The 115,343-nt window shown below is 38.5% G+C and carries 107 protein-coding genes, 1 tRNA gene and 1 riboswitch (2 of these 109 only partly in view); of the genes, 78 read left to right on the top strand and 30 right to left on the bottom strand.

The window, feature by feature from the left end; all coding sequences use genetic code 11:
• The 11 genes from H4J38_RS01805 to H4J38_RS01755 all read right to left on the bottom strand — a co-directional run.
• Nucleotides 1-1,477, bottom strand: the 5' portion of a protein-coding gene (locus H4J38_RS01805; protein WP_182128896.1) for an ABC transporter substrate-binding protein. 4,160 nt of this gene lie to the left of the window's left edge; 1,477 of the gene's 5,637 nt are visible here — the first part of the coding sequence; its start codon is at nucleotides 1,475-1,477; its stop codon lies beyond the left edge, outside the window.
• A gap of 1 nt (nucleotide 1,478) precedes the next feature.
• A complete protein-coding gene (locus tag H4J38_RS01800; RefSeq protein WP_182128894.1) occupies nucleotides 1,479-2,291 on the bottom strand; it encodes a cobalamin-binding protein in 813 nt (270 codons plus the stop codon).
• A 402-nt stretch (nucleotides 2,292-2,693) separates the two neighbouring features.
• On the bottom strand, nucleotides 2,694-4,175 hold the full coding sequence (locus tag H4J38_RS01795; RefSeq protein ID WP_182128893.1) for a cadherin repeat domain-containing protein: 1,482 nt from the start codon (nucleotides 4,173-4,175) through the stop codon (nucleotides 2,694-2,696).
• Nucleotides 4,176-6,173, bottom strand: a complete 1,998-nt coding sequence (locus H4J38_RS01790) for a TonB-dependent receptor (protein WP_182128891.1) — start codon at nucleotides 6,171-6,173, stop codon at nucleotides 4,176-4,178.
• Nucleotides 6,174-6,274: 101 nt separating this feature from the next.
• A riboswitch (cobalamin riboswitch) is annotated at nucleotides 6,275-6,451 on the bottom strand.
• 275 nt (nucleotides 6,452-6,726) lie between these two features.
• Nucleotides 6,727-8,745, bottom strand: coding sequence for a methyl-accepting chemotaxis protein (locus tag H4J38_RS01785; RefSeq protein ID WP_182128889.1), 2,019 nt, complete (start codon nucleotides 8,743-8,745; stop codon nucleotides 6,727-6,729).
• Between the two features lie 166 nt (nucleotides 8,746-8,911).
• A complete protein-coding gene (locus tag H4J38_RS01780) occupies nucleotides 8,912-9,730 on the bottom strand; it encodes a symmetrical bis(5'-nucleosyl)-tetraphosphatase (protein WP_182128887.1) in 819 nt (272 codons plus the stop codon).
• Nucleotides 9,731-9,739: 9 nt separating this feature from the next.
• Nucleotides 9,740-10,132 carry a Co2+/Mg2+ efflux protein ApaG gene (apaG, locus tag H4J38_RS01775; protein ID WP_182128885.1) on the bottom strand — a complete coding sequence of 131 codons (393 nt, stop codon included), beginning with the start codon at nucleotides 10,130-10,132 and terminating at the stop codon, nucleotides 9,740-9,742.
• Complete coding sequence (rsmA, locus tag H4J38_RS01770; RefSeq protein WP_182128884.1) at nucleotides 10,125-10,946, bottom strand: 16S rRNA (adenine(1518)-N(6)/adenine(1519)-N(6))-dimethyltransferase RsmA; 822 nt, start codon at nucleotides 10,944-10,946, stop codon at nucleotides 10,125-10,127. Before rsmA ends, apaG begins: the two co-directional genes overlap by 8 nt.
• A gap of 18 nt (nucleotides 10,947-10,964) precedes the next feature.
• On the bottom strand, nucleotides 10,965-11,957 hold the full coding sequence (gene pdxA / locus H4J38_RS01765) for a 4-hydroxythreonine-4-phosphate dehydrogenase PdxA (RefSeq protein WP_182130070.1): 993 nt from the start codon (nucleotides 11,955-11,957) through the stop codon (nucleotides 10,965-10,967).
• Entirely contained in the window at nucleotides 11,954-13,255 is a 1,302-nt protein-coding gene (gene surA, locus H4J38_RS01760; protein WP_182128882.1) for a peptidylprolyl isomerase SurA, read from the bottom strand. Before surA ends, pdxA begins: the two co-directional genes overlap by 4 nt.
• A 20-nt stretch (nucleotides 13,256-13,275) precedes the next feature.
• Complete coding sequence (locus tag H4J38_RS01755; RefSeq protein WP_182128880.1) at nucleotides 13,276-15,555, bottom strand: LPS-assembly protein LptD; 2,280 nt, start codon at nucleotides 15,553-15,555, stop codon at nucleotides 13,276-13,278.
• A 145-nt stretch (nucleotides 15,556-15,700) separates the two neighbouring features.
• Between H4J38_RS01755 and H4J38_RS01750 the strand changes: the two genes are divergently transcribed.
• The 7 genes from H4J38_RS01750 (at nucleotide 15,701) to H4J38_RS01720 (ending at nucleotide 21,794) form a co-directional block, all read left to right on the top strand.
• Nucleotides 15,701-16,702, top strand: coding sequence for an aminoglycoside phosphotransferase family protein (locus H4J38_RS01750; RefSeq protein WP_182128878.1), 1,002 nt, complete (start codon nucleotides 15,701-15,703; stop codon nucleotides 16,700-16,702).
• A gap of 35 nt (nucleotides 16,703-16,737) precedes the next feature.
• Entirely contained in the window at nucleotides 16,738-17,439 is a 702-nt protein-coding gene (gene murU, locus H4J38_RS01745) for an N-acetylmuramate alpha-1-phosphate uridylyltransferase MurU (protein WP_182128876.1), read from the top strand.
• A gap of 36 nt (nucleotides 17,440-17,475) precedes the next feature.
• Entirely contained in the window at nucleotides 17,476-18,285 is an 810-nt protein-coding gene (gene djlA / locus H4J38_RS01740; RefSeq protein ID WP_182128874.1) for a co-chaperone DjlA, read from the top strand.
• Between the two features lie 173 nt (nucleotides 18,286-18,458).
• The gene (locus H4J38_RS01735) at nucleotides 18,459-18,749 is read left to right on the top strand and encodes an ABC-type zinc uptake system zinc chaperone (protein WP_182130177.1); all 291 of its coding nucleotides are present in this window, start codon (nucleotides 18,459-18,461) and stop codon (nucleotides 18,747-18,749) included.
• Nucleotides 18,750-18,847: 98 nt separating this feature from the next.
• Entirely contained in the window at nucleotides 18,848-20,095 is a 1,248-nt protein-coding gene (locus H4J38_RS01730) for an OprO/OprP family phosphate-selective porin (RefSeq protein ID WP_259365361.1), read from the top strand.
• Nucleotides 20,079-20,990, top strand: a complete 912-nt coding sequence (locus H4J38_RS01725) for a metal ABC transporter solute-binding protein, Zn/Mn family (RefSeq protein ID WP_182128872.1) — start codon at nucleotides 20,079-20,081, stop codon at nucleotides 20,988-20,990. Before H4J38_RS01730 ends, H4J38_RS01725 begins: the two co-directional genes overlap by 17 nt.
• 24 nt (nucleotides 20,991-21,014) lie before the next feature.
• Complete coding sequence (locus tag H4J38_RS01720) at nucleotides 21,015-21,794, top strand: metal ABC transporter permease (RefSeq protein ID WP_182128870.1); 780 nt, start codon at nucleotides 21,015-21,017, stop codon at nucleotides 21,792-21,794.
• Nucleotides 21,795-21,864: 70 nt separating this feature from the next.
• Here the strand turns inward: H4J38_RS01720 and H4J38_RS01715 are convergent, their stop codons facing one another.
• From H4J38_RS01715 to tkt, 6 genes are all read right to left on the bottom strand, one after another.
• Nucleotides 21,865-22,644: a YdiY family protein gene (locus H4J38_RS01715; protein ID WP_182128868.1), complete on the bottom strand. Its 780-nt coding sequence runs from the start codon at nucleotides 22,642-22,644 to the stop codon at nucleotides 21,865-21,867.
• Nucleotides 22,634-23,464 (bottom strand): mechanosensitive ion channel family protein, encoded by an 831-nt coding sequence (locus H4J38_RS01710; RefSeq protein WP_182128866.1) that lies wholly within the window; start codon nucleotides 23,462-23,464, stop codon nucleotides 22,634-22,636. The genes H4J38_RS01715 and H4J38_RS01710 overlap by 11 nt, the downstream gene beginning before the upstream one ends.
• A 260-nt stretch (nucleotides 23,465-23,724) precedes the next feature.
• Nucleotides 23,725-24,789 carry a class II fructose-bisphosphate aldolase gene (fba, locus tag H4J38_RS01705; protein WP_182128864.1) on the bottom strand — a complete coding sequence of 355 codons (1,065 nt, stop codon included), beginning with the start codon at nucleotides 24,787-24,789 and terminating at the stop codon, nucleotides 23,725-23,727.
• A 439-nt stretch (nucleotides 24,790-25,228) separates the two neighbouring features.
• Nucleotides 25,229-26,407, bottom strand: coding sequence for a phosphoglycerate kinase (locus H4J38_RS01700; protein WP_182128862.1), 1,179 nt, complete (start codon nucleotides 26,405-26,407; stop codon nucleotides 25,229-25,231).
• Nucleotides 26,408-26,479: 72 nt separating this feature from the next.
• Nucleotides 26,480-27,493 (bottom strand): erythrose-4-phosphate dehydrogenase, encoded by a 1,014-nt coding sequence (gene epd, locus H4J38_RS01695; RefSeq protein WP_182128861.1) that lies wholly within the window; start codon nucleotides 27,491-27,493, stop codon nucleotides 26,480-26,482.
• A gap of 95 nt (nucleotides 27,494-27,588) precedes the next feature.
• The gene (gene tkt / locus H4J38_RS01690; RefSeq protein ID WP_182128859.1) at nucleotides 27,589-29,574 is read right to left on the bottom strand and encodes a transketolase; all 1,986 of its coding nucleotides are present in this window, start codon (nucleotides 29,572-29,574) and stop codon (nucleotides 27,589-27,591) included.
• A 311-nt stretch (nucleotides 29,575-29,885) separates the two neighbouring features.
• Here tkt and H4J38_RS01685 point away from each other — a divergent pair, with 311 nt between their 5' ends.
• A complete protein-coding gene (locus H4J38_RS01685; RefSeq protein WP_182128857.1) occupies nucleotides 29,886-30,035 on the top strand; it encodes a hypothetical protein in 150 nt (49 codons plus the stop codon).
• Nucleotides 30,036-30,103: 68 nt separating this feature from the next.
• On the opposite strand, the gene H4J38_RS01680 is transcribed toward H4J38_RS01685, so the two are convergent.
• Nucleotides 30,104-30,180, bottom strand: a tRNA-Arg gene (locus H4J38_RS01680).
• Nucleotides 30,181-30,800: 620 nt separating this feature from the next.
• Nucleotides 30,801-31,964, bottom strand: a complete 1,164-nt coding sequence (locus H4J38_RS01675) for a flagella assembly protein FlgT (RefSeq protein ID WP_259365360.1) — start codon at nucleotides 31,962-31,964, stop codon at nucleotides 30,801-30,803.
• Nucleotides 31,965-32,163: 199 nt separating this feature from the next.
• On the opposite strand from H4J38_RS01675, the gene H4J38_RS01670 reads away from it, so the two are divergent.
• Together H4J38_RS01670 and H4J38_RS01665 are read left to right on the top strand one after the other, a co-directional pair.
• Nucleotides 32,164-32,808 (top strand): FlgO family outer membrane protein, encoded by a 645-nt coding sequence (locus H4J38_RS01670; RefSeq protein ID WP_182128853.1) that lies wholly within the window; start codon nucleotides 32,164-32,166, stop codon nucleotides 32,806-32,808.
• 28 nt (nucleotides 32,809-32,836) lie between these two features.
• Complete coding sequence (locus tag H4J38_RS01665; protein ID WP_182128851.1) at nucleotides 32,837-33,301, top strand: LPP20 family lipoprotein; 465 nt, start codon at nucleotides 32,837-32,839, stop codon at nucleotides 33,299-33,301.
• Nucleotides 33,302-33,380: 79 nt separating this feature from the next.
• On the opposite strand, the gene H4J38_RS01660 is transcribed toward H4J38_RS01665, so the two are convergent.
• From H4J38_RS01660 to flgA, 3 genes are all read right to left on the bottom strand, one after another.
• Complete coding sequence (locus H4J38_RS01660) at nucleotides 33,381-33,812, bottom strand: flagellar export chaperone FlgN (RefSeq protein WP_182128849.1); 432 nt, start codon at nucleotides 33,810-33,812, stop codon at nucleotides 33,381-33,383.
• A 25-nt stretch (nucleotides 33,813-33,837) separates the two neighbouring features.
• A complete protein-coding gene (gene flgM, locus H4J38_RS01655; protein ID WP_182128847.1) occupies nucleotides 33,838-34,152 on the bottom strand; it encodes a flagellar biosynthesis anti-sigma factor FlgM in 315 nt (104 codons plus the stop codon).
• 74 nt (nucleotides 34,153-34,226) lie between these two features.
• Entirely contained in the window at nucleotides 34,227-34,919 is a 693-nt protein-coding gene (flgA, locus tag H4J38_RS01650) for a flagellar basal body P-ring formation chaperone FlgA (RefSeq protein ID WP_182128845.1), read from the bottom strand.
• Between the two features lie 178 nt (nucleotides 34,920-35,097).
• Between flgA and H4J38_RS01645 the strand changes: the two genes are divergently transcribed.
• The 17 genes from H4J38_RS01645 (at nucleotide 35,098) to fliD (ending at nucleotide 53,432) form a co-directional block, all read left to right on the top strand.
• Complete coding sequence (locus H4J38_RS01645; RefSeq protein WP_182128843.1) at nucleotides 35,098-36,033, top strand: chemotaxis protein; 936 nt, start codon at nucleotides 35,098-35,100, stop codon at nucleotides 36,031-36,033.
• 39 nt (nucleotides 36,034-36,072) lie between these two features.
• On the top strand, nucleotides 36,073-36,903 hold the full coding sequence (locus tag H4J38_RS01640; RefSeq protein WP_182128841.1) for a protein-glutamate O-methyltransferase CheR: 831 nt from the start codon (nucleotides 36,073-36,075) through the stop codon (nucleotides 36,901-36,903).
• 65 nt (nucleotides 36,904-36,968) lie between these two features.
• Entirely contained in the window at nucleotides 36,969-37,367 is a 399-nt protein-coding gene (gene flgB, locus H4J38_RS01635; RefSeq protein ID WP_182128839.1) for a flagellar basal body rod protein FlgB, read from the top strand.
• Nucleotides 37,368-37,369: 2 nt separating this feature from the next.
• Complete coding sequence (gene flgC / locus H4J38_RS01630) at nucleotides 37,370-37,789, top strand: flagellar basal body rod protein FlgC (RefSeq protein ID WP_182128837.1); 420 nt, start codon at nucleotides 37,370-37,372, stop codon at nucleotides 37,787-37,789.
• Nucleotides 37,790-37,807: 18 nt separating this feature from the next.
• Nucleotides 37,808-38,497, top strand: a complete 690-nt coding sequence (locus H4J38_RS01625) for a flagellar hook assembly protein FlgD (protein WP_182128835.1) — start codon at nucleotides 37,808-37,810, stop codon at nucleotides 38,495-38,497.
• A gap of 29 nt (nucleotides 38,498-38,526) precedes the next feature.
• Nucleotides 38,527-39,903, top strand: coding sequence for a flagellar hook protein FlgE (gene flgE, locus H4J38_RS01620; RefSeq protein WP_182128833.1), 1,377 nt, complete (start codon nucleotides 38,527-38,529; stop codon nucleotides 39,901-39,903).
• A 571-nt stretch (nucleotides 39,904-40,474) separates the two neighbouring features.
• Nucleotides 40,475-41,218 carry a flagellar basal-body rod protein FlgF gene (gene flgF, locus H4J38_RS01615; protein ID WP_182128831.1) on the top strand — a complete coding sequence of 248 codons (744 nt, stop codon included), beginning with the start codon at nucleotides 40,475-40,477 and terminating at the stop codon, nucleotides 41,216-41,218.
• 22 nt (nucleotides 41,219-41,240) lie between these two features.
• Entirely contained in the window at nucleotides 41,241-42,029 is a 789-nt protein-coding gene (flgG, locus tag H4J38_RS01610; RefSeq protein WP_182128829.1) for a flagellar basal-body rod protein FlgG, read from the top strand.
• 16 nt (nucleotides 42,030-42,045) lie between these two features.
• Nucleotides 42,046-42,753: a flagellar basal body L-ring protein FlgH gene (gene flgH, locus H4J38_RS01605; protein ID WP_182128827.1), complete on the top strand. Its 708-nt coding sequence runs from the start codon at nucleotides 42,046-42,048 to the stop codon at nucleotides 42,751-42,753.
• Between the two features lie 12 nt (nucleotides 42,754-42,765).
• On the top strand, nucleotides 42,766-43,860 hold the full coding sequence (locus H4J38_RS01600; protein ID WP_182128825.1) for a flagellar basal body P-ring protein FlgI: 1,095 nt from the start codon (nucleotides 42,766-42,768) through the stop codon (nucleotides 43,858-43,860).
• 16 nt (nucleotides 43,861-43,876) lie between these two features.
• A complete protein-coding gene (gene flgJ / locus H4J38_RS01595) occupies nucleotides 43,877-44,869 on the top strand; it encodes a flagellar assembly peptidoglycan hydrolase FlgJ (RefSeq protein ID WP_182128823.1) in 993 nt (330 codons plus the stop codon).
• A 52-nt stretch (nucleotides 44,870-44,921) separates the two neighbouring features.
• Entirely contained in the window at nucleotides 44,922-46,922 is a 2,001-nt protein-coding gene (flgK, locus tag H4J38_RS01590) for a flagellar hook-associated protein FlgK (RefSeq protein ID WP_182128821.1), read from the top strand.
• An 8-nt stretch (nucleotides 46,923-46,930) separates the two neighbouring features.
• On the top strand, nucleotides 46,931-48,136 hold the full coding sequence (gene flgL, locus H4J38_RS01585; protein ID WP_182128819.1) for a flagellar hook-associated protein FlgL: 1,206 nt from the start codon (nucleotides 46,931-46,933) through the stop codon (nucleotides 48,134-48,136).
• 307 nt (nucleotides 48,137-48,443) lie between these two features.
• Nucleotides 48,444-49,622 carry a flagellin gene (locus H4J38_RS01580; RefSeq protein ID WP_182128817.1) on the top strand — a complete coding sequence of 393 codons (1,179 nt, stop codon included), beginning with the start codon at nucleotides 48,444-48,446 and terminating at the stop codon, nucleotides 49,620-49,622.
• Between the two features lie 542 nt (nucleotides 49,623-50,164).
• Nucleotides 50,165-51,346: a flagellin gene (locus tag H4J38_RS01575; protein WP_182128815.1), complete on the top strand. Its 1,182-nt coding sequence runs from the start codon at nucleotides 50,165-50,167 to the stop codon at nucleotides 51,344-51,346.
• Nucleotides 51,347-51,511: 165 nt separating this feature from the next.
• Entirely contained in the window at nucleotides 51,512-51,940 is a 429-nt protein-coding gene (locus tag H4J38_RS01570; RefSeq protein WP_182128813.1) for a flagellar protein FlaG, read from the top strand.
• Between the two features lie 85 nt (nucleotides 51,941-52,025).
• Complete coding sequence (gene fliD / locus H4J38_RS01565) at nucleotides 52,026-53,432, top strand: flagellar filament capping protein FliD (RefSeq protein WP_182128811.1); 1,407 nt, start codon at nucleotides 52,026-52,028, stop codon at nucleotides 53,430-53,432.
• Between the two features lie 322 nt (nucleotides 53,433-53,754).
• On the opposite strand, the gene H4J38_RS01560 is transcribed toward fliD, so the two are convergent.
• The 3 genes from H4J38_RS01560 to H4J38_RS01550 all read right to left on the bottom strand — a co-directional run bounded on the left by H4J38_RS01560 (nucleotide 53,755) and on the right by H4J38_RS01550 (nucleotide 54,878).
• Complete coding sequence (locus tag H4J38_RS01560; protein ID WP_182128809.1) at nucleotides 53,755-54,123, bottom strand: hypothetical protein; 369 nt, start codon at nucleotides 54,121-54,123, stop codon at nucleotides 53,755-53,757.
• Nucleotides 54,123-54,521: a flagellar export chaperone FliS gene (fliS, locus tag H4J38_RS01555; protein WP_182128807.1), complete on the bottom strand. Its 399-nt coding sequence runs from the start codon at nucleotides 54,519-54,521 to the stop codon at nucleotides 54,123-54,125. The genes H4J38_RS01560 and fliS overlap by 1 nt, the downstream gene beginning before the upstream one ends.
• A 72-nt stretch (nucleotides 54,522-54,593) precedes the next feature.
• Complete coding sequence (locus H4J38_RS01550) at nucleotides 54,594-54,878, bottom strand: hypothetical protein (protein WP_182128805.1); 285 nt, start codon at nucleotides 54,876-54,878, stop codon at nucleotides 54,594-54,596.
• A gap of 485 nt (nucleotides 54,879-55,363) precedes the next feature.
• Here H4J38_RS01550 and H4J38_RS01545 point away from each other — a divergent pair, with 485 nt between their 5' ends.
• The 33 genes from H4J38_RS01545 to H4J38_RS01385 all read left to right on the top strand — a co-directional run bounded on the left by H4J38_RS01545 (nucleotide 55,364) and on the right by H4J38_RS01385 (nucleotide 89,729).
• A complete protein-coding gene (locus H4J38_RS01545; protein WP_404842577.1) occupies nucleotides 55,364-56,857 on the top strand; it encodes a sigma-54 interaction domain-containing protein in 1,494 nt (497 codons plus the stop codon).
• Nucleotides 56,858-57,195: 338 nt separating this feature from the next.
• Complete coding sequence (locus H4J38_RS01540; RefSeq protein ID WP_182128801.1) at nucleotides 57,196-58,404, top strand: PAS domain-containing sensor histidine kinase; 1,209 nt, start codon at nucleotides 57,196-57,198, stop codon at nucleotides 58,402-58,404.
• Nucleotides 58,391-59,731 carry a sigma-54 dependent transcriptional regulator gene (locus tag H4J38_RS01535; protein ID WP_182128799.1) on the top strand — a complete coding sequence of 447 codons (1,341 nt, stop codon included), beginning with the start codon at nucleotides 58,391-58,393 and terminating at the stop codon, nucleotides 59,729-59,731. The genes H4J38_RS01540 and H4J38_RS01535 overlap by 14 nt, the downstream gene beginning before the upstream one ends.
• Nucleotides 59,732-59,948: 217 nt before the next feature.
• Nucleotides 59,949-60,299 (top strand): flagellar hook-basal body complex protein FliE, encoded by a 351-nt coding sequence (gene fliE / locus H4J38_RS01530; RefSeq protein WP_182128797.1) that lies wholly within the window; start codon nucleotides 59,949-59,951, stop codon nucleotides 60,297-60,299.
• A 45-nt stretch (nucleotides 60,300-60,344) separates the two neighbouring features.
• Nucleotides 60,345-62,069 carry a flagellar basal-body MS-ring/collar protein FliF gene (fliF, locus tag H4J38_RS01525; protein WP_182128796.1) on the top strand — a complete coding sequence of 575 codons (1,725 nt, stop codon included), beginning with the start codon at nucleotides 60,345-60,347 and terminating at the stop codon, nucleotides 62,067-62,069.
• Nucleotides 62,062-63,114, top strand: coding sequence for a flagellar motor switch protein FliG (fliG, locus tag H4J38_RS01520; RefSeq protein ID WP_182128794.1), 1,053 nt, complete (start codon nucleotides 62,062-62,064; stop codon nucleotides 63,112-63,114). Before fliF ends, fliG begins: the two co-directional genes overlap by 8 nt.
• Before the next feature lie 24 nt (nucleotides 63,115-63,138).
• On the top strand, nucleotides 63,139-63,933 hold the full coding sequence (gene fliH / locus H4J38_RS01515; RefSeq protein ID WP_182128792.1) for a flagellar assembly protein FliH: 795 nt from the start codon (nucleotides 63,139-63,141) through the stop codon (nucleotides 63,931-63,933).
• A 106-nt stretch (nucleotides 63,934-64,039) separates the two neighbouring features.
• Nucleotides 64,040-65,404: a flagellar protein export ATPase FliI gene (fliI, locus tag H4J38_RS01510; protein WP_182128790.1), complete on the top strand. Its 1,365-nt coding sequence runs from the start codon at nucleotides 64,040-64,042 to the stop codon at nucleotides 65,402-65,404.
• A 35-nt stretch (nucleotides 65,405-65,439) separates the two neighbouring features.
• On the top strand, nucleotides 65,440-65,874 hold the full coding sequence (fliJ, locus tag H4J38_RS01505) for a flagellar export protein FliJ (protein WP_182128788.1): 435 nt from the start codon (nucleotides 65,440-65,442) through the stop codon (nucleotides 65,872-65,874).
• A 162-nt stretch (nucleotides 65,875-66,036) separates the two neighbouring features.
• On the top strand, nucleotides 66,037-68,376 hold the full coding sequence (locus H4J38_RS01500; RefSeq protein WP_182128786.1) for a flagellar hook-length control protein FliK: 2,340 nt from the start codon (nucleotides 66,037-66,039) through the stop codon (nucleotides 68,374-68,376).
• An 80-nt stretch (nucleotides 68,377-68,456) separates the two neighbouring features.
• Nucleotides 68,457-68,990 (top strand): flagellar basal body-associated protein FliL, encoded by a 534-nt coding sequence (gene fliL, locus H4J38_RS01495; RefSeq protein WP_182128784.1) that lies wholly within the window; start codon nucleotides 68,457-68,459, stop codon nucleotides 68,988-68,990.
• Nucleotides 68,991-69,083: 93 nt separating this feature from the next.
• Nucleotides 69,084-70,145 carry a flagellar motor switch protein FliM gene (gene fliM, locus H4J38_RS01490; protein WP_182128782.1) on the top strand — a complete coding sequence of 354 codons (1,062 nt, stop codon included), beginning with the start codon at nucleotides 69,084-69,086 and terminating at the stop codon, nucleotides 70,143-70,145.
• Between the two features lie 134 nt (nucleotides 70,146-70,279).
• The gene (gene fliN, locus H4J38_RS01485) at nucleotides 70,280-70,672 is read left to right on the top strand and encodes a flagellar motor switch protein FliN (RefSeq protein ID WP_182128780.1); all 393 of its coding nucleotides are present in this window, start codon (nucleotides 70,280-70,282) and stop codon (nucleotides 70,670-70,672) included.
• A gap of 6 nt (nucleotides 70,673-70,678) precedes the next feature.
• The gene (fliO, locus tag H4J38_RS01480) at nucleotides 70,679-71,224 is read left to right on the top strand and encodes a flagellar biosynthetic protein FliO (protein WP_182128778.1); all 546 of its coding nucleotides are present in this window, start codon (nucleotides 70,679-70,681) and stop codon (nucleotides 71,222-71,224) included.
• On the top strand, nucleotides 71,208-72,005 hold the full coding sequence (gene fliP, locus H4J38_RS01475; protein ID WP_220465391.1) for a flagellar type III secretion system pore protein FliP: 798 nt from the start codon (nucleotides 71,208-71,210) through the stop codon (nucleotides 72,003-72,005). The genes fliO and fliP overlap by 17 nt, the downstream gene beginning before the upstream one ends.
• Entirely contained in the window at nucleotides 72,005-72,274 is a 270-nt protein-coding gene (fliQ, locus tag H4J38_RS01470; protein ID WP_182128776.1) for a flagellar biosynthesis protein FliQ, read from the top strand. Before fliP ends, fliQ begins: the two co-directional genes overlap by 1 nt.
• Before the next feature lie 2 nt (nucleotides 72,275-72,276).
• Complete coding sequence (gene fliR / locus H4J38_RS01465) at nucleotides 72,277-73,062, top strand: flagellar biosynthetic protein FliR (RefSeq protein WP_182128774.1); 786 nt, start codon at nucleotides 72,277-72,279, stop codon at nucleotides 73,060-73,062.
• Nucleotides 73,062-74,192, top strand: a complete 1,131-nt coding sequence (gene flhB / locus H4J38_RS01460; protein WP_182128772.1) for a flagellar biosynthesis protein FlhB — start codon at nucleotides 73,062-73,064, stop codon at nucleotides 74,190-74,192. Before fliR ends, flhB begins: the two co-directional genes overlap by 1 nt.
• Nucleotides 74,193-74,386: 194 nt before the next feature.
• The gene (gene flhA / locus H4J38_RS01455) at nucleotides 74,387-76,489 is read left to right on the top strand and encodes a flagellar biosynthesis protein FlhA (protein WP_182128770.1); all 2,103 of its coding nucleotides are present in this window, start codon (nucleotides 74,387-74,389) and stop codon (nucleotides 76,487-76,489) included.
• Nucleotides 76,490-76,533: 44 nt separating this feature from the next.
• A complete protein-coding gene (flhF, locus tag H4J38_RS01450; RefSeq protein WP_182128768.1) occupies nucleotides 76,534-78,114 on the top strand; it encodes a flagellar biosynthesis protein FlhF in 1,581 nt (526 codons plus the stop codon).
• Between the two features lie 44 nt (nucleotides 78,115-78,158).
• Nucleotides 78,159-79,001 carry a MinD/ParA family protein gene (locus tag H4J38_RS01445; RefSeq protein WP_182128766.1) on the top strand — a complete coding sequence of 281 codons (843 nt, stop codon included), beginning with the start codon at nucleotides 78,159-78,161 and terminating at the stop codon, nucleotides 78,999-79,001.
• A gap of 18 nt (nucleotides 79,002-79,019) precedes the next feature.
• Entirely contained in the window at nucleotides 79,020-79,736 is a 717-nt protein-coding gene (locus H4J38_RS01440; RefSeq protein WP_182128764.1) for an RNA polymerase sigma factor FliA, read from the top strand.
• Nucleotides 79,737-79,785: 49 nt separating this feature from the next.
• Nucleotides 79,786-80,169, top strand: a complete 384-nt coding sequence (gene cheY / locus H4J38_RS01435) for a chemotaxis response regulator CheY (protein WP_182128762.1) — start codon at nucleotides 79,786-79,788, stop codon at nucleotides 80,167-80,169.
• A gap of 29 nt (nucleotides 80,170-80,198) precedes the next feature.
• Nucleotides 80,199-80,942, top strand: coding sequence for a protein phosphatase CheZ (locus tag H4J38_RS01430; protein ID WP_182128760.1), 744 nt, complete (start codon nucleotides 80,199-80,201; stop codon nucleotides 80,940-80,942).
• A gap of 13 nt (nucleotides 80,943-80,955) precedes the next feature.
• Nucleotides 80,956-83,049, top strand: coding sequence for a chemotaxis protein CheA (locus tag H4J38_RS01425; protein ID WP_182128758.1), 2,094 nt, complete (start codon nucleotides 80,956-80,958; stop codon nucleotides 83,047-83,049).
• A gap of 45 nt (nucleotides 83,050-83,094) precedes the next feature.
• A complete protein-coding gene (locus H4J38_RS01420; protein ID WP_182128756.1) occupies nucleotides 83,095-84,216 on the top strand; it encodes a chemotaxis response regulator protein-glutamate methylesterase in 1,122 nt (373 codons plus the stop codon).
• Nucleotides 84,209-84,955, top strand: coding sequence for a flagellar motor protein (locus H4J38_RS01415; protein ID WP_182128754.1), 747 nt, complete (start codon nucleotides 84,209-84,211; stop codon nucleotides 84,953-84,955). The genes H4J38_RS01420 and H4J38_RS01415 overlap by 8 nt, the downstream gene beginning before the upstream one ends.
• Nucleotides 84,952-85,950: a flagellar motor protein MotB gene (locus H4J38_RS01410; protein ID WP_182128752.1), complete on the top strand. Its 999-nt coding sequence runs from the start codon at nucleotides 84,952-84,954 to the stop codon at nucleotides 85,948-85,950. The genes H4J38_RS01415 and H4J38_RS01410 overlap by 4 nt, the downstream gene beginning before the upstream one ends.
• Before the next feature lie 9 nt (nucleotides 85,951-85,959).
• The gene (locus tag H4J38_RS01405) at nucleotides 85,960-86,736 is read left to right on the top strand and encodes a ParA family protein (protein ID WP_182128750.1); all 777 of its coding nucleotides are present in this window, start codon (nucleotides 85,960-85,962) and stop codon (nucleotides 86,734-86,736) included.
• Nucleotides 86,737-86,740: 4 nt separating this feature from the next.
• A complete protein-coding gene (locus H4J38_RS01400) occupies nucleotides 86,741-87,649 on the top strand; it encodes a chemotaxis protein CheW (protein ID WP_182128748.1) in 909 nt (302 codons plus the stop codon).
• A gap of 87 nt (nucleotides 87,650-87,736) precedes the next feature.
• The gene (locus H4J38_RS01395; RefSeq protein ID WP_182128746.1) at nucleotides 87,737-88,231 is read left to right on the top strand and encodes a chemotaxis protein CheW; all 495 of its coding nucleotides are present in this window, start codon (nucleotides 87,737-87,739) and stop codon (nucleotides 88,229-88,231) included.
• 57 nt (nucleotides 88,232-88,288) lie between these two features.
• Nucleotides 88,289-88,756, top strand: a complete 468-nt coding sequence (locus tag H4J38_RS01390; RefSeq protein ID WP_259365359.1) for a DUF2802 domain-containing protein — start codon at nucleotides 88,289-88,291, stop codon at nucleotides 88,754-88,756.
• Between the two features lie 172 nt (nucleotides 88,757-88,928).
• Nucleotides 88,929-89,729 carry a VacJ family lipoprotein gene (locus tag H4J38_RS01385; RefSeq protein WP_310733421.1) on the top strand — a complete coding sequence of 267 codons (801 nt, stop codon included), beginning with the start codon at nucleotides 88,929-88,931 and terminating at the stop codon, nucleotides 89,727-89,729.
• A 42-nt stretch (nucleotides 89,730-89,771) separates the two neighbouring features.
• Here the strand turns inward: H4J38_RS01385 and H4J38_RS01380 are convergent, their stop codons facing one another.
• Nucleotides 89,772-90,080 (bottom strand): DUF6170 family protein, encoded by a 309-nt coding sequence (locus H4J38_RS01380; protein WP_182128744.1) that lies wholly within the window; start codon nucleotides 90,078-90,080, stop codon nucleotides 89,772-89,774.
• A 364-nt stretch (nucleotides 90,081-90,444) separates the two neighbouring features.
• Here H4J38_RS01380 and ribE point away from each other — a divergent pair, with 364 nt between their 5' ends.
• Genes ribE through H4J38_RS01360 form a run of 4 tightly spaced genes read left to right on the top strand, consistent with a single transcriptional unit; the run spans nucleotide 90,445 to nucleotide 92,801 of the window.
• A complete protein-coding gene (gene ribE / locus H4J38_RS01375; protein ID WP_182128742.1) occupies nucleotides 90,445-90,909 on the top strand; it encodes a 6,7-dimethyl-8-ribityllumazine synthase in 465 nt (154 codons plus the stop codon).
• 12 nt (nucleotides 90,910-90,921) lie between these two features.
• Nucleotides 90,922-91,338 (top strand): transcription antitermination factor NusB, encoded by a 417-nt coding sequence (gene nusB / locus H4J38_RS01370; protein ID WP_182128740.1) that lies wholly within the window; start codon nucleotides 90,922-90,924, stop codon nucleotides 91,336-91,338.
• Nucleotides 91,339-91,356: 18 nt separating this feature from the next.
• Nucleotides 91,357-92,331 (top strand): thiamine-phosphate kinase, encoded by a 975-nt coding sequence (gene thiL / locus H4J38_RS01365; protein ID WP_182128738.1) that lies wholly within the window; start codon nucleotides 91,357-91,359, stop codon nucleotides 92,329-92,331.
• Nucleotides 92,331-92,801 (top strand): phosphatidylglycerophosphatase A, encoded by a 471-nt coding sequence (locus H4J38_RS01360; RefSeq protein ID WP_182128736.1) that lies wholly within the window; start codon nucleotides 92,331-92,333, stop codon nucleotides 92,799-92,801. Before thiL ends, H4J38_RS01360 begins: the two co-directional genes overlap by 1 nt.
• A 111-nt stretch (nucleotides 92,802-92,912) precedes the next feature.
• On the opposite strand, the gene serA is transcribed toward H4J38_RS01360, so the two are convergent.
• The 4 genes from serA to H4J38_RS01340 all read right to left on the bottom strand — a co-directional run bounded on the left by serA (nucleotide 92,913) and on the right by H4J38_RS01340 (nucleotide 97,270).
• Entirely contained in the window at nucleotides 92,913-94,142 is a 1,230-nt protein-coding gene (gene serA / locus H4J38_RS01355) for a phosphoglycerate dehydrogenase (RefSeq protein ID WP_182128735.1), read from the bottom strand.
• Nucleotides 94,143-94,250: 108 nt separating this feature from the next.
• Nucleotides 94,251-94,907: a ribose-5-phosphate isomerase RpiA gene (gene rpiA / locus H4J38_RS01350; RefSeq protein ID WP_182128733.1), complete on the bottom strand. Its 657-nt coding sequence runs from the start codon at nucleotides 94,905-94,907 to the stop codon at nucleotides 94,251-94,253.
• A gap of 90 nt (nucleotides 94,908-94,997) precedes the next feature.
• Nucleotides 94,998-95,597 carry a 5-formyltetrahydrofolate cyclo-ligase gene (locus tag H4J38_RS01345; RefSeq protein ID WP_182128731.1) on the bottom strand — a complete coding sequence of 200 codons (600 nt, stop codon included), beginning with the start codon at nucleotides 95,595-95,597 and terminating at the stop codon, nucleotides 94,998-95,000.
• 137 nt (nucleotides 95,598-95,734) lie between these two features.
• Nucleotides 95,735-97,270, bottom strand: a complete 1,536-nt coding sequence (locus H4J38_RS01340; RefSeq protein WP_182128729.1) for a peptide MFS transporter — start codon at nucleotides 97,268-97,270, stop codon at nucleotides 95,735-95,737.
• 635 nt (nucleotides 97,271-97,905) lie between these two features.
• On the opposite strand from H4J38_RS01340, the gene H4J38_RS01335 reads away from it, so the two are divergent.
• The 14 genes from H4J38_RS01335 to H4J38_RS01270 form a co-directional block, all read left to right on the top strand.
• Nucleotides 97,906-100,626 carry an SLBB domain-containing protein gene (locus H4J38_RS01335; protein WP_182128727.1) on the top strand — a complete coding sequence of 907 codons (2,721 nt, stop codon included), beginning with the start codon at nucleotides 97,906-97,908 and terminating at the stop codon, nucleotides 100,624-100,626.
• A gap of 131 nt (nucleotides 100,627-100,757) precedes the next feature.
• Entirely contained in the window at nucleotides 100,758-102,038 is a 1,281-nt protein-coding gene (gene tviB, locus H4J38_RS01330; protein ID WP_220465390.1) for a Vi polysaccharide biosynthesis UDP-N-acetylglucosamine C-6 dehydrogenase TviB, read from the top strand.
• A gap of 75 nt (nucleotides 102,039-102,113) precedes the next feature.
• Nucleotides 102,114-103,160 (top strand): NAD-dependent epimerase/dehydratase family protein, encoded by a 1,047-nt coding sequence (locus H4J38_RS01325; RefSeq protein WP_182128725.1) that lies wholly within the window; start codon nucleotides 102,114-102,116, stop codon nucleotides 103,158-103,160.
• 304 nt (nucleotides 103,161-103,464) lie between these two features.
• Complete coding sequence (locus H4J38_RS01320; protein ID WP_182130058.1) at nucleotides 103,465-104,502, top strand: Wzz/FepE/Etk N-terminal domain-containing protein; 1,038 nt, start codon at nucleotides 103,465-103,467, stop codon at nucleotides 104,500-104,502.
• Between the two features lie 12 nt (nucleotides 104,503-104,514).
• On the top strand, nucleotides 104,515-105,564 hold the full coding sequence (gene wecA / locus H4J38_RS01315; protein WP_182128723.1) for a UDP-N-acetylglucosamine--undecaprenyl-phosphate N-acetylglucosaminephosphotransferase: 1,050 nt from the start codon (nucleotides 104,515-104,517) through the stop codon (nucleotides 105,562-105,564).
• 75 nt (nucleotides 105,565-105,639) lie between these two features.
• A complete protein-coding gene (wecB, locus tag H4J38_RS01310; RefSeq protein WP_182128721.1) occupies nucleotides 105,640-106,764 on the top strand; it encodes a non-hydrolyzing UDP-N-acetylglucosamine 2-epimerase in 1,125 nt (374 codons plus the stop codon).
• A gap of 42 nt (nucleotides 106,765-106,806) precedes the next feature.
• Nucleotides 106,807-107,757, top strand: coding sequence for a hypothetical protein (locus H4J38_RS01305; RefSeq protein ID WP_182128719.1), 951 nt, complete (start codon nucleotides 106,807-106,809; stop codon nucleotides 107,755-107,757).
• A complete protein-coding gene (locus H4J38_RS01300) occupies nucleotides 107,758-109,077 on the top strand; it encodes a hypothetical protein (protein WP_182128717.1) in 1,320 nt (439 codons plus the stop codon).
• A 106-nt stretch (nucleotides 109,078-109,183) separates the two neighbouring features.
• On the top strand, nucleotides 109,184-110,110 hold the full coding sequence (locus tag H4J38_RS01295; protein ID WP_182128715.1) for a glycosyltransferase: 927 nt from the start codon (nucleotides 109,184-109,186) through the stop codon (nucleotides 110,108-110,110).
• The gene (locus H4J38_RS01290; protein ID WP_182128713.1) at nucleotides 110,094-111,320 is read left to right on the top strand and encodes a hypothetical protein; all 1,227 of its coding nucleotides are present in this window, start codon (nucleotides 110,094-110,096) and stop codon (nucleotides 111,318-111,320) included. Before H4J38_RS01295 ends, H4J38_RS01290 begins: the two co-directional genes overlap by 17 nt.
• A complete protein-coding gene (locus H4J38_RS01285; protein WP_182128711.1) occupies nucleotides 111,317-112,438 on the top strand; it encodes a glycosyltransferase in 1,122 nt (373 codons plus the stop codon). Before H4J38_RS01290 ends, H4J38_RS01285 begins: the two co-directional genes overlap by 4 nt.
• Nucleotides 112,425-113,549, top strand: coding sequence for a GDP-mannose 4,6-dehydratase (gene gmd, locus H4J38_RS01280; protein WP_182128709.1), 1,125 nt, complete (start codon nucleotides 112,425-112,427; stop codon nucleotides 113,547-113,549). Before H4J38_RS01285 ends, gmd begins: the two co-directional genes overlap by 14 nt.
• Nucleotides 113,550-113,560: 11 nt before the next feature.
• Nucleotides 113,561-114,487, top strand: a complete 927-nt coding sequence (locus H4J38_RS01275; protein ID WP_182128707.1) for a GDP-L-fucose synthase — start codon at nucleotides 113,561-113,563, stop codon at nucleotides 114,485-114,487.
• Nucleotides 114,480-115,343, top strand: the 5' portion of a protein-coding gene (locus H4J38_RS01270) for a DegT/DnrJ/EryC1/StrS aminotransferase family protein (RefSeq protein WP_182128705.1). Its footprint extends 318 nt past the window's final position; the window shows 864 of its 1,182 coding nt (coding positions 1-864); the start codon lies at nucleotides 114,480-114,482; the stop codon falls past the right edge of the window. Before H4J38_RS01275 ends, H4J38_RS01270 begins: the two co-directional genes overlap by 8 nt.

Raw genomic sequence — 115,343 nt, 5'->3', positions numbered from 1 at the left:
GTTCAGAGCTAATAATGGAGAAGTCTATTCCTTCAATGCTACTTTGACGAAAATATTGACGAATTTTTTGTGTGGATTCTGACGTTCTAAGCGTTTCGTTTAACGCCGACTGCAAGTGCAATTCTCTAGTAAGTTTGACCACAATGTCATTTTTAGCTATTTGTTTTAATAACCTTTCTTGTTCGCTGATCCAATCATGGAGTCGAGTTTTTGTTGCTTCGACCACAAATTCAAGGTTCCTTTGCATGTTGGCTCGGGTGATTTTTTCATCATCTTGCAGTGTCAGGTAAATAACAGTGAATATAATCGCAATATTGAGTATCGATATGGAATGTACGATGAATGGAAATTTGCGCGATGCCATAAATGAGGCTAGGCGTTGTTGGCTAATTATTTTTGGTAGTAGCAGTGTAGAAAAAATTAATAATAATGATATCAATATCATCATGATAATTAACAAGGTGCTACTATCGAAGGTACTGTGCTTAGGTGCAAAGCTGTTTAGGGCATCTTCGAGTAATAAATTATGGGGTATAAAAGGCGTATCTATCATGCCAAGTTGGTGATAAATTTCACTGATTTTTTCCATACGGGTTCTAGTGATTGAACCCAGAGGAATAAATTTAGCTAAAATTATTTTACTGATTTCGTTGGCTTCAAAAACTAAATGGTGATGAGACTTTCCTTGGCTATTATATTTATCTTCAATTAACTTAATGATTTCTGCTTGATGGTTAAGTGCATACTGCCAACCTTTAATGGTTGCTTGACGAATAGCCTGTACACGTTGAGGATTGTTTTTAACCTCTGACTCGCTGGTAAAAAGACTGTCACCATAAAAATCAATACCGTAGTCTCTAGGGCTAATAGTTAATATATCAATACCTGCTTGCTCAAACTCGAACGGCTCATTGGTGCTATAAGTTAAAATAGCATCGGTTTCACCAAGTGTTAATGCGGCAAAGCTGCCACTTTTCTCTTGCCAAGTAAACGCTGACATATCTTGTTCTGCTTGCATTAGCATGGCAGTAATCGGGGCAAAGTTTTTCCATTTTTTATCTACCATGATGCGCTTACCAATCAGATCAAATGGACTGGCGATGCTGGAAGATCGCAATGTTGTGATAGTTGTGGGGGAATGCTGAAATATTTGTGCAACAATAACGACAGGTTTACCCTGACTTTTAGCAATGATTAAGCTAGAGTCATTTATGCCATAATCTGCTTTACCCTCAATAATATAATCTTCAATGGCACCTATTTCTTTGCGTTCTCTTAACTCTACATCTAATCCTAACTCTTGATAAAAGCCTTGTTCTTTTGCCGCATAGTAACCCGCATATTGAAATTGGTGAAACCAATTGAATTGAATGGAAACTTTTTCGAGTTCTTGCCCTGTGCTTTGGCGGCTAATAAGTAAAGTTAATAGACAGAATAAAGCCAATAAGGCTTTTTTATTACGCAAAAATTTCAACATATTATGCGCGTGCAGCCCATTGTTTGATAATTTCAGCCAATTGTTCTACACCATCGGTTAGTGCTGCAGGCCCTGGTTGTAAGATATCGGTCGAGTTTATCTCAAAAATATCGCCATTTTTTATGGCGGGTATGTCTTGCCAACCGACTCTAGATGTTACTTTTTCTTGATCAAATTTACGACCGCACCAAGAGGCAATGTAAATATCTGGTTGTTTGGCAATAACGTCACTGGCATCAGCCACAATACGGTTTTTTGCTAATGATTGTGTTGAAAATTCTTGATAGCAATCTATTCCGCCGGCAATTTCTATCAGCTCACTTACCCAACCAATTCCTGTGATAATGGGGTCAAACCATTCTTCAAAATAAACTTTTGGTCGCACGGGTAATTTTTCCGCCTGTTGTTTAATTCTACGTAAATTGTTTTGCATATCAGTGACAAGTTTTTCGCCTTTTTCTGGCTGGCCTATTAAGCCCGATAACGTGCGTATCATCTGCAGAATTTCGCTAATACTGCGATGGTTAAAGCAGTGAACTTGTATACCTTCTTTAATCAAGTCTGCGACGATATCAGCCTGCATGTCAGAAAATGCTAAAACTAAATCTGGTTTTAGCGATAATATTTTATCTGTTCTTGCAGTTATGTAAGCACTGACTTTTGTTTTTTCTTTTCGAGCGCGTTCTGGGCGCATTGTATAGGCTGAAATGCCAACAATACGGTGGTCTTCCCCCATAAGATAAAGTGCTTCTGTCGTTTCTTCTGTTAAGCAGATAATTCGCTCTGGCCATTTAGGTTCAGGAACTGAAGTCATGCATTTTCCTTGTTGATTCACAGTTGTCTTGTCATAACATTGTCTTTTCATTACTTGTTTATAAGTAAAGTTTCGCTATGAATAAGTGATGTTTAGACTGAGTGTTTTTACTTTATCAAAAAGTGAGACCTAATGATTAATTTTTTAATGTTTCGTGCTTTTGATTTTTCCGCGCAATAGTTTAGTTATTAATGCGATAAGCTTATCTGTATTTAATATTAATTTGTCACCTTAGGTTGAATGAGTTTAAACAGGCATTTTGTGTCGCACAGATATTTCGTGTCTGATAAAGCTGAATTTAACGTTAATACTGTTTTGGCATATTGTTAGTTAGTTGCTCAAAAATAAAAAAACCGCTGTAAAGCGGTTTTGTTATTCATGCATTATCAAGTTCGCATTTTACTATTCGATAAATGCAATGGCCGTTGGGTTTAAATCAGTGGCAAATCTAGGTAGCGCTTTTATATTTGTTTCAGTATTTATTACGTCAACACCTGGATTAGTTGGGTTGCTAACACTGATCCAAAGGTAATTCGCGGCATCTAAATTAATATGGCTTATTTGCTCTGAACCCGTATCTACTAGTCCTTCATCAGCAATAGCACCAGTTGTTGGATTGAAGCTGTAAACAGTTGAAAGTACACGATAAGGCGAGTAAAAAGTTTCACCAGCTACGAAATAACCTTTTGTTGCAGAAACGATCACACTTGAACCAATAAAACTACCTGAATTGCCGGCTATATCGGCAGCAGTCAATACTGTGCTCAAGCTGTAATCACTTGCTGAAATAGCTTCAATACGGCTGAAAGTTAAATCAGTGTCTGTGTATGAGTTACGGGTCGTTACATAAACGATGCCATCTTTGCTAACAATGCTGTTATCAAGTGGGTTTATACCCACTAAAGGAATGCCCATAACTGCGTCATCAGCGTTGGCGTTAGTTTCTATTTCTAGGTCGGTTTCAGTATCAAAAACAGCAATGTAAGCCGTATTTGGTGCATAAGAGTCATCCAAACGTTGTAAGGCAATAAATAATTTACCATCGACCACAGCACCTGCTGCAGGGTTAGGTGTACCATTGCTATTATTGCTATCTATATAAGCGTCAAGATCTAATTCGCCAATTTTAAAGTCTTCAGCTGTGGTTGCTTGTGGGTTTACAATCCAAACCTTGCTTGAACCGTAGCGCAAAATATAGGCCTTAGTCTCACTTACCGAAACGATATCGTATGGATTACGTGAACTAGAATCGCCATTATCTTGTGTAGTATAAGTCCAGATTTCAGTATCAAGGGCATCTGCATTATATTTTGATATTGTGTCAATAAAGAAACGACCGATATGAAAAACGTCTTTATTGTAACTACGTACCGTGTAGTCAGAGCCATCTTTAATGTAATAACCTTTAGTCACTAATTGTGTTGAGGGATCTAATGTAACGACTTCTGAGCCTGAATAATCAGGTGCAACCGTTTGCACAACGGCAAACGAAGGTGTGTCTTTAACATCACCAACCGTTACTTGAACGGATAACTCGCCCGTTAAACGTTTTTTACTGTCGTCAGTAGCAATAATAGTTACGGCGAAAGGACCTACATCGCCATTTTCAAAATCAGGGGCGTTTAAAAAGCTTAATTCACCGGCTTGTGTGATAGTAAACAAACTACTGGAACTACCGCTTAAAGACAAGGTTATGGCATCGCCATCAGCATCTGTTGCATTATAGTTGCTAACTAATGTTGTATTCTCTTCAACGATAGGGCTAGTTGCACCGGTAACTAGTGGAGCGTCATTACTGTCTGAGCCGCCACCACAGCCTGCAAGTATAGTTGTTCCGATCACTAAACTTAGTGGCAGTAATTGTTTTCTAAAACTTGTTAACATTTATAATCCCTCGATTGTGTATTTTATTTGTAAACTGCGACCTTGCGATCTTCTGTTCGCAAGATCTTGATACTTATCATTAAATAGATTGTTGGCACTGAAAGACACGCGATGCTTGTCTTGTTTCCAATATATTGACAGATCAGATACTGTGCGGTTGGCTGGATTCCCGTTACCAAAGTGACTAACGTCATTTTGAAATCTGTTAATAAGATTGAAGTACAAGTCTTTGTCTTGACTGGTTTTAAATGACATATGCCATGCTTTATTTACTTTATATTTTAGCGCGACGCTGTATTGCTGATGATAGATGCCCGGTAGCTTATTATTATTAAATGCGACAAAGTCAGATTCAATTTCACTGTCAATTAGGTTCGCTTGTAACGATAAGGATAGTGCATCAAATAATTGATAATTAACTTGGATTTCAAAGCCTAATAAATTTGCATCACTGACATTACTATAGCTGCCAACATTACTTGAATTGAAAATAGCGACTATAGAATTTTCTAATTTTTGTTGGTAAACGGAAGATGATATTGACAGCTTTTTATCATTATATTGACCCCCAACTGAAAGTGTCTTGGCTTCTTCAGGAAGTAAATTGTCATTACCTTTAAAAGAGCCGCGATCTCCAAATAATTCGTATAGTGTTGGTGTTCTTACACCGTCACTTAAGTTGGCGGTAATTTTATAATTTTCATGTTTAACACTTAAGCCTAATTCGGTGGTTAAGTAAGTTTCATTGTCTTGAAATTTTTCAGCATCGGGCTGATTACGTGCCGTGTTTGAGTTTTCTTCACGTAAATTACTGATCAATACGTAAGCTTCCATAGGCAATGACACGGGTTGCCACTCTAGACGAGAACCTAGGTTGAATTTTTTTTGTTTTGCCGAAATATCACATGAACCAATACCATTACATTGTGTTGGTTGACCATTATGTTGACTAACAGAGGAAAATTTTTGTTTATTGAAACTGATAAAAGGTATCAGATTAAAGGTATGCCAAGTCAGTAGTGGTTTAAAGCCTATATGTTGCTTGTTGGTTTTATAATTATTGATATCAAATATTACTGAGTCTTGGCTCGAAATATAACGTTCGTCTTTGTCTTCAGCATAAGCTTCAAACTCTATTGAATCTAACCAAGATGAATTACTTAACCATTGATGCTGGTAACTATAGCGAATGTTGTCTGAGTTTAAGGCTGAGCTATTTTCAGGAGAGTTATTGCGATAGTTGGGCAAGTGTTTGTCTTGATCATTGTATTGGAGATTTAATCTGATCTGATGTTGACCAAATTGAAGAATATCATTGATAAACAGAGTCTTCTTGGTGAACTCATTATTTCTTAATGCTTGTACATCTGACTTGGTGCTATCTTCAAAACTTTGCGGCACAAGAAAGTCATAATCATTGTCACTCTGAACATAATGGCCACCAAATGACAGACTATGAGCCTTAAAGGCTTTATTAAATAATATGTTAGCTTCACGATAGCCAAATGACCCTGTGGCTAATGTTAGCTTACTGGTGTCTTCAGTCGGATTATAAGTGTTGATGCGTATAACGCCGCCAATGGGCGTCGCGCCAGTGCCAATGGCTTGGTTTTTGCTAATTTCAATACTTTCAATTTGTTCAGTAGGAATTTGGTTTAAGTCAAAACCACCAAACTGACTATCATTAATAAGTTGACCATCAATATAGAGCTGTACTTGCTTGCTGCTCGAGCCTCGAATAGAAACTGAGACAGGATTACCAATACCACTTATTTGACGAATTTGAATACCATTAACAGATTGTAAAATATCAGCAAGGGTTTGTGATGAATGGACAAAACTTTCACGCTGCAACACTTGATAATTAGGTGAGTTGAAACTTTGATCATTTACAACTTCGATAACTTCGAGTTCTTCATCAGAAGCAGGTTCATCTTGTGCAAAAGTGGGCATAGCCACAGGGAAAATTATAAATAAATAGCGTAAATAAGAGAACATGATCACCTCAAAAGTTTTGAGGGAGGTACGGAAGATTACTGACGATTTAGCTAAATTGAAGCTAATGTCATTATATTTCCGTAGCGCCCACCGCACTGCAAATAATTCTATGTTGTTTAGGCCGGTCTCCGGGCTTAACTTTGTAATTAACAAAGTATTACCGTTGCGGGGGCAGCGTCAGACTTATGCGTATAGCAAAGTCACTAACTTCCCGATTATCTCTTAATTTTTACGTTGTTAACGTATAAATATCGAGCACCTAAGCAATTTTGAGCCGCAATTTTGAACCCATTGCTATAGCTTGTCAATAGTTAGAGTTATTAATCTACTGATTGAAAATTTATCTGCTGAAGTGTTTTATCTGGATAATACTGATAATTAGATCTATTTTTGGCGATACTAGTGATGCAGCGGTTGATAGTTGCAAAAATAAAGGCTTCTGAATAAATTCAGAAGCCTTTATAAGTTAACTACTTGATTGGTCGATGATTATTAGAAAACACCATAACTATTAGACATTAAGCTCTTTATGCTATTTAAACTCTGATGATAACTAAAGCTTAAATTCTTGTACCGATTGTTGTAATTCTTCAGCTAAGCGGGCAACTTCACTGCTTGATTCTGCAGTTTGTTTAGAGCCAGCTGTCGTTTGTTCAGCAATAGCCACAATTGATTCTAAATTTTCGCTTATTTCATGGGCAACCACGCTTTGCTCTTCAGCCGCGGTTGCTATTTGCGAACTACGATCAAAGGCTTCATGTACAGCGTGTGTAATAGTATCAAGTGCTTGTTCGGCTTGAATGCTTTGTTCCACACAGTTTGTCGCTTGTTTTTTGCCTGCATCCATAACTGAAACGGCTTTTTCAGCACCGCCTTGCAGCACTTCAATCATATTTTGAATTTCTTGGGTTGATTCTTGAGTTCGGCTAGCTAACGTTCTTACTTCATCAGCCACTACGGCAAAGCCTCTGCCTTGTTCACCAGCACGTGCTGCTTCTATAGCAGCGTTTAGTGCTAATAAGTTGGTTTGTTCTGCAATGCCTCTGATAACATCAAGAATGCCGCCGATTGATGCGCTATCTTGTTGTAATTTATTGATAACTTGCGAGGCAGATTCTACTTCATTAGCTAATAGCTCAATAGTTTGACGGTTACGACCAGAAATAACTTTAACACGCTCAGCTTCGTCATCTGCTTGCTTGATTTCGCCTAAGGCGTCATTGGCACTTGATAGCACACTTTGTGCCGTACTGCTCATTTCGGTGGTCGCCGAGGCCGCTTGTTCTACTTGCATGCGTTGCTCTTCTATTGCCGTCGTACTTTGAGCGGTTACTGCAGAAGTTTGCTCTGCCGCTGTTGCTAGTTGGGTCGAGCGACTGACAATACTTTGGATTAAGCTTCGTAAACTATCTATTAATAAGTTGCAGTTACGTGAAAGCTGAGCGAACTCATCATTACCACTTTCATCTAACTTGCGAGATAAGTCACCAGAAGCGACGACATTGAGCATTTCGTTTACGCGCTTTAAAGGGCGAGTAATGCTGGTTAACGTTATCCACGCTATGATAATTGCCAAGGTAATCGAAACTAGGGTAATGACTAAGGTGTTGCGAGTGCCGTCAGAAACAGATTTTTCAACTAAAGCGCCTGTTGCGATTGTTGTTTTATTGGCTAGGTCGACTTGCGTGTCTAATATTGCATTAGCGCTACTAATGCCATCTTCTGCTAATTTCAAACTCACAGTTGCAGCTGCAATGGCGTTTAGTTGGTTATTTTTATTAGCAAAAATTTTATCACTGCCGGTGATGTAATCTTCTAATGCTGAAAAACTATCAGTTAATTCATCTGCAATACCAGCCATGTCTTGTAAATTTAACTCATTAACCACATCTTTAACTGACTTTTTAATATCATTAAAAGTGTTTTCAATTTCACTGGTGACCAATGATGCTGACTGTTTATCTTTTAATTCACGATATTCAAAAGATGAACTAACAATGCTATTAAGCAAAGTCTCTAAGCGTTCAGCTAAACTAACAGCACGTTGTAACTTTGTTGATGCGAGCTCGTGGTCGCCAAGATCTAGTAAAATAGTCGCAGTATCGTCTGCTTTTTCCTCGATTATGTCTATCTTGTCAGCTAGAGCGAGGCGTTGTTCTATTGCAAGTTTTCGATTACTAAGTACCTTATCGATTTCGCTCTCTAAGCTACTGTAAACGGAATCAACTTTACGCAAGTTAGCGATTAAGCTTGCTTCGTTCTGAACGATACTTTTTAATTTCGTTAGGTGAGTTCTAAAGTTATTTTTGTCAGCATCAAAAGCGTTATAGTTTCCTCTAAGCGGTGCTAATTCTGTTTGATAATATGCGCGCAGAGTTAGGTTGCCAATACCGGTTAGATCGTTAGCTAATTTGTTACTTGCTTTTAATGTAGGTATTGCAAGTTCATCTTGCTGCTTTGTAGCATCGCCAATAGTATTTAAACTATTCCATGATATTACGCTGGTTAAAATGAGTAAAAGTGAAATAATGGCAAAACCACCAATTATTTTCATTGCTACGGTTAATTTCATAGATCCCACCAATATATAAATTAAATCATTATTTGATCACACTATAATTAATAAACTGAAATATAAATGCGTGTGAACGTTAATTATTATTAGACTACAAAGGAAAGTAGATAAGTATTATCGCTAGTATAACAAGCTAAATTACTTTTTAAACTAATGCTAGACTTTATCTTAGATTTTTATGCGATTGTTCGATAAATATTTTTTTATCATGCCACCTAAGCATAGTCATGTGTTGTCCCCAAACACAGCCAGTATCTAGTGCGTATATATTATTAGCTTGGCAATGTCCCATTAAAGCAGCCCAATGACCAAATACCCATTGAGTATTATCGCTAATATGCTGAAATTCAAACCAAGGTGATAATTCTTTTGGTGCATTGCTAGGGCTTTCTTTACAGCTAAAGTCTAAACTACCATCAGCTAAGCAATAGCGCATACGGGTTAGCGAGTTGATGGTAAATCTAAAACGGCTGAGTTCATCGTCTGCCTCTAACCAGTTTGTAGGCTGTTCACCATACATTTTTCTCAACCAAGTGTGACTTGCTGAAGAGGTTAAATGTTGCTGCGCTATTTTAGCCTGTTTAAGTGCTTGTTGTGGTGTCCACTGTGGTGAGAGCCCAGCGTGGCTCATATACGTTTCTTCATTGGGTAGTTTTTGAATAAGCGGCTGTTGAATTAACCAGTGCATGAGCTCTGCTGCATCGGGTGCGGCTAATAATGCCGATAGCTGATCTTGCTGTTTTACTTTTTTAATACCGTGATAAACGGCAAGTAAATGTAAGTCATGATTCCCTAAAACTACTTTAGCATTTTGGTTGATCGACTTAATAAAGCGTAATGTTTCAAGGGAGTTAGGTCCGCGGGCAACTAGGTCACCAGCGACATAAAGTTGGTCGCTAGTGTTTGAAAATCCTACTTGAGTTAATAAAGCATCTAGTTCGCTGTAGCAGCCTTGAATGTCACCGACGAAATAAACTGCCATTAGCGATCTCTAATTTAATATGTTGGGCTTTGCTAATCGAAATAGCGGAACTTCAACTTGAACTAAGGTTGCAGAGTTAATTTGCATCTGATAGTGCCCTTGCATATTACCTAGCGGAGATTTCAATATACAACCGCTAGTATAAGTAAAGCTTTGGCCTGCTTTAATAAAAGGTTGTTGGCCGATAACTCCTTCACCTGTCACGGTACTAGAGTCACCATTAGCGTCGGTAATTAACCAATAACGACTTAGTAGTTGTACCGTTTCTTCACCGTTATTTGTAACAGTAATGGTGTAACTAAAAACAAACTGATGCTCAGCTTCGACAGATTGCTGTGCAATATAGTCGCTAACTACTGAAACTTGAATGTTAGCAGTTGTTGCTATGTTGTTATTACTCATCGTCAAGTGCTATTGGATTGTCAGTAACAAAGTTAGCTAACATAACAAAGTCGGCTAAGGCTAAATTCTCTGGACGTAGTCCGGGATCTATCCCCAATTCAGTTAACTGCTCGACAGATATTAGTTTTTTAAAGCTGTTACGAATGGTTTTTCGACGCTGATTAAAGGCCGCTAAACAGACCTTATTTAATGCATTAATATCCTTAACCGGGTTTTTAATGATTTTATGCGGTATTAACCTGACGATAGCCGAGTCTACTTTTGGTGCTGGTTTAAAGGCTTCTGGGCCTATTTCCATCACTGGAATAACTTGGCATTGATATTGTGTCATGATTGACAAACGGCCAAAAGCTTTACAGTTTTCACCTGATGCCATACGTTGTACGACTTCTTTTTGTAGCATAAAGTGCATATCTTTAACTTTGTCTTTAAACGTCAGTAGATGAAAGATAAGCGGGGTTGAAATGTTATATGGCAAATTACCAAAAATTCGTAATGGTTTTTCAGCATTCGCTAATTGAGCAAAATCAAATTTTAAGGCGTCTTCTTCATAGATAGTTAATTTTGGTGCCAAAAATGGATGATGGCGCAATCTATGTGCTAAATCTCGATCTAATTCTACTACACTGAGGTGACCTGCACGTTCTATAACAGGCTCGGTCAGTGCGCCTAATCCTGGACCAATTTCAACTAAGTTTTCACCTGGCTCTGGGTTGATGGCGTCAACAATATCGCTAATGATAGCTTCATTATGTAAAAAATTTTGTCCAAAGCGTTTTTTAGCTTGATGACCTAAATGGGAATTTTTACTCATAGTATTTTTTTGCTCGAATTAATCTTTTTCATGGTTGTTAGCCAATGTTATTGCCGTGTTTATCGCTTCAATAAAACTGCCAACATCAGCTTTGTCGGTACCTGCTAGGTCTAAAGCGGTACCGTGATCAACAGATGTTCTAATGAATGGCAGTCCTAGGGTAATATTTACCGAAGCGCCAAAACCTTTGAATTTCAGTACAGGTAAACCTTGGTCATGAAACATGCTCAAAATAGCATCGGCATCATCTAAGTATTTAGCTTGAAAAATAGTATCAGCAGGTAAAGGACCAATAAGATTCATGCCTTCTGAACGTAATTCGTCTAAAGCGGGGATCATTACATCAATTTCTTCGCGGCCTAGATGGCCGTCTTCACCCGCATGCGGGTTTATACCACAGACATAAATTTTAGGATCAGGGATACCAAATTTATTGATCAAATCTTGGTGTAATATGCGCGCTACTTTTTGCAGTCTTTCGTGTGTAATAGCTTTAGATACATAGGCTAAAGGGATATGCGTTGTTACTAGAGCAACTCTTAAGCCTTCTGTAGCTAACATCATCACTACGTCAGAGCAGTTTGCTTGATGAGCAAAGTATTCTGTATGCCCACTAAATGCTATGCCGGCTTTATTTATCAAGCCTTTATGTACTGGGCCGGTAACTACGGCATCAAATTCGCCTGAAATGTTTCTTTCACTCGCAATACGTAATGTTTCAACAACATAATGACCATTGTTGGCATTAAGTACACCCGGTTGGCAAACATCATTTAATGGCACAGGCAATACAATTAATGTTCCTGCTTTGTGCGCAGTTACTTCATCATTAGCGTTATAAAGCTTAATGTTAAGCGGCAAATTTAATAGTTTCGCCCTTGCAGTTAATAACTCAGGAGAAGCGACAGCAACAATTTGCGTTGGCCAATCTTGCTGAGCTACTTTTATCATCAGATCTGGGCCGATACCTGCAGGCTCTCCTGGTGTTATTGCAATTCTTTTTAACACTATTTTTTACCTGTTTGGATTATTTCTATGTACGCTTCGTCGCGTAATTCTTTGATCCAACGTGCACCTTCCATACCAAATTTACGGTTGTAAAGTAATTGATAGACGCGGTTCTCATTCATTTGCTCAGTGGCATCTAAAGTTCTACGGCCGGTTAATTTAGCAATGTGCCAACCAAATGATGTACGAAAAGGTTTACCCACTTCGTCGATATCTAAGCGTGCCAATGCTTCAGAAAATGCGGGATCATATTTGCCAGGATCTGCCCAGCCTAAATCACCACCTCGCACTGAGGTTGGACCATCAGAGTGCTTTTTAGCAAGTTCAGCAAAGTCGGCTTCACCTGCATTGAGTTGATCGATAAAACCTTGTAATAACTCTTTTGCCTTAGCTTCACTGAGAATAATAGAAGGTTCAATCAAGATGTGACTTGCTTTTACTTCTTCAACTTCTACGGTTTGACGACCACGAACATCGACTAACTTCACGATACTAAAACCTAAACCAGTACGGATTGGACCAAAAATACTACCTTTTTCTTGACCATCGACTAATTCAGAAAATAAAGTTGGGATTTCATTAATAGTTTTCCAACCTAAATCACCACCTTCAAGGGCATTTCCGCCGCCAGACGAAGTCATGGCAATATTTGTAAAGTCGCTACCATCATTTAATAATTCAAGAACTTTCTCGGCACGAACTTTCGCGGCACTGATATCAGCTTGCTTAGGATTATTAGGGAACTCAATTAATATATGCCCTAAACGGTACTCTACATCAGCATTGGTTTGTTCTTTCATAACTGACAATAAGTTGGCGATTTCTTGAGGTGATATATATATGCGGCGACGTAAACTAGCGCGTCTAACTTCACCTGAAATTAATTCATTACGGACACTTTCACGATATTTTTCATAATCTAAACCATCTGAAATAAGCGCTTGTCGAAATGATTCAAGTGATTGCTTATTCTCTTTTGCCATATTAGACAAGGTCTCATCAAGCTGAGCATCACTGATCTGAATGCCCATGCGCTCACCTAGCTGTGCGATTATCGCGTCATTAATTAACTTGTCTATTACTTGGATACGCAAAGCACGATCTGATGGTAATGTTTGGTTATTCTTTTTAGCTTGTAGGGTAACTGAAGCGAGTAAATCTTTGACTTCAGATTCTAATACCACACCGCTATTAACCACTGCGGCTACTCGATCTAGTTCAACTTCTGCGGCCTGGGCTTGTTCAAGTGAGCTTACAATTAGCACTGAGCTAAGAAGTAATAATTTAAATAAATTTTTCATGTAACGTAAATTTCTTTTAATTAGTTATTGAGGAAGTAAGGGCGTTTATAGCCAAATATACTTGAATTAAACATATCTCCAACACTGTTGGAAGATTTATTGCTATTTATACCATTATATACAAATTGAATATTAAAACTGCTATCAAATGCATCTCGATTTTCGTTTATGTTACCACTGTCGTCAATTTTTGAATTAATATTGCGATGGTAAGTAAAACGAATACCCCAACAGCAACTACTGTATTCAAGACCGGCATAACTTTCGATACTACGCTTTCCTTGTAAGTCTTGTGTAAATCGACCCACAAACTGCCAACGTTGTGCAACCTTGATGTTAGTGGCTAATGACATTTGCTCTAATGACTCTCCTGAGACATCACGAGCATAGCGATGGTTCAATTGAATTGTTTGATTATTAGAAAATAAATAATCTAATGTTGTCTGGCTTTTATTGGTAACGCCTAAATCGGTATTGTACTGAATATCAGAACTAAACTGCCAATTACGACTTAAGTGGACAAATATATCAGCCGCAAGTGCTGATTTATCTACTAAGGAATTTTGATCACTATTGTCAAAGTTGCTCTCATTTAAATAAACGATACGCCCTAAACTAAAGCGCAGCACTTCATTATTTTCTGCAGTTAAAAGTCGACTTGTTATCCCCCAAGATATTTGGTTGGCTTGTGCTATGCGATCTATGCCGCTAAAACGACGGTCACGGAATAAGCCATTAAAGTCATCTTGTAAGTTTGTTGTGTCGTAAATACCAATATTGTTTTGATCTTTATCTGGAATATAAAGATATTGTAATTGTGGCTCTAATGTTTGGTTATAGTCTTTATTAAATAAGGCCATATTACGGTCAAAATTTACGCCGCCATGTAAACGTATTTTTGGTAAAGTTCTGCTGATGTCTTTTTCTAACCGACTGTCACTACTAATATTTTTTTGGCTGTAGTTGGTTTGAAGCACTTTAAATTCTGAATTTAAAAACCATGCAGGAGTCACCATGGGGTATAACAAGCCGGCTTCTAAATGATACCTTTGGGCGGTTGGTTTTGTTTTATCTGCCGTGTCGAAATTTGAAAACTCAGTATAGACATCAAAAATACCATCAAAATCATCTAAGGTTTGCTGACCACTCATTTCTATTTGCGGTAAGGTTTTGTAACTCTGCTGATGATTGCCCAGTAGTTCAAAATCTTGCATTTTTATGGTTGTTTGCCAGTTTTCTGCAAAGTAAGCAAGTTCACCAATTTGATACAAATAGGCGTCATTGGCATTAAATTGACTACTGCCCAAATCCACTAAGTAATTATCATCACTAATGGTGGTGTAATCAACGTGAGCTCTAAACCGCTCTGAAAATGTGCCAATATGCTGCAGTCGTGCTAAGTATCGAGAGTCATCATTGCTAATAAGCTTTTTATCTTTATTAAGATATTCAATATCAATTTGGCCTGATTGTAAGCCATCTAAATATCTTAATTCAGTAATTAACTGCGTACCTCTTTCTGACATATAACGTGGCGTGATAGTCGCATCGATGTTTTCTGCAATATTGACATAATAAGGTGTTTCAACTTCTAAACCTGAACTCTTCGAGGTGCTTATTTTGGGGTATAAAAAACCTGACATGCGATCATTGCTGAGCGGCATGGTTAAATAGGGAACATATAAAATCGGTACATCAAAAAGGCTAAAGCGTGCGTGATAAGCTTCGAGCGATTTTTTATCTGATGAAATGTTAATTTCACTAGCTCGCATTTGCCAATCAGGCACCGGATCGTAACAAGTGGTAAAACTTGAGTCTATAAAACTCAGGGTTTTACCATTGCCATTAATATTAATTTCTTTCGCGCTACCATGGCCAGCAGAGCCATTTAATTGATATGAGGTTGCCGTGAGTGATGTCGTTTTTTGTAATTGATTAATATTAAGAGAGTCGGCAAAAATATCTATGCCTTTATTTTGAAAGTGAATGTCGCCACTGGCGTCGACCGTAGATGTTCTGCGGTTAACTGATAATTGGTCAGCAACAATGGATTTATCTTGATTTAACAAGGTAACGCCACCAGTGAATGTGGCATATTCACCTTTTTTGATACGTGAGGTCGAAGATAAAATAGTGTAGTTATCATTCGCCTGCTTATCTGTTTCGTCGGCAATATTGGCGTAAAATGGAATTGGACACTGATTGGCTATATTTGTATTTGCTTCAATATTTTGCGCCTTACTACCAAATGTAAAAAATATCAGGCAGAGAAAGGAAATTTTGTTTAAGGGAAAACGCATTTATGGTCCGGGTAATTAACTTGAAAAATACAAAGCCTAGATTCAGGGCGGCATTTTACCGCTAATGGCAATAATAATATAGCAATTTTCATTAGCCTGCTAATTAGTTATATTGGCAGTATAATTTTTTTAGAGATATCTTTCATTGAATAACTTAAGAACTACAGATTTATTACACTGGCTAGAAAGTCATTTCTCGACACAGAATATTAAACTAATACCGCTAACAGGGGATGCTGGGTTTCGACGTTACTTTCGTTTTGACTATCAAAACCAAAGCTATATTGCAGTTGATGCACCGGTAAAATTATCAAATAATCAAGCATTTGTAGATGTGCAGAATATTTTGCAAGTAGTTGATGTGAATGTGCCTAACATTTTAGCGGCAGACCTTAAAAACGGTTTTCTTTGTCTTAGTGACTTTGGCGATACTGTATTGGCTGATCGGCTATCAAATGAAAACATGCAGCAGCATTATGCCAAAGCGATAATTGAACTGAACAAAATGCTTAGATGTAAAACAGCATTAGTGGCTAAATTGCCAGATTATAATGAACAATTTATCCACACTGAACTAGCAATATTTAGTGAATGGTTATTAGATAAACACTTAGAAATTTATTTAACCGCTGATGAGAAATTAGATTTAAACGCTTGTTTTGAATTTTTGGTTTCCGCCATTGTTGAGCAACCTAAAGTATTTATGCATCGCGATTATCACAGTCGAAATATTATGCTGTTAGATAATGATAAACTTGGCATTATTGATTTTCAAGATGCTGTACAAGGTCCTGTTATTTATGATTTAGTGTCATTATTAAGAGATTGCTATGTGCGTTGGCCAAACGAGTTAATAACGCCGTTAATGGAAAATTATCGTCAACAAGTACAAAGCTTTATCCCTGATGAAAATATTACTAAAGAAAAGTGGCAATATTGGTTTGATTTAACAGGATTGCAACGCCATATAAAAGCCAGTGGTATTTTTGCGCGCTTACATCATAGAGACAACAAGTCAGGCTATTTAGCTGATATTCCACTTACTTTAGCCTACATACAAGATGTTAGCGCACAATATGATAAACTCAGTTTCTTGCACGAATTGGTTACTCAACGGGTTATACCAGCACTAAAAAAATTAACTTAGTTTCATCAATTGGATTAAATTTTGGAAAATATTTCATGAAAGCAATGATCTTAGCCGCAGGGCGAGGTGAGCGAATGCGACCACTCACCGATAATTGCCCTAAGCCGTTACTCAAAGTCAAAGGATTACCGCTGATTGAACATCACGTAAAAAACTTAGTTGCGGCGGGTATTAACGATATTGTGATTAATCATGCTTGGTTGGGTCAAAAAATTGTAGATTACCTTGGCTGCGGCAAGCAATTTTCGGCGAATATAAGCTACAGTGAAGAGCCTGTCGCATTGGAAACTGCAGGTGGTATTATTAAAGCGCTGCCTTTGTTGGCTGAACATGAAAATGATATTTTTTTGGTGATTAATGGCGATATTTACTGCGACTTTAATTTAAGCGAGCTGCCATTATTATCTGTTGAATGCAACGCGCATTTGCTGTTAGTTGAAAATCCAGAGCATAATCTAAGTGGTGACTTTCAAGTAGCTAGGGGGATGTTGGTTAATCCCAAAAGTAACAATCAAGAGACCTATACCTTTAGTGGTATTGCCCTCTATAGAAAAAGCTTCTTTAAGCAATATACGGCAACAGAGCCGGGAGAATTAATCTCGCAACGAGTAGTGCAGCCTTTAGCACCGATGTTAAGAGCTGCCGCTGATCAGAACAAAGTATCAGCGAGTATTATAGCTTCTGCTTGGACTGATGTTGGTACACCTGAACGTTTAGCTAAGCTAAACACTATTTAAAATAATTTTATATTTAATCAACTATTGAGTTTTACGATGCAAATTTGGGGTAAAGTTTTAGGTTTTTTATTTGGTTTAATGCTGAGTAAGAACATTTTTGGTGCACTGTTGGGTGCATGGCTCGGACATCGATTTGATAAAGGCATAGGTCTAAACTTCAATTCTTTAGGTGGCGCTAAAAGTGATGCCGAACGTCAAGCAACATTTTTTTATAGTAGCTTTTCAGTCATGGGCTATATCGCAAAGGCTAATGGTCAGGTTACGCAACATGAAATTGCCTTTGCCAATGCCTATATGGATAAGTTGGGGCTTAAAGATGCACTTCGTCAACAAGCTCAAGATGCATTTAGGGATGGAAAAACCACCGGTTTTCCACTTACTGAGCGGTTAACCGAATTAAAATCTGCTGTAGGAAATCGTCAAGACTTATTATTACTGTTTCTAGAAATTCAAATTCAAGTGGCATTCGCTGACGGCCGTCTCGATGAAGATGAACGTGAAGCATTACATCAAATAGCTAATGGTTTAGGCTACTCAGCTCAAGAGTTAGATAAATTATTAGAGATGATTATTGCGGGGGCTAATTTTCATCAACAAGGTCGAGGTGGCGCAAATCAAAGTTTTGCGCAATCAGGCAAGCAACTTGAAAATGCCTATAAAGTGTTAGGCGTTTCTGATCAAAACTCACCAGGTGAAATTAAAAAAGCTTACCGTAAACTTATGTCTCAGCATCATCCTGATAAGTTGGTAGCGAAAGGTTTACCACCTGAAATGATGGAAACTGCAAAGCAAAAAGCGCAAGACATTCAAGCAGCTTATGAGTTAATTTCTGCGCAAAATAAGTAATACTGAGCACCTTTCAAGCTTGAAGCGAATTTTGAAGTGAATGTGATTAAGCATCACTCTTGCGATAAAAGCACCATTAATTGTGTTCAACGGCAGTAGTGCTGCTTGCAAGATAAGTTGTAAGTCGCGTACACTAATGTCGAATTTGGTTCATCATTCAATGGATAGCACAAATGTACTTTTCAGTAACTAACAGACGACATATCGCAATTTGGCTTAGTGCTATCTTGCTTGTATTGTCTGTGGCTGCTGCTGCACATAGTGTTGAACATATTGATGAAGGTGCTAAAAAGCACTGTACTTTGTGCTTCCACCAACATCAATTCGATCAAGTACTACCTCAGCAAGACGCCAATTTTGACTTTATTAAGCAGCAGGTAGAAGTAACACATACTGCTCAACCGATATTAGCACTATCCCATAGTGTTACTTACCAAAGTCGCGCACCTCCCGTAACTCTCTAAAAGCAATTATTTAACAATTTGTATTTTTACCTAACCAACTTGCCAATCCGGCATGGGGGCTTTTGTATTCGTGTTTAATTATTTTAGAGATTTTCAAAATGAAAAATTTTCAATTTTTTCCACCCCGCTTATCCGCTGGCACACCAGATTCTTTAGCTATTTTTTTGCCGGCTAAAGTAAGTGCAGCCTTAATATTATCAGGCGCTTTCTCCACGCTTTCTTTCGCACAAACACCATCACTTTCTAATCTAACGGTTAGTGCGGTTTTAGATGGTTATTATCAAAGTGAAGATCGCTTAATGACCGAAAGAGCTGAAGGTTTTGGGTTAGGTGAAACTGAATTGGCATTTAGTGCCAGTATCGATGATATGTTCTTTGGCAAACTCACCACAGTATTTGAATCACATAACGGTGAAAGCGAAGTTAATATCGAAGAAGCTTTCATTCAAACCATGGCATTGCCTAATGGCTTTACTGTTCGTGCAGGCCGGTTTTTATCGGATATTGGCTATTTAAATAATCAACACCTTCATTCTGATGCTTTTACTAGCAGGCCAAGTGCCTATCGAGCATTTTTAGGTGGTCATTATTTCGATGATGGTTTGAGAGTTAGTTATATAGCACCAACAGATTTGTATTGGACCATGGGTGCTGAAATTTTTGCTGGCGAAAGCTTGCGAGCTGCAGATGAAACAGGTGAAAGAGAGTTTGACAGTACTGGGGTTTATACCGCGTTTACAAAAATTGGTGGTGATCTCAACATTGAAAGTTCATGGCAATTAGGCGTGAGTTATTTACGAAATGCAAACGGCCAATTAACCCCCGAAGCTCATGAAGAAGAAGCTGGTGAAGATGCACATGCTCACTCAGCGAGCTACACAGGTAAGAATACCTTTGTGACTGATTTTGTATACAAATGGGCGCCTAATGGTAATTATAAATATCAACATTTAACATTAAGTGCTGAATATTTCAGAGTCAGTGATTTTATGGTCCCTGAGCTTCATGAAGCGTTTGCTGAAGAAGAACATGATGAGGAAGAAAATAGTGCTAAAGATTATCACCAAGCTTGGTATGTCAGTGGTGTTTATCAGTTTTCACCTAATTGGTCAGCAGGCTTACGGTACGGACAGTTAGATAGCCAGCTGCAACATGAAGAGCACTTTGATCAACAAACGCTTAAAGAAACTGAATTCAGTGTTGCTTGGCATAATAGCCATTTTTCTACGGTCAGAGTAGAGTTTAGCCATCAAAGCAATATTGGCTTTGAAAATGCAGAAAATGACAATGTTATTACTTTGCAATATGTTATGGCAATGGGAGCACATAATGCGCATCAATTTTAAATTACTATTAAGCAGTGTTTTATTGACCTTAAACCACAGTGCTTTAGCGCAAATGAATATTTTCACTTGCGAGCCTGAGTATGCTGCTTTAGCAAAAGAGCTAGCACCTGATGCACGAATATACTCGGCAACCACAGCGATGCAAGATCCACATCAAGTGCAAGCGCGTCCTAGTTTGATTGCTAAAATGCGCCAAGCAGATCTTGTGATCTGCGCGGGTGCTGACTTAGAAATAGGTTGGTTACCTATGTTGCAAATGAAAGCAGCCAATGCGCAAGTGCGTAGTACAGACAAAGGCTTATTTTTTGCAGCCGAACATGTGAAAACATTAGATCAAGTGAGTAATGTCGACCGCAGTATGGGCGATGTTCATAGTTCGGGTAATCCACATGTACATTTTTCGCCACAGCGTGTGCTGGATATTGCGAGGGCATTAACAAGTAAGTTAATTCAGCTAGATGCACAGCAAAGTGAGTTATATCAACAGCTACTGGAAAATTTTGCTGAGCGTTGGCAGCTAGCTATGTCAAAGTGGCAAATAAAAGTGAGTCATTTACAAGGCATGAAAGTCATTGCCTATCACTCAAGTTTTCGCTATTTATTTAACTTTACCAGTATTGAGCAGGTAGCTGATTTAGAGCCGAAACCGGGTTTACCTCCAACCAGTAGTCATCTTGCAAGCTTATTAAAACAAGCTGGGAAAGGTGACATTTCAGCCATTATAATAGCTTCCTATCAAGATCAACGTGGCGCAAAATGGTTAGCTGAAAAATCTAGTTTACCTGTTATTGTGCTGCCATTATCGGTCGGAGGTAATGAGCAAAGTACCGATTTATTTAGCCTGTATGACAATGTGTTAGATTTACTGATTAAAGTAAATAATACACAAAAATAACAGCACAATTTTAAGGTGCCCTCGATGGATTATGAATTACTCACCATATTGTTACCGGCCTTTGCTGCCGGTGTACTAGTACTTTCAACCCATGTTGTATTAGGTAAACAAGTATTAAAACGTGGCATTATTTTTATTGATTTAGCCATAGCACAAATTGCAGCATTAGGGGCAATTGTTGTACGTATGGATCATGACATTGCTGAACTTGCTTATGCAAACGTTTGGATGCCAGCGCTATTTGCCTTAGCTGGAGCAGGTATTATTGCTTGGTTGGCTAAGTATATGGCAGAAGAGCTGGAAGCTATGATAGGTTGTTTTTACGTTCTATCAGCCGTGACAGCTATGCTGTTGCTGTCTAGTGATCCGCATGGCGCTGAGCTGCTTAAGCAACTTATGTCAGGACAAATTCTCTGGGTAAGTTGGCAGCAACTGCTGCTGCCAACAATTATCTATAGTGCGATCCTCGGGGTATTATTTTATAAGCCTAAAATATTAGACGGCCCAGCGTTCTATCTATTATTCGCAGTAGTGATAACGCTATCGGTTGAACTGGTTGGGGTTTACTTAGTATTTAGTACCTTAATTCTGCCAGCGTTAGCCATTAATAAGTTGCAGGGTAAGCGCGTATTACTTTGGGCTTATGGCGTGGGGTTAGTGGGATATTTATTAGGTTTGTATTTATCAGCGAGTTTTGATTTACCTAGCGGAGCAACCATTGTTGCGACATTAGCGTTGAGTGCTGTAGTTTTTAGGCTAATAAGTAAAGTCGGTCTAAAAAGGGATAAGAGGATGCTGACTTAAAAATAGAAAAGCCAGCGTGTTAAACGTGCTGGCTTTATAAAAAGTGTTGTAACTTAGCTGTAATTAATACTTAGAAGCTGTATACCAAAGTCATTGCTGTTTCAGTATTTACATTTTCTTTGCCATCTTCAACGTCAGTGTTGTAATCTAACGTAAAGCTAAACTTAAGCTGTAACGTTTCAAGCAACTTTGTGGTGATTGATGTTCTGGCTTTATAAGTACTATTTGCGTCACTTTTTGGCGCGTATTTGGCTACTAATAATTGTTTAAATAAAACATGTTCGTTTATCTCGCGCTTATATAAGGCTTGTGCTTGAATAATAAAAGCAGTTTTGGTTTCTTCTGGTTGAGTATCAGTTGCACGAATAATATCGCGCTTATAACCTGGACCAATATCCGCATCTAATGTCGCTTTTTCAGTTTCGTACCAACGACGACCCCAACCGGTCGAGACTGAACTTTGGCTTTTGAAGTTGCTAAAGCGATTATCTTCATAAGAAACGTTACCATAGATATAATTTGGACTGGTTTTGTCTAAATTATAATTAGTTTGACCAACAGCAGTCCATTTTTGATCACTGGTGGTAAAATGCTCTTCACCGTTGTCATCTTCCTGCTCACTTTTCTTGACGAGTAAGCCTAATGTGACTGTCGATTTCCAAGCAGCTTCTTCGTGTGTGAAATCAAAGCCCGCTTTAACATCAGCACTATTGGTATCACCTGTTTTAAATAGCATACCTAGCTCTGCCGAGGCAGTATAAGGAGACTTCACTTTTGGAGCGGTTGCTTCTTCTGCTACCGATACTAGTGATACACAACACAATGCGGCTGCTATTAATTTATGACTCATTCGTTTCTTCCTTTCTTACATGTAATGATAATTGTGGATAAGGTATTTCTATGCCTGCATCGTCTAGCGCTACTTTAATTTTTTCAAGCAAATCGCGATGTAGTGTCCAGTAGTCAGCGGAAGTTACCCAAGGGCGAACAACAAAGTTTACTGAGCTTTCGGCTAACTCTTGAACACCGATCACAACATCTTTATCTTTTAATACTAATTCATGCTCATTGGTTAGCTTGGTCAGTAATGCTTTAGTTTTTGCAAGATCTGCGTCGTAACTAACACCGATAACTAAATCTAAGCGGCGCTCAGGCTTAGTTGAAAAGTTGGTAATAGTACTAGAGGTGATTTTTCCATTTGGAATAATCACGGCTTTATTGTCACCCGTTCTTAACTTTGTTGAAAAAACATGAATCTCTTCAACAATACCGGAAACACCGGCTACATCGATGAAATCGCCACTTTTGAATGGCTTTAATATAATAAGCAGTACGCCAGAGGCAAAGTTAGATAATGAACCTTGTAACGCTAAACCAATTGCCAAACCAGCAGCACCGACTATGGCAACCAATGACGTGGTGTTAAAGCCTAAGTGCGAAATAGCAGTAATAATAACAACTAGGAACAACATACCGTAAAGTAAGCTACTGAGAAATGAGATAATCGCTTCATCCATGCCTCTGTGACGCATAACTCTAACTACGCCATTTCGAACCAAGTTAGCGATAAACTTACCGATTAAAATAATAGCTAATGCAACGATTAATTTGAGCGTAAAATCTATTAGCATTTGTTGGTTATCGACAAGCCAATTCTGAATAGTGTCCATTGTTTATCCTAAGCATTGTTATAAAAAGGGGGATTATAATGAACATCAAATTAAATTTCATTAAATTGTTAATAAATTACTCGGTTTACTCACTGTTTCTTGAATATATTTAGTTATGTTAATGGTTAAGTAAACTTAAAAAAGTGGCAAAAAAAATCCGATGATTAATTATCATCGGATTTTTTATTAACTAATCAGGTAAATGCTACTGAAAGGTTAGCGGTACTTTGTTAGATAGGGCAATTAATGCGCTATATAACTTACTTAATTATTGCGTCCAATTTACCGGTAGAGTATTGCAAAAACATGTTATCTAAAGAAATAGGTTTAATGTTTGATGCATGCCCAACACTACCAAATGATTCGTAGCGCGCCTTACAAATATCATACATGGCTTGGGTTGATGCTTTTAAGAATTTACGTGGGTCAAATTCGCTTGGATTTTCTGCCAAGAAACGACGAACAGCCCCTGTAGACGCTAAACGTAAATCGGTATCTATGTTGATTTTACGAACACCATTTTTAATACCTTCTTGAATTTGCTCAACAGGTACACCATAAGTTTCTGGAATTTTGCCACCAAATTCATTAATAATCGCTAACCAGTCTTGTGGCACTGAAGAAGAACCATGCATAACTAAATGTGTATTAGGAATACGATTATGAATCGCTTTAATACGGTCAATCGCTAATATATCGCCAGTAGGTGGGCGAGTAAATTTGTAAGCGCCGTGCGAAGTACCGCAAGCAATGGCTAAAGCGTCAACTTGTGTTTTTTGAACAAAGTCAGCCGCTTCTTCAGGATCAGTTAGCATTTGCTCTATGGTTAAAATTCCCACAGCGCCAATACCATCTTCTTCGCCTGCCTCACCGGTTTCAAGCGAACCTAAACAGCCTAATTCACCTTCAACTGAAACACCACAAGCGTGAGCCATTTCAACGGTACGACGAGTAACGTCAACATTGTATTCATAGCTTGAAGGTGTTTTACCGTCATCCATTAATGAACCGTCCATCATCACTGATGAAAAACCCGATTGAATTGAGCGTTGGCAAACACTAGGTGATGTGCCGTGATCTTGATGCATTACCACAGGAATATGTGGAAACTCTTCAATTGCTGCTAAAATTAAATGACGTAAAAATGGTGCACCCGCATAAGCTCTAGCGCCGGCAGAACCCTGTAAAATCACAGGGCTGTTGGTGTCATTAGCAGCAAGCATGATAGCTCTAACTTGTTCTAAATTGTTAACGTTAAAGGCTGGGATACCGTAACCGTTTTCGGCGGCATGATCTAACATTTGGCGCATAGAAACTAAAGCCATGAACTAACTCCTGTGATTGTAAATTGACAAAATTGATTTTAAAAAGTTTCATTGTGAAACTTAGCACTTTCGTATCGTAATTATATCAGATGGATTTGGTAATTTGCACTAGAAAAAGTTATCTATATTTTTTAAAAAACATAATATCTTATTCATTTAATGCTTTTGTGTGTTTTTTACGAAAATAATCAGCGTTTAATCAGGATCATTTATATATTTATTCTGCTTTTTAATGATTTTACTGCAAAACGTACCAGAAAATAAGAAATCACATTATTTTGGGTTTTATATTTTAGCGTAAATTAAGTAACTTGTTGGTCAGTTGATTTAGGTTTGCATCAACTATAAGGATAACTATATTGGGTAAAGTGAAAATAAAAAAGCTGACAGTGCATTAAAGTACAGTCAGCTTTTTAGGATAAAATTTATATTAGATAGGTTAGCCTTTAGCGCGAGCTTCTAAAATTTCTACTGCAGGCAATTTTTTACCTTCTAAAAACTCAAGGAAAGCACCACCACCAGTTGAAATGTAGGATATCTGGTCAGCAATATCATATTTATCTACCGCAGCTAAGGTGTCACCACCACCAGCAATTGAAAATGCCTTGCTATTAGCAATAGCGCGAGCGATAACTTCAGTGCCTTTGCCAAATTGGTCGAATTCAAATACGCCAACAGGGCCGTTCCATACTACGGTTCCTGCATTCGCGATAATTTCTGCTAATGCTTTAGCGCTTTCGGGGCCTATATCAAAAATCATATCACTGTCGTTAACGTCGCTAACGTTTTTAAGTGTTGCTACCGCAGTTTCAGAAAACTCTTGGCCCACAATAACATCGGTTGGCACGGGAATTGAGCCGTTATTGTCGTTGGCTTGTTTCGTTAAACGTTTTGCTTCATCGACTAAATCGGCTTCGAATAACGACTTACCAACATTATGACCTTGCGAGGCGATAAAAGTATTAGCAATACCGCCGCCAACAACTAATTGGTCAACTATACCCGCTAGTGAATCTAGTACGGTTAGTTTAGTTGAAACTTTCGAACCGCCAACAATCGCAACTAATGGACGGGCAGGGTTATCAAGTGCCTTTGATAAGGCTGATAATTCACCGGCCAAAAGTGGTCCCGCACAAGCAATAGGAGCATATTTTGCAACGCCATGTGTACTGGCTTGCGCCCGATGAGCTGTGCCAAACGCGTCCATAACGAAAATATCACATAGTGCGGCTAATTTTTTTGATAAGGTATCATCATTGTTTTGTTCACCTGTATTAAAGCGAATATTTTCAAAAATGACTAACTCGCCAATATTAACGTCGACACCATCAAGGTAACCTTTAACTAAACGAACAGGTACGTTAAGTGCGGCACTTAGATAATCTGCAACGGGTTGTAAAGAAAATTCTGGATTATATTCGCCTTCGGTAGGGCGGCCTAAATGTGACATCACCATGACTTTAGCACCTGCTTCTAAAGCTGTTCTAAGTGTTGGTAATGCTGCTCTTAGGCGAGCGTCTGAGGTGATTTTTCCATCTTTAATCGGTACATTTAAGTCTTCACGAATAAGCACACGTTGATTGTTTAAGGCTAAATCGGTCATTTTGATTACTGACATGTTTATTTCCTGTTGGTAGAAGTTTAACGGTTAAGTAAATTTTAAATAATTTAATGGCTTGATAATATCGAATTAACCTACTTTCGCCATAGTATAGGCGGTGTCTAGTAAACGATTGGCAAAACCCCATTCGTTATCACACCAAATAAGTAATTTAACTAAGCGTTTGTGGCTAACACGTGTTTGGTTGCCATCAACAATGCTCGAGTGTGGGTCATGATTAAAGTCGATTGAAACAAGCGGCTCGGTGGTATAGCCTAAAATTCCGGCTAAGCCATTGTTTTGAGCATCAACAATGGCTTGATTAATTTGTACAATAGTTGCATCACTCGATAAATTCAAGCTCAAATCCATAGCGGTTACATTGATAGTGGGCACTCGCACCGCAATCGCTTCGAAGCGGCCAGCAAACTTAGGTAATATACGCTCAATACCTGCGGCAAGTTTAGTATCTACAGGTATTATTGATTGGCTTGCAGCACGAGAGCGTCGTAAATCGGGGTGATAAGCATCAATGACTTGTTGGTCATGCATTGAAGAGTGAATGGTGGTAATTGCACCACTTTCCACACCAAATGCTTTATCCAAAACCTGAATGACAGGTACTACACAATTGGTGGTGCATGAGCCATTTGAAACCACTTTTTCGTTAGGTGTTAGTAGTTGGTGGTTGATACCATAAATAATGGTCGCGTCTAAATCTTGTGTGCCAGGATGAGAAAACAAGACCTTTTTTGCGCCTTGCTTTATATGTTGTTGGCCATCGGCTTGACTGCCAAACTTACCGGTACAATCAATGACAATATCGACATTGTGTTGTTGCCATGGCAGGTCGGCTAACTCGGCTTCATGGCTCAGTGCCACTTCGTCACCCGCAATAAATAATTTGCCATCACTTTGTTGAACCGAAAATGAAAAACGACCATGAGTTGAATCATATTTTAGTAAATGGGCTATACCTTCAGGTTCGGCAAGCTCATTAATGGCGACTAACCTAAACTCGTTGGTTCTGCCATTTTCATATAACGCCCGCACAAGATTTCTGCCGATTCTTCCAAAGCCATTTATTGCAATATTAATTGACATATTTTTGGATCTTATTGATAGCGAACTTTTTGAAAATATAGCCAGTTAACATATGCTAACTGGCTATAAATACCGTTTGGCGGTAATAAACGAGATTAGTTTAAGCTATTCACCGTCTTAACTACGTTTTCAACGGTAAAACCAAAGTGCTCAAGTAACACATTACCAGGAGCTGACTCACCAAAAGTAGTCATGCCAACAACTTTGCCACTCAAACCTACGTATTTATACCAAAAGTCAGTATGCGCGGCTTCAATTGCAACACGTTTAGTAACCGTTGGTGGAAATACTGATGCTTTGTAGTCATTGTCTTGGGCATCAAACATATTAGTTGATGGCATAGAAACAACGCGAACTTTATCACCTAAGCTTTCAGCAGCTTTTAGTGCTAATGACACTTCAGAGCCAGTAGCAATTAAGATAACTTCTGGTGTGCCAACGCTATCTTTTAATATGTAGCCACCTTTAGCAATGTCAGCTACTTGCGCACTGGTGCGACTTAACGCTGGTAAACCTTGGCGAGAAAAAATTAACGACGTTGGCGCATTTTGGCGAACAACGGCATTTTTCCATGCTACAGCTGACTCGGTAGCATCGGCTGGACGCCAAGTTACCATGTTAGGCGTAGTACGTAAGTTAGTTAATTGCTCAATAGGTTGATGCGTTGGACCATCTTCACCTTGCCCAATTGAATCATGGGTATAAACAAAAATGTTTTGAATGCCCATTAGTGCTGACATACGCACAGCGTTACGTGCATATTCCATAAACATCATGAATGTTGCACCGTAATTGATAAAGCCGCCATGCAATGAAATACCGTTCATAATACCGCTCATGCCGAATTCACGTACACCGTAATAAATGTAGTTACCAGCAGCATCATCTTGAATTCCTTTTGAACCAGACCAAAGAGTTAAGTTGGAGCCAGCTAAATCAGCTGAACCACCTAATAGTTCAGGTAACATAGCACCAAATACTTCAATGGTGTTTTGTGATGCTTTACGCGAAGCAACATTCTCAGCTTTTTCTTGGCATGCTAAAATGTAGGCATTAGCTTTTTCTTCAAACTCTGCAGGTAAATCACCTTTAATAACTCGGCGCTCATACTCAGCAGCTAATGCTGGATGCGCTGCTTGGTAAGCAGCAAATTTATCATTCCAACTTGCTTGTTCAGAACCGCCTTTTTCTTTTTGATCCCAATCAGCGTATATATCTGCTGGAATTTCAAATGGTGCATGTGCCCAATTAAGGAATTCGCGTGTAGCGGCAATTTCGTCATCACCTAATGGAGCACCATGACAATCGTGCGTGCCTGACTTATTTGGTGAACCAAAACCAATCACAGTTTTACAACAAATCATCGTAGGTTTATCGGTTACTGCTTTTGCTTCTGCAATGGCATTAGCAATAGCCACGCTATCGTGGCCATCAACTTCACTAATCACGTGCCAACCGTAAGCTTCAAATCGTGCTGGGGTATCGTCCGTAAACCAACCTTCAACATGACCATCAATTGAAATACCGTTATCATCCCAAAAAGCTACCAGTTTGCCTAAACCTAAAGTACCCGCTAATGAACATACTTCATGCGAAATACCTTCCATTAAACAACCATCACCTAAAAACACATAAGTGTTGTGATCGACAATGTTATGACCTTCACGGTTAAACTGCGCAGCCAAAGTTTTTTCAGCTATCGCCATACCAACAGCATTAGACATACCAGCACCCAATGGGCCTGTTGTAGTTTCTACGCCTGGTGTGTATCCGTATTCAGGATGACCTGGTGTTTTTGAGTGTAGCTGGCGGAAGTTTTTCAATTCACTCATCGGTAAATCATAGCCGGTTAGGTGCAATAGCGAATAAATCAACATTGACCCGTGGCCGTTAGACAACACAAAGCGGTCACGATCAGTCCATTGTGGATCGTTAGGGTTATGTTTTAGAAAATCACGCCATAAAACTTCAGCGATATCAGCCATACCCATTGGGGCTCCAGGATGTCCTGATTTAGCTTTTTGCACGGCATCCATGCTTAAAACTCGTATTGCATTGGCCAGTTGTTGACGCGACGGCATAATTGCTCCAGTAATTGTAAAATTGGTGGGATATAAATTGCGCTTATTTTCACCTAGAGTACCCCTCGACTGCAAATTTAATTAGCACTTTTCTGCGATTATTTTTAACTTAATTTAGACGTAGGGTAATAAGAGGATACTACTTTATGGGTATCGGCTTTTTATTTCTCAGATTATATTGCTGCATAAATGTACAATGATAACTGGTTTTTTAAAGTAAGCTATTGAAATTGAAATGAAGATCCTATAGTGTGAATTGGTTGTATGTACCAATAAAACTAATAACATATAACCTGACATAGGATTAAGTAATGAACAAGTCGTCGTCAAGCGGAATTAAGCTGACCACGGTAATATTAGCGGTATTAATATTAGCAATATCAGCGTTGTTGAGTAGTGGCTCAGCAGCAGACGACAAGGACGTTGTAGTAGAAAAAATAAATACGGAGCTAGTAAATTAGCTCACTAAATAATACAAACCTCGCAACAGCGGGGTTTTTTTATGTACAGGATGTGCTGTATGTCTCAATGGCCGAAGCGGTGGGGGACGATCCCACAACCTTCCCCTTAGGAGGGGGATGCTCTATCCAGTTGAGCTACGCCTCGATTGAACTTTTATTTACCTTTTACTTGTGCCCTCCCTCTATAGCACATAAAAAACCTGCGACTTCCAGCTTAGGAGGCTAGTACTCTATCCAACTGAGTTACTGGGACTTAATTGAAAAATATAATAGAAAATCAATTAGGTTAACAGTTGTTTTTCAATATTTTAAAATATTAACATCAAATTTCAATTAGTTGATATTTATTTTTCAATAGGGCTGTTGCTTTAAAAGTAGTAGCGCAAATTTAAATATAGAGTTTTAAACCATATTATTTTAGTAACACTGAATTATTATCAAATGGAATTGAAAGAGAAATTTTGATGTTTCAAGTGCTTTCGCCTTTCGTTTTTATTAGCTTTTTTTTAATGTGTATTTCTAAAGATATACAGACTAATTTTTTCTTTCAAAAAGCTAATAGCTGACCTTTCAATGTCACAATTACCCAATATCACCCAAGTATTAATAGTAGGCAGTATTACTTAATTAAGTTCATAACGCGGGTAAATTAGTACTATTAAGTATTAAGTATTAAGTGTTGTATATGTAGCACAGCTAACACTCTGTTATATATTTAGTATGGACATCAACAAACTTATATTAAGCCTAGCGCTATGAAGTTCTCTAATATCTTACCGCCAAATCATTGACCTGAATATTGTCCAATATGTGTTGTTCTGCGGTGGTTGCATGTGCACTGTCTTGACTAACAGAAGTGACAATAACTTTATAAGGGCTGATATTAAAACCCGAATATGAGCGTTTATCATCACTAATAAAGTTATTTAAATGCAACAATGAGAATTTATCACCTACCTTAACGCCGTGCCTTTTGCCTAAGTTAAAAGTAATTGAATTTCCTTGAACTTGTACAATTCTGCCTTGGGTTGGCTGACACATCATATTTTCATCAATATCACTGACCATATCATCCAAAGTTACACTAATTTGTTGGCCGTACTCACTCTGCCAAAAATTATGACTAGTTACGTCCACTTGTTTACGATCATCGAAATCCCAAGGGGCAGAGCTTTGGTAGTGCTTATCCAAAATTCTTTCACCTGTGGTACCGTCGTGAATATAAAGTGCGATATTGAATTGGCGTTGATAGATGTTTTTTTGCCAAAATTGCCAGTCATTATTTTCGTCGTTCGCCAAAGAAAGATCTTGGATTTCTGAAAATAAAACATATTGGCTATCCGTCATATTCGCTAATGACATGGTTAAGTTTTTTAAACTCTGTGTTTGCAGACTTTGGTTATAGCGTGAAAATTCAGTTTTGGTTTGTAAGGCCAGTTTAGTATCTAAATATATGCCTTGCTGCTGTATTTTATTAGCGAGTTTTTTGATCAATGTTCGATCAATAGAATAAATGTTACCAATATTAGCTTGTTCGCGGTGTAGTATGTTACTGCGGGTTAACAGCATTGATTTTTTATAATCAGCGGCGAAACATTTTTTTTCTTGAGGGAAAATATCAGCTCGAATAGTAACAGTAACCAGGTCGCCGCTATAGTTCTCGCTTATCAGCTCTAGTGAATTAACGCTGCCACTGGCACGAATGCTAATTTCATCTTGGGTTAACAAACCGTTGACTACCTGTTGAACACTTGACACTGAGGCACCTGCAACTAATAAGGCTTTTTTCAATGCATTGTGAACAGCCTGAGCTTTTGCGGCTTTATTATCATTGTTTTTTATGCTCGCGACACCTTGCGATTCATACCATTGCCCGAAACTAGCGCTACTATATATAGCAAAACAAAGGCCGATTAAACTTAAGCGCATAAACATCTCTTTTAATATGGGGTCGATTTCTGTTTTGAAATATGCAGGTTTTGTGCCTATTTAGTAATAGATGTCGAATTGGAATAATTAGTGCTAAGTGATGAATAGATTAATTCAATTGATAAAAGAACATTGGCGCGGATCATGCTTTAATATTTGTATTAATTTTATGACATTTGCATTAATTGAGGAGAGCTCAATGAAAAATTGGCTTATAGCAATACTAATACCGGCAGTTATGTCGTGTTCTGTGGATACTAATAAAGATTTCTATCGTTCTTCTTATGTCGATAAACAAGAAATTGACAGTTTTGAGTTACCTCGCCATGCGATAAATGACGTGGTTAAAGGTCTCGCATATCAAATGTTGGAAAGTAGCACCTTTGTTAATCCTAAAACACCAATCGCGGTTGCTTCGTTTGTAGATTTAAAAAATTTAGAATCAACTAACTGGCTAGGTAATCAAATTTCAGAAAGTTTTGTCCATGAAATGCAACGACATGGCTTAGTAGTTATTGATTTTAAAACTACTGGACATATTCGCGTAACCGAAGATGGCGATTATGTTTTCAGTCGTGATTGGAAAGAATTACCTGAACGTCAGATAATTGACTATGTGGTTACTGGCACTATGATGCAACAAGAAGCGGGGATTTTAGTTAACGCTAGAATGATAGGTATGCAATCACGCGTTGTGGTTGCTACCGCGCAGTCTTTTATTCCAGCTTGGGTTGTCGGCGATGATTTTAACAGTCATGAAAATGTTAAAATGAAAGATGGCATGATCTTGCGCGATAGCGCGATGTTAGTTGACGATGCGCGTGCAATTGCGATACAAAAGTAATGTTATCAAAAAAATATCGAAGGTGAATATGAATACTTTACGCAATGGTATCTGGGTTTTTATAAGTGCTATAGTTTTAAGCGCATGCTCTTCGGTGTTTGATAAACATGTTGAGTGGCAGAATATAAAACCTGAAAAATTTCCTGTGCTAACTGCGATAGGGCAAGCCCCCATCAGTTTGCAAAAATCTCAACATAAAACCCAGCGTATGCTGATGGCGATAAAAGCTTCAAAAATTGCTGCTTATGCTGAGCTAGCTGAACAAGTTTATGGTCAAAGTATTGATGGCAACACCACAATGTCTAATTTAGTGGTTAATAATCAGCAATTAAAGGCATCGGTTCAAGGGATCATACGTGGCGCAAAAGTAGTGAAAAGCTATCCGGTTGGTGACAGTTACACCACAGAGTTGAGTTTAGACTTTAAAGATGTTTATGAAATTTATAACGCGACATCTAATCGCAAAGAAATAAAGCATATCTCATATTACTAACGCGATTGAATTGCTCTGCATTTTAAACGCATTAAAAAACCAGCAATTGCTGGTTTTTTTGATAATAAAGTAACTAAAATTAAGCTTTTATACCCAAGCTGCTAAGTCCGCCCGAGGTTTTGCCTTTACTATCATAGGTCATCGATGATCTATCGTGATTTTCCAATAATGAGGTTTTCATTCGCTCAACTGATAATTGCGACTGATGAATGATAAGACCATTAATGAGATTTTTCTTTTTACAGCGCGCTAAACTCGCTTCAATTTCTACTAATTCTTTATCGAAACTGCCAGCTAATTTTTCTTGTTTGAATTCAAAACTTTGTCCAATGGCATTATCAATGTCTTGAATCGCTAAGAGTAGGGTGTTTTTATCAGAGGTAATATTGATAAGTGCATCAGGATTTTGCTGCTGCAGAACATTTTTTTCTGTGTCTAATAACGCCTCTAATTGCGTCAATTGTGATAATTGTTGAGAAACCAATTGTTGCGGCGTTATTTTTTCAGACACTTATTTACTCCACTTTAGTGACGAGTTAATCAAGATCAAATTCGAAGTTGGCAATACTAGCCGCTAGTTTTTCTGGGTTAATTTTATAATCACCAGAGGCAATAGCACTTTTTAGTTCAGCAATTTTTTTCTGATTAAGTACAGGAGAGTCAGCCGCTTTTTTTTGCAGTTCACTCATTTGTTTCGCTTGAGGGGTAATTGATACCGAATCACGAGGCGCCAATTTAGCTTGTTGCGAGGCATTTGCACTTTCGCTAACTTGCTGCTTGGTTTGAACTTGCTGTTCAATTTTTTGTTTTACTTGATTTGTGTTATTCAAGTTATTGATATTAATAGCCATTATTGTATCCTACTTACAACAGTTATTGGTTTCTAACCTTTTATCGGCAAAACAGCTGAAAACTTAAGTAATTATTATAAATTAATTACTACTTGGTTAATAGCGTTAACTTGCCCTTGAATTACCCGGCCAGATTTCTTATTTCGCACAGATATTATTTCGCCTAAACTACCGTCATCTAAGGCAATACCAAAAGATTTAATTTCAAAATTATCTGACATAGCAACAATGTTAACCGGTTCGCCTTTGCAGACAAAACAGGTGTTTTTATTAGTGATCGCACCGCCTTGAGATAAGTTTCTTTTTGTTCGAGCACCGAAGACAACTTTAGGATCAGTAAGTACTGTGCCCCTTATTTGGCTATTATCTTTAAATATAATTTCGATATTAGTGCTATTGAGTAAGGTGCCTTTGTTCATGCGCATGCGCGTAACCAATACAGGCACGATCGTCTGAATTTTTACCGGGATATATAATTGCCAAGATTCTTCGTCTGGACAAACAATTTTAACATTTACGTTTCTACCGTTATGGTTTTCAGGTATATTTGCCGTTAATGGCGATAAACATGGCTGCAAAGATATTCGAGGATCTATTTCAGCAACTTCGACTTTCAGCTTTCCCTGAGCAGGTAAGCTCACGTTATTTTCGACGTGGGTTTTGATTAAGTTATAGAGATAATCTCGATCAAATGTCATCGCTGAACCAGGATTAACTATGGCTAAGTATGTAAGGGTGATTTTTACTAATATCTTTAATTTATGCATAATTTTTTATCTGACTGCTAGGGAAATAAAAATACTCGTCTAAGCTTAACTAAATACGATTTAGCATGAATAACGTCAAAGTATTTACGTTGTCGTTTAAATATTGTCGTTTACATGATAAAACAATCAAGAATCGTGCCTTTGTTATACTTTCATCGGCATACCTAAGAGGTTTTTTATGACAGGTATATTAGACTCAGTTAATCAGCGTACCCAATTAGTTGGTCAGAACCGACTTGAGTTGCTGTTATTTAAACTTATTGGTAGACAGCGCTTTGGTATCAACGTATTTAAAGTGCGTGAAGTTATGCCATGCCCTAGGCTGACTATATTACCTAAGCAAGATAAATTTATTAAAGGTGTGGCTCATATTCGCGGGCAAACTATTTCAGTTATTGATTTAAGTAAAGCAACGGGTGGCCCTGAAATTGTTCAAACAGAAAGTAGTTTTGTCATTATTGCTGAGTATAATCGCAGTGTGCAGGGCTTTCTTGTTGCCGGTGTTGAACGTATTGTAACCCTTAGTTGGAAAGATGTTATGCCGCCGCCAGAAGGTGCTGGTAAATCAAGTTACCTTACGGCGGTAACTGAAATTGATAACGAAATGGTATCTATTTTAGATGTTGAAAAAATTCTTAATGAAATTAGTCCAATTTCAACTGAATTAAGTGACGGTATTGCTGATGCAACCGTTGGCGAAGAAATCGGTGACAGAGTTATTATGATCGCTGATGATTCAACCGTGGCACGAAATCAAGTTAAACGTGCGCTTGAACCTTTAGGTTTAACAATGCTTTTAGCGAAGAATGGACAAGATGCACTTGATCAATTACAAACAATTGCTGACGGGTGTCAAAATAGTATCACCGAAAAAGTCGCTTTGTTGATTTCTGATATTGAAATGCCTGAAATGGACGGCTATACCCTAACAGCACAAATTAAGCACAACGACCGCATGAAAAAAATGCCTGTTATTTTGCATACCTCGCTGAGTGGGGTTTTTAATAATGCTATGGTCGAGAAAGTTGGGGCTGAAGATTTTATTCCTAAATTTCATCCTGACGAGTTAGCTACTGCGGTGAAAAAGTGGTTAAAGCATGATGCAACTTCTTAATGTTTGTTTGCATTCTTTAGATAAGGTGGATTATAGCTAGTGTTAACTAAGCAACTCGATGATAAAAGTTATGATCAGTTTAGAATATTTCTAGAGCAGCAATGCGGTATTGTTTTAGGTGAAAGTAAGCAGTACTTGGTAAAAAGTCGCCTCACACCACTGATGGCGAAATTTGATGTTGCGTCTTTGTCTGATTTAGTAGCGCAAACGCTTAATCCGGTTAAACGGCAACTGCGGGCGTCAGTTATTGACGCCATGACCACCAATGAAACTTTATGGTTTCGTGACGACTATCCTTTCGAACTTTTGAAAAAGAAAATCCTGCCAGAATTTAAAGGCCAACGAACACAATTAAAAATTTGGTCAGCGGCAAGCTCATCAGGACAAGAACCCTATTCAATTGCTATGGCGATTTATGAATTCCAACAAAGCAACCCAGGCGCATTTCCTGCTGGTGTTCAAATTATTGGCACTGATATCTCTGACACCATGTTAGATCATTGCAAATATGCTCATTATGATAATTTAGCCTTATCACGAGGTTTATCTCCAGAGCGTAAAAGACAATTTTTTGAAGCCGGTGATAATGGTATGATGAAGGTGAAGGACTTCATTAAAAACATGGTCAGCTTTCGCCAAATTAACTTGTTAAATAGTTATAGCTTAATGGGGCGTTTTGATTTGGTTTTCTGCCGCAACGTCTTGATTTACTTCTCTCCTGAGTTAAAGTCAAAAATAATTTCACAAATCCACGGTACGTTAAATAAGGACCGTTATTTATTTCTAGGTGCCTCAGAATCACTTTCCGGTATTAGCAAAGACTTTAATATGATCCGTTGCAACCCTGGCATCGTTTACCAAAAAAAATAACCTCTCTCTAAATCTCTGGCATAAATCTTGAATAAATACCTTCATTAATATGGAGGTATTTTTTTATGGCTATTAGTTTTGAAAAAGCATTCGGCATTCATCCGCAAAGTTTACAAGTGCGCGCTCAACGTGCGGAACTTATTGCAGGCAATATTGCCAATGCCGATACACCAGGCTACAAAGCTAAAGGAATGGACTTCAAAGCCGCATTAGCGCAAGCAGCCTCAAAGCAACAAACCGGCATGACTCGCACTAACGAAAAACATTTCGATGTTCGTATGGAACTCAATAACGGCGTGGGTTTTCGCGTACCTGACCAAGCTGATACAGGTGACGGTAACAGTGTAGATGTACAAGTGGAACGAAACTTGTATCTAGAAAACTCTATGGAATATCAAGCAAGCCTACAATTTCTTAACGGAAGTATTAAAGGCTTAAGAAAAGCAATCACTGGAGGGCAATAAAAATGAGCCTATTTAATGTATTTTCTATATCTGGTTCTGGTATGAGCGCACAGTCTGTACGCTTAAATACCACGGCTAGTAATATTGCTAATGCTGATAGTGTTAGCAGTAGTGTCGATAAAACATATCGTGCACGCCACCCAGTTTTTGCCGCCCAGATGCAAAAAGCTGCCGCAGGACAAAATGAGTCGGTAGGTGTTCAGGTACTTGGGGTTGTTGAAAGCAATAAGCCTCTTAATGTCGAATATGCCCCTGACCATCCAATGGCAGACGGCGAGGGATATATTTACAAGCCGAACGTTAATGTTATTGAAGAAATGACTAACATGATTTCTGCTTCTCGTTCATATCAAACCAATGTGCAATTAGCCGAGTCAGCAAAAAGTATGCTAACTAAAACGCTAACACTTGGTCAACGCTAAGGTTAAATAGGAATTAACATGGAAACTGTATCTGGCTCTAGCCCATTAGATAATATTCGCTGGCAACAGGAGAATAACACTCCTGAGGCTGAAAACGATCGAGGAATGTTAACGCAAGCAGATTTTTTCGCGTTGCTAACCCAAGAACTCTCGAATCAAGACCCGACCAAGCCGGTTGAAAACAATGAGATGATATCTCAGATGACCGCTTTCTCTACCACAGACGGCGTGACAAAGTTAAACGACCAATTTAGCAGCTTTGCTGCATCAATGTCGTCTAGCCAAGCCCTGCAAGCATCATCGCTTGTTGGTCGCAGTGTTTTAGTTGAAGACAACGTATTTGGTATGGAAGAAGGTCAATCGGTAAAAGGTAAGTTAGTGACCGACCAGCCGGCAAGTAATGTCAATATTTACGTAGAAAACGTTGCCGGTGAAATTATTCAAACCGTGCCAGTAGGTAGCGTTGCATCAGGTGAATTTACCTTTACTTGGGACGGCAAAGGATCTAATGGAGAGCCTGCACCAGAAGGTGCCTATCGCTTTCGTGTTGCCGGCTTAGTTGAAGGTAATGCATCAGAATTGCAAGCGATGACTTATCGCAAAGTAGATAGTGTCACTTTGGCCGGTAGTGGCGGAAGTATTTTATTAAACCTTAATGGTGGCAGCACCATGAAACTTTCTGACGTAGTCGAAGTTTCTCAAGGTTAAGCAATCAGTTTTTTATATGAGGTGAAATTATGTCATTTAATGTAGCGTTGAGCGGATTAAACGCAGCTCAGAAAGATTTGGATGTAACATCCAACAACATAGCCAATGTAAACACAACTGGCTTTAAAGAATCACGTGCAGAGTTCGTCGACGTTTATGCGGCTTCGCTTCTATCTTCAAGCAAAACTAAAGTAGGTGACGGTGTTTTGACGGCAGAAGTTGCACAGCAGTTTTCACAAGGTAGCATCAAGTTTACCAATAACTCGTTAGATTTGGCGATTACCGGTAATGGTTTTTTTGCCACGGTACCTGAGTTAAATAGCTTAGAAACCTCATATACCCGAGCTGGTCAGTTTAAATTGAACCAAGACAACTTTATTGTTAACTCACAAGGCGGGCATTTGTTGGGCTTTCCTGTTAATGCCGATGGTACTTCTGCTTCAGTCAGTTTAAGTACGGCTGAGCCTATTCGTATACCAACGGCTTCTGGTGCTCCGCAAAAATCTTCAGAAGTTGATATAAGAATGAATTTACCCGCGGGTGATTCTTATATTTCTTCGGCGCCAGGTAATTTTGACCCTGAAGATCCATTAACATTTAATCATTCAACATCAGTAACCATATTTGATTCATTAGGTGATAGTCATATTATGACTTATTACTTCATTAAAGATGACCCGAGTGTAAACCCAAATGAGTGGATGCTTTTTGCCTCTGTTGATGGCAAGCCTATTAATCTTGAAGACCCTGCAGGTGGCGGAACTAACCCTGTTGGAGGTGATATCTCAGGTCCATTATCAACAAGCGGTGGATTAACAGGTGCGAGATTAGTTTTCGACTCATCTGGTGACTTTCAATCTCAAATTCCGTCGGCAGCTAATGGTGGCATTATTACTACAGACTTTAGTAATCATTTACCTAATGGTGCAGATACTTCACAAACCATTCAAATTGATTTTAACCTAGATCCCTTAGGCCCGAATCCAAATGAGCCTACACAGTTTGCTTCTAATTTTGAAGTCACCTCTTTACAACAAGATGGTTTAGCTGTTGGTCGATTAACCGGAATTGATATTGGTACTGATGGTTTAGTAAGAGCAACTTATAGTAATGGTACTTCAGAGCCTTTATCACGAATTGCCATGGTAAACTTTGCTAATGAACAAGGCTTAAAGCAGGTAGGTAGCACTGCTTGGAAAGAAAGTATTACTTCAGGTGAAGCATTAGCGGGCGAGGGTGGTTCAGGTACCTTTGGTACGATAAACTCTTCAGCATTAGAGCAATCTAACGTTAACTTAACTTCAGAATTAATTGATTTAATCTCTGCTCAACGAAATTTCCAAGCGAACTCAAGAGCACTGGAAGTTGATAATCAGCTAAACCAAACCATTCTACAAATTCGTTAGTTTAAATAGATGATAATTGTATGATGCTTAAGGATTAATAAGTTAGTCCGAAAATTTTAAAAGCCAGATCATCAAATATTGATATCTGGCTTTTTTATGTTCGGGCCGTTCCTAGCCATCTCGGTAATTGCTCCTGCATTACTTTACTGAATAACATCCGTGGAAGAACATGCACGTCGAATAACGGTCAGTTTTTTGTATCAGATAAAAGCTAAGTACCTAATACTTTGTCGGCAATGCTGCGATCAAATGGCCGTTGATAACCACATTTGATTTTCGAATTTTTATTTAATATTTTAATACTTTTTGACGGCATAAATGTTGCTCTAAATCGACCAACCTCGAAACTCTATTTTGGCTTGCTGGCGCGTGTATTTATAGGCTACTCCTAGATTGAACTTTAGTGCATCATCTTGATTTTTAGTTTATTTATTTTATTAACTTATTTTTGGCATCAATGCGACCAGCAAATACTCATTTACCGTTTGTCTATTACATTTACCTTTCTTAATTTTCTGGCACTTTATTTGCAACACATCAAATATGATTAATATTATGGGTGAATTTCATTATGGATAAGTTGCTGTATATCGCCATGAGTGGTGCGAAGCAAAACATGCAAGCCTTATCAGTGAATGCTAATAACCTCGCTAACGCCAAAACTACGGGCTTTAAAGCTGATTTAGCTAATGCTAGAGCAATGCAAGCTTTCGGTGAAGGTATGCCTACTCGAGTGTTTTCAATGACCGAACGAGCAGGCCAAAACTTTGACAGTGGTGCATTATTGAGTACCGGGCGTGATCTCGATCTCGCTATTCAAGGTCAAGGCTGGTTAACGGTACAAACCAAAGATGGTAGTGAAGCCTATACCCGTAATGGCCAATTAAAATTAAATGACAATGGCGCACTAGAAACCTCAAGAGGTGATCTAGTGATTGGCGATAGTGGGCCAATATTTTTACCGTTACCTATTAGTAAACTTAATATTTCTGCTGATGGCACCATTATGGTTCAGCCTGAGGGTGCGCCTAGTACTGTTCAAGATGAAGTCGGCAGAATTAAATTTGTTAACCCAGATAATCGCTTGCTAGAAAAAGGCAGCGATGGCTTATTTCGTCGTAAAGACGGCAACAATGAGCCGGCTGATGTCACGATAAGAGTTGCGAGCGGTTCATTAGAATCAAGTAACGTAAACCCTATTAGTGAAATGACCGATATGATCGCACTGCAACGTCAATTTGAAATGCAGTTAAAAATGATGAAAACAGCTGAAGAAATTGATGAAAGTGCAGCGTCATTATTGCGAGCGTTTTAAATAAAATATTTTGAGGTGATGTATGAACCCAGCATTATGGATTAGTAAAACAGGCTTAGACGCGCAAACAAAAGAGATTGCGGTTATTTCCAATAACTTAGCCAACGCCAGTACTATTGGCTTTAAAAAGAGTCGCGCGGTATTTGAAGACTTACTTTATCAAAATATTAACCAACCAGGTGGTCGTTCAGCGCAAGACACTGAAATGCCATCAGGTTTAATGTTAGGTGCGGGTACCAAAGTGGTGGCAACGCAAAAAATTCATACCCAAGGTGACATGCTAAATACCGATAATGCACTGGATCTTATGATTCAGGGGGAAGGTATGTTTGAAATCTTGATGCCAGACGGCTCGTCTGCCTATTCACGTAATGGCCAGTTTACCATGGACGAAGAAGGTAACGTAGTCACGCCTGGCGCGGGTTATTTATTACAACCGCAAGTTACTGTGCCTGAGGATGCTTTAAGCATTATTGTTTCACAAGATGGTGAAGTTTCGGTCACTTTGCAAGGTCAAGCTGAACCCGCCGTAGTTGGACAAATTAATACCGTTAATTTTATTAACCCAACAGGTTTAGAGCCAATTGGACAAAACTTATACGTTGAAACATCAGTCAGTGGCGCGCCACAAGAGGGTGTTCCGGGCTTAGGCGGATATGGCCTATTAGTGCAAGGAGCGTTAGAAACATCCAATGTTAATACGACAGAAGAGTTGGTTAATCTTATTGAAAGTCAGCGCGTTTATGAAATGAACTCGAAAGTTATTTCAGCAGTTGACCAAATGCTTAGCTACATCAATCAGCAATTATAAAGTTGAGGAAGGTATCATGAAAGGCAAAAAATCTTCGTTATTAAGCACCTTATTTACGGTGAGCATAGTCGCCATATTGTTTACTGGCTGTGCCAGTATTGAACAGGCAAAAACAATGCCTAATGATCCTGACTTTGCACCTATTTTGCCGGAAATGGAAGATGAACCTTTAGTGCCAACGGGCTCACTTTTTAACGTCAACTATGTAAATAATATCTATTCAGACTCTAAAGCACATCGAGTCGGCGATATTATTTCAGTGATTTTAAGTGAAAGTACACAAGCAAATAAAAATGCCAAAACTGAATTGAAAAAAGCCAATAACGCCACTCTTAATCCGATCACGGGTATTGGTGGCGCGGCGATAAATTTCAACAACAAGGCATTACAATTTGGTTATGACCAAACGTCAAACTTTAAAGGTGACTCAAAAGCCGATCAGAGCAATAGCTTAGCTGGCAATATTTCTGTTCATGTTTTGAGAGTTCTTCCCAATGGTAATTTGATGATCCGCGGCGAAAAGTGGATGTCATTGAATAATGGTGATGAATATATTCGATTAACAGGCATAGTGCGATCGCAAGACATCAGCTCAAATAATACGGTTACTTCCAGTAAAGTGGCTAACGCTCGTATTGAATATGCAGGAACGGGTACCTTTGCTGACGCGCAAGAGCAAGGCTGGTTGTCTAAGTTCTTCAATAGTTCATGGTGGCCTATTTAGCAGGATAATATAATGAAAAAATATTTAGTAAGTTTAGCGCTTTTATCTGCTTTGGTTTTATTACCAGAGGCAAATGCCCAACGCATTAAAGATTTGGCTGACGTTGCTGGTGTGCGCAGCAACCAATTAATAGGTTATGGGTTGGTTGTAGGTTTGCCGGGTACAGGCGAGCAAAGCCCGTTTACGGAACAAAGTTTTAAAACTATGTTAAGTAACTTTGGCATTAAAATGCCAACGAACTTAAAGCCAAAAATTAAAAATGTTGCTGCTGTGGCAGTACATGCTGAGTTACCGGCATTTTCAAAACCAGGGCAAAAAATTGATGTTACTGTTTCGTCTATGGGCAGTGCGCAAAGCTTACGTGGCGGTACGTTAATACAAACGATTTTAATGGGACTTGACGGCAACGCTTATGCTGTTGCTCAAGGCAGCTTAATTGTAAGCGGCTTAGGCGCTGAAGGATTAGACGGCTCAAAAGTGATTGCTAATACACCAACGGTGGGTCGTATTGCTAATGGTGCCATGGTTGAGCGAGAAGTGTTATCGCCTTTTTCTTCTGGTGATCATATTACTTTTAATCTTCATAATGCTGATTTTACAACAGCAAAACGTCTTTCTGACACTATTAATAACTTAATTTCTGGTTCTGCACGTGCTATTGATGCCGCATCAGTACAAGTTACAGCCCCTAGAGATGCCGCTGATCGTGTTAGCTTTTTGGCAACCTTAGAAAACTTAGAGTTTGAACCGGGAACGCCATCAGCAAAAATTATTGTTAATTCACGCACCGGTACCATAGTTATTGGCGCTGACGTGCGCCTGCTACCAGCAGCGATAACTCATGGTGGCATTACCGTCACCATTAATGAAGTCGAGGCAGTTTCACAACCCAATGCATTTGCAGCGGGCGAAACGGTAGCGACTAATCAATCCATTATAGATGTTAAGCAAGACGACTCACGAATGTTCGTTTTTGACCCCGGCGTAACTTTAGATGCCTTGGTACGTGCTATAAACCAAGTGGGCGCAGGCCCTGGTGATGTAATGGCAATATTAGAAGCCCTAGATCAAGCGGGCGCATTACGTGGAGATTTGATCATTATTTAATGAACAAATAAAGCTTATGACAACACGTATTGCAGACGCACAAAACTTTTTAGACGTTAACGGTTTAAACTCGATCCGCCAAGACGCGAAATCGGGTGATAACGCCAGTAAAAAAGACGCATTAGAACAAGCTGCAAAGCAGTTTGAAGCTATTTTTATGCAAATGCTGATGAAGAGCATGCGTAAAGCGCAAGAAGTTTTGGAATCTGATAGTCCGCTGAACTCTGAGTCAACCAAGTTTTATCGTGATATGCATGATCAACAAATGTCGCTCGAGCTTTCTAATAATGGTGCTTTAGGTCTTGCACCGTTAATCGTTCGTCAACTTGGTGGCGACAGTGAAAACTTTACCCCGCATACCATTTTACGAAGCGATGGCAACCTTGATAGTCGAGGCAGTGTGCGTATTAGCGAACCTTCATTAGTCAACACAGTAAGTTTAGTCAAAGACTCGTCAGCGAATCAGGATCCTAATAAAGATCGTCAAACAAATGGCTCAATGGCAGCCCAAGCCTCGAGTATGTTGCAAAGCCCTACATTTAAAGAGCCAAAAGATTTTGTTACTGCCTTAACCGCCGACGCTAAACGCGTGCAAGACAAAATTAATGTGCCATTTGAAGTGGTTATTGCCCAAGCCGCACTAGAAACCGGTTGGGGCCAAAAAATCATCAAAACCGATTCAGGTGAGAGTTCGAATAATTTATTTAATATTAAAGCTGATAGCCGTTGGGCTGGCGAGAAAACCCATAAAGAAACCTTAGAGTTTGAAAACGGTGCCATGGTGAAAAAACGTGAGCCGTTTAGGGTGTATGAGTCTATTGGTCAAAGTGTTAATGATTACTTGAATTTACTCACTCAAAGTGAGCGTTATCGCGGCGCATTAGAAAAATCTACAGATGTGGAGCAATTTTTGCATAACCTACAAAGTGCTGGTTATGCTACCGACCCTAATTACGCTAAAAAGATAATGGGAACACTTCGGACAGTAACTGGCTTATTAAATAAATAAGTTCATCGGTAATTTCACTGTTGAAATTAAGGTTACTGTAGGAGTTTAGGTCATGTCGATTAATCTGTATCAAACTGGTGTTAGTGGTTTACTGTCCGCGCAACAACAGTTAGCGACTACAGGACATAACATTGCTAACGTTAATACCGAAGGTTATACCCGTCAACGTACTGAACAGGGTGCGGCAGTTGGGAATTTTAACGGTGGTAACTTTGTTGGCTCTGGTACTTATGTTCAAGACATAACCCGCCTTTACGATCAATTTTCTTATAAAGAACAATTACTCAATAAAAGTAACTTGGGTAATGCTGATTCAATTAGTTTAGATCTTAATCAATTAAACGAAATAATGTCATTCTCAAGCGAAGCTATTGGCGGCTCTATTGATCGTTTTTATCAAGCGGTTAATGGCATAGCTGACAATCCAAATGATATTGGTTTACGTAATATCGCCCTTAGCCAAGCTAACGTATTAGCAAAAGATTTTAACAGTTTAAATCAAAATTTAGACCAGCTTGAAAAGTCGACTAACGGCGAAATAGAGCAAATGGCGAGCAAAATATCGCAAATATCGCTTGATTTAGCGAAAATTAATGAACAAATATTACAGAATAAAGACTTAAATCTAACCGGCCAACCTAATGACTTATTAGATAAACGTGATCAACTTGTTAACCAACTGGGTGAATATACCTCGGTTAGTACCATTGAAGATACTCATGGCGTTATGACGGTGATGATCGGCAATGGCGCAACACTTGTAGCAGGTATTACGCCGTTAACGGTGAGTGTTGAGGCTGGAAATCCGGATCCATTACAAACAAGATTACAGTTAAATAGTCGCAACGGTAAAGTCGCACTAGACGCTACTAAACTCGGTGGAGCTATTGCCGCTAAAATAGAATATCGAGACGAGCATGTCGCAAAAGCGCGCAGCGAACTGAATCGTTTAGCTATGGCAGTTTCACAAACATTAAATCAATCGCAAGCCAAAGGACTAGATTTAAATGCTAAACAAGGTTTAGATATATTTACTGATATCAATGCGACTAATCTACAAAACTCTCGGGTATTAGCCTCGTCAAAAAATTCTGGCAACGTTGAAGCGGGTATAACAATTACTGACGTTTCATTAGTCCCAACTAATGAATTTACCATTAAGTATGATGGTACAGATTACATAATGACTAATCCTCGAGATGGCTCTACAACGACTTTGGTTGCTTCGTCTCCTGGTGTTTATCCAACAGACTACGGCTTTGAATTTAAAGTTAACTCAGGCACACCAATTGCTGACGACAGCTTTACTCTTCGCCCAACAGAAAATAGCGCTGCATTAATGCAGGTAACGCTTACCGATCCTAAAGGCATTGCAGCAAGCTCTGCTATTGAGGTTGAGGCGGATGATAACAATATCAGTAATGGCGCTGTGAGTATTATTAATGTCACTGACCCAGAAGTTGCTCGCTCTTTTACCCAAGGTACCAATGCAAATTTAACGGTCGATGTTTATGAAAGTGCACCAGGCACGTTTAATTATCGAGTTTACGACGCGGCTAATCCACCACCGGCAGCGACATTGGCCAGTGGTAGCTTTGCAGCGGGTGCAACAGCTGTTATTGATATGCCACCTTCACCAGCCACCGCCGCTTTTCAAATTGAAATAGCAGGTTCGCCAGTGGGGCAAGGGGCATTAGCCCGTGAGAAATTCACCGTATCAGACGCTTTTGGCTCAGGTAACGCCAGTAATGCATCCCAAATGGCTGCAACCCAAGAGCAGCAAATTCTTGGTGGCGGCAAACAAACATTTAGTCAAGCATTAGCTACGTCAACAGCTGAAGTTGGGTCGAGCGCAAGTTCTGCAGAACTTGTGGCTAATACAGCACAGGCGTTGTTTACCCAAGCATATAACCGCAATCAATCTAAGTCAGGGGTAAATCTTGATGAAGAAGCAGCAAATTTATTGAAATACCAACAAGCCTACCAAGCGTCGTCACAGATAATTTCAGTGGCAAATACCATTTTTGATACTTTATTAGCAGCCACTAGATAGGAGTTATTATGCGCGTTTCTACAGCACAATTTTATATTCAAAGTGGTTTGCAGATGTCTAATCAGCAGGCCAGCGTTAACGAGCAAGTTAATCATATTTCCACGGGTAAGCGCGTTATTACAGCAAAAGATGATGCTGTAGCTTTTGGCACGTTAGCAGGTTATAAGAATGATCTTGCCAGTATTGATAAGTACCAACGTAATATTACTCAAGCAGAAAATAAAAATAGTTTAATCGATACCACCTTGGCGAATGCTGAAGGTATTATGAATGAATTAAAAGATTTAATGCTACAAGCCAATAACGGCGTGTACTCAGCTGATGACCTTGCCTCTATTGGACAGCAGGCTAGCCAAAGCTTACAGCAAATACTCGATATTGCTAATACCAAAGATGCATCGGGTGGTTATGTTTTTGCAGGTTACCAAATTGATGATGCACCATTTGTGCAACAAACAGATAATTCGGTGAACTATCGCGGCGATAATGGTGTTAGAGAGCTACAAATAGCAAAGAACGTTTCAATTGCCACTAACCAAAGTGGTGAACAAGTTTTTCAAAAAGTACCCAATGCTATTGGTGACTTTTCTGCTACTTATAACACCAACACTTCAGGTTTAGCCGTTGAAAGTGCCATTGTTGCAGATGCCAGTGTTTACAATAGCTCAACAAACCCAGCAGACTTCACATTTAACTTTACCACGGCCACTGACTTAACCATTACTGACGGTGCGGGCAACGTAACTAATGTTTCCGGTTATACACCTGGGCAAACCATTGCCTTTAACGGTATTGAAGTTAAATTAAGCGGCAATCCGTTGCCGGGCGATAACTTCTCACTTACACCTGAACAAAATATTGGTGTTTTTGACACGATAAATTCAGCCATTGATTGGATAAATAGCAAGGCAGGTGCAGGCGAAGACCCACAAGTACAAGTTGACTTTAATCGAATTCTTGACCAATTAAGCGATTCCATGAATCACCTAACGTCTCGTCGAGCGCAATCAGGCATTAATTTACAAGTTATTGACCGTCAAAAAAGTAATCACTTAGATACTGCGTTGTATTTGTCGGCAGGCAGGTCTTCAATTGAAGACCTTGATTTTGCCAAGGCGATATCAACATTTGAACAATCAAAAATAGCCCTACAAGCCGCGCAGCAAACCTTTACGCAAGTACAGGGTTTAAATTTATTTAATTATATTAGATAACAAATCACCCACTAATGGATATTTATATTAGGTAATTAGAATACATTGGTTAATTTTGGTACAGATGTTGCTTTTATCTAAATTAAGAAACAGAAAACTGGCGTTACAAGGTTGTAAACCTATATCGCAAAAACTGGCTATTAAGGCCAATGAAGCCCAAATGCATTGCATACATTGTTTTATTAATGATGAGTTTTAGTAAATATAAACAAGGGCTGAAATATACAGTGTTGGAAGTTTGATACAAAAGGCAAACCGACTAACGCATAACTATGTTAAAGATAATTTAAATTTCTAGGAGTCTATCATGGCCTTATCAGTAATAACTAACACGTCATCATTGAATGCTCAACGTAACTTGACTAAATCTGGTGATGGCTTAGCTACTGCTATGCAACGATTATCATCAGGTATGCGTATTAACAGTGCTAAAGATGATGCTGCTGGTTTGCAAATATCAAATCGATTAACATCTCAAATTAATGGGTTAGGTGTTGCCCAACGTAATGCTAACGATGGTATTTCAATGGCGCAAACCGCTGAGGGTGCAATGCAAGCCTCAACCGAAATTTTGCAACGTATGCGTGATTTAGCTCTGCAAGCTGCCAATGGGTCAAACTCATCAGCTGATCGTGAATCATTACAAAAAGAAGTTACTGCTTTGCAAACAGAATTAACAAGAATTGCAGAGACAACTAAATTTGGTGATCAAACTTTACTTGATGGCACATTTGGTACTAAAAGTTTTCAAGTAGGCGCTAATGCAAATGAAACAATCGAAATGTCATTATCAAGTATCAAAGCGTCTGATCTAGGTGCAGTATCGGGTCAAAGCCTTACTATTGCAGGATTCGATAACACCGTTGTTGGTGCTACTGCTGAAACCTTATCCTTTGCTGTTACCACAGCATCGGGTACAAATACGGTAACTTTTGATGTTGGTGTAGGTCAAGGTACTGACGATTTAATTGATGCAGTAAATAATAATGTCGGTGCGCTAGGTATTCGTGCTATTTCTGATGGCTCAGGCTCAATTACTTTTACATCAACGAATGAAGTAACAGCCGTTACGGCCAGTAGTAGTGTCGCGGGTGACGCGGGTATTTTTAATTCAACTCCTGGTGCGGGTACGCTAGGTGGCGCAGATACAGCAACTGGTGGCACGGCAGTAAATGCAATTAATATCAGTGGTGCTGATGGCACCGGTGCGCAAGCGGCACTGGAATCAATCGATGCGGCATTGAAAAAAATAGATGAACAACGCGCTGACTTGGGTGCGATTCAAAATAGATTTGGTTATACCATTAGTAACCTAGCTAACATTCAAGAAAATGTTTCAGCGTCACGTAGCCGTATACAAGATACAGATTTTGCAGTAGAAACAGCTAATTTGACCAAAAATCAAATATTGCAACAAGCAGGTACGTCTATTTTGGCGCAAGCCAACCAGATTCCACAAGCAGCAATCAGCTTACTTGGTGGTTAATAGTTGCCTGAAAAGAAAAGTAAAAATAGTTGAAAAGTTGAGCATATTGTTCAGCTTTTTTTTTGCTTTTTTTCAGCTTATTAAACAGATGAATGAGAATGATTAAGCAGAGTGTAAATATAGAGTCGTGAAATTATACTGCTGCTGAAGGAAGCATAATAATTACTTACCATTATATATGGTCAGATAACGTTAATGAATTTGAAAAGTAAGTTAGTAAAGTCGATAAAAGCTACGATATATAGGCATAAAGCACTCTTTTATGCCTATTTGAAAAAATTGAAGATGCTTGATTGTTTTATTTATTAAATTTAGTCATATAAATAAAATACCGTACAGGCCTTTATTAATAGGGTTTTATGCGTTTTTTTAAGAGGTGTTTAATTATTTTTTTTAGTAGATTTATATTTTTTTTGTAAAAAGATTAAAGTTATTATTTTAACTGCCGTTACCATTTATAGAACGGGAGCTTGATGATTTTAACAAAGCCCCTGATGTACTAACTAACTAACGCATTACATATTGTAATCAGGAGTTTTATTATGGCTTTATCAGTAATCACAAACACAGCATCACTTAATGCACAACGTAACCTAGCTAAATCAGGCGGTGATCTACAAACCTCAATGCAACGTTTATCATCAGGTATGCGCATCAACAGTGCTAAAGATGACGCGGCTGGTCTACAAATTTCAAACCGTTTAACTTCGCAAATTAATGGTTTAGGTGTTGCTCAACGTAATGCTAACGACGGTATCTCAATGGCACAAACTGCTGAGGGTGCTATGCAAGCATCAACAGATATATTACAACGTATGCGTGACTTAGCACTGCAAGCGGCTAACGGTTCAAACTCAGCAGCCGACCGTGATGCACTTCAAAAAGAGGTGACATCATTAAACACAGAGTTAACACGAATTGCGGATACTACTAGCTTTGGTGACCAAAAATTATTAGATGGTACTTTTACATCTAAAAGCTTCCAGGTTGGTGCCAACGCTAATGAAACAATAGACTTAAGTCTATCAAGCATAAAAGCGACTGATTTAGGCACAGTATCTGGTCAAAGTCTTACTATAGCGGGATTTGATAATACTGTTGTAGGTGGTGCTGCTGCTGCTGAAACACTTACCTTTGCTGTTACAACTGCATCGGGTACTAACACGGTAACTTTCGACATTGGTGTTGGTCAAGGTACAGATGACTTAATTGATGCAGTTAATGAGAATGTAGGTGGTTTAGGTATTCGAGCCGTTTCTGATGGTTCTGGTTCAATTACTTTTACCTCAACAAATGAAGTAACTGCTGTTACGGCAGGTAGTAGTGTTGCAGCCGATGCAGGTATTTTTAATACTACTCCTGGCGCTGGCACCTTAGGTGGCGCAGACACTGCAGTTGGTGGTACAGCTGTAAATTCAATTAACATTAGTGGTTCAGATGGTACTGGTGCTCAATTAGCACTTACGTCAATTGATGCCGCTTTGAAACAAATTGATGAACAGCGTTCTGATTTGGGTGCACTTCAAAACAGATTTGGTTACACGATTAGTAACCTTGCTAACATCCAAGAAAATGTTTCAGCGTCACGTAGCCGTATACAAGATACTGACTTTGCAGTAGAAACAGCTAACTTGACTAAGAACCAAATCTTGCAACAAGCAGGTACGTCAATCTTGTCACAAGCTAACCAATTACCACAAGCCGCATTAAGCTTGTTAGGTTAGGCCTCGAAGTGACACTAACATAAGTTCTATGTTAGTTGCATAAGTTAAGGAAGGGGCATAATACCTCTTCCTTTTTGTGTTTTTATAGTTAATAAAGTTTGTGCCTTAAAATAGCGTTAATAATCGTCATAGAATTAATGTATTAAGGTGATAAAGGAGTCAAAGATGAATGTATCTAACACCGTCAATACCTCTGTTAATTCAAATAACTCAACAAACGTTGAATTAGTAAATGACAAGGCCGAGCGAAAAAATATAAAGAAGCCAAATACTGAAGAAGTGGAAAAAAATACTTTAGCTAAAGAGATTTCCGTTCTAGAAGAAAAAAAGACCGATCGTATAAGCGAAGCGAAAAAAGCGGAAGCAATGACACCTGAACAGTTAGATAAAGTGGCGCAGCAATTGCAAGAATTTATGGGCGAAATGAACCGAAGTCTAGAGTTTTTAGTTGATAAAGATTCGGGACGCGACGTTATTAAAGTACTAGATAAAGGTACGGGTGATTTAATTAAGCAATACCCTTCTGAAGAAGTGTTGGCTATTATTTCTAAATTATCTAATGCAACAGGTAGCTTGATAGATACAGAAATATAACAGTTATTAAAACTTAGATTAATGGATATTGTTTATTCAGGTATACTTATAACAAAAGCTTACCGCAACAAAATTTGGTGAAATTATGGTAGATATTGCATTTACAGGTATAGGTTCAGGCCTTCAGATTTCTGAAATCGTTGATGCGATTGTTGGGGCTGAACGTGCGCCATTCGAAGGTCGCTTAAACCGCCGTCAGGCTGCGATAACAACAGATATTTCGGCTGTTGGTGCTTTAAAAGGAGCGCTAGAAAGTGTTGCTGATGCCATAGATAATTTAGCCAGTGCGGATAAGTACCAACAAAGAGTGACCAGTGGCTCTGATAGTTTTGTTTCGTTAAGTAGTACCAAAAGCGCTGAGGTAGGCAGTTATTCTATCAATGTTGATCAAATCGCCACTTCTCATAAACTAGTTTCGGATGCTTTTGGAAGCAGCGAAGCTGTTGGCGAAGGTACAATGACTTTATCGTCAGGCAGCGAAAGTTTTGATATTAATGTATCAACGACTGCCACACTGGGTGATATTCGTGATGCTATCAACGACAGTTTAGATAACACCTCTATATCTGCGACTATTATCACCGATGATAACGGTCAACATCTTGTTTTAACGAGCAAAGAAACCGGTCTTGCTAATGCAATAAAGATAACCGTAAACGATGTTTCTGACACCAACAATACTGACAAAGTAGGGTTATCCCGCTTAGCTTATGATACGGGGGCAACAAACCTAACAGAAGTTCGTGAGGCAAAAGACGCTCAAATAACCATAGATGGATCCTTGGTTGTAACCAATAGTACTAATGAGTTTGTTGACGCTATTGACGGTATTACCATTACAGCAAAAAAAATGCACGAAGTTGATGACGATATAAGCACGGCAAGTGTTACTGAAAACAATAGTAATATAAAATTAGGTCTTGAAGAATTTGTTACTAGCTATAACGCGCTTGTAGATCTGAGTAAGCAACTCGGACAATCAGGTGAAAATTCAGCGGGGCCGCTTGCCGGTGACTCTTTGTTACGAGGCGTAATGAGTAAACTGCGTCAAGAACTAAGCAGTTCATTTTCAAGTACCGGTAGTGACAGTTTAACATTGAACCAGTTAGGTGTTCGTTCAGACCAATTTGGCAAATTTGAATTAGATACTGATGACTTAGACGCACAAATAGCATTGAATGTTGACGGCGTACAAAACTTTTTTGTTGGCTCTGATGAGACGCCAGGTTTTGCTGCATCACTTAAAACCTTAACTGAGTTTTACACGGAATCTGATGGTATTATTCAAGGGCGAATTGACAGTAAAAATAGTCAATTATCAAAACTTGATGATGAAAGAGAAGCTTTTACCAGACGAATTGATGCGCTAGAAGCTCGATTATTCTCACAATATAATGCTATGGATTTACTAGTATCTAACTTGAATGCAACTAGTAGTTATCTACAGCAACAGCTTGATAACTTGCCAGGTGTAGTAAGAGAATCTAATTAATTTCCACAAAAAATCCCAAACAGACTATTCAGTAGGCTGACTAGAAACACACAATAAATCGTTTTAACTATTAAGTTAAAGCGATTTTTTTATGCAAATGGAAAAATTATGTATCTACTTACTTAAACTCAGAAAAGTTTATTTAAGATAAGCTTGAAATGATAATAAATCTCTAAAAAGCAAAATAAGACACAAAACAAATTATATACTAACCTATATATAACGCTGGTCTGCACTATAAATACAGTATTTTAATAGCTTAAATGCATGAGGTTACATATAAGGGAGAAGGTTGTATAACAACCTTAATAACGGGTAACGATTACAGCTTTTGGTAAAGGCTGATTGCTTTTTTATTCTGCTTTAGTTTTAAAATTTTAGATTTTGCTGATTTTTGAGTACGGTTTACTTTGTCGACGAGTTGGGTGTCTAGCGCTGCCATCGTTTGCAGCTTTACCTGGTGTAATTGTAATTCTTCGCTACTAAAATTTTCAAATAATTGGTGAATTTTTTTTTCTCTTTTCGCAATTAGTTTCCATAGTTTATCTGTATCAGCAGGGCTCTCATCGGGTTGGTTGTACAATTCAGGTATCGACTTTGTACTTTCTATATCCGACGTAACTAAAAGCTTAAGCAGCATTTCAGATACGCCGATAATATCGTCTAAAGTTTCAACAGCGTTTAACACCACTAGAAACTTACCTTTTCATGATTCTCAACCGGAATTTCGTCCCAGCCTGACTTTATAGGAATTAATATTTGCGCCACTTCGTTAAGTTTATCTATATCATTGTCAACGCTAGCAGCGAGCAATTGTTCTGAGCAAAAAAGATAGATAGATGCTAAGTTATTGGATATTTCTCCACCTTGTTTAAAATCAAGCGAAGACTCTAACACCCCAATAATGGCAATGGCATTTGATAACTCAGTACCTTTTTTAGCGTAATTTTTTTGTGTAATCGCGCCTTTAGCCGTAGCAATGTTATCGAGTAACTTTTGAAATAACATAGCAACTAACTGATAAGGCGAAGCTTCTTGAGCGGTACTTTTGTTAACTTGTTGATATTTTTTTAATGACGCGTGAGTCATAGATATCTCCAGCTTTAATGCAATAACGTTATTATACTAAAATACACTAAATTTAAAATTGTGTGTTATAAATTATATTAAAGCTTGGTTATTAATGGTTACAGCATAACCTTCGCTTTTAGCTTTTTCGTATGCGCTTAGCAACACTTCGTGCTGAATTTCACTTGGATCTTCAATAATACCGTTATTGGCGACTTCAATATTGTCCCAACCACGGGTGACTAAGTAGTCTTCTATTTGCGCAAGTTGGTCTTCTAGCGGCATATTTAATGAGAACATATTGAACTCGTATCTGTCGCCTTTGTTCAAGTTGTTACTGTTATTCATAAGCTCAGCCGTACCGTTAATAATTAACATTGGATATTCCTATTAAATTTAATGTAGCTTCAATTTAAAGGTTAATTGAAGCATAGTGTTTTTTGATAAGCTCATTTCATGCCACTTTTTATCTAAGTTGAACAATTGTTAGTATTTTGCTGAAATATAAGCGTTTATCTTAATATGTAAATATCGAGCTTACTAAAACGACTATGACTTAAGTTTAAGTTGAGTTTAGTCGTTAAATTTTTGACATTGATTTAATTGTTAATTTAATAACTTGTTTAGGTGATACTTTAATTGCTAACTGATTTTCTAACCTTCCTCTTTATCGGCAGGCTTTATTATTGCTTTAACTGACAATAAAATGACATATTAGCGTCAATTTATTGTTGATTATTCATTACAGCAAGTTAATAATAGATAAAGCTTAAAATAACAAATACTTTTGTCAGCACGCTACACAATAAAATAGTAATGACAAAACAACCATATAACAATGACAAAAAATACAGCAATAAAAAATGCAAGGGCATAATATGCAAGGGCAAAAACATATTCTAGTCGTCGATAACGACGCAGCAAGACGCCATCAAATAGAAACAGTTTTAGCCTTTGTTGGTGAAAATTTCCATGTTCTTGCTGAAGATGAAATTGATAAACACATAGCTGAAATCCCTAATATTCTTACCATTATTTTATGTGGTGATATTTCCTCAAAATTACAAAATATTATTAAATCTCAGCCGGCTTGCCCATTTATTTATCATGACATAATTGATAAAAAACAACTCAATGGCTACGTCAATGTTATTGGTGAATTAACCACACCGCTAAATTATGCGCAATTAACCGAATTAGTACATCACAGTCATCAATATCATAATAACCTGCCTTCTAAACGAGGAGTTAATCGTCCGAACTCATTATTTCGCTCCTTGGTGGGTACAAGTGAGCCCATGCAACAAGTTCGATTTTTAATTGAACAAGTTGCCTGCACCGAAGCTAATGTGTTGATCTTAGGTGAATCTGGGACGGGTAAAGAAGTTGTTGCGCGCAATATTCATAATTTATCAGAGAGAAGTAAAGGTCCTTTTGTTCCTGTTAACTGTGGTGCTATTCCAGCAGAATTACTAGAAAGTGAATTGTTTGGTCATGAGAAGGGCGCTTTTACTGGCGCTATTTCCACCCGTAAAGGCCGCTTCGAAATGGCTGAAGGTGGCACACTATTTCTTGATGAAATTGGTGATATGCCACAACCAATGCAAGTAAAATTATTACGTGTGTTACAAGAGCGGACGTTTGAGCGCGTAGGTGGTTCTAAAAGTATAAAAGCTAACGTGCGAATTGTTGCCGCGACGCATCAGCACTTAGAAAACATGATTAAAACTAATCAATTTCGTGAAGATCTTTACTATCGACTCAATGTTTTTCCTATTGAAACACCTGCGCTGAGAGAGCGAAAAGAAGATATTCCGCTATTGTTACAAGAGCTGATTTCTCGTTTTTCTACCGAGCAAAGGCAGTCAGTGCGTTTTACTGAAAAAGCTGTTGAATCGCTAAAAGAACACCCTTGGGCCGGTAATGTTAGAGAACTGTCTAATTTAATTGAACGTATGATTATCATGTATGGAGAACAGGTGGTTAATGTTGGACAATTACCGTTAAAGTACCGCCACTTAGATGTAGAAGACTATCAACCTGAATATCCTGAAGAGTTGCAAGAACGTGAAGCGATTAATGAATTGTTTTCAGGTTTTGATTATGACGACCAAGATGATGATGCCGATGAAATTAGCGCAGAAAACGCTATTGCTGTTAATGGTAAAACAGTCGATGTTTTGCCAAATGATGGCCTCAATTTAAAAGAGTATTTAGCTGAGCTAGAGATTTCGTTGATTAACCAAGCCTTAGGTAAAAATGATTGGGTTGTGGCTCGTTCTGCCGAACTTTTAGGTATGCGCCGTACTACTTTGGTAGAGAAAATGCGCAAATATAACTTACAAAAAGCCAGCTAATAAAATTAGAGGGTAAAGAGGATAAACTTAAGGCTTCATCAAGATTAATCACGACTCCTTGCCAGCCAGTTTATTAAAAACGCCATTGAAATAATCACTTTTTCAATGGCGTTTTAGTTTTTAAAGCAACCAAAGTTGTCAGCCAAAAGATAATTGAAATGTATAATTTAAGCATGGATCTTAGCGCATAGTTCAGGTGTTTTATTATTTTTCAGCCATTTTATTGACAGCGATAATCAGCCGTTATTATTAGCTTTAACCACTGAATAATATAGCTTTAATTGATTGGCATAGTTCATGCTTTACTTGAGTGTACTTCTTTACTCGGGTGAAATATTATGGCACTTGCCTATTCGACATCGACCAACTCTTCTTCAGCCAATCCTGTGCTGAATCGTGTATTAACTTCATTTGATGAGGTTAATGTAAAACGCGATCAACCAAATCGATTAGAAAGCGAAAATTACGCGGGTGAATTGGCGTTTTTACGTCAACAAAATAAACAACTGCAGCACGTTATTGATGTCATGCCAACCGGTATGATCATGCTTGATGGTAATGGCATCGTGGTGAAAATGAATGATACCGCACAACGTTTGCTAGATGAGCCTATTTTAGGTCAACCTTGGTTTAATGTGATTAAACGCTCTTTTAAACCACGGGCAGATGATTGGCATGAGGTTTCTTTAAATGATGGTCGCCGTGTCAAACTAGAAATTACTGCTTTAGGTGGCCAACCTGGGCAATTGATCATGATTACTGACTTAACAGAAACTCGCCTCTTACAAGATAAACTTGGCCAATTACAGCGTCTATCGTCTTTAGGGCGTATGGTGTCAAAATTAGCGCATCAAATTCGCACACCGTTGTCTGCTGCGATGTTATATGGCGCCAACCTACGTAACAAAAAACTTAACGACGATGCACGAGTTAATTTTCAAGATAAATTAATGCTGCGTTTACAAGATTTAGAGCAACAAGTTAATGACATGCTTTTATTTGCTAAAAGTGGCAGTAAAGCGGTAGTTGAACCGATAAATGTTAATCAGCTTATTGAGCAAGCAACGCAGGCGATTGAGCCGCAAGTTAATCAAGCGGGTGCAAAAGTAAATCTGTATTTCTCTCAACAAGGTTGTGAAATTTTAGGCAATGTAAGTGCCTTAACTGGCGCAATTCATAACTTAATACACAACAGTTTATCGGTAATTAAAACTGATGCTGTTATTGATATGAGTGCTTATTGTCAGGGTGAATATGCCTATATTAGCGTCCGAGATAATGGCCCCGGCATTAGTGCAGAGCAAGCCGATAAGATATTCGAACCTTTTTATACTTCAAGAAGCCAGGGCACAGGTTTAGGCCTAGCCGTAGTAAAATCAGTGACTAATGCGCACCAAGGTGAAGTTAGCTTGATCAGTAAACCCGGTGAAGGGGCACATTTTTGTATAAAACTACCACTGCTTGTAAGTGAAAACCTTAACACCGAATTAACTGAAAATAACAACAACGCATTTTTGTCTAAGGAGCTTAGTAATGAGCACAAGTAAAATCATGGTAGTCGAGGATGATGCTGGACTTAGAGAAGCACTTGTTGATACTTTGCTTTTGGCTGGCTATCAATGTTTAGCCGTTGATTCCGGCGAAGACGCACTAATAAAGCTCAAATCGCATGCGGTTGATTTAGTCGTTAGCGACGTACAAATGGGTGGTATGTCAGGACTATCGTTATTAAAAAGCATTCGCAATAATTATCCCAAATTACCCGTATTGATCATGACCGCGTATGGCACTATTGATGACGCGGTACAAGCTATGCGAGATGGTGCCTGTAATTATATGGCAAAACCTTTTGCCCCAGAAGTATTGCTTAATATGGTTACTCAGTATGTGCCATTACAAACTAGTGATGGTTGTGACCCCGTAGTGGCTGACGTTCAAAGTCTTGAGTTACTTAAACTCGCTAAAAAAGTGGCGAATACTGAAGCCTCTGTTATGGTTTTAGGGCCAAGTGGCTCGGGTAAAGAAGTGTTAGCACAATATATTCATAATTATTCGCCACGCAGCCAAGCCCCTTTTGTGGCCATTAATTGTGCTGCAATTCCTGAAAACATGCTTGAAGCGACTTTATTTGGCTATGAAAAAGGTGCCTTTACTGGTGCAATTCAAGCCAGTCCAGGTAAATTCGAACAAGCACAAGGCGGCACTATTTTACTTGATGAAATTACCGAAATGGATTTAGGCTTACAAGCAAAAATTCTACGGGTTTTACAAGAGCGAGAAGTTGAACGCATCGGCGGACGTAAAACTATTAACTTAGATGTGAGGGTGATAGCAACCAGTAACCGCGATCTAAAAGACGCCGTGCAAGAAGGCATTTTTAGAGAAGATTTATATTATCGCCTTAATGTATTCCCGTTAACCTGGTTACCACTTAACGAACGCAGAGATGATATTTTGCCATTAGCAACACATCTTATTTCCCGTATTTGTCAAAAAGACGGTAATGTTATTCCAGAATTCACAGTTGCCGCCCGTAGTAAATTACTGGCTTATGACTGGCCCGGTAATGTGCGAGAATTAGACAACGTTATTCAACGGGCGTTAATTTTACAAAGTGACCGTTGTATCGACGCGAATGATTTGTTAATTGATAATTTTGAAACACCTAAGGTTCAAATCGATGCTGTTGACTCAGCAAAAAACGACAAATTAGGCAGTGAACTTAAATTGCAAGAGCATCAAATAATATTAGATACTTTGCATGCTTGTCGCGGTAGTCGTAAAGATGTTGCTGAGCGTTTGGGAATCAGTCCACGTACCTTGCGTTATAAAATTGCACGGATGCGTGATAGTGGTATTCAAATCCCACTTTAAATCATCAATTATTAATATAAATACCTATAAGCGACGTAATTCACGTCGCTTTTTTTTGCTTGATTTTTTATTTTTTTCTTATTGATTTAAAAGAGTTTTATTGATTTTTTAAAGCAGGTTTATTAAGGCGTCTTTTAATGTTTATTAGCTTGGCACTATGCTTGCTTTAACCATAAGTAATATTAAGTAACAAGAAATTGACGTAAGCGAGATAGCTATGGATATTAAAACCAATTCTTTATACGCCCAAATGCAAAGCATGTCTATGGAAGCTATGGGTAACCGACTTCCTATAGGCCAAGAAAATGGCATGGGTATGGGCACGCCAGCTGTTAGCAAATCAGGTAGTGATTTTGGTAGTTTATTAAAAGATGCTGTAAATAATGTCAATGAACTACAAAAAGATGTCAGTGAGAAAAAAATGGCTTTTGAGATGGGTGACCGCAGTGTTACCTTGGCCGACACCATGATTGCGGCGTCAAAAGCCGGAATTGCTTTCGATGCGACAATTCAGGTTCGCAATAAGTTCGTTGAAGCTTATAAAGAAATTATGAGCATGCCGGTTTAGCTCCAGTTGCTAAAAATAAAACGATATTTACGCGGAGAGATATAAGTGGCAGATACAACAGACAACACAAATTTAATGTTAGCAGATGGCAACAGTGATTTAGTCGCTAACGACGGTGCAGATGATGCCGTTGGTGAACAAAAGTCAGGTTTAGCGGGTGCCATGGGTAATGTTGATTTTCTGCGTCAAATGACGATAGTAATTGCACTCGCGATTTGTTTCGCGATTGCTATTTTTGTCATCATGTTGGCTAACCAACCCGAATATCGTTTTTTAACCAAATTGCCCACCGAGCAACTGATTAAAACTATGGACTTTCTTGACAGCAATCAAGTTGAATACCGTCAAGAAAATAACACCATATCTGTAGAAAGTGATGAATACCAAAATGTTAAACTAATGCTTGCTCGCGAAGGTCTAAGTGATGCACCTTCACAAGGTAGTGAAATTCTTATGCAAGACATGGGTTTTGGTGTTAGTCAACGTCTTGAAAGTGAACGCTTAAAGCATTCTCGAGAGCAACAGCTCGCTCGCACAATTGAAGAGCTAAAATCTATTTCACGCGCACGTGTTTTATTAGCTATTCCTCGTGAAAACGTTTTCGCGAAACGTGAGAAAAATCCGTCTGCTACTGTGGTACTGACCTTGCGCCGCGGCCGTCTCTTATCAGAAGAAGAAGTTGACGCGGTTGTTGATATTGTCGCCTCAGCAGTACAAAGCCTTGATCCAAACCGTGTCACAGTGACTGATCAAAACGGTCGGTTATTAAATTCTGGCTCACAAGATTCTGTTTCTTCGCGCTCTCGTAAAGAATTTGAAATTGAACAAAAACGTGAAGCTGAATATATGGATAAAATCGATTCGATTTTAATTCCAGTCGTGGGTTTAGGTAACTTTACCGCTCAAGTTGACGTTGCGATGGACTTTACCAATACTGAAGAAACCCAACGCCGTTATAACTCTGATTTACCTGCTTTGCGTAGCGAAATGAAAGTTGAAGATAATACCATTGGTGGATTACTTGGCGGCATTCCTGGCGCGTTAACTAATCAACCCCCTCTTGACAGTAATATTCCAGAAGATGCGACTGGTAATGCTCAACAACGCACTATGCCTGGCCGTAAACATTCAGAGTCGACACGGAACTATGAACTCGACGAAGCTATAAGCTATACCAAACAACAAACCGGCGTTATTCATCGCATTAGTGTTTCTGTTGCCTTAGATTACTTACCTGGCGTTAATGCTGAGGGCGAACCTATGCCAACGCCACGCTCTGTGCAAGAAATGGCTAATATTCGCCGTTTACTGCAAGGGAGTATTGGCTTTAATTTGCAACGTGGTGACTCATTAGATGTGGTTACTTTACCGTTTTCTCGTGCAGAAATTATAGAAGTAGAAGCTGTACCCTTGTGGAAAGATCCTACTATTTATAAATATGCCAAATTGATTGGTGCGGTGATCTTAATATCGATACTGTTTTTTGCGGTAGTACGTCCGATGTTAAAACGCTTAATTCATCCTGAACAAACCCCGAGTGACTACGGTGATAAATCGCTTGATAGTCATATTGATTTGGGTGATGAGACCATGGACATGCTAACATCTGAATTCGATGCTGGCGCAGTTGGTTTCGCGCCAGATGGTAGTTTACAATTACCTGATTTACACCGTGATGAAGATGTCTTAAAAGCAGTACGTGCATTAGTGGCAAATGAGCCAGAATTATCATCGCAAGTAGTTAAAAGTTGGTTGAACGAAGATGAGTGATGAAAATCAAGAAGTAGCAACACAGCAGCCGTCTGGATTTGACGTCAATAAACTTGATGGTGGCGAAAAAGCCGCAATTTTATTGTTGAGCCTTTCAGAAGAAGATGCTGCGCAAATACTAAAACACTTAGAGCCGAAGCAAGTGCAAAAAGTGGGTATGATCATGGCCGGTATGGAAGATTTTACTCAAAAGAAAATCACGGCTGTGCATAAGTTGTTTATTAACGAAATTCAAAATTTCTCTACTATTGGTTTCCAAAGTGAAGAATTTGTACGTAAAGCTTTAACCGCAGCATTAGGCGAAGATAAAGCCGGTAACCTCATCGACCAAATTGTTATGGGTGGCGGCGCTAAGGGTCTTGATTCATTGAAATGGATGGACTCGAAGCAGGTGGCGAATATTATTCGTAATGAGCATCCACAAATTCAAACTATTGTTTTATCTTATTTAGAACCCGAACAATCGGCAGAAATAATGACGCAGTTTGCCGATAAAGTACGCTTAGACCTTATGATGCGTATCGCTAATTTAGAAGAAGTTCAGCCGGCAGCACTACAAGAGCTAAACGAGATCATGGAGAAACAATTTGCTGGTCAAGCGGGTGCACAAGCAGCGAAAATGGGCGGCTTGAAAGCAGCAGCAGATATTATGAACTATTTAGACACTAATGTTGAAGGTATGTTAATGGATTCAATTCGTGAACATGACGAAGAGATGAGCCAACAAATACAAGACTTAATGTTTGTCTTTGAAAACCTTGCCGATGTCGACGACAGAGGTATTCAATCTATCTTAAGAGAAGTTCAGCAAGATGCGCTAATGAAAGCGATTAAAGGTGCTGACGAAGCCTTGAGAGAAAAAATTATGGCGAATATGTCTAAACGTGCAGCAGAAATGTTAGCCGATGATCTTGAAGCTATGGGGCCGGTGCGTATTAGTGAAGTTGAAGCAGCACAAAAAGAAATCTTGGCCGTTGCGCGTCGATTATCTGATGCCGGTGAAATTATGCTAGGTGGCGGTGGTGGTGGCGATGAATTCTTATAATCCAATGTCAGAGAGAGCAGAATAATGGAGCCGAATTCTGAGCCAAGTAGCGAAAAGGTAGCGTCAAAAAAAACTGAAGAAGTGAATACTTGGTCTGCACCTAGTGTACAACCTGATGCAGAGCAAGATGATGGTAAAACCAATGCTTTTGGTAAGTCACGCACCTGGCGTTATGAACCGCCAGAAGAAACAGAACTCAATGACCCTGTACCATTAACAGCGCAAGATATAGAAGAAATTCGTCAAGCAGCGTTTGAAGAAGGTTTTAGTCAGGGAAAAGAAGAAGGTTTTGCTAAAGGTTTTGAAGAAGGTAAAACCAGTGGTCATCAAGAAGGGGTGATCTCAGGTCACGAAGAGGGGGTAACACAAGGTTTAGCCGAAGGTAAAGAGACCAGCGAACAACAAATTGCGGCAATGCAAACGCTTTTAGAACACTTACATCAACCTTTGGTTAATGTTGAAAAAAATGTTGAAGCGCAATTATTACAGCTAGTGGTGCAATTAACTCAAGCGGTAACCAAACATGAAGCTAAAACTAACCCAGATATTTTATTATCAGCTATAGCTGAAGGCATTAAAGCCTTGCCGGGACAAGAGTCTCAAACACAAATACTATTGCATCCCCAAGACATTAAATTAGTAGAAAAACAATTTGGTGCACAGCATATCCAAGAACAAGGCTGGCGTTTACTTGCAGCTCCGCAGTTAAGCCCAGGTAGTTGTCAAATTGAAAACAGCACATCGAATATTGATCTTAGCGTTAAAACCCGCTTGAACGAGGTTTTAGACGCGTTTTTACAAGAAGCGCTACACCAATAAATATCGTGCCTATGACTTGAATAAGTCAATCAGTTTCAAGGCATAATAAACATAGCCCCAAAGCACTTTGTACCAGTAAATTTTATTAAAAAGCGTAAAAAAATCTATGGTTGATATAAATCGCATCACTGAACGTTTAAAAAACTGTGAAAAGCTTATTCACCCGCACAGTGTGTCTGTTGCCGGGCGTTTAGTGCGCGTGGTTGGTTTAACGTTAGAAGCAGTAGGCGTTAAAGCACCTGTTGGTAGCCAGTGTTTGGTAGAAACGTCACAGGGCGATCTTATTGCCGAAATTGTTGGTTTTTCACAAGATATAACCTTTTTAATGCCAGAACAAACCTTACAAGGCGTATTGCCTGGTGCACGCGTCGTGCCTTTATCGACTAAAGCACGTTTGCCACTGTCAATGGATTTACTGGGAAGGGTAGTCGATGGTGTGGGTAAACCCCTCGACGGAAAAGGGCCGATCAAAGCGTCTGATAGTTATCAATATAATAGTAAACCTATCAACCCATTGTCACGACGGGCAATTACAGAACCATTAGATGTTGGTGTTCGTTCTATTAACAGTTTTCTTACCGTGGGTGTTGGTCAACGAATGGGGTTATTTGCCGGCTCAGGTGTTGGTAAAAGTGTGCTTTTAGGCATGATGACACGTGGCACAAACGCCGATGTTATTGTCGTAGGCTTAATTGGTGAACGTGGTCGAGAAGTTAAAGAGTTTATTGAAGAAATACTTGGTGAAGAAGGTCGTGCCCGTTCTGTCGTAGTGGCCGCACCCGCCGATAACTCACCATTAATGCGCCTTAAGGGCTGTGAAACTGCCGTGCAAATTAGCGAATATTTTCGTGATCAAGGCTTAAATGTTTTATTACTTGTTGATTCTCTTACCCGTTACGCACAGGCACAGCGTGAAATTGCGCTCGCGGTTGGTGAACCACCAGCCACTAAAGGTTATCCGCCTTCAGTTTTCTCTAAATTACCGCAACTCGTTGAGCGAGCAGGTAATGGTGGTGATGGCCAAGGTTCAATCAGCGCATTTTTTACCGTTTTAACCGAGGGCGATGACTTACAAGACCCGATTGCAGATGCCGCCCGTGCCATTTTAGATGGTCACATTGTGTTGTCTCGAAAATTGGCCGATGCTGGCCATTATCCGGCGGTTGATATTGAAGGCTCTATTAGCCGTGTGATGCCTATGGTAACCAGTGAAGAACATCAACAGCTTGCAAGGCAATTACGACAAATTTATGCTTTATATCAAGAAAATAAAGATTTAATTTCTATTGGCGCTTATAGCCGAGGAACCGACCCAAGAATAGATCAAGCGATTGACTTACAACCGGTTATTCAGTTTTTCTTACAACAAAAAATGCTAGAAATTATTCCATACGATCAAAGTTTAACCCAGTTGCAGGAAGTATTAGCAGCGGCGCAAGCGCATGCTCAACAAAATCAGCCTGCACAATGATCAACCTGCACAAATATCAATAAGGAATTAAACCCATGAAGCAGTTGAACACCTTATATAAATTTGAGCTTAATAAAGAACAAAAAGCCTCGCAAGCATTGCAAGCGGCGGAGTTTGACTATCAACAAAATAAAGATCGTTTAAAAAATGTCAGTGATTATCGCTTAGAGTATATGCGTCGGCTAAATCAACGTTCATTAGAAGGTATTGATAGTGCTACCTATAGCCATTTTCATGCTTTTATAGCGAAACTAGATAATGCTTCTCAGCAAGTTAAAATAGCGGTTCATCAAGCTAAAGCGCTGGTTGAAACCCGAAAAAAACAATGGTTAGAGCAAAGACGAAAAATACAAGCGGTGGAGTTATTACGTGATAAAAAGCTTGCCGCCCTGCAATTAACAGCCAATAAACAAGAGCAGAAAATGTTCGATGAAATAGCCACGCAACAATTTGTCCGCCGTCGCCTTTAATCCCCGTCATTGCACTGTAAATACTGCTTTATTGTTTAAGTAAGCTTTCTAGTTACCTTTCGAATAGCACTAAAGTTTTAGCTTTGGAACGAATTTTGCTTAGATAACAATAGAAATAATTTATTAAATTACGCTTAAGTCTATGTTTAAGAAAGGTCTGTTATGTCTCAAGTAAATTTATTGTCTGTTGATGTTGGCCAAAACCCTGATATGCAAGGTAGTAAAGGTGAGGCGCCAATAAAAAGTCAAGCTAAAGCCAACGCATTTTCCGATGCGATGGAGCAACATTACCCCAGAAAAAGTCTTGCTGAATCAGATAACACTAAGCAAGGTGGCAATTTTGCGTCTAAAGCGGCAGAACATCAACAACAGGTTATTAAAAATGATGGCTCATTAACACCAGTTAAGGCCACGAAAGCTGACGATGCGCATACTTTACCTGTGCCTTTACCGATAGATGATGAGTCGTTAACCTCTAAATTAACCGCAAGTGACAGTGCTCATACGCTACCCGTACCTTTTCCCATTGATAACCAGTCTTTAGCTGCACAACTAAAAGCAGAAAGCACTGATAAATATGATGCGCACACTTTACCTGTGCCTTTGCCAATAGATGATGAATCTTTAATAACTAAGCCAATGCTTGGTAACGATTATATTTTACCTGTAACAATTTCCCCAAATACTGAACAACTAATTACAGCGGCTAAATCTAAAGATGATGCTCATATTACTCCTGTTCCAGTAACACCATTACAAAGTGAAAATAGAGAATTTAAACAAGTTGAAGGAGCATTGAAAGGCGACTCTGTGGCGCCTATTAGTTACAAAAAGCCTTACCTTGACTTTCAGTCGCAAAAACTTCAGCAGCAAGAGTCTCAATCAAAAATTGACAGCACTGATAATATTGCAAATGACGATACGGTTGATCTATTAAAAATGTTAAACGGTGCACAGCAATTATTGACAAAAACTGCTGCAGAGCAACCTAACATTGAGCAGAAAGGTAAAAATTCTGCAGTAGTAACCGAGCAAATATTGGCAAGCAATAAGATAATGGCTGAATCTGAGCGGGGTAAAAACCAGGTTGCTGAGCAAAGCCTGCTGGTAAAAAACGCTAAAGGTGAGCATGTAAAAACCTCTCCTAGTGCAAGCGATGCGCAGCAAACTCAATTACTTGTCGGCAGCAAAAATACAGCAAAACAATTGACTGAAAATGCCACAACGAATGTAGTCAGTAAAATATCAGATAATGTAACGGGTAAAGCAGTAGATAATGTAATCGAGAATGTAGTAGACGATGTGGTAGATAATGTAGCTAAAACTACGCCTGCTAATATAGCAAATAGTCTGTCTGCCTTAGATGCGAAGCCAATTACTTCAAAAGAAACGGGCATCATGGGTTTCGCCAACGAGCGAGGCTTAGTTGATGATGTCGACTTAATAGTAAAGCAAGTAAGTAGCCAAAATTTAGCTCGAGAAGCCGCTGTAAGCTTAGATAAAAATCAAGAAGCTAAACAAGTATCTGGCAATAGAGAATTACACAATAGTGTCAGTAATGGTGATAGTGAACTTGACTTCGCAAACGCTAATAAAACTCTCTCATCTGAATTAAACGTTGTGCATAAAAGTGACGTTGCACAAAGCAATGATGTAAAAGTGCAAGCGGCAGAGTCAATAAAAGCAAAGGTAGCCGAATTCGTACAAGTTAATGGTAACGAACCTACACAAGCTCGTGTTATAAACCAAAGTACAGCAACAGCGATAAGCATGTCGACTTCAGATGTAAAGGACAATGCTAATCAAAAAACTGCGGCAAATGAAGATGTTAGCAAACTAGCTAATGTGATGGGTGAAGAACAAAAATCAACTAAAAATGAGGGCGAGAAACAGCTGCCTCAAGCTGAAAAAGTGTTATCAGCTTTTAATCAAACATTGGATACACAGGCTGCTAAACCCACGGCAAGCTCTGCAGAAATAGCCGCGCAACAAGAGCAGCGCTTTGAAAGCACAATAAATCAATTAACAACAAATACCGTACAGACACAAAAATCAATCACCGCAATGAATACCGAAACTATTGCTATTTATCGTAAAGACTTTGCCAATGCAGTAAAAGATAAAGTGATGGTGATGATCAATCAAAAAATTCAACAAGTGGAAATTAAGCTTGATCCACCAGAAATGGGCAATATTCATGTACGGGTGAATTTACAAAATGAACAAGCAGCCGTGCAGTTTGTTGTGCAAAATCAGCAAGCAAAAGAAGCTTTAGAGCAAAATATGGGCAAGTTACGTGATATGTTGGCTGAAAGTGGCGTCGATGTAGGCGAAGCAAGTATCGAACAGCGTCAAGCTAAAGAGCAAAATGGCAATGGTTTTGACCAACAGACTAACAATGGCCAAAATAGTGAGTCGACTGAAGATAATTTCAATGAAAATGATAACTCGATGGTAAATGTGGTTAAAGCTTCATCAACGGGCATCGATTACTACGCTTAATTGATAAAACTCGTTGGATTAGGGGCTATTCAACGATATAGTTTACTAATAGATATAAAAACTCTTCAAAGGTAGGGATCATGGCTGACGAAAAAGAACTTGAGCTAGATAATTCAGGCAAGAAAAAGAAACTGATTATTATTATCGCTATTGTTGTGATCTTAGCTATTGCAGGCGGTGCTGCTGCATTTTTTATGCTTGGTGGCGAAGATGAGCTTTCACAAGCCGAGCTTGATGCTGCTTTAGTATCAGGCGGCGAAAGTCAAACGGTAGAAAGCGCAGGAGCTGAACTTGGCTCTGCTTTATATGTTCCTATGCCAAGACCTTTTCGTTTTAATGTACCAGGCACAGCTCGTGACCGTTTTGTTGAAATTCGTGTGCAACTGCTGGTGCGAGGCGCTGACAATGAAGAAGCGGCTAAAAAGCATGTACCTTTAATTGAAAGTACATTACTGGGCGTGTTTTCACAGTCAAATGCTGATGACTTAGCAACCAGTGCCGGAAAACTATCATTAAAGCAAAAGTCTTTAGTTGAAGTTCATAAAATAATGACTGAAGTTGAAGGCAGTGAAGTTGTCGAAAAAGTACTATTTACCGGCTTTGTTATGCAGTAAGTCTAATTGAAACCAATAATTTTTTAGTGATTAATTCAATGGCTATGTTTTTTGAACAGCGTAACTACATTAACAAGATAAAGAGACTATCGAGTGAGTGATTTATTATCTCAAGAGGAAATTGATGCACTTTTACACGGTGTAGACGATGTTGAAGAAGAAGAAATTGAAGAGGATGATGCCCAAACAGAAGGCGCGTCTGATTACGATTTTTCTTCACAAGATCGTATTGTGCGTGGGCGAATGCCAACGCTGGAGATGGTCAACGAACGTTTTGCTCGCCACATGCGTATCAGTTTGTTTAATATGATGCGCCGATCTGCAGAAGTTTCTATTAACGGTATCCAAATGATCAAGTTTGGAGAATACGTGCATACTTTATTTGTGCCAACCAGTTTGAATATGGTGCGTTTTCGCCCGTTAAAAGGTACAGCATTAATCACCATGGAAGCGCGACTAGTTTTTATTTTAGTGGATAACTTTTTTGGTGGCGACGGCAGATACCACGCCAAAATTGAGGGTCGTGAATTTACTCCTACCGAACGTCGTATCGTGCAAATGCTGCTAAAAATTATCTTTGAAGATTACAAAGAAGCCTGGTCGCCAGTAATGGATGTTTCATTTGAATACTTAGATTCAGAAGTTAACCCTTCAATGGCAAATATTGTTAGCCCGACCGAAGTAGTGGTTATTAGCTCTTTTCATATAGAACTTGACGGTGGTGGTGGCGACTTTCATGTTGCTTTACCGTACTCGATGTTAGAGCCGATTCGTGAATTACTTGATGCCGGCGTGCAAAGTGACAAAGAAGATACCGATATGCGTTGGTCGAAAGCCCTGCGTGATGAAATTATGGATGTGCCGGTCGAATTATCGACCAAGTTCATAGAAGTTAAATTGTCACTACAAAAAATTATGGATTTTAAAGCTGGTGATATTATTCCGATTGAAATGCCTGACCACATTACCGTGTTAGTTGAAAATTTACCCTCTTTCAGGGCTAAACTTGGTCGCAGTCGTGATAATTTAGCACTGAAAATAGAATCAAAAATTAAGCGTCCAGAGTCAGTGAAATCAGAACTGACCATATTGACCAAGGGCGGTAAGCGTTTAGACAATGATGCTGAACTGCACTTATTAGAAGACGACTTATAACCGTTTTTGTAAAGCAGTATTTATAAAAAATTTATTAAATGTGGTGTGAAAATCGCATAACAGCATAATAAGTAATAACAAACGAGTCGCGTGGATTTTTTGACGTTATTCGATGAAAATTGAGGCAAAATAGCATGAGTACAGATAACGAAGAAGATTTAAGCCAGTGGGATGAGGCGATGGATGAGCAAGCTGCGTCAGAAGCTGCTGAAACTGTCGAATTGGAAGATTTACAAGAAGATAGTGACTCTATATCAGGTGAAGAGAAGCATAAGCTTGATGCTATTTTAGATATACCTGTGACCATTTCTATGGAAGTCGGGCGTAGCCATATCAGTATTCGAAACTTGTTGCAGCTTAACCAAGGCTCGGTTGTTGAACTTGATCGTGTTGCAGGTGAAGCATTAGATGTGCTGGTTAATGGTACGTTAATCGCGCACGGTGAAGTGGTTGTGGTTAACGACAAGTTTGGTATTCGCTTGACTGATGTTATTAGCCAAGTTGAACGTATTAAAAAGTTAAAATAGCGACTAATGAAAAAAATATTGTCAGTACTCTTTGTCTGGTTGGCATGTTTCGTATTTGCTCACGCGGAAGAAGTTGTTAGTAATGTTGCACCGTTAGGTCCTACTGCAGTTAATGTTACCTCGGTAGATGTTCCTTTAGTAGACGTTGTTTCTAAAGCGGCTACACCTGTTGAAGAAACAGTTATCCCTGTTGAAGTCGGCAAGCATGTTACAGCGAATATGAACTCCATGAGCATGATCATGTCATTGCTGATGGTGCTCGCAGTTATCGTCGTTAGTGCCTTGATATTAAAGCGCTTTCAAGGGGTAAGTCAGAGCCACCAGGGCTTGAAAATAGTCACCAGTTTACATCTTGGTTCCAAAGAGAAGGTAGTGGTGGTGCAAGCGGGAGATAAACAACTATTGTTGGGTGTTACTACGCAGCACATTACCTTGTTAGAAACCCTAGATAAACCCTTGGTGAATACTAAAGAAAATAGTGTCGACTTTGCTCAGTCGATAGCTAAACTACTCAAACAAAAAGCTATAAAAACTTATGATAAACAAAAATAAAAAATCATTATTATCGTTAAACAAAATCGTAACTTTATTGTTTACGATTTTGTCGTTTTTACTCATTAGCAATACTAGCTTTGCCGCCGATGATCTTTCATTATCAGCGTTAACCTTGACCACTAATCCTGATGGTTCACAAGAATACTCAGTTACCTTACAAATATTAATTTTTATGACCGCGCTGAGTTTTATTCCCGCAGCGGTTATTATGATGACATCGTTCACCCGTATTGTGGTGGTAATGGCGATTTTGCGACAAGCGTTTGGTTTACAACAAACGCCGTCAAACCAAGTCATTATTGGTATTACCTTGTTTATGACTTTGTTTATTATGACGCCGGTCTATAACGAAATTAATGCCCGAGCAATTCAACCCTATTTACAAGACCAATTAACTTCTGTTGAAGCGATTAATAAAGCTAAAGTACCCTTACGTGCCTTTATGTTAGAGCAAACTCGCATTAAAGATTTAGACACCTTGGCCCAAATGGCCGGTATTGATCAAGTTGATCAACCCACAGATTTACCTATGACAGTGATCATTCCAGCCTTTGTGATCAGTGAATTAAAAACCGCATTTCAAATTGGTTTTATGTTATTTATTCCATTTTTAATTATAGATTTAGTGGTAGCCAGTATTTTAATGGCCATGGGTATGATGATGTTATCCCCGATGATTGTATCTTTACCGTTTAAGCTCATGTTATTTGTGCTTATTGATGGTTGGAATTTAGTCATAGGTACGTTGGCAACCAGTTATGGTATGGGAGCTACGTAATGGGTCCTGAGGTATTTGTTGATATTTTGCGAGATGCGTTGCTTCTAGTCATTATACTGGTGAGTGCCGTTATTGTTCCAAGCTTAATTGTCGGCTTGATTGTGGCAGTATTCCAGGCCGCTACCTCGATAAATGAACAAACATTGAGTTTTTTACCGCGTTTAATTGTTACTTTGCTTTCCTTAATTATGGGTGGGCATTGGCTAGTACAAAAACTAATGGATTATACCATTCGACTGATTGGTAGCATTCCTAGTGTGGTAAGTTAACCATGGAGTTCACTGAGTCAGTTATCAACCAAAGTATGGCTGACTTTTTGCTGCCGTTAACGCGTATTTCAGCCATGGTAATGTCAATGATTGGCTTAGGTGCAAAAGCAATTCCTGGCAGGGTAAAACTATTCTTTTGCTTAGCTGTTACCGTCGCCGTTATGCCAGCATTACCACCAACACGTGTTGATGATCTGTTTTCATTAGCGACAGCACTGCTTATTGGCGAGCAAATGATTATCGGTATCATGTTAGGTTTTGTCACTGTGATGGTGGTAAACACCTTTACGTTAGCCGGACAAATTATTGCTATGCAAACCGGTTTAGGTTTCGCTTCGCTTGTTGACCCCGCCAGTGGTACAAGTGTGCCAGCGGTAGGTCAGTTCTTCTTAATTCTTTCGTCATTATTATTTTGGGCGATGGATGGTCACCTAGCTTATTTACAATTTGTAGTGGCCAGCTTTGACACTATTCCTATTCCAGCCACTGAATTTTCCAGTATCAAATTTAAAGAAATTGCCGAATGGGGCGGCTGGATGTTTGCCACCGCATTATCACTCGCTATTGCGCCTTTAACGGCGATGTTATTGATTAATTTTTCATTTGGCATTATGACGCGAGCAGCACCACAATTAAATATTTTCGCCATTGGCTTTCCCATTACCATGTGTGCAGGGTTATTAATTATGTGGCTGACTATGGGCAATTTCTATAGTCATTTTATTATGCAATGGCAACGCGCCTTAGATTTTAGCTGTTATCTCATTGACTGCGGAGCAGCACCTTAATGGCTGAGTCTGACAGTGGTGAAAAAACCGAAGAGCCGACGGCAAAAAAACTCTCTGAAGCGAGAAAAAAAGGTCAAATAGCGCGTTCAAAAGATTTAGGCACTATGTTTGTTTTAGTCGGTGCAGCCCTTGCAATGATGCTATTGGGTAGCTCACTTGTTGCGGGCTTGTCTAAGTTGATGACCCGTCTTTTTAGCTTAAGTCGTAAAGAAACCATGGATGTGCATGCTTTATATCAAGTGGTAAGCAATGGTATCAGCGAGATTCTTGTGCCTTTTCTTTGGATACACATTATTATTGTTATTGCGGCACTGATTGGCAATATGCTGCTTGGCGGTATCAGTTTTTCTTGGCAAGCAATGGCACCTAAAGCCAGTAAGCTTTCGCCAATGGCGGGTTTTAAACGCATGTTTGGCGTGCAAGCCTACGTTGAACTGATTAAGTCAATTCTTAAGTTTTTTGTGGTTTTTATTTCAGCTTATTTGTTATTAAGTGGTTTGTTCGGTCAAATTGTGAATTTAAGTACGGAAAATATCCCGAATAATTTTGCTCATGCGGTGTCATTACTGATGTGGATGTTTTTGGCATTAGCGCTTTCAATTGGCATTATTGTGGTCATAGATGCGCCATATCAAGTGTGGAATCATAATCGCCAATTAAAAATGAGTAAGCAAGAAATTAAAGACGAAATGAAAAATTCGGAAGGTAGCCCAGAAACCAAAGGTCGAATAAGAAGAGCGCAATATGAAATGTCACAACGGCGCATGATGCAAGATGTGCCAGGGTCTGATGTGGTCATTACCAACCCAACCCATTATTCAGTGGCGCTTAAATATGATGCTGAGGTTGGCGGTGCACCAGTATTAGTAGCTAAAGGCATAGATGAAATGGCCTTACATATTCGCACCATCGCCAAAGAACACAATATTGAAATTGTGACATCACCTGCCTTGGCGAGATCCTTATATTACACCGCAGAGCCGAATGAAGAGATACCCGAGCAATTATTCGCGGCTGTAGCGCAAATACTGGCGTTTATTTTTCAACTTAATGCCCATAAAAAAGGTAAGGCATTGAAACCAAAACCCGTTGCTAAAAATCTACCTATTCCTGATGAGTTTCGTTATTAAAGCAAGTTAGTTTTAAGCTTTCAGCTCTAAACTGAAAGTGTTAAACCAATTTTTTATATCGTTAATCGCTCGCTTCACGGGATAAAATCTGATCTACAAATATATAAAATAAAGCGATTAGAACTACTGTTTTATGGACTTGGTCTGATTATTGCTTTTTATCAAATATGTCAAAAAATTATCCCTAAGAGCTCATGCAGTTAGCCGCAACTTTTAATAATTTAAAGAAACAAAAACTTAACCTACTTTCTGGTCTAGGTACGCCATTCCTTGTAATGGCTGCGCTCGGTATGGTGATTTTACCTATGCCGGCATTATTGCTCGACATTCTCTTTTCTTTCAATATAGCCTTGTCCTTGGTGGTTTTATTGATTACGGTTTATACCTTAAAACCGCTCGAATTTGGTTCATTCCCCGCCGTACTACTAATTGCGACTATTTTGCGCTTAGCGCTCAATGTGGCCAGTACTCGAGTGGTATTGCTTGAAGGTCATAAAGGGCCTGATGCCGCAGGGAAAGTTATTGAAGCTTTTGGCTCGGTTGTTATTGGCGGTAATTACGCGGTTGGTTTAGTCGTTTTTGCTATCCTTATCATTATAAATTTTGTTGTTGTGACCAAAGGTGCAGGACGCATCGCTGAAGTAACTGCACGATTCACGTTAGATGCGATGCCTGGGAAACAAATGGCAATCGACGCTGATTTAAATGCTGGTTTTATCACGGCAGATGAAGCCCGAGAACGTCGAATTGAAGTCACCAGTGAAGCCGATTTTTATGGTTCAATGGATGGTGCGAGTAAATTTGTTAAAGGCGATGCCATTGCTGGGATTTTAATTCTTTTTATCAATATTGTCGGCGGTTTAATTATTGGTATGGTTCAGCATGATCTTTCATTTGATAGTGCGGTTGAAATTTATACCCTACTTACTATTGGTGACGGTTTAGTTGCACAAATTCCAGGGTTATTGTTGTCAGTTGGTACGGCAATCGTGGTTACTCGTCAAAACACTTCTCAAGATATGGGCGAGCAAGTTAGTAGCCAACTTGGGCAGGGTAAATCACTTTATATTGCTGCAGGTGTTATGTTTGTTATGGGCATAGTACCAGGTATGCCACATGTTGCCTTTTTAACCTTTGCGATATTAATCGGCGGCGTAGCTTTTTTCAGCAGTAAATACAAAGTCGCAAAAGCGGCACAACTTGTCGAAGATAGCCAAGCACAAGAAGCGCAAAATATACAACAAGAAGCTGACGTTAAAGACCTTGGCTGGGACGATGTTAACCATGTTGACATTATCGGCCTTGAAATAGGTTATCGTTTAATTCCTTTAGTTGATAAAGCCCAAGGCGGAGAGTTGCTTAATCGCATTAAAGGTGTCAGAAAAAAACTTTCGCAAGAATTTGGCTTTTTGGTGCCTGCCGTTCATATCCGTGACAATTTAGATTTAGATCCTAACAGTTATCGTATATCGCTTATGGGGGTAACTGTTGGAGAAGCAGAAATTCGCCATGATAATGAATTAGCTATTAATCCAGGTCAAGTTTTTGGCAAACTCGATGGTATAGCGACAAAAGATCCAGCTTTTGGCTTAGATGCGGTATGGATAAAGCAAGATCAACGCGAGCATGCACAATCGCTTGGTTATACCGTTGTCGATGCAGCCACCGTATTAGCGACACATCTAAGTCAAATCTTAACTAATAATACCGCACAATTATTAGGCCATGAAGAAGTGCAAAATTTACTTGATATGCTTGAGAAGAGTTATCCGAAATTGATTGAAGGCCTTATTCCTGACGTATTGTCGCTAGGCACTATAGTTAAAGTATTACAAAACTTAATGAACGAAGGTGTTGCTGTACGTGATATGCGCAGCATTATTCAAACATTAGTGGAATACGGTCCTAAGAGCCAAGACCCTGAAGTATTAACAGCAGCGGTTCGTATAACCTTGCGCAAATTCATTGTGCAAGAGTTAGTTGGGCCAACCATTGAAGTACCTGTCATAACTTTGTCACCAGAGTTGGAACAAATGTTGCACCAGTCAATGCAAATGGCTGGAGACGATGGCGCAGGTATCGAACCAGGTTTAGCAGAAAGACTACAAAAATCTTTGACCGATGGTGCACAACAGCAAGAAATGGCTGGCGATACACCAATTTTATTAACGTCTGGCATTTTACGTTCAGTACTCGCTAAATTTGTGAAATATACCATCCCGGGATTACGTGTAATTTCTTATCAAGAAATTCCGGATGACAAACAAATTAAAATTGTCAGTGCAATCGGCCAGTAAAAAAACACTTCAAAGTAAGTTGTACCGAATTATAGGGGTTGGCGATGAAAATTAGACGTTACGTAGCAAAAGATATGAGAACCGCACTCGCACAAATTAAAGAAGAATTGGGTGTTGACGCGGTTATTATGTCTAATAAGAAGATTGCTGAAGGTGTCGAATTAATGGCGGCGGTTGATTATAACCAAAGTGTTAAGCCTGCTAAATCATCAGGTTCTGACCACAAGCAGCATAATGCTGATGCCAATAACCAACCGGCTAATCGAGTAGATAGTGTTGAAGATACCGTCGCAATAAATGGTTCACCCAAATCAATGAGCCAGACAGCGGATAAGTCAGTGCAACAGTCGACGACTGTGCCGGCCGATAGCTTGGCTGCGTTGTTAAGCCGACAAGTACAACAAAATGGCTACGATAAAGCACCTGCAACACGTGCATTTAATAGCCAAATAGAAAACTCAACGCCTAAAGAAAATCATCAAGGCAGTGCCAAGCGCGGCGCTGCACCTCAAGATATCGAACAGCAGTTTAAAAACTTTACCACCCGTTTAGAGCAAACTACGAGCATAGAATCACCTGAAGATGGATTTAATCAGAAATCGGAAGCTGCTGGGAGTGAGTTAAATAATTCAAATTTCAATAACGCGATTGAACAATCAATAGCGGGTGCGGATAAAATGAGTTCACATGGTGATCGTCAAATAAATAGCAGTGAATTTGACCATATGCAAAAAGAAATGTCTTCAATTCGCCAGCTTTTAGAACATCAAATGTCGGGTTTAATGTGGCAAGATATGGCACAAAAAGACCCAATGCGTGCAGTCTTAGTTAATAAGTTAATGGCCATGGGCCTTAATGAACAAGTTGCCGATCAAATTGCAGGTTACATTCCCGCCAATACGCATGAACAAGACGCATGGCAGCAAGCAAAACATATTATAGCGCAACAATTAAATACGACGAATAATGATATTATTCAACGTGGTGGCGTGGTTTCACTTGTTGGACCTACAGGAGTAGGTAAAACTACGACTATTGCAAAACTAGCTGCCCGCTTTGCACAAATTCACGGCGCTGACCAAGTGGTATTAATTTCTACTGATAGTTATCGTATTGCCGGTTTTGAGCAGTTAGCAACTTACGGTCGTATTATTGGTTGCCAAGTTAAACTTGCCAACGACGCGAATGAACTCGATAACCTGTTACAACAGTTTGCACAAAAGAAATTAATATTGATAGATACTGCCGGTATGGGACAAAGAGATATGCGTTTAACTGAGCATTTGACTACCTTAATTGCGAATGCTCGTGTTAGGATTCGTAACTACTTAGTGTTAGCTGCAAATACTCAGCAGCGTGTAATGCAAGAAAATGTTGAACGCTTTAAGAAAATTCCATTGGCGGGCTGTATTTATACTAAATTAGATGAAAGCCTTAGTGTGGGTGAAATTATAACCACTTCACTGCAAAATGGTTTAGCTATTGGCTATCTTACTGATGGACAAAGGGTTCCAGAAGATATTAAAGTTGCAAATGCTGAAAAATTGGTTACGCTAGCAGATAGAATGGCAATCAAGTATCAAAGCTCAGGGGCAGTTTCTTGGCGGGCACCCGTAGCAGTATAGTCGCCTCACGTTAGGCAGAGCAGTTATATAGAGAAGTTACATAGATGATAGATCAAGCGAGCGGCTTAAGAAAAATGCAAGAAACTCAACAGATTAAAGTTATAGCCGTTTCTGGCGGTAAAGGTGGCGTTGGTAAAACTAATGTTTCATTAAATACCGCCATTTCTTTAGCTAAATTAGGTAAGCGTGTTTTAGTGCTTGATGCCGATTTAGGTTTAGCTAATGTTGACGTTATGCTAGGTTTGCGTGTGCAGCGTAACTTGTCTCATGTATTATCCGGTGAGTGTGAACTTGACGATATTATTGTCCAAGGTCCTGCTGGCATCAATATTATTCCTGCAACCTCTGGCACACAATCTATGGTGGATTTAACACCTGCTGAGCATGCCGGGCTTATTCGTGCTTTTAGTGATATGCAAACCAAATTTGATATTTTAATTGTTGATACCGCCGCCGGTATCTCCGATATGGTATTAAGTTTTTGCCGTGCATCTCAAGATGTTTTATTAGTCGTTTGTGACGAGCCAACTTCAATTACTGACTGCTATGCACTGATGAAATTACTAAGCCGAGATCACGGTTTATTCAAGTTTAAAGTTGTGGCAAACATGGTACGTAGCCCAAAAGAAGGTCAGAATCTATTTGCCAAACTTTCTAAAGTTACCGATAGATTTTTAGATGTTACTTTGGAGCTTGTCGCCGTTGTGCCTTATGATGAAAACATAAGAAAATCTGTTAGAAAACAACAAGCCATTGTTGAAGCATATCCTGACTCTCCAGCGTCAATAGGCTTTAAAGCACTCGCCAAAAATATAATTAGCTGGCCAGTACCTAAAGAAGCCTCAGGGCATTTAGAATTCTTTATTGAGCAATTGCTAGAACATTAACCAACGAACAAGTGAGCTATGGTGGTAAAACTACATACTTATAGTGTTGATAAATCGGCTTTGTTGGAGCAGCATACAGTACTCGTAAAACGTATTGCTTATCATTTGCTTGCTCGATTACCTGCCAGTGTTTTGGTTGATGACCTTATTCAATCAGGCATGATAGGTTTACTCGAAGCGGCGAATAATTTTGATAATACCAAAGGTGCGAGTTTTGAAACTTTTGCTGGTATTCGTATTCGTGGTTCCATGCTTGATGAGATTCGTCGTGGCGACTGGGTTCCCCGCTCAGTACATAAAAACAGCCGTATGATCAGCGCCGCCATAAAAACTTTAGAAGCTGAATATGGTCGTGATGTTACTGACATTGAAGTTTCAGAAAAACTCGATATCACAATAAATGAATATCATCAGATACTTAATGAAGTTAGTTCAGGGAAAATACTGGGCATTGATGATTTAGGTGTTAGTGAAGATGTAATTGAAGTAGCCCATAGTCATCAGCAAGATGAACCTTATGCTAATATAGAACATAGTTTCTTTAAAAAATCACTAGCGGAATGTATTTCCTCTTTACCCGAGCGAGAAGCTTTAGTACTGTCATTGTATTATGATGAAGAACTTAACCTGAGAGAAATAGGGCAAGTACTTGATGTGAGTGAATCAAGAGTAAGCCAAATACACAGTCAAGCGATGCATAGATTAAAAGCTCGTATGCAATCGTGGCAAAGTTAAGTAGAATAATAATATTATAGAATTTTAAATGTTCTAACCGGAGGGTGCCTTGGATAAAAATATGAAAGTGCTTGTTGTTGACGATTTTTCAACAATGAGACGTATAATCAAAAATTTGTTACGCGATTTAGGTTTTACCAATATCTCAGAAGCAGACGATGGTAATACTGCATTGCCGATGCTTAAAGATGGTAATTTTGAGTTTGTTGTTACTGATTGGAATATGCCAGGTATGCAAGGCATTGATTTACTTAAAGCCATTAGAGCTGATGCTAAATTATCTCATATTCCAGTATTGATGGTGACCGCAGAAGCCAAGAAAGAGCAAATTATCATGGCGGCCCAAGCAGGTGTTAATGGCTATATCGTAAAACCATTTACGGCTGCCACGCTAAACACTAAGCTTGATAAAATTTTCGAACGTCTTGGTTAATCACCAGTCTTTTTATGCAAGGCCGTTATATGAGTACAAATACGAGTGTCCATGTTTCTTTAGAACAAGCTAAAATGTTGGTTGAATATATTGAAACTGATCAACAAGATAAAGCAGATGCATTAATTGCAGAAATTCAAAACCCTATTAACTCTGAACTATTTGCAGAAATAGGTAAACTAACCCGCCAATTGCATGACTCATTGAATAATTTTCATATTGATTCACGTTTGAGTGATTTAGCTACTGCTGATATACCAGACGCTAAAGAAAGATTGAATTTTGTGATTAGTCGCACCGAAGAAGCGGCTAATAAAACCATGGATGCCGTAGAAGCAATTTTTCCGGTTGTCGATAGTATTCAAAAGCAAATTAGCACTGTTAATCCACTGTGGCATAAGTTAATGCACAATGAACTTGATGTTGGCGAGTTTAAGGCATTGTGTCTTGATATTGATGTATTACTTAAAACAACAGAAAAAGAAACCAATAAAATTCATAGCCTGATGACTGATGTATTAATGGCGCAAGACTTTCAAGATCTTACGGGTCAAGTTATTCGCAAGGTTATTGATTTAGTGCGAGAGGTTGAAGATAGTTTGATTCATATGCTGACAGCCTTTGGTCTTTCCTCTGAACAAAATAAATCAAATTATCTGCCGAAAGTTGGCGAAAATTTAGTCGAAGGCCCGATCATAAATAGCGAAAGCCGTAATGATGTTGTTGCAGATCAAGACGACGTTGATGATTTATTATCAAGCTTAGGTTTTTAATAGGAGTTACTCAATGTCATTTGAACAAGATGAAGAAATTCTTCAGGATTTTTTAATCGAAGCTGGAGAAATACTTGAGACCTTGTCGGAGCAATTAGTCGAGCTTGAAAATGACCCTCATAATGCCGAATTGCTCAACGCCATTTTTAGAGGGTTTCATACCGTAAAAGGTGGTGCCGGATTTTTGTCACTTGCCGAATTAGTTGATGCTTGTCATGGTGCGGAAAATGTTTTCGATATTTTAAGAAATCAGCAGCGCTCAGTTACTTCATCGTTAATGGATGTCATTCTTAAAGCACTTGATACTATTAACGAAATGTTTGTTCAAGTGCAAAATAAAGAGCCATTAACAAGCGCAGAACCAAGTTTATTAGCCGACCTACATCGATTATCTCAACCTGAAAGTCAAGATACAGCCACTGTGCCTGACGCTACTGTAGCGACTTCTGAGGCAAATACTGCAACAACTAATAGTGGTTCAAATGACGAAATGTCAGACGATGAATTTGAACGGCTATTAGACGAACTTCATGGTGGTGGTGCACCTGCGGCAAGTGAACCCGCAGCTGAAAAGCCCCCTACATCAAATAATAATGATATTTCAGATGATGAATTTGAATCATTATTAGACGAACTTCACGGCCAGGGGGCGTTTTCTCCTGCTGTGACCGCAGCGAATGAAAAAACAGCAAGTACAACGTCATCCGATGAAATAAATGATGATGATTTTGAGTCATTGCTAGATGAACTTCACGGCAAGGGCCAAAGTCCTAAAGCTCAAACACCAGCACAAGCTGCGAAAGTGGTACCTGTTGCGCCTGCTGCAAGTGTTCCTGCAGCGAATAAACCTGAAGTTAAACCAGCCGTAAACCAAGCAACAGCTGACAAAAAAACAGCACCTGCTAAGCCTGCTCAAGCAGAAACAACGGTTAGGGTTGATACCAAACGATTAGATCAAATCATGAACATGGTTGGCGAGTTAGTTTTAGTGCGTAACCGTCTGACCAGTTTAGGTATTGCAAAAGAAGACGAAGACTTAACCAAGGCAGTGTCAAATCTAGACGCGGTAACTACTGATTTGCAAGGCGCGGTAATGAAAACGCGTATGCAACCGATCAAGAAAGTGTTCGGCCGTTTTCCTCGCGTAGTGCGTGATTTGGCCCGAAGTCTTAATAAAGAAATTAAACTTATTCTTGAAGGCGAAGAAACCGATTTAGATAAGAATTTAGTTGAAGCTTTAGCGGATCCTTTAGTGCATCTTGTGCGCAACTCAGTTGATCATGGTATTGAAGACCCTGATAAACGTGAAGCTTCAGGTAAACCACGCGAAGGTGTTGTGGTATTGTCAGCATCACAAGAAGGCGATCATATCCTCCTAACCATTCGTGATGATGGCGCAGGAATGAATGCCGAAAAACTAAAAGAAATTGCGATAGAACGTGGCGTTTTAGATGCAGACGCAGCAGCACGTATGTCTGACAAAGAAGCCTTTAGTCTTATTTTTGCCCCAGGGTTTTCAACTAAAACTGAAATTTCAGAAGTGTCAGGCCGTGGTGTAGGCATGGATGTGGTTAAAACAAAAATCACCCAGCTTAACGGCACTGTTAGTATCGACTCAGAAATGGGCGTAGGTACCATACTTGAAATTACGGTACCGTTAACGCTAGCAATATTACCGACCTTAATGGTAGTGATTGGTAAGCAGACCTTTGCATTACCCTTGGCCGCCGTTAATGAAATATTCCATCTTGATTTAACTAAAACTAACTTAGTTGATGGCCAGTTGACCATTATTGTCCGTCAAAAAGCTATCCCGTTGTTTTACCTTGATCAATGGTTAGTGAGAGATTATGTAGAAAAACCACGAGAACGCGGCCATGTTGTAATTGTACAGCTAGGTAATCAACAAATTGGTTTTGTTGTTGATAGCTTAATTGGTCAAGAAGAAGTGGTTATTAAACCGTTAGACAGATTATTACATGGTACGCCAGGTATGGCTGGTGCAACAATAACGAGTGATGGCGGTATTGCCTTGATTATTGATGTGCCTAACATGCTGAAATATTATGCAAAAAAAGCGATAGTGCATAAAAAATTACGTTCATAATACCCTAGGGTAAAACACAAGATAACGACAGGAAATAGATTGTAAATGTCCTTTAAAGTATTGGTGGTTGATGACTCCAGTTTTTTTCGCCGCAGAGTAACAGATATCCTCAATAATGATCCTGATCTCGAGGTGATCGACGTCGCTATTAATGGCTTAGACGCAGTAGAAAAGGCTATAGCCTTAAAACCTGATGTTATAACCATGGATATAGAAATGCCATTATTAAATGGCATTGACGCGGTGAAACAAATCATGGCAAAAGCACCAACAGCCATTATTATGTTTTCTTCCTTAACCCACTCTGGCGCTCAAGCAACGCTTGAAGCACTTGATGCTGGTGCATTAGACTTTCTGCCGAAAAAATTTAATGAAATAGCGAAAAATACTGAAGACGCCGGTAGTTTGTTACGTCAGCGAGTAAGGCTATTAGCAAGAAAAAAAGGCGCTAATTTACCGCGAATTTCAACCTTTCGCTCACGCGCATCGGTTGAAGCGAAAGCTACTGTAAATCAAGCATCTAGTGCAAACTCCGGTTCAGCAGTTAGCTCCCGCCAAAGCGCTACGCACAGAAAAAGCTCAGGTAAAGAATACAAGCTATTAGCAATAGGCACTTCAACTGGCGGGCCTGTCGCGTTACAAAAATTATTAACTCAATTACCAGAAGATTTCCCGTTGCCTATCGTTATAGTGCAACATATGCCTGCGGCATTTACCTTAGCTTTTGCTAACCGATTAAATAGTCTGTGCAAAATAAATGTAAAACAAGCGAGTTCTGGCGATATTTTAAAACCTGGTCATGCCTATTTAGCACCAGGTGGCAAACAAATGGTCATTGATGGTACAGAAAATGCAGCAAAACTAAGAATACTCGAAGACAATTCGGAGCGGATTGCTTTCAAGCCTAGTGTAGATGTTAGTTTTGCTTCTGCTGCTAAAATATTTGGCGGCAATGTCTTAGGCATTATATTAACCGGAATGGGTGCCGATGGTCGTGAAGGTTCACGATTATTAAAAAGTAAAGGTGCCACCATATGGGCGCAAGATGAAGAGTCTTGTGTTGTATATGGCATGCCCCAAGCGGTAGCGGTTGCTGGAATATCTGAATTATCACTGTCGCTTGAAAGCTTTCCATCTGCAATTCTTAAGGAAATACAGCATGGATAAACTAAGTATATCGGGATTAATTATTGCCATTTTGGCGATATATTTCGGTTTTATTATTGATGGCGGCTCAATATCGTCGTTGTTGGAGCTACCTGCATTCATTATTGTTTTTGGTGGTACACTCGGCGCGGTAATGTTGCAGTCATCACAAAGTCAGTTTCTACACGCCATGACCTTACTAAAATGGTTGATTGTTCCGCCCAAATACAATATTGAGCAGGGAATAGACTCCATCGTACTTTGGGCTGAAAAAGCTCGAGAATCTGGTTTTTTGTCGCTGGAGCATATTGCAGAAGAAGAAAATGACTTTTACGTTAACAAAGGCTTAAACCTACTAGTTGACGGCGTAGAGGTTGAAAACTTAAGGGTTTCATTAGAATTAGATCTAGATTTATATCGTGAACATAACTTACGCTCAGCCCATGTTTTTGAGTCAATGGGCGGCTATAGCCCAACCATAGGTATTTTAGGTGCCGTGCTTGGTTTAATACATGCGATGTCAAATTTAGCTGACCCACAATTATTGGGGCAAGGTATTGCCACAGCATTTGTTGCTACTATTTACGGTGTAGGGTTTGCCAACCTTATTTATTTACCGGTTGCCAATAAGATTAAAGCCATAGTTCATGAACAAACTATGTATCGTGAAATGATGACCGAAGGTTTGATTGCCATTGCTTTAGCTGAAAATCCACATGCCATTGAAAATAAACTGTCGGCATTTCGGTTAGAACAATGAACCGCCTGCGAGCACGACGCCATTTAGTTGAGCATGAAAATGTTGAGCGTTGGTTAGTTTCATACGCTGATTATATGACCTTACTCTTTGCACTTTTTGTCGTGTTATATGCCATGGCGATGATCGACGAAGAACCTTTTGAAACGGCTACCGAATCTATAGGTCGTGTCTTTCAAGCGAATAAAGACAAACCTAAAAATCGCGGCCATGGTGATGACATTTTACCTGTCAACAGTTCAAAAACTAATAAACGATTATTTGGCAACGGTATTTTGTCTGATGCCGGCCCTGAGCTGGTTACAGGTGAAGTTACCTTATCTAATGTGTCAGACGCACAAGTTGGCACAACGTTAACGTCTTTAGAAAAAGATCTTCATGAAGCTTTGTACGAGCTAGTTGAATCCGGATACGCGCAATTGCAAATAGATGGCGACTGGTTAGAAATTGAATTAAACAGCGGTTTATTATTTCCAAGTGGTTCATCGTCGCCAACCAATGCCGCAAAAGATATTCTGTCGGTTATCTACCAAATTATTGCCGATACAACTAATTACATTAGGGTTAGGGGCTATACCGATAACCAAGTAATTGATACCGAAATTTTTTCCTCTAATTGGGAGTTATCAGTATTTAGAGCAACAGCAATTTTACGGGTATTAGAAGAATTAACTTTAAACCCTGCGCGTATGGCTATTGAAGGATATGGTCAATACTATCCAAGCGCAGACAATGCTACAGCAACAGGTCGAGCAAAAAATCGCCGTGTCGTTATTGCGATTTCTAAATATGGTTTAGAAAAAGCCAATTTATTGGCAACACCCACCATTTCAGTCAAAGATGTTGAAGCGATTAAAAGCATTAGCACTGAACAAAAAACTGACGAAATTCGTATTATTCGACTAGATAATGGCGGTATTCGTATAACCACGCGTACTGAGCCTAATATAGACAATGAAGTGGTCAAACCATCAGAAATAAAAGCTAATGATCAATAGGAATTTCTCTTGGTAGTTTGGACCGTTGCAAATCAAAAAGGTGGCGTGGGTAAAACTACCTCAGCTATTGCCTTAGCTGGTTTATTAGCTGAACAAGGGCATAGGGTACTTTTAGTGGATACCGATCCCCATGCGTCATTAAGTTACTATTTTGGTATCGAATCTGAAGACTTAGATCTCAGCGTTTATGATTTGTTTTTACAGGTGTCTACCAAAGAGCAAATCATGCAAAGCTTATGTCCTACTCATTATGATAATATCGACATATTGCCTGCGACTATGGGCTTAGCTACACTCGATCGCTCGCTTGGTAATAAAGGTGGCATGGGGTTAGTGTTAAAAAAAGTTATGCGCGCAATCGAAGACGAATACGATTATGTATTAATTGATTGCCCACCAATTTTAGGGGTGCTTATGGTGAATGCGTTAGCAGCCAGTGATAGAATTATCGTACCCGTTCAAACCGACTTCTTAGCGCTAAAAGGTTTAGATCGCATGATGAAAACTTTAGACATTATGCAAGGTCAACAACCTGAACCCTTTAAATATACTATAGTCCCCACTATGTTTGATAAACGTACTAAAGCATCAATAATGACTTACAAAAAATTACAAGAGCTTTACGGTGACTCTGTATGGCCGGGTGTTGTGCCAATTGATACTAATTTTCGAAATGCCAGTGTTGCTCAAAAGGTGCCTTCAGATTATGCCGCAAACTCTCGTGGTATCATTGCTTATGATAATTTATTAAAATATATCGCTAATTTAAACACTGTGAGTAAGTAAGCCGATGCCGAAGCCTTTAGCTGCAAGTAAAAAATTGATGCAGACTTATTTGTCAGAGTTGCTTACTGAAGAAGAAATAGAGCAAAAGCCAGCATTGCCGGTTAAAATCAAACAAGCTCAACCTTTAGATAAGTTACTTAACAGTGCTACTTTCCCTCAGGTTTTTGCACCAGAAAACACAAAACAGTTAAGCTCAGCAAAAGCTGAGAATAAAATCCTAGTTCAAGGCCTAACTATTACCGAACCGGTCATAAGACAAACAGTTGTTAAGCCAGTCCAGAAAAAAGTAGTAGCTAGAACAGCGCCAAGAAAACCAGAAGTTAAACCAGAAATTAAACCAGAATTTAAGCCCGAATTAACACCAGAGTTAAAGTCAGTAACAAGTGCCGCTAACGTTAGCGAAAATGAAATTAAAACCCATAAAAGCTCAGGCGGTTTCGTAGCGAGTAAAAAATTAAGCTATCGCCAAGGCGACTTTCAGGCGATGTTTTTTGAAGTTGCTGGTTTAACCATTGCTGTTCCGCTGATCGAGTTGGGTGGTATCCATAACACAGATAAAACCACACCACTAATGGGCAAGCCTGATTGGTTTAAGGGTGTTATGCTGCACCGAGAAGAAAAAGTAAAAGTAGTTGATACTGCTCGTTGGGTAATGCCTGAAAAGTGCGATGAAGCATTAATCTCCGCGCTTAACTACCAATACATCATAATGCTGAGTGATTCATCGTGGGGCTTGACGGCTGAAAAATTGATCGATACGGTAACGCTCAAGCAAGAAGATGTTAAATGGTTAGATTCAGCAAACAAACGTCCTTGGCTTGCAGGATTAGTGAAAAATCGTATGTGTGCACTCTTAGATGTTGGGTCTTTAATTAAGTTATTGGAAAAAGGCGCAAATATAACGCAAATATAAGACAAGAATAATTGATGAATTCAAACTTGCCAGTATACTTAGAGTATAAGTATTTAAGTAAAACAGAAATTTAAAGAGGTCAGCAGTATGTCTGATGAAAGACGCAATGCAAGCGAACGTGTAGACATCAATGATGAACTACTACAATGGGTAACGTTTAAGCTCGGCAGCGAAACCTATGGTATTAACGTAATGCAAGTTCAAGAAGTATTACGCTACACTGAAATAGCACCTGTTCCGGGTGCGCCAATGTATGTTATGGGTATTATCAACTTGCGTGGCAATGTGGTTACCGTTATTGATACTCGTGCAAGATTTGGGCTTGAGTCTGCTGAAATATCAGACAACACACGCGTAGTGATCATTGAAGCTGAAACACAAGTTATTGGTATTTTAGTTGATAGTGTTGCTGAAGTCGTTTATTTGAAAGCATCAGATATTGATGTTGCGCCAAATGTTGGCAACGATGAAAGTGCTAAGTTTATTCAAGGTGTGTCTAACCGAGAAGGTGAGTTACTGATCTTGGTTGATTTGAATAAATTACTCTCTGATGACGAATGGGATGAATTAAAACAATTCTAACGTCGACCAATAGGCCTGCATAAGCAGGCTTTTATTTTCAGCGAACTTAATTTAATTATGGAAAATATACCCGCTAATCTGATCAGCTTAATCGCATTCGCCATTGTGATGCTTGTTGCTATGTTATTGTTGGCACTGAAGAATCGTTTTGCTAAGCAAATTGATGAATTACAACAACAAGTAAATAGCCAAGAAATACAATTGTTAGAGTTGCAAGATTTGCTCGCCAGTAGTCAATCGCAGTTAGATATTAACCAAAAACTGTGTAGCGAGTCGCAAATCGAAAATGAACAAGTTAGCAAACAACTAGAACACCGCATTAAAGTGACTCAAGAACAGTTCAATAATAAATTTCAAACCATTGAACAGCTTTTACATCAACAACCAGAAGATAAGCTGTACACTCGGGCGCAAAAGCTTGTTGAGCTAGGCGCAGATATTGCCGAAATTATGCGCGAGTGCGATATTCCAAGAGCCGAGGCCGAAATGTTACTTTCCGTTCATCGGCAAAAAATATCAAAATAATTTATTAGCGCTATTTACAGAGAGTCATGTTGTATAACGCGCAACACTTAAAATTACATTTTTTAAATAAAACTCTTAATGCTCCCGTGATAAACTGGTGTTAGAAAAGTTTATATTTCAATTATAACCGTAATATCGAATGAATCGCGGTTATAAAAACAAGGATCCTGTAGTGAACAGAATAAGCAACATTGCATTGAAAGCCCAAGCAACATTTAGTCTAAAACTTATATTAACCGTAATGCTTTCGTTATTTTTAACGGCTTGTTCTACAACGCCTTCATCAGAGCAAACAGTATCTGATCCAAAAGATCCGCTAGAAGCTATTAACCGCCCATTTTGGACTTTTACATGGGACTATGCAGACAAATACGTCTTCAAGCCAGCATCTCAAGGATATGTTGAATATATGCCAACAGATTTGCGCACAGGTGTTCATAACATGGCACTTAACTTAAACGAACCTTCAACAATCATTAACCATTTGTTACAAGCAAAGTTCACTGATGCGGCAAAATCAACCGGACGTTTTGTGTTGAATTCAACGATTGGCTTATTGGGTTTTTTTGACCCAGCGAGTGATTTTGGTTGGGACCGACAAGAAGAAGAATTCGGTGAGGTGTTGGGTAGTTATGGTGTTGGCGATGGCCCTTTCTTAGTAGTTCCTGCGCTTGGCCCTTCATCTGTACGTGAAGAGGTTGGTGACTTTGTTGATAGCTATTATTGGCCACTTGCGGTGATTGATTTTTGGCCTAATATATTACGTGCCGGCATTTTAGGTTTAGAAGCTCGAGCGTCTTTTGCGGATCAAGAAGCTATTTTAAATGACGCTATTGACCCTTATGAATTTGTTAAAAATGCTTATTTTCAAAATATGCAGTATAAGGTTTACGACGGTAACCCACCGATTGAAGTGAACCAAGCAGAAGAAGAAAATATTGACGCCTACCTAGAAGAACTTGAAGGAATGTAGTTTTAATACATTCACCATTATAAGTAGGAATAAAAAAGCGAACTAATGTTCGCTTTTTTGGTATTGGGCAATGGCTTTATCAAGGTGTTTTTGTGAAAAGAACAGCATGATAGGTCTTAACACTGCGAAATAGGCGATCAGCACTAAAGCAACAGAAGAGGCTAAGGCAATACCTTGTAAATTAGCGATAAACAGAAATGGCGGAATCAACAGCGATAACTTAATCATATTTAAGATAAATTTTTCAGGTGCAGTAAGCTTGGATTGCGCCAATGTTAAAATAGCTTGTCGCTGATGTAAGCTAAATTCATGCAATGCTGGTATTTTATTGGAAGAGAAATAAATGGTCATAAAATTTCAAATAAATATGCGCTTAAACTATAGATAGCACTATGATACAAAAATGGCGCTAAATGTGCCATGACCAAATACTATAGCTAGAGATTTAGTAAAAATGATTGGGCTAAGTAGCATTAACACTTATATCCTTTCTAATAGTTGTAAATCAGCATTTATATGGTCAAATTTTTCAGTAAGTGCCTTTAAAAAAACTAAATCAAGATATTGGACTAAAGTTTAAGTTGCTGCCAAGCAACAATAAAACCCAAATTTAGACTTTAGGTGCGCAATTTCCGATAAATTTGTCAAAACGAGTTCCTCAGGGGCGTGCAATTTGCTAGAATTGCGGCAATTTTTATCAGTAGGTGATTTTTAAATGAATGTCATAGAAGCTAACTTTGATGCAACCGGTAAGAAATTCGCAATTGTTGTCTCTCGTTTTAATAGTTTTGTTGTTGAAAGTTTACTTGAAGGTGCGGTAGATGCGCTTAAACGCCATGGTAATGTTGCCGATAGTGACATAACATTAATTCGTGTTCCTGGTGCCTATGAGTTGCCAGTAGCGGCTAAGAAAATCGCTGCTAAAGGTGGATACGATGCCATTATTGCTATTGGTGCCGTCATCCGAGGTGGTACACCTCATTTTGATTTTGTTGCTGGCGAATGTAATAAAGGTTTAGCACAAGTGGCAATGGAATATACTTTACCAGTGGCATTTGGCGTTATTACCACCGACAGTATTGAACAAGCTATTGACCGTGCTGGCCTTAAAGTAGGCAATAAAGGCGCTGAAGCAGCATTAAGTGCTTTAGAAATGGTTAACGTGCTAGATAAGCTATAACAGGATATTTTTGTGAAACCATCACCTAGAAGAAAAGCCAGAGAGTTGGCAGTACAAGCAGTTTACTCTTGGCAACTAAGCCAAAATAATATTGCTGAAATCGAATTAAATTTTTTGACTGAAAATAGTGCACGTCGTTTCGACATCCCTTATTTTCAACAATTATTTCGCGGTATTTCAGCGCAGGTTGGCAGCATTGATGAAAAAATTTCACCACATGTTGACCGCCCACTAAAAGATGTTGACCCGGTTGAAAAAGCTATTTTACGCGTCGCGGTATTTGAATTGTCTGAATGCCTAGATGTGCCTTATCGCGTTATCATCAACGAAGCCATTGAGTTAGCAAAATCATTTGGTGCAGATGATAGTCATAAGTTTGTCAACGGTGTTTTAGATAAAGTCGTTAAGCTTGTTCGTCCGAACGAATAGATAAAATTTGGTTGTAATATGAAAGAGTTTGAATTGATCAAACGCTTCTTTAGTGAGCAAGCGATTAAACGCAAGGATGTTGTGCTCGGGATCGGAGATGACTGCGCCATAGTCAGTCCTTCTGAGCGTCAAAATATTGCAATAACCACAGATACATTAGTCGCTGGAGTTCATTTTACCCATGAAACCAGCGCACGCGCAATTGGCCATAAATCAATTGCGGTGAATTTATCAGACCTAGCAGCAATGGGCGCTGAACCTACTTGGATTTCGTTGGCTATTACTATGCCCAAGGTCGATCTAAAATGGGTTGAAGAGTTTTGTATTGGTGCTTTTGAATTGTGCGAATATTATAATGTGCAATTAATTGGTGGCGATACAACGCAAGGCCCTTTGTGTATTACCGTTACCGCTCAAGGTTTAGTACCAAAAAATAAACACCTTACCCGATCAGGCGCTAAAGCTGGCGACTGGATTTATGTTACCGGTGAAATTGGTGATGCAGCGTTAGCACTTAAGCATATATTAAAAGAAGTGAATGTTGCCCCTGAATATCGAGAAAGAGTGCAGCGTAGCTTAGATTTTCCAACCCCAAGAATATTGGCCGGACAAGCACTGCGCGAATATGCAAGTTCTGCAATCGACCTTTCTGACGGCTTAATTGCTGATTTAGGGCATATTTGTACCGCTTCTAAAGTAGGCGCTAATATCGTGTTAGATGACTTACCTATTTCAAACGCATTGCGTGATACCGTAGGTTTGGATAAAGCGTTTGAGATGACACTAACCGGTGGCGATGACTACGAATTGTTATTTACGGTAGCTGAAGATAATAAAGTGGGTATGGAAACCGCTTTAGCAAATACCAGTAATACCATCACTTGTATCGGTCAGATAAATCGCAGTGAAAAAATTACCACAACCTTAAACAGTAAACCTGTCGCTATTCATACTAAAAGCTTCGAACACTTTTCTAGTAGTAAAGATTCATAATGAAAGCTTCTACGGCAAATTTTCGCTTATCCAATCCAATCCATTTTTTGGCATTAGGTTTTGGTAGTGGTTTAGCGCCTAAAGCACCAGGTACGTTTGGCACCTTAGCCGCAGTTCCATTATTTTTACTGATGGCACCATTGAATAATACGCTTTATTTATCGCTGTTAGTAATAATGAGCATTGCTGGTATTTATATTTGTGGCAAAGCGGCCAAAGATGCTGGGGTTCCTGATCATGGCGCCATAGTTTGGGATGAATTTGTTGGTTTTCTTATCACCATGTTTTTGATACCTGTAACATGGCAAACTTTGATAGTGGGATTTGCGTTATTCCGCTTTTTCGATATTTTAAAGCCTTGGCCGATATCTTATATTGATAAAAATTGCCATGGTGGCTTAGGTATTATGCTTGACGATATTGTCGCAGGTATAGCTGCTTGGGCCTGTATGATGCTGATTTTTTACTAAAATGAGTTATTGATTTAATACAATGTAATCGTCAAAAACAGATAGTAAACAGCCAATAAAAAAGCCAAAGATAATAATCTTTGGCTTTTTCGTATTTAAATCAGGTTGATACTAGTTTAATAGTCTTACTCTGATAGTGGCGTCAATCTGTTTCAATTCTTTTAACGCCAACTCACGATTTTCAACTTCAATATCTATAACCACATAACCAATTTGATCAGCAGTTTGTAAATACTGTGCGGCAATATTGATATCGTGTTTAGCAAACATTTGGTTAATTTGCGTTAATACCCCAGGCTGATTACGGTGAATGTGCAGTAATCTGCTAGTACCTATATGTCCAGGCAGCGATACTTCAGGGAAGTTAACCGCAGATAATGTTGAGCCATTGTCTGAATATTTAGCAAGTTTACTGGCAACTTCAAGGCCAATGTTTTCTTGTGCTTCTTTCGTACTACCACCAATGTGTGGCGTTAAAATAACGTTATCAAATGCGCGTAACGGGCTGATAAATTCTTCGTCGTTACTTTTAGGCTCAATTGGGAATACATCGATTGCTGCACCCGCCACTTTTTTAGTGCTTAAGGCCTCTGCTAACGCATCGATATCAACCACTGTACCGCGTGACGCATTAATAAAGATAACACCGTCTTTCATGACCTCAAATTCGGCCGCGCCCATCATATTTTTCGTTTGTGGTGTTTCGGGAACATGTAAGCTAATAACATCAGCTTCTTTCAGTAATGCTGTCATGGTTGGTGCTTGGCTAGCATTACCTAATGGTAGTTTAGTTTCAATATCGAAAAAGCGAACTCTCATGCCTAACGTTTCAGCTAATATGCCTAGTTGCATACCGATATGGCCATAACCAATAATGCCTAGAGTTTTACCTCTGGCTTCAACTGAACCCGCGGCAGACTTATTCCAAACACCACGATGTGCTTGAGCACTTTTTTCAGGTATACCACGTAACAATAATAACGTTTCGCCTAACACTAGTTCAGCAACCGAGCGGGTATTTGAGAATGGCGCATTAAATACGGGTATACCAAATGATTGCGCTGCAGCTTTATCTACTTGATTAGTACCAATACAGAAACAACCAATAGCAACCAACTTTTTAGCGTGACTTAAAACATTTTTATTTAAGTCAGTACGAGAACGTATGCCAATAAAATGCACATTGGCAATTTTTTTAATTAGCTCTGCTTCTGAAAGAGAGGTTTTAAGGTATTCGATATTTGAATAGCCTTTGTTTTTCAGCTCTTCAAGGGCGCTTTGGTGAACCCCCTCTAGAAGCAATATCTTAATTTTGTCTTTCGCTAGTGAATTGTTGCTCATGATAGTTTATCTTCTCTCGATCAAACATTTACTTACTTAAATAAGGTCAAGTAAGTTTTTAGATGGCTAGATATCTAAACTAGCATATAGGGTATAAACTCTAAAGTGTTATTTTACTATTTTTGCACCGTCTGCAGTGCCGATAATTAAGACATTTGCTGGACGATTAGCAAACAAGCCATTAGTAACAACCCCAGCAAGCGCATTAATGCTATTTTCTAATGCTTTAGGGTCCATTATTGTTAAGTTATGCACATCGATAATAACATTGCCATTGTCGGTAATAACACCTTGACGATAAACCGGATCGCCGCCCAGTTTTACCAGTTCTCTGGCAACATAACTGCGCGCCATCGGGATCACTTCTACCGGCAATGGAAAACGACCTAACATAGGTACTTGCTTGGTATCATCGGCGATACAAACAAAGGTTTTGGCCACAGCAGCAACAATTTTCTCTCGGGTGAGGGCGGCGCCGCCACCTTTGATCATATGCATATGAGGATTAATTTCATCAGCGCCATCAACATAAACATCAATACCATCAACGTTATTAAGGTCAAACACTTCAATGCCGTAAGATTTTAAACGCTCAGTTGAGCCTTCAGAGCTTGAAACTACGCCAATAATTTTATCTTTCATTGTGGCAAGCGCGTCAATAAAGTGATTAACCGTTGAGCCAGTACCTACACCAACAATAGTATCGGCTTTGATATAATCTAGGGCTTTTATTGCTGCCGCTTTTTTCATGTCATCTTGAGTCATAGGGAAACCTTTGGTTTAGCTGTCAGCTTAATACTGACAGCTTTATGTTTGCGCTTATTATAACTAATTCTTAGCTCGAAAAACTAAGCTTTATTGAAATTTATACCGTGTGCTTGGGGTTAATATCTCCGGCAAAGGAATGTCCCATACTTCTGTGGGGATCTCATCAACCAATTGGCAGTCATGAGCTAAGCCAATAGCGTAAGGGCTGCTGATGTTTTGCTGTTTTTCTTGCTTATACCATTGGCTTAGGGTTCTGTCGTAAAAGCCGCCGCCCATGCCTAAGCGCGCGCCTGTTTTATCAAAAGCCACGAGTGGCGTGCATATAATATCTAATTGCGCGGCGGGAATAATTGTTCTGACATCGAGTGGCGGTTCGCTAATGCCATAGCGGTTGTTAATTAATGGGGTTTGTTGTTCGAAGCGTAAAAAAAGTAAATGGCCTTTGCTAAAAGGGTGCATAACTGGCAAATAAACGCATTTATTCTGTTGCCAACACCAATCAATTATTAGCTTGGTATTAAGCTCACCGTCATTACTTAAGTAAAGTGCAATATGCTGAGCCCGTAAAATTTTCTCATCGGCACTAAAACGGTGTAATAAGCCTAATGCGGCGTCGCTTTGTTGCTGGGCAGTCAATTGTCGGCGTTTATTTCTAATGGTTTGACGCAGTGCTTGTCTGGTTTTCATAAGGCTCAGTCGACTTGGGCTTAAAGAGTATAGTCCAGCTTAGCTTAAACATAGTGTGGTTAAAGTGGAAGAAAAATTTGCCATAAAAAAACCAGCAATCAATGCTGGTTTTTTAGTGTTTTTAACTTAAACAGTAATTAGGCAGTAGATCTTGCGCTGCTAGTATCGTTAGTTGGCGCTGTAGTGTCTTCATCTTCTGTTTTTAGCGCTTCCCAGAATCTAGATTTCAAGCCCACCAGTAAAATAATAATACCAATGCCAATACTAAATAGACTGATTTGAATATATAACGCAGGAATTTGCTCAACGTTACTTGGATCATAATTACCAGCAAGCAAGCCTGAAATAATATTACCAATTGAATAAGTTAAGACAAATACACCCATCATTTGGCCAGCAAATCTTCTTGGAGACAATTTACTTACCGCACTTAAGGCGATAGGGCTTAAACATAACTCACCAACAGTGTGTAGGAAGTAGGTAGTAATTAACCAACCCGGCGCTACTTTTAAGCCCGTTGCTGCATATTGCGCGGCAAAAAACATCACAAGAAAACCACTCGCCATAATAATTAAGCCAACAGCACATTTAATTCCGTACGCTGGGGTAACCATTCTTTGGCCTATTTTAATCCAAAATGCGGCGAAAAAAGGTGATAGTAAAACAATAAACATAGCATTAGAGAACTGAAACCATGCCGTTGGAATTTCAAAAGAACCTATCATACGGTCAGTATAATCACGTGCGAATAAGTTTAATGAAGAACCGGCTTGTTCAAAGCCAGACCAGAAACAAGCTGAGGCAATACAAATTAATAATAGTGCCAAAAGTTTCTTCTTTTCATTACCGGTTAAGTCACTGAAAAAATAAATAATGGCATAATAAACCACAAAAATTAAAGTAAAGGCTATCGCAACATATTGTGCAGTGGCTATTGGGTCTATCACCACAATGCCTTCAAATGTTAATACGGTAATTATCGCAATGGCGACTAGCGAAGCAGCAATAACTATCCAGCTATTTCGTTGGCCTTTAGCAGATAAAGGGGCAACAGGTTTTGCACCAACACCTTCTAATTTTGGCGTGGTCATTCTATATTGAATCAGGCCCGCTGCCATACCGATTGCTGCAGCACCAAAAGCATAGTGCCAACCAAAGTCAGAAGCCAAGTAACCACAAACTAAATAGCCAATGAAAGAACCTAAGTTAATACCCATATAATAAATAGCATAACCACTATCACGGCGCTTATCATTTTCACTATATAATTGGCCAACCATAGCGCCAATATTTGGCTTTAATAAACCCGTACCTAAAATAACTAAAATCAAACCGATAAAGAATGTTTTGTCATTTGGTATAGCTAAAACTATATGGCCAAACATGATAATAATGCCGCCATACCAAACAGCTTTTTGGCCACCTAGTAATCTATCAGATATCCAACCACCAGGTAGGCCCATGAAATAAACCGTACCTGTATACAAACCATAAATTGCGGTTGCTGATGCAATAGTTAATGCTAAACCACCTTCTTGTAACGTTGCGGTCATAAACAAAACTAGCAATGCGCGCATGCCGTAATAGCTCATACGTTCCCACATTTCTGTGACGAAAAGTGTTTTCAACCCTCCCGGATGGCCGTAAAATGCCTCTGAATTCTGGGTACTCATATAAAATCCTCGATAGGTAAGACCAAACACGGTTTAAAATTATTTTTGTTTCAACATGAATAAAAATCAGGTTGATCGCGTTCAGATAAATTAGAAACTATTAATAATCAGCCCGTTTTATACCTTTGCTGGCTTTGAAAGGCAAGTCTGGTAGGTTAATCTCTTGTTAATCACTGTCAACTGCTTAATTTTTGTTAGCTTAAATCCTTATTTTTCCGCTATTGCCAAGTAACCAATAGTAAAAAAAAGCAATTAACTTGATGTTTTACTGATACATATAACGGCCAAACTTTAAGTCACACTTTGTTTAATGAGTTTATCAGGGCTTACTGTTTAATATTAAGGCTAACCTTGAATTTGTTGCTAACAGCTAATTACTGTAAACAAACTTATCCGATGCTAGCAAAACCAAATGCAGCTTGTTAAAAGTATTTTAATGAAAGTAAATGTTATGTGAATCACTGATAATTCAAACGATTTCAGCTTTAAGTCTAATTCATTACGCTTCGCTTTATCTTGATGATGCGTTTAATAAAAAGTTACTTTAATCAAAGTACACTTACTGATAAACTCCACGCTGCTTTAATTTTAAATCTAAGTTCTGTCCCCGTATATACAGGAAGAAATACGCGCCAATGATTCACTTTATTCGTTTACTGACAAGCCTTCTCGTTGTTTCAACACTTTCTTTTAGTTCTCTCGCTGCGCAAATTAGCCAACAGCAAATAGAGCAATTTAAAAACTTACCTAAATCTCAGCAGCAAGCATTAGCGCAAAGCATGGGGGTTGATCTTAATTCGGTTATGGGGCAAATTTCCGGCAGTAACCAACAAACACAATTATCATCTTCGCCTGTCTCGCCAAGACCTGTGACTGAAAATAATGTTCAAAAGCAAGCAGAAGTTACTTATTTTGAGAACGATAGTGAATTGTTTCAACCTCTTGAAAGATTTGGCATGGACGTTTTTGCTAATGCGCCAAGCACCTTTGCACCTACCATGGATATTGCAATACCTAAACACTATATATTAGGTGTTGGTGACCAATTATCGATACAAATATATGGTAAAGAAAATGCTGAATACATACTGCCAATCACTCGAGAGGGTAATATTCTTATCCCTAATGTTGGGCCAGTAAAAGTTGTTGGTTTAGCATTTGACGAGATGAAAACATTTCTTGCTGAACGCATTCAACAGCGCATTATAGGCGTCAACGTTGTGGTCAGCTTAGCTGAATTACGCTCAATGCGAATTTTTGTTTTAGGTGACGCCTACAAACCAGGCCCTTACACACTCAGTTCACTTTCAAGTGTTACGCACGCTATTTTTGCAGCCGGTGGTGTAAGCGACATTGGCTCATTACGTAATATTGAAGTAAAACGTGCGGGTAAAGTAGTGCAAACCGTTGATCTATACGACCTGCTAATACAAGGGGACTCTTCAAGTGATATTTTACTGCAATCAGGCGATGTTGTTTTCATCCCAACACAAAGTAAAAGTGTTTCAATACTAGGTGAAGTAAGACGACCGGCTATATACGAATTAAAAACCGGTGATAGTTTTAATCAAATTATAGAAATGGCGGGTGGCTTACTACCATCGGCTTACCCGCAGTCAACTATGGTAGAACGCTACAATGAACACAGTTTACGTAGCATTATTAATGTTGATTTAACTGATAGCAAAGCGCGTAAACAATTGCTAAAAAGTGGTGACTATATTCGCGTGTTAAAAAGTTCAGGTATGTATGAACAATCAATTACTGTTATTGGCGCGGTTTCACGCCCGGGTAAATATCAATGGCAGCAAGGTGTAAAAATAGCTGATTTATTACCTAGTTTAGATTCTCATATACTGCCTTCTGCAGATTTAAGTTATGGCTTAATTGTTCGCCAAAAAGATCAAGCGAGAAATATCGAGGTATTACAATTTAATTTAGCTAAGGCACTGAATAAATCTACGTCTGACCCAGTTGACAACTTAACGCTGTTACCAAACGACAAACTATTGATATTTTCTAACGTCACTAAGTCGGTGGATGAAAAACTATCGTTAGATGAATTAGCTTACACGCAAGAGCAGCTTTTTGCCAAAGAGCGCCAACAGGCTAAAAGTTTACATAAAGAAAAATCGTTTTGGAAAAAATATGGTGGTAGTTCATCACAACGTGCCATTGGCATTAATGAAGCTGAAGAGGCTGCGCAAATAGGTAGTCAATCTATAGTGCAAATTGCTAATGGCGCCTCGGGCAGCGAAACCGACTTTCGTGAAATGGCATTGTTTTCTCGACCTCGCTTGTTAGCACCCGTATTAAGAAAGTTACGCCAACAAGGTGCTTCTGGTCAGCCCCTTCAGCTTGTTGAGGTAGACGGACAAGTTAAATTCCCTGGTATTTATCCGTTAGCGAAAAACGCAAAAGTTAGCGATTTATTAGCGGCCGCTGGTGGCGTGAAAGAGTCGGCTTACTTAGCGCGAGCAGAAGTTACTCGCAATACCCTGACGGTAGAAGGCGCATCAAAAACATCATTAGATGTCGATTTGGGCTTAGCCTTAAAAGAAAATAAAGACTTTAATATAGCGTTGCAAAGTAAAGACCGATTGAACGTGCACAAAATTCCAGCCTGGAGCGAAAATCATGTGGTTGAACTGCGTGGTGAATTTGTGTTTCCGGGTAAATATACTATTCGACGTGGCGAAACCTTGGCTGATTTAGTGATTAAAGCTGGTGGTTTAACCGATTATGCTCACCCTGATGCCTCAGTATTTACCCGTAAAAAATTAAAAGAACTTGAGCAACAAAACCTCGTTAAACTGGCCAGTGATCTACGTGTTGAAATGGCGTCTAAATCGTTAAGCGAAAATGGCTCTGCAGCCTCTTACAACGATGCCCAAAAACTACTTGCTGATATCACTAATGTAGAACCAGTCGGCCGTTTAGTTATTGACCTACCTGGTTTAATGGCGGCAAATAATAGTGAAGTATTGCTCGAAGGCGGCGACGTGCTTTTTGTACCCACGAAGAAAAATTCAATTAATGTTATTGGCCAAGTTCAGGTGGGTTCTTCACATTTATATAATAGTGCCATGTCAGCTGAAGACTACATTGCGCAAAGTGGAGGCATTAAAAAACGAGCTGACGCTGAGCGTATTTATATTATTTCAGCCGGTGGTAGTATTAAAATGGTTGAAGAAAATAACTGGTTTGCTGGCGCGGGTGAAAGCTCATTAAAACCAGGCGATACTATAGTAGTGCCACTAGATTCTGAATATATGAATGATCTAACATTATGGTCGACAGCAACACAAATTATTTATAATTCGGCTGTCGCTGTTGCCGCAATAAACGGTATTTAACAAAGCTTAATTCACGCTTAATTATCGCTTAGGTCGGCATTTATATCGGCTTAAGCGCACAAGCTAAATCTGTACAAAATATATAATTAACAATAAAATATAACCGATTTTTCAAGGTAAAAGATTTAAAAATGATACGTGACTTAAAAGATGTGAAAATTGCCATCATAGGCTTAGGCTATGTTGGTTTACCTTTGGCGGTAGAATTTGGCAAAAAATATCAAACCTTAGGTTTTGATATCAATCAAGCACGTATTGCAGAATTAAATAATGGCTCCGACAATACCCTTGAAGTTAGCGATGAAGAGTTAGCCGAAACAACAAACCTGACCTACTCTTGTCAACCAGACGACATAAAAAACGCCAACGTTTATATTGTTACCGTACCAACGCCTATCGACCACCATAAACAACCCAATTTAACACCGCTGATCAAAGCTAGTGAAATGCTTGGTAAAGTGGTAGGTAAAGACGATATTATTATTTATGAATCTACGGTTTACCCCGGTGCCACTGAAGAAGCTTGTATTCCTGTAGTCGAAAAGTTCTCTGGTTTAGTATTCAACAAAGACTTTTACGCGGGTTATTCACCTGAACGTATTAACCCGGGCGATAAAGAACACCGAGTTACTAATATTTTAAAAGTTACTTCGGGTTCAACGCCTGAAGTAGCCAACATTGTTGATAACTTATATCGTTCTATTATTATCGCCGGCACCCATAAAGCGAGTTCAATTAAAGTGGCAGAAGCCGCAAAAGTTATTGAGAACACGCAACGCGACGTTAATGTTGCCTTAATTAATGAATTATCGATTATTTTTAATAAGCTCGGTATCGACACCTTAGAAGTATTAGAAGCTGCCGGCACAAAATGGAATTTTTTACCATTCCGCCCAGGTTTAGTGGGTGGGCATTGCATAGGGGTTGACCCTTACTATTTAACCCACAAAGCTCAATCTGTAGGTTATCATCCTGAAATGATACTCGCCGGGCGTCGATTAAATGACGGTATGGGCGCTTATGTGGTATCTCAACTAGTAAAACACATGCTGCACAAACGTATTCAGGTGGAAGACGCAAACGTGTTGATCATGGGGCTTACTTTTAAAGAAAACTGCCCTGATTTACGTAATACAAAAATTGTTGATATTGTTAGCGAACTTAAAGAATATAATGTCAATGTTGATATTACCGACCCTTGGTGTTCGAGTGAACAAGCCGAGCATGAATATAACCTAAGCCTGACTGAAGCACCTAAGGCTAACTATTACGACGCGGTTATTCTTGCAGTATCACACAACGAATTTAAAGCCATGGGCGTAGATAAAATTCGCGCTTTAGGTAAAGCCAACCATGTGCTTTACGATTTAAAATATGTTTTACCGAAAGAATCAGTAGATATGCGTTTATAACGCAGCCAGTAAATTTATTAAAAGCTACAACACTGACTATTCAGCTGACTAATCAATAATAAAACGGAAGTAATAATGTCAGAGTACGATGATGTAAAAAAGCAACTAAAGCAAGCACCAAAAGTTTGGTTAGTAACCGGTGTTGCTGGCTTTATTGGCTCTAATTTACTAGAAACCTTATTATTACTTAACCAAAAGGTTATCGGTTTAGACAATTTTGCTACTGGCCATCAACATAACTTAGACGAAGTTAACGCTGAAGTGTCAGACCAACAATGGCAAGATTTTACTTTTATTAACGGTGACATTAGAAACTTTGAAGATTGCCAGCAAGCCTTAACAGTTAATAACCTAACAGTTGACTACATTTTACACCAAGCGGCACTTGGCTCAGTGCCGCGCTCAATTGCTGACCCTATATTAACTAATTCTACCAATATTACGGGTTTTCTTAATATGTTAACGGCAGCGAAAGACGCTAAGGTCAGTACCTTTGTTTATGCCGCGTCAAGCTCAACTTATGGTGACCACCCGGCATTGCCAAAAGTGGAAGATACTATTGGCAAGCCATTATCACCTTATGCAGTGACTAAATATGTTAATGAGCTTTATGCTGATGTATTTAATAAAACCTATGGCTTAAATGCCACAGGCTTACGCTATTTTAACGTGTTTGGTAAACGCCAAGACCCAAATGGTGCCTACGCCGCTGTTATTCCTAAATGGACGGCAGCAATGATAGAAAACCAAGACTTATTTATTAATGGTGATGGTGAAACCAGCCGTGATTTTTGTTTTGTCGAAAATGCCGTACAAGCGAATATATTAGCCGCAACAGCTAACGAGCAAGGCAAAAACCAAGTATACAATGTAGCACTGGGCGACAGAACAACACTTAACGAGTTATTTTCAAGCTTAGCCTCCGCACTAGGCGCTAATAACGTTAGTTATACTAAAACCGCAATATATAGAGGATTTAGGGCCGGTGACGTACGCCACTCACAGGCCGATACCTCAAAGGCTAAAGAACTTCTGGGTTATCGACCAGAATTTCGTATAGAGCAAGGCATAAACAAAGCAATGCCCTGGTATGTTAAGTTTTTAACAAAAAATAAGTTATAGCCCGATAAGTTGAGACAAAAGTTAAAAATATCGCAGTAGCACAATATCGCAAGCGGCAACTAACTTTAAAGCTGAAAAAGTGGGGTTTATTTAATTATTACTAATATTGACTGGTAATTAACAGCAAAAAAGTGATAAACAACTGTTAAAAATGGCAGATAACTTGTTATAATTCGTTCTCACTTGGGCTGCTTTCGTAAAAGTGCTAGTTTACGCCCATCGAAAAATACTAAAATGAACTTAAATGTGAGCTATTGTGAATAGTAACAAATTGCAAGGAAGTACTTCCAATGAAGTCGAAGCAATGAATTCAAACGAATTTTATCAGCAACACCACTTCCCCGAAGACGACGAAATTGACTTAGCAGAGCTGTGGTATGCTATATGGTCAGGTAAGCTATTAATTATTGCTATTAGTGGCTTGTTCGCCATCTCGTCAATTATCTATGCAATTAATCAACCCAACATATATAAAGCCACAACGTTGTTGGCGCCTGCCAGTGAGCAAGGTGGCGCGGGCGGATTAGCCAAAATGGCTGGGCAATTTGGTGGCTTAGCAAGCCTTGCTGGTATTAACCTTGGCGGCGGTGGCACAGACAAAACCGGCCTTGCGCTTGAGGTATTAAAATCAAGAGTATTTTTAGAAAGCTTTATTAATAAACACCAGTTATTAGTGCCTTTAATGGCGGCTAAAAGTTGGGATGTTAACTCCAATACATTAATCATTAACGATGAAATTTATAACGAAACAACTAACAAATGGTTAAGAGAAGTAAAAGCGCCTAAAAAACCTGAACCATCATCATGGGAAGCTTATAAAGCGTTTAAAGAAATTTTAACTATAACCAGCGATAAAGAAACAGGGATGATCACCCTAGCCATTGAACATTACTCACCAGAAATTGCCACGCAGTGGTTATTATGGTTGGTTAGCGACATTAACGAAGCGATGCGAGATCAAGATAAAGCCGAAGCGCAACGCAGCATCGATTATTTAACAACAAAACTGCAAGAAACTCAGCTGGCCGATATGCAAACCGTGTTCTATCAGTTAATAGAACAACAAACTAAAACCATAATGTTGGCTGAAGTCTCTCTAGAATATGTGCTAAAAACCATTGACCCCGCCAATGCACCAGAAGAAAAAGCTAAACCTAAACGCGCCCTAATTGTTGTATTGGGTACTATGCTAGGTGGAATTTTGTCGGTGTTAATTGTGTTAATACGTTACTTTACTAAAAAAGGAGCGGCGACTAAACTAAGTAACACTAAATTAGTGGCTAATAACAAAGAAGCTGATTCAATGCAGCCAACGCAATCAAGCCAAGTGTTAGGTAAATAGGAGCATATTTAGATGATAATAACTGCCTTAACTGCCCTAAGCGCTTTTTGTTTTGCTTTGGTGGCGATTAAATTATTCAAGCCAATTGCCGTTGATGTTGGCTTAGTTGACAAACCCAATGCAAGAAAGCGTCACGAAGGTCAAATCCCCCTTATTGGTGGCATTTCTATATTTGTAGCTGTGTTAGCTGCTAGCCTACTCTGGTTGCCAAATACCCTAGAACTGCGTATGTACTTAATTGCCTCGGCCATGATGGTATTTATTGGCGCACTTGACGATAAATTCGACCTAAAAGTGCGCATTCGTATTGTAGGCCAAATTATTATCGCCAGTTTAATGATCTACGGCGTAGGTGGTTATATTGGGAACTTAGGTAACTTGTTTGGCTTAGGCAATATTGAACTTGGCCCAGTAGGTATAATATTTACTTACTTTGCCATAATTGTAGTTATAAATGCTTATAACATGGTTGACGGTATTGACGGGTTAATTGGCAGTTTAAGCCTTAATACTTTCACTGCTATCGCCGTATTATTTTTAATAAGTGGCAATACGGGTTACTTGAGCTATCCACTAATTTTGGCGACAGCAACCCTACCTTATTTAATTTTCAATTTGGGTTTTTTCAAAAACTACAGCAAAAAAATATTTATGGGCGATGCTGGTAGCATGTTTATCGGACTAAGTGTTATATGGCTATTAACCATAGGCACACAAGGCGAAAACGCCTCGTTTAGGCCTGTTACCGCTTTATGGATATGCGCGATACCCTTAATGGACATGCTTGCTATAGTTATGCGCCGTTATAGAAAAGGCAAGTCACCATTTAAGCCAGACCGAGATCATTTACATCACATATTGCAGCGTGCAGGCTTGTCATCACGTCAAACACTAATAGTTATCTCAATAGCCTCTGTAGTTATGTCGCTATTAGGTGTATTAGGTGAATATTTTCAAGTACCCGAAAGTATCGAACTGGCGTTATTTGTGCTGATGTTTATTCTTTATAATAAATACGCACGGCATTTCAGTTGGAAGTATGACGAGATAGCTCCACTTTAATCAGACTAAGTTAGCTAGATATGTTTTAGCTTTATTTATAATATTTTAATAATAGCGGTTCTAAAAATAAGCCTCATGACTATAAAAAAACGTATTTTAACTGTATTTGGTACTCGCCCAGAGGCCATTAAAATGGCACCGTTAGTACATGCATTAAGTTCTGATGACCGTTTTGATGCCAAAGTATGCGTAACTGCGCAGCACAGAGAAATGTTAGATCAAGTATTGGAGTTATTTGAAATAACTCCAGATTATGATTTAAATTTAATGAAGCCAGGACAAGATTTAACTGATATTACTTGCGGAATTCTGCAAGGTATAAAGCCGGTTTTAACTGAGTTTAAACCCGATTACGTATTGGTTCATGGCGATACCGCAACTACCTTATCTACAACATTAGCCGCTTACTATCAACAAATTAAAGTTGGCCATGTTGAAGCTGGCCTTCGTACAGGAAATATATATTCACCTTGGCCTGAAGAAGGTAATCGAAAGTTAACTGGTACTATTGCGAATTTTCATTTTGCGCCTACAGAATTATCGAAACAAAATTTATTGAAAGAAAATGTAGATGCTGACAAGATTATAATTACCGGTAATACAGTGATAGATGCTTTACATAATGTAATAAGGAAATTAGAAACTAACATTCAATTAAAGTCTTCCTTAGAAGAAAAATTCAATTTCCTTAGTGAAAATAAACGAATTGTTTTGATCACAGGTCACAGAAGAGAAAGTTTTGGCGGAGGGTTTGAACGTATTTGCGAAGCCATCGAGCAGATGGCAAAAGCGTTTCCTGACGTTGAGTTTGTTTACCCTATGCATTTAAACCCTAATGTGCGTGAGCCTGTGAATCGCTTACTTGCTAATTTAAATAATGTGTTTCTAATCGAGCCTTTAGATTATTTACCTTTTGTCTACCTAATGAATAAAGCTTATGTATTGTTAACTGATTCAGGTGGGATACAGGAAGAAGCTCCATCATTAGGAAAGCCTGTACTAGTTATGCGCGATACAACAGAACGACCAGAAGCCGTTGATGCTGGCACAGTGAAACTGGTAGGCACTAAGGTTGAAACTATTGTTAAAGAGTTAAGTGAATTATTGGTGAACGAAGAAGCGTATAAAGTTATGAGTTTTGCTCATAATCCTTATGGTGACGGTTCGGCAAGTATAAGAATAATTAACAGCTTGATTTAAAATAAATAGTTAGTTGTTTGTAAGTCGTACTGTAGGAAGCATATGAAAATTTTCTCTTGGGCAAATACTGATTTTTTATTCGAAAAAAAATTAGCGAAACATTTTTATGATATTGAAAAGTTTAAGGTTGATCATGATAAGGATTGGTTCACCTCAAAAAAATCATATTTGAAAGAGTTTAGGCATATTGGCCGTTTAATAAAACAGATTTTAAGTATTGAAGCGGATGTACCTATTGTGTTGTTCGGAACTAATCTGTGCCGGATTCTATACCCTTTTATTTACAGGAGAATAAACGTATTTTTTGTATTTAATGAACTCCCTTGTCTAGACCAAAATAAGCTTCTTTTTTTGTTTGACCGAAAAATATTTAGATCAAAGAATAGTCAAGTGTTTGTTTCCTCAAAAGAACGTTCGGAGCTTTGTTGCAGAAATTATAACTGTGAATCGATTAAAGTCTTGCCTAATATTCCAGTTTTTAAACACCGAGAGGTAAGTAGTAAAAAGCTAAATCACTTAGTGTATGCAGGTCTAATAAATCGGTCAAGGTTTAACTCTGACGCTATAAATATGCTAAAAAACTTGAAGATTGAATTTCACTTATTAGGTAAAGTTATTGACGAGGGGCTATTGGCTGAAATAGATTCACATCAATACCTCGGGGAAAAAACTTTTACTGAAAGTCAATATCTTCAATCACAATACCGTTATGCATTATTATCTTACGGAACGACGGATTTAAACAATGATTACTGTGCACCAATTAAGATATTTGAATACATTTATTCTGGATGTGTTTGTATAACTATAAATAAAAATGTTGGATTACAAAGATATCTAAAATTATACCCAAATTTGTTTATCACCCTTTCAGAGTTCACAGAATATCAATACAACGAAGAAAAATATCAGAATGAAAAAGAAATATTTTTTAAAAATGAAATGGATGTATTAACTCAAGCCATTAATGATATTTTGAAGCAATCATTGTAAATGAAACATATATCTTTGACAAAGAACACTAAATATTCATTGTTTTTTAGTGTGTTATTTATTTTTAACTATTTTATTCAGCAAACGTCATTATCAAATTTTTTATTTCATTTGGAGAGTTTAAGTTATCTTTCTTTATTATTATGGGCCTTTCCAAGAGATAAAAATTTAACTGCATTACTTTGCATATTTTATTTTATTTGCTTTCATCAGTATGGTGCAGACCCGTATTCTGAATTGCTGCAGAATTACTTGGCAGGGCCTTATAAGTTAGTTATTTTGATTGTGTTTTCATGCTTATTTACTAAGGTAAGAGTCTCAAGGTTGTGGTTTGTATTGATTTTTTTTATACCTGTATTTCATCAATTATTATTCAGCTCATACTTTAGATTACAATACATTCTTAATGATTTTATTTATTATTTCTCTATTATACCATTGTTAATATTAGGAAAAAATTCAAAAATAAATATCGATATAGCTCAGGTAATTTATTATTTCACTTTAACCTTACCTGTTCTGTGCTTAATTGCTTATTTATTAGATTTAGGGAATGAAATAAAGGGCTCCTATTATTTCTTTTACGGTCATTTGTTTAGTTTTTTATTATTATTCTCTTTTTTGTACCGAGTATTTACTAAAGAGTGTAAAAGTAAAATTTCTTTCGTGTTGACAGTCTGTAATTTCTTAATATTTTTTCAAAGTGCACAATCAGCACATTTCATTATTCTTATTCTTAGTTTAGGTGTGAGTCTAATCTTAACTAGAAAATTTAAAATTATGTTTTTGTCTGTTTTTTTTGTGAGTTTTTTTCTCTCAATGACGATGATTATACCAAAAGGATCATGGCTAGCCTTAAAAACAGGACAAGTTGTTAATTTAGTTGGTGTATTAAATGGCGGCTCAAATATTTCAACCATTAACTCTGTAGCAATAAGGTATTACACTCTTATTGCAATTATTGACGAAAATAGTATAACTGAGAATTTGATAGGTAGGGGGATATCAACTATTTATCATGACAAAAATAACAATTTTTCAAAACTAAATTTACACGAAGCAACCTTTCCCGAGAATGAAATGGAAAGTAAAGAGTTTCATTTAATACACGAATCAATTGTCCGTTTATTCTTTCATCTTGGAGTGTTTGGTTGCATGCTTTTAATATATTTTTCTTATAAATTAATACAACTAAATAAAACGAACTTTTGGTATGTTAACTCTGTTTTATTTCTCATTTTATTATGGATGAGCAGTATTCAATTTATGGGATTTATTACTATTTTCATCAAACTTTTATCAAATAAAAAATCAAATTAATGTGTTGAACATGTAGGGTTTTTAATTAGTGCGGATACAATAACCGTAATTATTATTACTAATTCACATTTTAGTCAGTAAACAAAATATAAAGCATGGTAGAAAAATGGGTAAAATAAAAGATATTTCAATTGTTATAACTACGTATAATGAGTCAGAAAATATAAAACTGTGGTGTGAAAGCGTTCTAAATCAATCTATTTTGCCAAAAGAATTAGTTATTGTTGACTCCGACTCTACCGATGGGACATTAGATATAATAAATTCTATTTTTAACGATTCAGCAATTGATGTTGTTGCAATTAGTCAAAAATGTAATATTTCACAAGGTCGTAATATAGCAATTTCCAACACATCATGTGACTTATTAGCTGTAACTGATGGTGGGGTAATATTAGATACTGAGTGGCTTAGTAATATTTATGAAGGTCTGCAAGAATATGAAGTGATAGCGGGCTATTATAGTTTTGGGGGGAGTAATGCTTTCCAAGTCGCGTACAATGACCTATTTTATGTATCATCGTCTTTAATCAATGAAGAAAAATTTCTTCCCTCTTCAAGATCCTTAGGTTTGAGAAAATATTGTTGGGAGTCTGTTGCTGGTTATGACGAATCATTTTTGATTGGGGAAGATACTGATTTTGATTTAAAATTAAAGGGTAAAAACTTCTCCTTTAAATTTGAACCAAAGGCAAAGGTTACTTGGGAATTAAGGAGTAATCTAAAGGCTATGTTTAAACAACATTATTTGTATTCTAGATGGGATGCTTTAATTGGACAAAATAAAAAGGGACATGCATTTTTTGTTTTATATTTTATAACAAATCTAGCAATATTAGTAAGTTCTCTCTTTATTTCTTTATTTTATATACTTTTGTTACTTGTTCTAGCCACGCCAATGCTTCTTAAAGGTAGTAAAAGTGGAGAAGAGTTAAAGTCTACTTTGATAGCTCGATTCCTAGTCTTAAACACATGTTATTTAGCTAAAGGTATTGGTTTTATAAAAGGATTTATTTTTGCTAATCGTTCGTAGTATTCTTGCAGATAAGGAGTCAGTTTTATCAATTGCTTCTCAAGCGATTAACTTATTTATCCCTATAGCAATAATGCTTTTAATTAATGATAAATATGGGAGTCATGCTGTTGTTAAATATGAGGTAGTACTTTCTCTTATCGCTTTTTTTTCGGTTTTTCAGGATTTTTCCACGTCTTATCTATTTACTTATCGTCGATTTTCTAAAAAGATTTGCTTTAAATACTTTTGTACCATTGTATCTTTTAAATTAACTGCTTCAATCATTTGTTCTATATTGCTGTGTTTTTTATATGTTTTCTTAGGGGGGGATCCCTTTAATTATTTTATGGCTTTTGCTGTTTTAATATTGAGTAGTTTTGATGTTCCTCTGATCTTTTTTTCAGAAGGAAAGAGTTATTTACATAGTTTTCTTTATGCATTGAAATCTTTTTCGTGTTTTATTTTTATTTTAATTGGTCTTGATGTGTTTTTAGCCTTATTTTTGTCTTGTCTTTGTTTCTCCATTTTAATTTTCTTTAATTATTATAAAAAAGGCGAGAGCAAATTTTATATATCTAAAAGAATTTTTGTATTTTTGTTTAAGAAATATAAAACGGTTACTTTAACTGAAACTATTACAGCTATATTTTCACAACTTGATTCATACTTAGTGTCGGCAGTTGCTAATGAGAAAACCGTATTTATTTATGTTTCTATTAGGAAAGCAATACGTGCCTCTAATGTAGTTATGAATTATTTATTTAGGATCAGTTTTACTAGGTATAAAAGTGATAATGAAAATTGGAAAATTCCTATTTATTTAATATTAATTATTTCGACCTTTATTATTATTTGTTTAAATCTGTTTGGAGAATCCATTTTTATCATGTATGCGGATATTAATTATGATTCAAATATATTAAAATTAACCATATTCACTCAATCTATGATTTTATTGGTTGGATCTTTAAAATCTATAATTAGAAACATATATTTTTTTGCTAATTCAAAGTTTAAAGAACATTTATTATTTACTGTAATTTCCTCTGCTGTTTTTATTATTCCTTTATACGTGGCTTCTTCTAACAGTCTTGCTCTTGATGCTGCAGAATTAAGTTTTTATAGAGTAATGACAGATGTAATTTATTTACTTCTATTTTTAATTTTATTAATCGTTGTATTTTTAAGAAAAAAAAACAATGAAACTATTGGTGGTTTTAAGAAATGAGTGTTGCCTTGATCTCCCTTACCTATAAATGTCGCGGTCATTCCAAAGAGTACATTGATAATTTATCAAAGCATCTTCATAATTCATTTGATTTTTCTTTATATTATTATAATCAAAAGCTTAATAGAAATGGGGTAGGTGTTTTAGATTATAAAACAGAGCAAATTGGAGCACCTTATAGAAAAATATTGAGACGTTTTTTTTACTCATTACGTTTTTATTTTTCCAATCGAAAGAGTATTAGAGATAACAAACTTCTATATTTTACTGACTACGAGTATTTGTCTTTACTTTTGTCTATAGTTTTATTTTTCAGAAAAAATAAAAAAATAGTTTGGATACATTCAGCAAGTTGCGATGGTAACTTCTTTTATAAGTCATATAAGAAGTTATTTTTTTATTTATTGAGCAAATTGCAGATTGATGGTTGTGTTGTTAATGGTACGGAAACCAAGAACGAACTTGTAAAATTAATATCAAGTAAAATTCCAGTTCACGTAATACAATATCCTTCAGAATTAAACGTTTTACCTATGAACAGTATTGACGCAAAAAAACAGCTTGGTTTTCAAAACAAAAAAGTTTTTTCTCTAATAGGGATGATCAGAAAAGATAAAAATTATGAATACGCAATAAGTGCATTTGCTCAAAGCAACGCATTTAATAACCCCGATTCAGTTCTGCATATTGCAGGCGCACCTTCCGGTATTAGTGAATCGTCGGTTTTGGAGTGGTTGAGACAACACTCAGTGAAGAATTATAAACTTGATTCAGGCTACCTATCAGAAGAAGAAATTAACACTGCTTTTTCTGCTAGTGATTGTTTATTAATGCCATATGGAAATACTGGTTCATCACAGAGCGGACCATTATCGCTATGTCGAAATTATGGGCTTCCTGCAATTGTCAGAGGAGGAGGTGAGATAGGGCGTTACGTGGAATACGAGGAAGTTGGTTTTTCATGTAATAATCTTAAAGAATTTATTACAGCAATGAATATGATTCATAGCTGTAAACTGTTAACTAAATTTGCTGATGCAATACTAAAAGCCAAACGAAAATTTTCATGGTCGCAAGCAGCAATAAAATATAAGGAGGTTTTCAATGGGGTTAAATAAAGTTGCATTAATCACAGGCATAACTGGTCAAGATGGTTCATACCTAGCCGAGTTGTTATTAGAAAAAGGTTACGAAGTTCACGGTATAAAACGTCGAGCTTCTTCGTTAAATACAGAACGTGTTGATCATATTTTTCAAGACAATCATGAAAAAAATCAAAAGTTCTTTTTACATTATGGGGATTTAACTGATTCTTCAAATTTAACGCGTATTATAAAAGATGTGCAGCCAGATGAAGTATATAACTTAGGCGCGCAATCACATGTTGCTGTTTCCTTTGAATGCCCAGAATATACAGCTGATGTAGATGCTATGGGGACTTTACGTCTTCTTGAAGCGATCCGCTTTTTAGGCTTAGAAAAGAAAACAAAATTTTATCAAGCATCTACATCCGAGCTTTATGGCGAAGTGCAAGAAATTCCACAAAAGGAAACAACGCCGTTTCATCCTCGCTCACCTTATGCTGTTGCTAAAATGTATGCGTATTGGATTGTCGTGAATTACCGTGAATCTTATGGTATGTATGCGTGTAACGGTATTTTGTTTAATCACGAGTCGCCTCGCCGTGGTGAAACGTTTGTGACACGAAAAATTACCCGTGCCATTGCTAATATTTCACAAGGCTTAGAGAGTTGTTTATATCTTGGTAATATGGACGCTTTGCGTGACTGGGGTCATGCAAAAGACTACGTTCGTATGCAATGGATGATGTTACAACAAGATGTTGCTGATGATTTTGTTATTGCTACAGGTAAACAAATTAGTGTACGTGAGTTTGTTAGCTTGTCAGCTAAAGAAGCAGGTATAGAACTAGAGTTCACTGGCGAAGGGATTGATGAAATAGCTACTGTTAAAGCTATTACCGGTAATAATTCGCCTGGACTTAAAGTAGGTGATGTTATTGTTAAAGTTGATCCACGTTACTTCCGTCCTGCTGAAGTTGAAACACTACTTGGTGATCCATCAAAAGCTAAGGCTAAACTTGGCTGGGTGCCGCAAATAACGGTAGAAGAAATGTGTGCTGAAATGGTCGCTAGTGACTTAGACAAAGCTAAACAGCATGCTATTTTAAAAGACCATGGTTACACTACCTCTGTTGCTGTTGAATAGGTTTAAATTTCATGAAAATTTTATTAACGGGTGCTAACGGAATGGTTGGCAGGAATATTCTTGGAGTTGCTAATCAGCATAACCATGATTTTTTGTCACCAAGTAGTACAGAGCTTAACCTGCTCGATGCAAACTCAGTTACTCAATACATAAATAAATATAAACCTGATATGGTCATTCATGCCGCAGGAATCGTTGGTGGCATTCAGGCGAATATGGCACAACCAGTCAAATTTTTGGTTGATAATATGCAAATGGGACTTAATATCCTCACTGCTGCTAATAGCAGCGGCATCACTAAGTTTTTGAATTTAAGTAGCTCTTGCATGTATCCTCGCGATGCATTGAATCCATTGGCTGAAGATTTAATTTTAAAAGGTGAATTAGAGCCAACAAATGAAGGGTATGCGCTAGCAAAAGTTACTAGCACACGGTTATGCGAGTACATTTGTAAAGAAAATCCTAATCTATTATATAAAACGATTATTCCGTGTAACTTGTATGGGCGTTTTGATAAGTTTGATCCTAATCATTCCCATATGATCCCTGCAGTTATCAGAAAAATAGATGCAGCGAAAAGAAGTAATCTAAAAGAGATTGATATATGGGGTGATGGCGAGGCCCGCCGTGAGTTTATGTACGCCGAAGATCTTGCTGACTTTATTTTTTATGCAATAAATAATTTTGAAAAAATGCCTCAAAATTTAAATGTTGGCTTAGGTACTGATTTTACCATAAATGAGTATTATCAAACTATTGCAAACGTAATTGGCTATCAAGGTAGGTTTAAACACGATTTAAGCAAACCTGTAGGAATGAAACAAAAGCTAATAGATGATACAAAATTAAAAGAATTTGGCTGGGCTTATAAAACCGAGTTAGAAGCTGGTATCCAAAAAACATATAAATTTTATTTAAGTGAGTATTGTAATGACTAATTATGCACTAGCAAGCAGCACATGGGACGAAAATGAGTACTCGGCTATCCAAAGAGTTATAGACTCAGATATGTTCACCATGGGTAAAGAAGTTGCAGAGTATGAAAAAGACTTTGCAGAGTTTTTTGGCTCTAAATATGCACTCATGGTTAGTTCAGGATCTACAGCAAACCTATTAATGATAGCTTCGTTATTTTTTACTAAAAATGAGTCGTTAAAATTAAAACGTGGTGACGAAGTAATAGTTCCCGCAGTTTCATGGTCGACCACATATTTTCCTCTACAGCAGTATGGTTTAAAGGTTAAGTTTGTTGATATTGACCGCCAAACATTAAATATGGACTTAGATAAATTAGAGGCGGCAATTACTGATCAAACCCGAGCTATTTTATCGGTTAATTTACTTGGTAACCCGAATGATTTTAATCGCATTAATGAAATTATTGCTGGGCGTAATATCTTTGTTTTGGAAGATAACTGTGAATCGATGGGCGCAACTATTGATGGTAAACAGGCCGGAACTTTTGGTGTAATGGGAACTTACAGCTCATTTTTTTCTCACCATATAGCGACAATGGAAGGTGGTTGCGTTGTCACTGACGATGAAGAACTTTACCATATCCTACTTTGTATACGAGCACATGGATGGACACGTAACCTACCTAAATTTAATAAAGTTAGCGGTGAAAAAAGTGATGATGCGTTTGAAGAGTCATTCAAGTTTATGCTACCTGGGTATAATGTGCGCCCATTAGAGATGAGTGGAGCATTGGGCATTGAGCAATTAAAGAAGTTACCTGGCTTTATAGAAACACGTCGGGAAAATGCTAAGTTGTTCCAATCTTTGTTCAAAAAT

Source organism: Colwellia sp. BRX10-3 (genome assembly GCF_014077505.1).
Lineage (GTDB): Bacteria > Pseudomonadota > Gammaproteobacteria > Enterobacterales > Alteromonadaceae > Cognaticolwellia.
The sequence above is the reverse complement of the archived record's forward strand: the minus strand, read 5'-3'. Positions and strand labels throughout refer to the sequence as shown.

Excerpts from the sequence above, each read along its gene's own strand:
- H4J38_RS01800 (WP_182128894.1), bottom strand. The coding sequence starts at position 2,291 with ATGACTTCAGTTCCTGAACCTAAATGGCCAGAGCGAATTATCTGCTTA.
- H4J38_RS01795 (WP_182128893.1), bottom strand. The coding sequence starts at position 4,175 with ATGTTAACAAGTTTTAGAAAACAATTACTGCCACTAAGTTTAGTGATC.
- H4J38_RS01790 (WP_182128891.1), bottom strand. The coding sequence starts at position 6,173 with ATGTTCTCTTATTTACGCTATTTATTTATAATTTTCCCTGTGGCTATG.
- H4J38_RS01785 (WP_182128889.1), bottom strand. The coding sequence starts at position 8,745 with ATGAAATTAACCGTAGCAATGAAAATAATTGGTGGTTTTGCCATTATT.
- H4J38_RS01780 (WP_182128887.1), bottom strand. The coding sequence starts at position 9,730 with ATGGCAGTTTATTTCGTCGGTGACATTCAAGGCTGCTACAGCGAACTA.
- apaG (WP_182128885.1), bottom strand. The coding sequence starts at position 10,132 with ATGAGTAATAACAACATAGCAACAACTGCTAACATTCAAGTTTCAGTA.
- rsmA (WP_182128884.1), bottom strand. The coding sequence starts at position 10,946 with ATGAGTAAAAATTCCCATTTAGGTCATCAAGCTAAAAAACGCTTTGGA.
- surA (WP_182128882.1), bottom strand. The coding sequence starts at position 13,255 with ATGAAAAATTTATTTAAATTATTACTTCTTAGCTCAGTGCTAATTGTA.
- H4J38_RS01755 (WP_182128880.1), bottom strand. The coding sequence starts at position 15,555 with ATGCGTTTTCCCTTAAACAAAATTTCCTTTCTCTGCCTGATATTTTTT.
- murU (WP_182128876.1), top strand. The coding sequence starts at position 16,738 with ATGAAAGCAATGATCTTAGCCGCAGGGCGAGGTGAGCGAATGCGACCA.
- djlA (WP_182128874.1), top strand. The coding sequence starts at position 17,476 with ATGCAAATTTGGGGTAAAGTTTTAGGTTTTTTATTTGGTTTAATGCTG.
- H4J38_RS01735 (WP_182130177.1), top strand. The coding sequence starts at position 18,459 with ATGTACTTTTCAGTAACTAACAGACGACATATCGCAATTTGGCTTAGT.
- H4J38_RS01730 (WP_259365361.1), top strand. The coding sequence starts at position 18,848 with ATGAAAAATTTTCAATTTTTTCCACCCCGCTTATCCGCTGGCACACCA.
- H4J38_RS01725 (WP_182128872.1), top strand. The coding sequence starts at position 20,079 with ATGCGCATCAATTTTAAATTACTATTAAGCAGTGTTTTATTGACCTTA.
- H4J38_RS01720 (WP_182128870.1), top strand. The coding sequence starts at position 21,015 with ATGGATTATGAATTACTCACCATATTGTTACCGGCCTTTGCTGCCGGT.
- H4J38_RS01715 (WP_182128868.1), bottom strand. The coding sequence starts at position 22,644 with ATGAGTCATAAATTAATAGCAGCCGCATTGTGTTGTGTATCACTAGTA.
- H4J38_RS01710 (WP_182128866.1), bottom strand. The coding sequence starts at position 23,464 with ATGGACACTATTCAGAATTGGCTTGTCGATAACCAACAAATGCTAATA.
- fba (WP_182128864.1), bottom strand. The coding sequence starts at position 24,789 with ATGGCTTTAGTTTCTATGCGCCAAATGTTAGATCATGCCGCCGAAAAC.
- H4J38_RS01700 (WP_182128862.1), bottom strand. The coding sequence starts at position 26,407 with ATGTCAGTAATCAAAATGACCGATTTAGCCTTAAACAATCAACGTGTG.
- epd (WP_182128861.1), bottom strand. The coding sequence starts at position 27,493 with ATGTCAATTAATATTGCAATAAATGGCTTTGGAAGAATCGGCAGAAAT.
- tkt (WP_182128859.1), bottom strand. The coding sequence starts at position 29,574 with ATGCCGTCGCGTCAACAACTGGCCAATGCAATACGAGTTTTAAGCATG.
- H4J38_RS01685 (WP_182128857.1), top strand. The coding sequence starts at position 29,886 with ATGAACAAGTCGTCGTCAAGCGGAATTAAGCTGACCACGGTAATATTA.
- H4J38_RS01675 (WP_259365360.1), bottom strand. The coding sequence starts at position 31,964 with ATGCGCTTAAGTTTAATCGGCCTTTGTTTTGCTATATATAGTAGCGCT.
- H4J38_RS01670 (WP_182128853.1), top strand. The coding sequence starts at position 32,164 with ATGAAAAATTGGCTTATAGCAATACTAATACCGGCAGTTATGTCGTGT.
- H4J38_RS01665 (WP_182128851.1), top strand. The coding sequence starts at position 32,837 with ATGAATACTTTACGCAATGGTATCTGGGTTTTTATAAGTGCTATAGTT.
- flgM (WP_182128847.1), bottom strand. The coding sequence starts at position 34,152 with ATGGCTATTAATATCAATAACTTGAATAACACAAATCAAGTAAAACAA.
- flgA (WP_182128845.1), bottom strand. The coding sequence starts at position 34,919 with ATGCATAAATTAAAGATATTAGTAAAAATCACCCTTACATACTTAGCC.
- H4J38_RS01645 (WP_182128843.1), top strand. The coding sequence starts at position 35,098 with ATGACAGGTATATTAGACTCAGTTAATCAGCGTACCCAATTAGTTGGT.
- flgB (WP_182128839.1), top strand. The coding sequence starts at position 36,969 with ATGGCTATTAGTTTTGAAAAAGCATTCGGCATTCATCCGCAAAGTTTA.
- flgC (WP_182128837.1), top strand. The coding sequence starts at position 37,370 with ATGAGCCTATTTAATGTATTTTCTATATCTGGTTCTGGTATGAGCGCA.
- H4J38_RS01625 (WP_182128835.1), top strand. The coding sequence starts at position 37,808 with ATGGAAACTGTATCTGGCTCTAGCCCATTAGATAATATTCGCTGGCAA.
- flgE (WP_182128833.1), top strand. The coding sequence starts at position 38,527 with ATGTCATTTAATGTAGCGTTGAGCGGATTAAACGCAGCTCAGAAAGAT.
- flgF (WP_182128831.1), top strand. The coding sequence starts at position 40,475 with ATGGATAAGTTGCTGTATATCGCCATGAGTGGTGCGAAGCAAAACATG.
- flgG (WP_182128829.1), top strand. The coding sequence starts at position 41,241 with ATGAACCCAGCATTATGGATTAGTAAAACAGGCTTAGACGCGCAAACA.
- flgH (WP_182128827.1), top strand. The coding sequence starts at position 42,046 with ATGAAAGGCAAAAAATCTTCGTTATTAAGCACCTTATTTACGGTGAGC.
- H4J38_RS01600 (WP_182128825.1), top strand. The coding sequence starts at position 42,766 with ATGAAAAAATATTTAGTAAGTTTAGCGCTTTTATCTGCTTTGGTTTTA.
- flgJ (WP_182128823.1), top strand. The coding sequence starts at position 43,877 with ATGACAACACGTATTGCAGACGCACAAAACTTTTTAGACGTTAACGGT.
- flgK (WP_182128821.1), top strand. The coding sequence starts at position 44,922 with ATGTCGATTAATCTGTATCAAACTGGTGTTAGTGGTTTACTGTCCGCG.
- flgL (WP_182128819.1), top strand. The coding sequence starts at position 46,931 with ATGCGCGTTTCTACAGCACAATTTTATATTCAAAGTGGTTTGCAGATG.
- H4J38_RS01580 (WP_182128817.1), top strand. The coding sequence starts at position 48,444 with ATGGCCTTATCAGTAATAACTAACACGTCATCATTGAATGCTCAACGT.
- H4J38_RS01575 (WP_182128815.1), top strand. The coding sequence starts at position 50,165 with ATGGCTTTATCAGTAATCACAAACACAGCATCACTTAATGCACAACGT.
- H4J38_RS01570 (WP_182128813.1), top strand. The coding sequence starts at position 51,512 with ATGAATGTATCTAACACCGTCAATACCTCTGTTAATTCAAATAACTCA.
- fliD (WP_182128811.1), top strand. The coding sequence starts at position 52,026 with ATGGTAGATATTGCATTTACAGGTATAGGTTCAGGCCTTCAGATTTCT.
- fliS (WP_182128807.1), bottom strand. The coding sequence starts at position 54,521 with ATGACTCACGCGTCATTAAAAAAATATCAACAAGTTAACAAAAGTACC.
- H4J38_RS01550 (WP_182128805.1), bottom strand. The coding sequence starts at position 54,878 with ATGTTAATTATTAACGGTACGGCTGAGCTTATGAATAACAGTAACAAC.
- H4J38_RS01545 (WP_404842577.1), top strand. The coding sequence starts at position 55,364 with ATGCAAGGGCATAATATGCAAGGGCAAAAACATATTCTAGTCGTCGAT.
- H4J38_RS01540 (WP_182128801.1), top strand. The coding sequence starts at position 57,196 with ATGGCACTTGCCTATTCGACATCGACCAACTCTTCTTCAGCCAATCCT.
- H4J38_RS01535 (WP_182128799.1), top strand. The coding sequence starts at position 58,391 with ATGAGCACAAGTAAAATCATGGTAGTCGAGGATGATGCTGGACTTAGA.
- fliE (WP_182128797.1), top strand. The coding sequence starts at position 59,949 with ATGGATATTAAAACCAATTCTTTATACGCCCAAATGCAAAGCATGTCT.
- fliG (WP_182128794.1), top strand. The coding sequence starts at position 62,062 with ATGAGTGATGAAAATCAAGAAGTAGCAACACAGCAGCCGTCTGGATTT.
- fliH (WP_182128792.1), top strand. The coding sequence starts at position 63,139 with ATGGAGCCGAATTCTGAGCCAAGTAGCGAAAAGGTAGCGTCAAAAAAA.
- fliI (WP_182128790.1), top strand. The coding sequence starts at position 64,040 with ATGGTTGATATAAATCGCATCACTGAACGTTTAAAAAACTGTGAAAAG.
- fliJ (WP_182128788.1), top strand. The coding sequence starts at position 65,440 with ATGAAGCAGTTGAACACCTTATATAAATTTGAGCTTAATAAAGAACAA.
- H4J38_RS01500 (WP_182128786.1), top strand. The coding sequence starts at position 66,037 with ATGTCTCAAGTAAATTTATTGTCTGTTGATGTTGGCCAAAACCCTGAT.
- fliL (WP_182128784.1), top strand. The coding sequence starts at position 68,457 with ATGGCTGACGAAAAAGAACTTGAGCTAGATAATTCAGGCAAGAAAAAG.
- fliN (WP_182128780.1), top strand. The coding sequence starts at position 70,280 with ATGAGTACAGATAACGAAGAAGATTTAAGCCAGTGGGATGAGGCGATG.
- fliO (WP_182128778.1), top strand. The coding sequence starts at position 70,679 with ATGAAAAAAATATTGTCAGTACTCTTTGTCTGGTTGGCATGTTTCGTA.
- fliP (WP_220465391.1), top strand. The coding sequence starts at position 71,208 with ATGATAAACAAAAATAAAAAATCATTATTATCGTTAAACAAAATCGTA.
- fliQ (WP_182128776.1), top strand. The coding sequence starts at position 72,005 with ATGGGTCCTGAGGTATTTGTTGATATTTTGCGAGATGCGTTGCTTCTA.
- fliR (WP_182128774.1), top strand. The coding sequence starts at position 72,277 with ATGGAGTTCACTGAGTCAGTTATCAACCAAAGTATGGCTGACTTTTTG.
- flhB (WP_182128772.1), top strand. The coding sequence starts at position 73,062 with ATGGCTGAGTCTGACAGTGGTGAAAAAACCGAAGAGCCGACGGCAAAA.
- flhA (WP_182128770.1), top strand. The coding sequence starts at position 74,387 with ATGCAGTTAGCCGCAACTTTTAATAATTTAAAGAAACAAAAACTTAAC.
- flhF (WP_182128768.1), top strand. The coding sequence starts at position 76,534 with ATGAAAATTAGACGTTACGTAGCAAAAGATATGAGAACCGCACTCGCA.
- H4J38_RS01445 (WP_182128766.1), top strand. The coding sequence starts at position 78,159 with ATGATAGATCAAGCGAGCGGCTTAAGAAAAATGCAAGAAACTCAACAG.
- H4J38_RS01440 (WP_182128764.1), top strand. The coding sequence starts at position 79,020 with ATGGTGGTAAAACTACATACTTATAGTGTTGATAAATCGGCTTTGTTG.
- H4J38_RS01430 (WP_182128760.1), top strand. The coding sequence starts at position 80,199 with ATGAGTACAAATACGAGTGTCCATGTTTCTTTAGAACAAGCTAAAATG.
- H4J38_RS01425 (WP_182128758.1), top strand. The coding sequence starts at position 80,956 with ATGTCATTTGAACAAGATGAAGAAATTCTTCAGGATTTTTTAATCGAA.
- H4J38_RS01420 (WP_182128756.1), top strand. The coding sequence starts at position 83,095 with ATGTCCTTTAAAGTATTGGTGGTTGATGACTCCAGTTTTTTTCGCCGC.
- H4J38_RS01415 (WP_182128754.1), top strand. The coding sequence starts at position 84,209 with ATGGATAAACTAAGTATATCGGGATTAATTATTGCCATTTTGGCGATA.
- H4J38_RS01410 (WP_182128752.1), top strand. The coding sequence starts at position 84,952 with ATGAACCGCCTGCGAGCACGACGCCATTTAGTTGAGCATGAAAATGTT.
- H4J38_RS01400 (WP_182128748.1), top strand. The coding sequence starts at position 86,741 with ATGCCGAAGCCTTTAGCTGCAAGTAAAAAATTGATGCAGACTTATTTG.
- H4J38_RS01395 (WP_182128746.1), top strand. The coding sequence starts at position 87,737 with ATGTCTGATGAAAGACGCAATGCAAGCGAACGTGTAGACATCAATGAT.
- H4J38_RS01390 (WP_259365359.1), top strand. The coding sequence starts at position 88,289 with ATGGAAAATATACCCGCTAATCTGATCAGCTTAATCGCATTCGCCATT.
- H4J38_RS01380 (WP_182128744.1), bottom strand. The coding sequence starts at position 90,080 with ATGACCATTTATTTCTCTTCCAATAAAATACCAGCATTGCATGAATTT.
- ribE (WP_182128742.1), top strand. The coding sequence starts at position 90,445 with ATGAATGTCATAGAAGCTAACTTTGATGCAACCGGTAAGAAATTCGCA.
- thiL (WP_182128738.1), top strand. The coding sequence starts at position 91,357 with ATGAAAGAGTTTGAATTGATCAAACGCTTCTTTAGTGAGCAAGCGATT.
- H4J38_RS01360 (WP_182128736.1), top strand. The coding sequence starts at position 92,331 with ATGAAAGCTTCTACGGCAAATTTTCGCTTATCCAATCCAATCCATTTT.
- serA (WP_182128735.1), bottom strand. The coding sequence starts at position 94,142 with ATGAGCAACAATTCACTAGCGAAAGACAAAATTAAGATATTGCTTCTA.
- rpiA (WP_182128733.1), bottom strand. The coding sequence starts at position 94,907 with ATGACTCAAGATGACATGAAAAAAGCGGCAGCAATAAAAGCCCTAGAT.
- H4J38_RS01345 (WP_182128731.1), bottom strand. The coding sequence starts at position 95,597 with ATGAAAACCAGACAAGCACTGCGTCAAACCATTAGAAATAAACGCCGA.
- H4J38_RS01340 (WP_182128729.1), bottom strand. The coding sequence starts at position 97,270 with ATGAGTACCCAGAATTCAGAGGCATTTTACGGCCATCCGGGAGGGTTG.
- H4J38_RS01335 (WP_182128727.1), top strand. The coding sequence starts at position 97,906 with ATGATTCACTTTATTCGTTTACTGACAAGCCTTCTCGTTGTTTCAACA.
- tviB (WP_220465390.1), top strand. The coding sequence starts at position 100,758 with ATGATACGTGACTTAAAAGATGTGAAAATTGCCATCATAGGCTTAGGC.
- H4J38_RS01325 (WP_182128725.1), top strand. The coding sequence starts at position 102,114 with ATGTCAGAGTACGATGATGTAAAAAAGCAACTAAAGCAAGCACCAAAA.
- H4J38_RS01320 (WP_182130058.1), top strand. The coding sequence starts at position 103,465 with ATGAATTCAAACGAATTTTATCAGCAACACCACTTCCCCGAAGACGAC.
- wecA (WP_182128723.1), top strand. The coding sequence starts at position 104,515 with ATGATAATAACTGCCTTAACTGCCCTAAGCGCTTTTTGTTTTGCTTTG.
- wecB (WP_182128721.1), top strand. The coding sequence starts at position 105,640 with ATGACTATAAAAAAACGTATTTTAACTGTATTTGGTACTCGCCCAGAG.
- H4J38_RS01305 (WP_182128719.1), top strand. The coding sequence starts at position 106,807 with ATGAAAATTTTCTCTTGGGCAAATACTGATTTTTTATTCGAAAAAAAA.
- H4J38_RS01300 (WP_182128717.1), top strand. The coding sequence starts at position 107,758 with ATGAAACATATATCTTTGACAAAGAACACTAAATATTCATTGTTTTTT.
- H4J38_RS01295 (WP_182128715.1), top strand. The coding sequence starts at position 109,184 with ATGGGTAAAATAAAAGATATTTCAATTGTTATAACTACGTATAATGAG.
- H4J38_RS01285 (WP_182128711.1), top strand. The coding sequence starts at position 111,317 with ATGAGTGTTGCCTTGATCTCCCTTACCTATAAATGTCGCGGTCATTCC.
- gmd (WP_182128709.1), top strand. The coding sequence starts at position 112,425 with ATGGGGTTAAATAAAGTTGCATTAATCACAGGCATAACTGGTCAAGAT.
- H4J38_RS01275 (WP_182128707.1), top strand. The coding sequence starts at position 113,561 with ATGAAAATTTTATTAACGGGTGCTAACGGAATGGTTGGCAGGAATATT.